Origin of the sequence: Atopobium sp. ICM42b (genome assembly GCA_000564995.1) — a bacterium.
In the GTDB taxonomy this organism is placed as follows: Bacteria; Actinomycetota; Coriobacteriia; order Coriobacteriales; family Atopobiaceae; genus Lancefieldella.
This window is the reverse complement of the sequence record JDFH01000003.1, coordinates 1-115,343: the sequence shown is the minus strand read 5'-3', so window position 1 is coordinate 115,343 and position 115,343 is coordinate 1. Positions and strand designations below refer to the sequence as shown.

Annotated in this window: 102 protein-coding genes, 10 tRNA genes and 1 other RNA gene (1 of these 113 running past the window's edge); 49 read left to right on the top strand and 64 right to left on the bottom strand. The window is 47.9% G+C overall.

Going from position 1 to position 115,343, the window contains the following annotated elements; genetic code table 11:
* The 17 genes from HMPREF1493_RS01450 to prfA all read right to left on the bottom strand — a co-directional run.
* Positions 1-143: the 5' portion of a UTP--glucose-1-phosphate uridylyltransferase gene (locus HMPREF1493_RS01450; RefSeq protein ID WP_035427234.1), read on the bottom strand. The gene continues 751 nt to the left of window position 1, outside the view; 143 of the gene's 894 nt are visible here — the first part of the coding sequence; it begins with the start codon at positions 141-143; its stop codon lies beyond the left edge, outside the window.
* Between the two features lie 137 nt (positions 144-280).
* Entirely contained in the window at positions 281-709 is a 429-nt protein-coding gene (locus HMPREF1493_RS01445; RefSeq protein ID WP_035427232.1) for a metal-dependent transcriptional regulator, read from the bottom strand.
* A gap of 108 nt (positions 710-817) precedes the next feature.
* On the bottom strand, positions 818-2,041 hold the full coding sequence (locus HMPREF1493_RS01440; RefSeq protein WP_035427231.1) for an LCP family protein: 1,224 nt from the start codon (positions 2,039-2,041) through the stop codon (positions 818-820).
* Between the two features lie 3 nt (positions 2,042-2,044).
* Positions 2,045-3,328: a UDP-N-acetylglucosamine 1-carboxyvinyltransferase gene (gene murA, locus HMPREF1493_RS01435; protein ID WP_035427229.1), complete on the bottom strand. Its 1,284-nt coding sequence runs from the start codon at positions 3,326-3,328 to the stop codon at positions 2,045-2,047.
* A gap of 29 nt (positions 3,329-3,357) precedes the next feature.
* Positions 3,358-3,777, bottom strand: coding sequence for an ATP synthase F1 subunit epsilon (gene atpC / locus HMPREF1493_RS01430; protein WP_035427227.1), 420 nt, complete (start codon positions 3,775-3,777; stop codon positions 3,358-3,360).
* 8 nt (positions 3,778-3,785) lie between these two features.
* Entirely contained in the window at positions 3,786-5,267 is a 1,482-nt protein-coding gene (gene atpD, locus HMPREF1493_RS01425; RefSeq protein WP_198013748.1) for a F0F1 ATP synthase subunit beta, read from the bottom strand.
* Entirely contained in the window at positions 5,267-6,184 is a 918-nt protein-coding gene (gene atpG / locus HMPREF1493_RS01420) for an ATP synthase F1 subunit gamma (protein ID WP_035427225.1), read from the bottom strand. Before atpG ends, atpD begins: the two co-directional genes overlap by 1 nt.
* 6 nt (positions 6,185-6,190) lie before the next feature.
* Positions 6,191-7,864, bottom strand: a complete 1,674-nt coding sequence (atpA, locus tag HMPREF1493_RS01415; protein ID WP_035427223.1) for a F0F1 ATP synthase subunit alpha — start codon at positions 7,862-7,864, stop codon at positions 6,191-6,193.
* Positions 7,864-8,337, bottom strand: coding sequence for an ATP synthase F1 subunit delta (gene atpH / locus HMPREF1493_RS01410; RefSeq protein WP_035427221.1), 474 nt, complete (start codon positions 8,335-8,337; stop codon positions 7,864-7,866). The genes atpA and atpH overlap by 1 nt, the downstream gene beginning before the upstream one ends.
* Positions 8,327-8,938 (bottom strand): F0F1 ATP synthase subunit B, encoded by a 612-nt coding sequence (gene atpF / locus HMPREF1493_RS01405; RefSeq protein WP_035427219.1) that lies wholly within the window; start codon positions 8,936-8,938, stop codon positions 8,327-8,329. The genes atpH and atpF overlap by 11 nt, the downstream gene beginning before the upstream one ends.
* A 42-nt stretch (positions 8,939-8,980) precedes the next feature.
* Positions 8,981-9,175 (bottom strand): ATP synthase subunit C-like protein, encoded by a 195-nt coding sequence (locus HMPREF1493_RS01400; protein ID WP_035427217.1) that lies wholly within the window; start codon positions 9,173-9,175, stop codon positions 8,981-8,983.
* Positions 9,176-9,313: 138 nt separating this feature from the next.
* Positions 9,314-10,114, bottom strand: a complete 801-nt coding sequence (atpB, locus tag HMPREF1493_RS01395; RefSeq protein WP_035427215.1) for a F0F1 ATP synthase subunit A — start codon at positions 10,112-10,114, stop codon at positions 9,314-9,316.
* 512 nt (positions 10,115-10,626) lie between these two features.
* On the bottom strand, positions 10,627-11,271 hold the full coding sequence (gene upp / locus HMPREF1493_RS01390) for a uracil phosphoribosyltransferase (protein WP_035427213.1): 645 nt from the start codon (positions 11,269-11,271) through the stop codon (positions 10,627-10,629).
* Between the two features lie 123 nt (positions 11,272-11,394).
* On the bottom strand, positions 11,395-11,859 hold the full coding sequence (gene rpiB / locus HMPREF1493_RS01385; RefSeq protein ID WP_012809387.1) for a ribose 5-phosphate isomerase B: 465 nt from the start codon (positions 11,857-11,859) through the stop codon (positions 11,395-11,397).
* Between the two features lie 92 nt (positions 11,860-11,951).
* On the bottom strand, positions 11,952-12,599 hold the full coding sequence (locus tag HMPREF1493_RS01380) for an L-threonylcarbamoyladenylate synthase (protein ID WP_035427211.1): 648 nt from the start codon (positions 12,597-12,599) through the stop codon (positions 11,952-11,954).
* Between the two features lie 143 nt (positions 12,600-12,742).
* Entirely contained in the window at positions 12,743-13,636 is an 894-nt protein-coding gene (prmC, locus tag HMPREF1493_RS01375; RefSeq protein WP_035427210.1) for a peptide chain release factor N(5)-glutamine methyltransferase, read from the bottom strand.
* A 12-nt stretch (positions 13,637-13,648) separates the two neighbouring features.
* Positions 13,649-14,716, bottom strand: a complete 1,068-nt coding sequence (gene prfA / locus HMPREF1493_RS01370) for a peptide chain release factor 1 (protein ID WP_035427209.1) — start codon at positions 14,714-14,716, stop codon at positions 13,649-13,651.
* 214 nt (positions 14,717-14,930) lie between these two features.
* Here prfA and HMPREF1493_RS01365 point away from each other — a divergent pair, with 214 nt between their 5' ends.
* A complete protein-coding gene (locus HMPREF1493_RS01365) occupies positions 14,931-16,649 on the top strand; it encodes a hypothetical protein (protein ID WP_051485207.1) in 1,719 nt (572 codons plus the stop codon).
* Positions 16,650-16,725: 76 nt separating this feature from the next.
* On the opposite strand, the gene HMPREF1493_RS01360 is transcribed toward HMPREF1493_RS01365, so the two are convergent.
* From HMPREF1493_RS01360 to HMPREF1493_RS01325, 9 genes are all read right to left on the bottom strand, one after another.
* Positions 16,726-17,412, bottom strand: coding sequence for a VTT domain-containing protein (locus HMPREF1493_RS01360; RefSeq protein ID WP_035427208.1), 687 nt, complete (start codon positions 17,410-17,412; stop codon positions 16,726-16,728).
* A gap of 59 nt (positions 17,413-17,471) precedes the next feature.
* Positions 17,472-17,567: signal recognition particle sRNA small type (ffs, locus tag HMPREF1493_RS06940), an RNA gene on the bottom strand.
* A 56-nt stretch (positions 17,568-17,623) separates the two neighbouring features.
* Positions 17,624-17,962: a hypothetical protein gene (locus HMPREF1493_RS01355; protein ID WP_035427206.1), complete on the bottom strand. Its 339-nt coding sequence runs from the start codon at positions 17,960-17,962 to the stop codon at positions 17,624-17,626.
* Positions 17,963-18,054: 92 nt separating this feature from the next.
* On the bottom strand, positions 18,055-18,873 hold the full coding sequence (locus tag HMPREF1493_RS01350) for a PTS system mannose/fructose/sorbose family transporter subunit IID (RefSeq protein WP_035427204.1): 819 nt from the start codon (positions 18,871-18,873) through the stop codon (positions 18,055-18,057).
* Between the two features lie 2 nt (positions 18,874-18,875).
* Positions 18,876-19,742: a PTS mannose/fructose/sorbose/N-acetylgalactosamine transporter subunit IIC gene (locus HMPREF1493_RS01345; RefSeq protein WP_035427203.1), complete on the bottom strand. Its 867-nt coding sequence runs from the start codon at positions 19,740-19,742 to the stop codon at positions 18,876-18,878.
* A gap of 19 nt (positions 19,743-19,761) precedes the next feature.
* Positions 19,762-20,256: a PTS sugar transporter subunit IIB gene (locus HMPREF1493_RS01340; RefSeq protein ID WP_035427201.1), complete on the bottom strand. Its 495-nt coding sequence runs from the start codon at positions 20,254-20,256 to the stop codon at positions 19,762-19,764.
* Between the two features lie 54 nt (positions 20,257-20,310).
* Positions 20,311-20,742, bottom strand: coding sequence for a PTS sugar transporter subunit IIA (locus tag HMPREF1493_RS01335; RefSeq protein WP_035427200.1), 432 nt, complete (start codon positions 20,740-20,742; stop codon positions 20,311-20,313).
* 460 nt (positions 20,743-21,202) lie between these two features.
* Complete coding sequence (gene pgi / locus HMPREF1493_RS01330; protein ID WP_035427198.1) at positions 21,203-22,909, bottom strand: glucose-6-phosphate isomerase; 1,707 nt, start codon at positions 22,907-22,909, stop codon at positions 21,203-21,205.
* Between the two features lie 96 nt (positions 22,910-23,005).
* A complete protein-coding gene (locus HMPREF1493_RS01325; protein WP_232215482.1) occupies positions 23,006-23,497 on the bottom strand; it encodes a hypothetical protein in 492 nt (163 codons plus the stop codon).
* Between the two features lie 188 nt (positions 23,498-23,685).
* Here HMPREF1493_RS01325 and trxA point away from each other — a divergent pair, with 188 nt between their 5' ends.
* Together trxA and HMPREF1493_RS01315 are read left to right on the top strand one after the other, a co-directional pair.
* On the top strand, positions 23,686-24,003 hold the full coding sequence (trxA, locus tag HMPREF1493_RS01320) for a thioredoxin (RefSeq protein WP_035427195.1): 318 nt from the start codon (positions 23,686-23,688) through the stop codon (positions 24,001-24,003).
* A gap of 93 nt (positions 24,004-24,096) precedes the next feature.
* Entirely contained in the window at positions 24,097-24,813 is a 717-nt protein-coding gene (locus tag HMPREF1493_RS01315) for a phosphatase PAP2 family protein (RefSeq protein ID WP_035427193.1), read from the top strand.
* Here HMPREF1493_RS01315 and HMPREF1493_RS01310 read toward each other — a convergent pair.
* From HMPREF1493_RS01310 to purH, 9 genes are all read right to left on the bottom strand, one after another.
* The gene (locus HMPREF1493_RS01310) at positions 24,773-25,270 is read right to left on the bottom strand and encodes a metallophosphoesterase family protein (protein ID WP_035427191.1); all 498 of its coding nucleotides are present in this window, start codon (positions 25,268-25,270) and stop codon (positions 24,773-24,775) included. The two genes, HMPREF1493_RS01315 and HMPREF1493_RS01310, sit on opposite strands and share 41 nt — an antisense overlap.
* A gap of 51 nt (positions 25,271-25,321) precedes the next feature.
* The gene (locus HMPREF1493_RS01305; protein WP_035427190.1) at positions 25,322-26,035 is read right to left on the bottom strand and encodes a LytR/AlgR family response regulator transcription factor; all 714 of its coding nucleotides are present in this window, start codon (positions 26,033-26,035) and stop codon (positions 25,322-25,324) included.
* 52 nt (positions 26,036-26,087) lie between these two features.
* Positions 26,088-27,425 (bottom strand): GAF domain-containing sensor histidine kinase, encoded by a 1,338-nt coding sequence (locus HMPREF1493_RS01300; RefSeq protein ID WP_035427189.1) that lies wholly within the window; start codon positions 27,423-27,425, stop codon positions 26,088-26,090.
* A 6-nt stretch (positions 27,426-27,431) separates the two neighbouring features.
* Complete coding sequence (locus HMPREF1493_RS01295; RefSeq protein WP_051479406.1) at positions 27,432-28,055, bottom strand: QueT transporter family protein; 624 nt, start codon at positions 28,053-28,055, stop codon at positions 27,432-27,434.
* Positions 28,056-28,139: 84 nt separating this feature from the next.
* Entirely contained in the window at positions 28,140-28,886 is a 747-nt protein-coding gene (locus HMPREF1493_RS01290) for a glutamine amidotransferase (protein ID WP_035427188.1), read from the bottom strand.
* A complete protein-coding gene (locus tag HMPREF1493_RS01285; protein WP_084058273.1) occupies positions 28,879-30,291 on the bottom strand; it encodes a MurT ligase domain-containing protein in 1,413 nt (470 codons plus the stop codon). Before HMPREF1493_RS01285 ends, HMPREF1493_RS01290 begins: the two co-directional genes overlap by 8 nt.
* A gap of 149 nt (positions 30,292-30,440) precedes the next feature.
* On the bottom strand, positions 30,441-33,995 hold the full coding sequence (nifJ, locus tag HMPREF1493_RS01280) for a pyruvate:ferredoxin (flavodoxin) oxidoreductase (protein WP_035427186.1): 3,555 nt from the start codon (positions 33,993-33,995) through the stop codon (positions 30,441-30,443).
* Between the two features lie 395 nt (positions 33,996-34,390).
* On the bottom strand, positions 34,391-35,053 hold the full coding sequence (locus HMPREF1493_RS01275) for an aminotransferase class IV (RefSeq protein ID WP_035427185.1): 663 nt from the start codon (positions 35,051-35,053) through the stop codon (positions 34,391-34,393).
* A 52-nt stretch (positions 35,054-35,105) separates the two neighbouring features.
* Positions 35,106-36,695, bottom strand: coding sequence for a bifunctional phosphoribosylaminoimidazolecarboxamide formyltransferase/IMP cyclohydrolase (gene purH, locus HMPREF1493_RS01270; protein WP_035427184.1), 1,590 nt, complete (start codon positions 36,693-36,695; stop codon positions 35,106-35,108).
* Positions 36,696-36,835: 140 nt separating this feature from the next.
* Between purH and HMPREF1493_RS01265 the strand changes: the two genes are divergently transcribed.
* The 4 genes from HMPREF1493_RS01265 to HMPREF1493_RS01250 all read left to right on the top strand — a co-directional run bounded on the left by HMPREF1493_RS01265 (position 36,836) and on the right by HMPREF1493_RS01250 (position 38,738).
* Positions 36,836-37,465 carry a GNAT family N-acetyltransferase gene (locus HMPREF1493_RS01265; RefSeq protein WP_035427183.1) on the top strand — a complete coding sequence of 210 codons (630 nt, stop codon included), beginning with the start codon at positions 36,836-36,838 and terminating at the stop codon, positions 37,463-37,465.
* Between the two features lie 2 nt (positions 37,466-37,467).
* The gene (gene gluQRS, locus HMPREF1493_RS01260; RefSeq protein ID WP_035427182.1) at positions 37,468-38,403 is read left to right on the top strand and encodes a tRNA glutamyl-Q(34) synthetase GluQRS; all 936 of its coding nucleotides are present in this window, start codon (positions 37,468-37,470) and stop codon (positions 38,401-38,403) included.
* A gap of 55 nt (positions 38,404-38,458) precedes the next feature.
* Positions 38,459-38,549 (top strand) — tRNA-Ser (locus HMPREF1493_RS01255).
* Between the two features lie 112 nt (positions 38,550-38,661).
* Positions 38,662-38,738: transfer RNA gene (locus HMPREF1493_RS01250), tRNA-Arg, on the top strand.
* A 36-nt stretch (positions 38,739-38,774) separates the two neighbouring features.
* On the opposite strand, the gene HMPREF1493_RS01245 is transcribed toward HMPREF1493_RS01250, so the two are convergent.
* On the bottom strand, positions 38,775-39,095 hold the full coding sequence (locus tag HMPREF1493_RS01245; protein ID WP_035427181.1) for a hypothetical protein: 321 nt from the start codon (positions 39,093-39,095) through the stop codon (positions 38,775-38,777).
* Between the two features lie 141 nt (positions 39,096-39,236).
* Positions 39,237-40,520 (bottom strand): serine--tRNA ligase, encoded by a 1,284-nt coding sequence (serS, locus tag HMPREF1493_RS01240; RefSeq protein ID WP_035427179.1) that lies wholly within the window; start codon positions 40,518-40,520, stop codon positions 39,237-39,239.
* Positions 40,521-40,629: 109 nt separating this feature from the next.
* Between serS and HMPREF1493_RS01235 the strand changes: the two genes are divergently transcribed.
* Positions 40,630-40,848 (top strand): DUF6724 family protein, encoded by a 219-nt coding sequence (locus HMPREF1493_RS01235; protein ID WP_035427177.1) that lies wholly within the window; start codon positions 40,630-40,632, stop codon positions 40,846-40,848.
* A 40-nt stretch (positions 40,849-40,888) separates the two neighbouring features.
* Here the strand turns inward: HMPREF1493_RS01235 and HMPREF1493_RS01230 are convergent.
* A tRNA-Leu gene (locus HMPREF1493_RS01230) sits at positions 40,889-40,975 on the bottom strand.
* A gap of 133 nt (positions 40,976-41,108) precedes the next feature.
* Here HMPREF1493_RS01230 and HMPREF1493_RS01225 point away from each other — a divergent pair.
* The 6 genes from HMPREF1493_RS01225 (at position 41,109) to pknB (ending at position 50,589) form a co-directional block, all read left to right on the top strand.
* Complete coding sequence (locus tag HMPREF1493_RS01225) at positions 41,109-42,905, top strand: serine/threonine-protein kinase (protein ID WP_035427176.1); 1,797 nt, start codon at positions 41,109-41,111, stop codon at positions 42,903-42,905.
* Positions 42,892-44,016, top strand: a complete 1,125-nt coding sequence (locus tag HMPREF1493_RS01220; RefSeq protein ID WP_035427174.1) for an FHA domain-containing protein — start codon at positions 42,892-42,894, stop codon at positions 44,014-44,016. The genes HMPREF1493_RS01225 and HMPREF1493_RS01220 overlap by 14 nt, the downstream gene beginning before the upstream one ends.
* Entirely contained in the window at positions 44,016-44,429 is a 414-nt protein-coding gene (locus tag HMPREF1493_RS01215) for an FHA domain-containing protein (RefSeq protein WP_012809422.1), read from the top strand. Before HMPREF1493_RS01220 ends, HMPREF1493_RS01215 begins: the two co-directional genes overlap by 1 nt.
* A 7-nt stretch (positions 44,430-44,436) precedes the next feature.
* Complete coding sequence (locus HMPREF1493_RS01210) at positions 44,437-45,696, top strand: Stp1/IreP family PP2C-type Ser/Thr phosphatase (RefSeq protein ID WP_232215480.1); 1,260 nt, start codon at positions 44,437-44,439, stop codon at positions 45,694-45,696.
* Between the two features lie 2 nt (positions 45,697-45,698).
* Positions 45,699-48,563, top strand: a complete 2,865-nt coding sequence (locus HMPREF1493_RS01205) for an FtsW/RodA/SpoVE family cell cycle protein (protein ID WP_035427171.1) — start codon at positions 45,699-45,701, stop codon at positions 48,561-48,563.
* A 100-nt stretch (positions 48,564-48,663) separates the two neighbouring features.
* Positions 48,664-50,589 (top strand): Stk1 family PASTA domain-containing Ser/Thr kinase, encoded by a 1,926-nt coding sequence (gene pknB / locus HMPREF1493_RS01200; RefSeq protein WP_035427169.1) that lies wholly within the window; start codon positions 48,664-48,666, stop codon positions 50,587-50,589.
* Positions 50,590-51,198: 609 nt separating this feature from the next.
* Here pknB and HMPREF1493_RS01195 read toward each other — a convergent pair.
* The 11 genes from HMPREF1493_RS01195 to HMPREF1493_RS01145 form a co-directional block, all read right to left on the bottom strand.
* Positions 51,199-51,274: transfer RNA gene (locus tag HMPREF1493_RS01195), tRNA-Arg, on the bottom strand.
* 79 nt (positions 51,275-51,353) lie between these two features.
* Positions 51,354-51,980 (bottom strand): hypothetical protein, encoded by a 627-nt coding sequence (locus tag HMPREF1493_RS01190; protein ID WP_035427167.1) that lies wholly within the window; start codon positions 51,978-51,980, stop codon positions 51,354-51,356.
* Positions 51,967-52,863 carry a phosphoribosylaminoimidazolesuccinocarboxamide synthase gene (locus HMPREF1493_RS01185; protein WP_035427165.1) on the bottom strand — a complete coding sequence of 299 codons (897 nt, stop codon included), beginning with the start codon at positions 52,861-52,863 and terminating at the stop codon, positions 51,967-51,969. The genes HMPREF1493_RS01190 and HMPREF1493_RS01185 overlap by 14 nt, the downstream gene beginning before the upstream one ends.
* A 75-nt stretch (positions 52,864-52,938) precedes the next feature.
* Positions 52,939-54,444, bottom strand: coding sequence for a sensor histidine kinase (locus tag HMPREF1493_RS01180; protein ID WP_035427163.1), 1,506 nt, complete (start codon positions 54,442-54,444; stop codon positions 52,939-52,941).
* Between the two features lie 11 nt (positions 54,445-54,455).
* Positions 54,456-55,169, bottom strand: coding sequence for a response regulator (locus tag HMPREF1493_RS01175; RefSeq protein ID WP_035427161.1), 714 nt, complete (start codon positions 55,167-55,169; stop codon positions 54,456-54,458).
* A 100-nt stretch (positions 55,170-55,269) separates the two neighbouring features.
* Complete coding sequence (locus HMPREF1493_RS01170) at positions 55,270-56,481, bottom strand: hypothetical protein (RefSeq protein ID WP_051485206.1); 1,212 nt, start codon at positions 56,479-56,481, stop codon at positions 55,270-55,272.
* A 3-nt stretch (positions 56,482-56,484) separates the two neighbouring features.
* Entirely contained in the window at positions 56,485-57,831 is a 1,347-nt protein-coding gene (gene purB, locus HMPREF1493_RS01165) for an adenylosuccinate lyase (protein WP_035427158.1), read from the bottom strand.
* 68 nt (positions 57,832-57,899) lie between these two features.
* Positions 57,900-57,975, bottom strand: a tRNA-Lys gene (locus HMPREF1493_RS01160).
* A 48-nt stretch (positions 57,976-58,023) separates the two neighbouring features.
* On the bottom strand, positions 58,024-59,301 hold the full coding sequence (locus HMPREF1493_RS01155) for an aminopeptidase (protein ID WP_035427156.1): 1,278 nt from the start codon (positions 59,299-59,301) through the stop codon (positions 58,024-58,026).
* Between the two features lie 166 nt (positions 59,302-59,467).
* A tRNA-Gly gene (locus tag HMPREF1493_RS01150) sits at positions 59,468-59,542 on the bottom strand.
* Between the two features lie 472 nt (positions 59,543-60,014).
* Positions 60,015-60,416 carry a Fur family transcriptional regulator gene (locus HMPREF1493_RS01145; RefSeq protein WP_084058271.1) on the bottom strand — a complete coding sequence of 134 codons (402 nt, stop codon included), beginning with the start codon at positions 60,414-60,416 and terminating at the stop codon, positions 60,015-60,017.
* A gap of 147 nt (positions 60,417-60,563) precedes the next feature.
* Between HMPREF1493_RS01145 and HMPREF1493_RS01140 the strand changes: the two genes are divergently transcribed.
* A complete protein-coding gene (locus HMPREF1493_RS01140; protein WP_035427152.1) occupies positions 60,564-62,819 on the top strand; it encodes a SpaA isopeptide-forming pilin-related protein in 2,256 nt (751 codons plus the stop codon).
* Positions 62,820-62,904: 85 nt separating this feature from the next.
* On the opposite strand, the gene HMPREF1493_RS01135 is transcribed toward HMPREF1493_RS01140, so the two are convergent.
* A complete protein-coding gene (locus HMPREF1493_RS01135; protein ID WP_035427151.1) occupies positions 62,905-64,830 on the bottom strand; it encodes a prolipoprotein diacylglyceryl transferase in 1,926 nt (641 codons plus the stop codon).
* Between the two features lie 189 nt (positions 64,831-65,019).
* Here HMPREF1493_RS01135 and HMPREF1493_RS01130 point away from each other — a divergent pair, with 189 nt between their 5' ends.
* On the top strand, positions 65,020-66,000 hold the full coding sequence (locus tag HMPREF1493_RS01130) for a helix-turn-helix transcriptional regulator (protein ID WP_035427149.1): 981 nt from the start codon (positions 65,020-65,022) through the stop codon (positions 65,998-66,000).
* On the top strand, positions 65,990-66,976 hold the full coding sequence (locus HMPREF1493_RS01125; protein ID WP_035427147.1) for a helix-turn-helix transcriptional regulator: 987 nt from the start codon (positions 65,990-65,992) through the stop codon (positions 66,974-66,976). Before HMPREF1493_RS01130 ends, HMPREF1493_RS01125 begins: the two co-directional genes overlap by 11 nt.
* Before the next feature lie 24 nt (positions 66,977-67,000).
* Here HMPREF1493_RS01125 and HMPREF1493_RS01120 read toward each other — a convergent pair whose 3' ends face one another.
* Entirely contained in the window at positions 67,001-70,018 is a 3,018-nt protein-coding gene (locus HMPREF1493_RS01120; RefSeq protein ID WP_035427146.1) for a helicase C-terminal domain-containing protein, read from the bottom strand.
* An 11-nt stretch (positions 70,019-70,029) separates the two neighbouring features.
* Complete coding sequence (locus HMPREF1493_RS01115; protein ID WP_035427144.1) at positions 70,030-70,989, bottom strand: D-alanine--D-alanine ligase family protein; 960 nt, start codon at positions 70,987-70,989, stop codon at positions 70,030-70,032.
* Between the two features lie 99 nt (positions 70,990-71,088).
* Between HMPREF1493_RS01115 and rlmN the strand changes: the two genes are divergently transcribed.
* Positions 71,089-72,207 carry a dual-specificity RNA methyltransferase RlmN gene (rlmN, locus tag HMPREF1493_RS01110; protein WP_035427142.1) on the top strand — a complete coding sequence of 373 codons (1,119 nt, stop codon included), beginning with the start codon at positions 71,089-71,091 and terminating at the stop codon, positions 72,205-72,207.
* A 107-nt stretch (positions 72,208-72,314) separates the two neighbouring features.
* On the opposite strand, the gene HMPREF1493_RS01105 is transcribed toward rlmN, so the two are convergent.
* The 9 genes from HMPREF1493_RS01105 to rpmH form a co-directional block, all read right to left on the bottom strand.
* On the bottom strand, positions 72,315-72,554 hold the full coding sequence (locus HMPREF1493_RS01105) for a hypothetical protein (protein WP_035427140.1): 240 nt from the start codon (positions 72,552-72,554) through the stop codon (positions 72,315-72,317).
* Positions 72,554-73,414: a ParB/RepB/Spo0J family partition protein gene (locus tag HMPREF1493_RS01100; protein WP_035427138.1), complete on the bottom strand. Its 861-nt coding sequence runs from the start codon at positions 73,412-73,414 to the stop codon at positions 72,554-72,556. Before HMPREF1493_RS01100 ends, HMPREF1493_RS01105 begins: the two co-directional genes overlap by 1 nt.
* On the bottom strand, positions 73,407-74,207 hold the full coding sequence (locus HMPREF1493_RS01095; RefSeq protein WP_035427137.1) for a ParA family protein: 801 nt from the start codon (positions 74,205-74,207) through the stop codon (positions 73,407-73,409). Before HMPREF1493_RS01095 ends, HMPREF1493_RS01100 begins: the two co-directional genes overlap by 8 nt.
* Positions 74,208-74,270: 63 nt before the next feature.
* A complete protein-coding gene (gene rsmG, locus HMPREF1493_RS01090; RefSeq protein WP_035427136.1) occupies positions 74,271-75,029 on the bottom strand; it encodes a 16S rRNA (guanine(527)-N(7))-methyltransferase RsmG in 759 nt (252 codons plus the stop codon).
* Between the two features lie 102 nt (positions 75,030-75,131).
* Positions 75,132-75,716: a Jag family protein gene (locus tag HMPREF1493_RS01085; RefSeq protein ID WP_035427134.1), complete on the bottom strand. Its 585-nt coding sequence runs from the start codon at positions 75,714-75,716 to the stop codon at positions 75,132-75,134.
* Positions 75,717-75,803: 87 nt separating this feature from the next.
* Complete coding sequence (locus HMPREF1493_RS01080; RefSeq protein ID WP_035427133.1) at positions 75,804-76,562, bottom strand: YidC/Oxa1 family membrane protein insertase; 759 nt, start codon at positions 76,560-76,562, stop codon at positions 75,804-75,806.
* A gap of 20 nt (positions 76,563-76,582) precedes the next feature.
* Positions 76,583-76,819: a membrane protein insertion efficiency factor YidD gene (gene yidD, locus HMPREF1493_RS01075; protein WP_035427131.1), complete on the bottom strand. Its 237-nt coding sequence runs from the start codon at positions 76,817-76,819 to the stop codon at positions 76,583-76,585.
* Positions 76,816-77,139 carry a ribonuclease P protein component gene (gene rnpA, locus HMPREF1493_RS01070; protein WP_035427130.1) on the bottom strand — a complete coding sequence of 108 codons (324 nt, stop codon included), beginning with the start codon at positions 77,137-77,139 and terminating at the stop codon, positions 76,816-76,818. The genes yidD and rnpA overlap by 4 nt, the downstream gene beginning before the upstream one ends.
* 11 nt (positions 77,140-77,150) lie before the next feature.
* Positions 77,151-77,285: a 50S ribosomal protein L34 gene (gene rpmH / locus HMPREF1493_RS01065; protein ID WP_003148884.1), complete on the bottom strand. Its 135-nt coding sequence runs from the start codon at positions 77,283-77,285 to the stop codon at positions 77,151-77,153.
* A gap of 362 nt (positions 77,286-77,647) precedes the next feature.
* On the opposite strand from rpmH, the gene HMPREF1493_RS01060 reads away from it, so the two are divergent.
* The 7 genes from HMPREF1493_RS01060 (at position 77,648) to gyrA (ending at position 88,035) form a co-directional block, all read left to right on the top strand.
* Positions 77,648-78,526: an ATP-binding protein gene (locus tag HMPREF1493_RS01060; protein WP_035427129.1), complete on the top strand. Its 879-nt coding sequence runs from the start codon at positions 77,648-77,650 to the stop codon at positions 78,524-78,526.
* Positions 78,527-78,609: 83 nt separating this feature from the next.
* A complete protein-coding gene (gene dnaA / locus HMPREF1493_RS01055) occupies positions 78,610-80,139 on the top strand; it encodes a chromosomal replication initiator protein DnaA (protein ID WP_035427128.1) in 1,530 nt (509 codons plus the stop codon).
* A gap of 233 nt (positions 80,140-80,372) precedes the next feature.
* A complete protein-coding gene (gene dnaN, locus HMPREF1493_RS01050; protein WP_035427127.1) occupies positions 80,373-81,473 on the top strand; it encodes a DNA polymerase III subunit beta in 1,101 nt (366 codons plus the stop codon).
* A 15-nt stretch (positions 81,474-81,488) separates the two neighbouring features.
* Complete coding sequence (recF, locus tag HMPREF1493_RS01045) at positions 81,489-82,580, top strand: DNA replication/repair protein RecF (protein ID WP_035427126.1); 1,092 nt, start codon at positions 81,489-81,491, stop codon at positions 82,578-82,580.
* Positions 82,573-83,106, top strand: coding sequence for a hypothetical protein (locus HMPREF1493_RS01040; RefSeq protein WP_035427125.1), 534 nt, complete (start codon positions 82,573-82,575; stop codon positions 83,104-83,106). Before recF ends, HMPREF1493_RS01040 begins: the two co-directional genes overlap by 8 nt.
* 160 nt (positions 83,107-83,266) lie before the next feature.
* On the top strand, positions 83,267-85,210 hold the full coding sequence (gyrB, locus tag HMPREF1493_RS01035; RefSeq protein ID WP_035427124.1) for a DNA topoisomerase (ATP-hydrolyzing) subunit B: 1,944 nt from the start codon (positions 83,267-83,269) through the stop codon (positions 85,208-85,210).
* A gap of 62 nt (positions 85,211-85,272) precedes the next feature.
* Positions 85,273-88,035 carry a DNA gyrase subunit A gene (gene gyrA / locus HMPREF1493_RS01030; protein WP_484914718.1) on the top strand — a complete coding sequence of 921 codons (2,763 nt, stop codon included), beginning with the start codon at positions 85,273-85,275 and terminating at the stop codon, positions 88,033-88,035.
* 145 nt (positions 88,036-88,180) lie between these two features.
* On the opposite strand, the gene HMPREF1493_RS01025 is transcribed toward gyrA, so the two are convergent.
* Positions 88,181-88,687, bottom strand: coding sequence for a bifunctional nuclease family protein (locus tag HMPREF1493_RS01025; protein ID WP_035427122.1), 507 nt, complete (start codon positions 88,685-88,687; stop codon positions 88,181-88,183).
* Between the two features lie 153 nt (positions 88,688-88,840).
* Here HMPREF1493_RS01025 and HMPREF1493_RS01020 point away from each other — a divergent pair.
* From HMPREF1493_RS01020 to HMPREF1493_RS01000, 5 genes are all read left to right on the top strand, one after another.
* Positions 88,841-88,917, top strand: a tRNA-Ile gene (locus HMPREF1493_RS01020).
* A gap of 88 nt (positions 88,918-89,005) precedes the next feature.
* A tRNA-Ala gene (locus tag HMPREF1493_RS01015) sits at positions 89,006-89,081 on the top strand.
* A 188-nt stretch (positions 89,082-89,269) separates the two neighbouring features.
* The gene (locus tag HMPREF1493_RS01010; protein ID WP_035427120.1) at positions 89,270-90,409 is read left to right on the top strand and encodes an ABC transporter substrate-binding protein; all 1,140 of its coding nucleotides are present in this window, start codon (positions 89,270-89,272) and stop codon (positions 90,407-90,409) included.
* A 140-nt stretch (positions 90,410-90,549) separates the two neighbouring features.
* Positions 90,550-92,259 carry an ABC transporter permease gene (locus HMPREF1493_RS01005; protein ID WP_035427118.1) on the top strand — a complete coding sequence of 570 codons (1,710 nt, stop codon included), beginning with the start codon at positions 90,550-90,552 and terminating at the stop codon, positions 92,257-92,259.
* Between the two features lie 3 nt (positions 92,260-92,262).
* Positions 92,263-93,342: an ABC transporter ATP-binding protein gene (locus HMPREF1493_RS01000; protein WP_035427116.1), complete on the top strand. Its 1,080-nt coding sequence runs from the start codon at positions 92,263-92,265 to the stop codon at positions 93,340-93,342.
* Between the two features lie 63 nt (positions 93,343-93,405).
* Here HMPREF1493_RS01000 and HMPREF1493_RS00995 read toward each other — a convergent pair whose 3' ends face one another.
* Positions 93,406-94,404 carry a LacI family DNA-binding transcriptional regulator gene (locus tag HMPREF1493_RS00995; protein ID WP_035427114.1) on the bottom strand — a complete coding sequence of 333 codons (999 nt, stop codon included), beginning with the start codon at positions 94,402-94,404 and terminating at the stop codon, positions 93,406-93,408.
* Between the two features lie 252 nt (positions 94,405-94,656).
* Here HMPREF1493_RS00995 and HMPREF1493_RS00990 point away from each other — a divergent pair, with 252 nt between their 5' ends.
* The 5 genes from HMPREF1493_RS00990 to typA all read left to right on the top strand — a co-directional run bounded on the left by HMPREF1493_RS00990 (position 94,657) and on the right by typA (position 100,082).
* Positions 94,657-94,977, top strand: coding sequence for a PTS fructose transporter subunit IIB (locus HMPREF1493_RS00990; protein ID WP_035427112.1), 321 nt, complete (start codon positions 94,657-94,659; stop codon positions 94,975-94,977).
* Positions 94,978-95,021: 44 nt separating this feature from the next.
* The gene (locus tag HMPREF1493_RS00985; protein WP_051485205.1) at positions 95,022-96,122 is read left to right on the top strand and encodes a PTS fructose transporter subunit IIC; all 1,101 of its coding nucleotides are present in this window, start codon (positions 95,022-95,024) and stop codon (positions 96,120-96,122) included.
* 99 nt (positions 96,123-96,221) lie between these two features.
* Positions 96,222-97,502, top strand: coding sequence for a class II D-tagatose-bisphosphate aldolase non-catalytic subunit (locus HMPREF1493_RS00980; RefSeq protein ID WP_035427110.1), 1,281 nt, complete (start codon positions 96,222-96,224; stop codon positions 97,500-97,502).
* 155 nt (positions 97,503-97,657) lie between these two features.
* A complete protein-coding gene (locus tag HMPREF1493_RS00975; protein WP_035427108.1) occupies positions 97,658-98,116 on the top strand; it encodes a hypothetical protein in 459 nt (152 codons plus the stop codon).
* A gap of 127 nt (positions 98,117-98,243) precedes the next feature.
* A complete protein-coding gene (gene typA / locus HMPREF1493_RS00970) occupies positions 98,244-100,082 on the top strand; it encodes a translational GTPase TypA (RefSeq protein ID WP_035427106.1) in 1,839 nt (612 codons plus the stop codon).
* Between the two features lie 156 nt (positions 100,083-100,238).
* Here typA and HMPREF1493_RS00965 read toward each other — a convergent pair whose 3' ends face one another.
* Complete coding sequence (locus HMPREF1493_RS00965) at positions 100,239-100,982, bottom strand: trimeric intracellular cation channel family protein (protein WP_035427104.1); 744 nt, start codon at positions 100,980-100,982, stop codon at positions 100,239-100,241.
* 126 nt (positions 100,983-101,108) lie between these two features.
* Between HMPREF1493_RS00965 and HMPREF1493_RS00960 the strand changes: the two genes are divergently transcribed.
* The 14 genes from HMPREF1493_RS00960 to HMPREF1493_RS00890 all read left to right on the top strand — a co-directional run bounded on the left by HMPREF1493_RS00960 (position 101,109) and on the right by HMPREF1493_RS00890 (position 115,099).
* Positions 101,109-101,199, top strand: a tRNA-Ser gene (locus HMPREF1493_RS00960).
* Positions 101,200-101,237: 38 nt separating this feature from the next.
* Positions 101,238-101,328: transfer RNA gene (locus tag HMPREF1493_RS00955), tRNA-Ser, on the top strand.
* Between the two features lie 119 nt (positions 101,329-101,447).
* The gene (locus HMPREF1493_RS07150) at positions 101,448-102,818 is read left to right on the top strand and encodes a DUF4013 domain-containing protein (RefSeq protein WP_051485204.1); all 1,371 of its coding nucleotides are present in this window, start codon (positions 101,448-101,450) and stop codon (positions 102,816-102,818) included.
* Positions 102,819-103,125: 307 nt separating this feature from the next.
* Positions 103,126-103,419 carry a 30S ribosomal protein S6 gene (gene rpsF, locus HMPREF1493_RS00945; RefSeq protein WP_035427103.1) on the top strand — a complete coding sequence of 98 codons (294 nt, stop codon included), beginning with the start codon at positions 103,126-103,128 and terminating at the stop codon, positions 103,417-103,419.
* A 52-nt stretch (positions 103,420-103,471) separates the two neighbouring features.
* Positions 103,472-103,924 (top strand): single-stranded DNA-binding protein, encoded by a 453-nt coding sequence (locus HMPREF1493_RS00940; protein WP_035427101.1) that lies wholly within the window; start codon positions 103,472-103,474, stop codon positions 103,922-103,924.
* A gap of 48 nt (positions 103,925-103,972) precedes the next feature.
* On the top strand, positions 103,973-104,245 hold the full coding sequence (rpsR, locus tag HMPREF1493_RS00935; protein WP_012808120.1) for a 30S ribosomal protein S18: 273 nt from the start codon (positions 103,973-103,975) through the stop codon (positions 104,243-104,245).
* Between the two features lie 32 nt (positions 104,246-104,277).
* Positions 104,278-105,336, top strand: coding sequence for a DUF2232 domain-containing protein (locus HMPREF1493_RS00930; protein ID WP_035427098.1), 1,059 nt, complete (start codon positions 104,278-104,280; stop codon positions 105,334-105,336).
* A gap of 32 nt (positions 105,337-105,368) precedes the next feature.
* Entirely contained in the window at positions 105,369-105,893 is a 525-nt protein-coding gene (gene rplI / locus HMPREF1493_RS00925) for a 50S ribosomal protein L9 (protein ID WP_035427096.1), read from the top strand.
* Positions 105,894-106,393: 500 nt separating this feature from the next.
* Positions 106,394-107,833 carry a replicative DNA helicase gene (gene dnaB, locus HMPREF1493_RS00915; RefSeq protein WP_035427093.1) on the top strand — a complete coding sequence of 480 codons (1,440 nt, stop codon included), beginning with the start codon at positions 106,394-106,396 and terminating at the stop codon, positions 107,831-107,833.
* Between the two features lie 141 nt (positions 107,834-107,974).
* Positions 107,975-109,255, top strand: a complete 1,281-nt coding sequence (locus tag HMPREF1493_RS00910; protein ID WP_035427091.1) for an adenylosuccinate synthase — start codon at positions 107,975-107,977, stop codon at positions 109,253-109,255.
* Positions 109,256-109,258: 3 nt separating this feature from the next.
* On the top strand, positions 109,259-111,373 hold the full coding sequence (gene purD, locus HMPREF1493_RS07160) for a phosphoribosylamine--glycine ligase (protein WP_084058268.1): 2,115 nt from the start codon (positions 109,259-109,261) through the stop codon (positions 111,371-111,373).
* A gap of 14 nt (positions 111,374-111,387) precedes the next feature.
* Positions 111,388-112,233, top strand: coding sequence for an NUDIX domain-containing protein (locus HMPREF1493_RS00900; protein WP_035427089.1), 846 nt, complete (start codon positions 111,388-111,390; stop codon positions 112,231-112,233).
* Between the two features lie 6 nt (positions 112,234-112,239).
* Positions 112,240-114,048 (top strand): ABC transporter ATP-binding protein, encoded by a 1,809-nt coding sequence (locus tag HMPREF1493_RS00895; protein ID WP_232215479.1) that lies wholly within the window; start codon positions 112,240-112,242, stop codon positions 114,046-114,048.
* A 136-nt stretch (positions 114,049-114,184) separates the two neighbouring features.
* Positions 114,185-115,099, top strand: coding sequence for a hypothetical protein (locus tag HMPREF1493_RS00890; RefSeq protein WP_035427088.1), 915 nt, complete (start codon positions 114,185-114,187; stop codon positions 115,097-115,099).
* The last annotated feature ends 244 nt before the right edge of the window (positions 115,100-115,343 follow it).

Genomic DNA, 115,343 nt, shown 5'->3' with positions numbered 1-115,343 from the left:
TCAACCTCTTCTGGCTCAAGAGCCTCTTCTACTACGTACTGAATGACGGGCTTATCCAAAACAGGCAACAGCTCTTTAGGGGTTACCTTTGTTGCAGGTAGAAAGCGCGTACCTAGACCAGCTGCTGGGATAATTGCCTTCATGTGTTTGCCTTTCACCTATGAGCCCTGTTGGCTCTGCACACCTAACGTGTGCTTGTAAGAATGACGGTTTTGCCGCCGATAAACTCAAATGACAGGCGCTTTTATACGTACCTAGCTTGCATAAGCGCCAGGTTACGTTACTTGCTTGGAATCTCAATTCCACGCTTCTCAAGGAATTCAATGAGCTTAGCCAGCGTGTCTACAGAAAGTGAGTGCTCCATAAGGCAAGCCTCTGCATCTGCAGTCTCTGTGTCTACACCCAAGTCCTCCTCAAGGAAGGTGCGAAGCGCACGGTGAGCACGCCATGTGGTACGGGCATTTGCCTCGCCTTCTTTGGTCAGCGTGACACGACCATAACGGCTCTGCTCAACCATGTCCTGCTCTTTAAGCTGGGACAGTGCCTTGTTGACGCTTGCCTTGGAAACATCAAGACTCTCGGCAATATCAACGGAGCGGACGCTCTTATCGTCATCTGGCTGCTCAAGTGCAATTCGATAAATTGCCTCGAGATAGTCCTCGCCGGCTTTTGTCAGTGTGTGGTCGTTTTGTACGTTATCGTTGGCCATAAATCTCCTCCGACGACTGCTTGACAGTCTTTTTCATGCAAAATCAGTTGCGCTACGCAACGAAAATATTTCTAACACTTGAATGATACCCAAAAACGGCGCTTAGTTTTACTGGCGAGAAGAGCTGTTTGAAGATTCTGAGGACTCTTCTGAACTTTTCTCGGCAGCCTCAGCATTTGCCTCGGCATCTGTTTGTCCGTTTAAACTAGATGGATCGTCTCCTGCATCAATTACTTTCATCATCTTTGCAAGTGCATCTTTATCTGCAATAACATACGACTGGCCATCAATTTCTGTTCCCTCGGATGGTACGTATGCCGTATAGATATCCTTGTCAGTGTTCATGCCAATCATCTGAGTGCCCAAAGAAATAATGTCTGAGACAGATAGATCGGTAATAACCATGCTTGCTGTTGAATTGACAGTATTTGCAATGGCTACAGGGTCTCCTGTGTTCAGAATCTGAGCAATCATAGCCTTGATGAAGGTTCTCTGATGGCGCATGCGGGTGTAATCGCTGTCTGCAAAAGCGTAGCGAACACGAGTAAAGAAGAGTGCTTGAGCACCGTTCAGTTTCTGAACGCCAGGGTACAGTTCAACAACGTCGCTGAAGTTCTCTGTGTCACGCATGTACTGCTCAACGTTTACGGTTACGCCACCAAGAGCATCTGTAATGCCTGCGAGACCATCAAAGTTGACCTCTGCATAGTGGGCAATATGTACGCCGCACAGTTCATTTACAGCTTGTACCATGCCATTTGCGCCGTCATAGTAGTGGACGGCGTTAATCTTCATGTAAGAACCCTTCCACAAGACACGGGTATCTCGTGGAATAGAGAGCATAGTCACACGCTTATGGATAGGGTCAACACGCGCCAAAATAATGGAATCCGCACGATATTCAGTCTCGCCAGGTCGACCGTCGGTTCCTAGAAGCAGCATATAATAGGGGTCGCTTGGTGCAGAAGGCTCCTGAAGCGTCTGACGAAGCTCAGCAGTAATGACCTGTGAGTTATTGAGCTGTGCCTGAACGCTTGCATACCAGATACCTGCGCCCACCACAGCGGCAACAAAAACAGCAGCAAGAACGCCCAGAAGCGACCTGACTACCATCTGCTTTCTGAAGACACGCTTACGACGCTTGTGGTAGCCCTCTGCCTGCGTGCGACTAAAAGGAGAGTTACTAACCGCAGCGTTCTGCGACGTATTGGCTGCAGCGCTTGGTGCAGTACCTTGGGTACTTCCCGTAGCAGTATTTTGTGCAGTGTCAGCCGAAGCGCCCTGTGCGGCCCCGTTGTCGAGCAGTTTTGCATGCTTTGGTTTAGTTGACACAAACTATCCTTCGATAAAGTCGTCGTCTGGAATGGTAGTGCGCTGAGCATCTGCTCCCAGCGTGACGAGTTTCTCGACAAATCCTTCGTAACCGCGGTCAATGTGATGAATGGCAGAAACGATTGTTTCTCCCTCGGCCACAAGACCAGCCATAACAAGCGCAGCACCACCACGAAGATCTGGTGACTTGACCTGCGCCCCCTCAAAGCCGGAGACGCCGCGAACAATAGCGTGATGGCCCTCAATGGTAATATCGGCTCCCATGCGAGAAAGCTCAGACGCCAACATAAAGCGATTCTCAAAGACGTTTTCTGTAATGATGCAGGTACCCTTAGCCAGAGCAAGCAGCGTCATGGTCTGTGCCTGCATGTCTGTTGGAAAACCCGGGAATGGCAGCGTCTGGATATCGATAGCTTTAAGATCTTGCTGGCGAGAAGCCCTTGCCCACCTATCTCCGGTCTCGATGGTAATGCCCATCTGCTCATACTTCTTAAGTACCAGGCCAAGGTGATTTGGCTCGAAGCCGTGAACAGTAATAGGCTCACCAGTAAGCGCGCCAATAGCCAGGAAGGTACCAGCCTCAATGCGGTCGCCGACAACTTCATGCTCAACAGGATGCAGCTCTGTAACGCCGTGAATCTCAATAACAGGAGATCCGGCACCCTGAATGTTGGCACCCATTTTGTTGAGCATAGTAGCAAGGTCAACAATTTCTGGCTCACGAGCTGCGTTATCAATGACCGTTACACCCTTGGCAAAAACTGATGCCATCATCAGGTTCTCTGTTGCACCAACGGAAGCAAAGGCTAAAGAAACGGTCTCGCCGGTTATGCCGTGAGGAGCGCTTGCGTGAATATTGCCGTGCTCAACCTTAAATTCAACACCCAAAGCCTCGAGGCCCAGGATGTGCATGTCAATTTTGCGAGCACCGATATTACAACCGCCTGGCATCGCCACAACAGCCTTGCCAAAACGAGAAATAAGGGGACCCAAAACAGCAGTTGATGCACGCATCTGTGCAACAAGACTGTAAGGAGTCTCCCAGCTTGTAATATCTGTGGTATCAATTTTGAGCTCGTGAAGACCAACGACTTCAATGCGAGCGCCTAACGTCTTGAGCACCTTGCCCATGACGTGAACGTCTGCAATATTAGGAACGTTAGTGAGTGTAGTAACACCAGGAGCCATGATGGTTGCAGCCATCAATTTAAGGGCAGAGTTTTTTGCACCCTCTACAGTGACCTCTCCTGTGACAGAACGGCCACCTACTACTTTTATGACGTCCATAAACCTCCGAAAACGACAGTGAGAGAATTTTACTCCTCAACCACTTGCTTCAGAAGTAGATTACACCAGTCTATCTTTTTTTCGTAGTAGGCACGACGATTATCGTCTTCTGGAAGAGAAAGCATCTGGTCAATGACGTCATCTCTTGTCTCGCGCACAACATCTGCATCAATGTCATCAACGCGACGAGCATGATCTGCCAAGATAATGACTCCTGTTGGATCGATTTCTGCGTATCCACCAGAAATCACTATCTTGGTCATAGATTCTTCATTCTCTGGATGAGGCATGTGCAGTCTTACAACACCATCGCCAAGCGCAATGATTTCTGGTGCGTGGCCTGGCCACACACCATACTCTCCATCTGCTGAAGCAAGAATCAGACTTTCAACGGTTCCTTCGTAAAGGAGCTTATCTGGTCTGACAAACTGACAAGTCAACTCAGCCATGAGAAATCCTAGTTCTGTGAGCTATCCGAAGCGGACATCTTTGCAGCGCGCTCGCGAACATCTTCGATGGTGCCTGCAAAACGGAATGCCTGCTCAGGAAGGTCATCGCACTTACCGTCAATAATCTCTGCAAACGAGCGGACAGTCTCCTCAACGGTGCAGTACACACCAGGGTTACCAGTGAACTTCTCGGCAACGTGGAATGACTGAGAGAGGAACTGCTGAATCTTACGGGCGCGAGCAACGGTGCGCTGCTGCTCCTCAGAAAGCTCGTCCATACCCAGAATTGCAATGATGTCCTGAAGGTCGGAGTACTCCTGCAGGGTCTCCTGAACTGCCATAGCAACGCGGTAGTGCTCTGAACCAACAATGGATGGATCAAGAGCAGAACTGGAGCTGGCCAGAGGGTCAACTGCTGGGTAAATACCAAGCTCGGTAATAGCACGAGAAAGAACGGTAGTTGCATCCAAGTGCGTAAAGGTTGTAGCAGGAGCAGGGTCAGTAAGGTCGTCTGCAGGGACGTAAACTGCCTGTACGGAAGTAATAGAACCTTCCTTGGTGGAAGTAATACGCTCCTGAAGCTCGCCCATCTCTGTAGCCAGGGTTGGCTGGTAACCAACTGCGGAAGGCATACGACCAAGAAGTGCGGAAACCTCAGAACCTGCCTGAGAGAAGCGGAAGATGTTGTCGATGAACAACAGAACATCCTGGCCCTGATCACGGAAGTACTCTGCAGTAGTAAGGCCTGCAAGAGCAACACGCATACGAGCTCCTGGTGGCTCGTTCATCTGACCGTAGACTAGGCAGGTCTTGTTAATAACGCCGGACTCAGTCATCTCGAGGAAGAGGTCGGTACCCTCACGAGTACGCTCTCCAACGCCGGTGAATACGGAAGTACCACCATGCTGCTGAGCCAGGTTGTTAATAAGCTCCTGAATCAGAACGGTCTTACCAACGCCAGCGCCACCAAAGAGGCCAGTCTTTCCGCCTCGAACATAAGGCTCGAGAAGATCGATTGCCTTGATGCCCGTCTCAAAAATCTCTGTCTCAGTAGTGAGCTCTTCGAAGAGAGGTGCTGGGTGGTGAATTGGATAAAACTCAACGTCTTCAGGAATTTCTCCACCATCAACTGGCTGACCCATAACGTTCCAGACGCGGCCCAGCGTAGATTTGCCTACTGGCATCATCATTGGCTTGCCGGTGTCCTTAACGCGAAGGTTACGCTGAAGACCATCGGTTGACGACATAGCGACGGTACGAACAACACCACCGGGAAGCTGAGACTCAACCTCAAGAACGGTGCTGACGTGACCAACAGGCGTGTCATCCTCTACCGTCAGTGCGGTATAGATGCTTGGAACAGGTCCGTCGAACTTAACGTCGACAACTGGTCCAACTACGCGAACGATTACGCCATCGTCAACGTGCTGATTGCGCTTGTTGAGAATAGCTTCCTCAAAGGAAGAAGTCTCTACTTGCATATCTGACATTACATATCCTCCAATGCTGCAGCACCACCGATAATCTCATTGAGCTCAGTGGTAATTGCGCCCTGGCGTTCGCGATTGTACGTACGGCTAAGAGCGCCTAAGACGTTCTCAGCATTATCAGTTGCAGACTGCATTGCACGACGGCGTGCACCATGCTCGGCTGCAGCAGAATCAAGAAGTGCGTGGAAGATGACCGTCTTGATATAAGCGGGCATCAACGAATCAAGTACCTGAGAAGCAGATGGCGAGAATTGATATTCACTCTTGTTATACGTCTTCACCTGTGAGAGGGCTTCTTCGGTACGTGGTTTATTAGGAATCGTGAGTTTATCGCGCGAAATAGGAAGAAGTTGCTCTGTAACCTGCTCTTGGTCAACACGGTTCTTTGCATGCCAGTACTTGATTACGACACGATCAATCTTACCCTTGATATAGCCATCCATGATATAGGAGGCAATACGATCAGCCTGGTCTGCTGTAGGCTCAGAGGAAATGCCTACATAAGACATGGTGGGCTTGATATTTCTATACGTAAAGTACTCAGTTGGCTTGCGTCCGCAAGTAATTATCTCGGACGACACACCCTTAGCCTTAAGACGTGCCATCTCATGCTCAACCTCGCGTTGAGGCAGGATGTTAAATCCGCCTGCAAGTCCGCGGTCAGATGCGATGACTAAGAACAGCACGTTCTTCTCGACTTTATGTGTAGCAAGAAGAGGCTGTTTCTTAGGATTAAAGCCAGCGCCTGCTACATTTGCAAGCATAAGGGTAATAGCTTCCTTATATGGCGAAGCAGCCTCGGCCCTATCAAGTGCCTTGCGGACACGCGCTGTCGAAATCATCGACATCGTGCGCGTAATCTGCATGGTGCTCCTGATGGAGCTCATACGCCTCGATATTTCGTGAAGGTTCGCCATTGATAATTACTCCTGCAATGAACCCTGGGTTACTGCGTCAAAAGAGCCTGGTGTGTCTGAATTAGCTTCTGCCTCATCCACAACCTTGTTTGGATGCTCTTCCAAGAACTTAGCCTTGAAGTGCTTAATGTGATCACTCAAGCGCTCTGCCTGCTCATCAGAAATCTTTCCGTTGCGCAGAGAGTTGCGGAGCTGTGGGTGATACTCACTCATGTACTGAGCAAGGCCATCACGGAAGAGAGCAACGTTCTCAAGATCAACGTCATCAATGAAGTTCTCTTTTGCAGCGTAAATTGCGCAAATCTGGTCTACTACGTCCAGAGCTGAATAACGTGGCTGCTTGAGAAGCTCCATCATATGAGCACCGTGGTTGAGCTGGTACTGCGTAGTTGCATCCAAGTCGGATCCGAACTGCGAGAATGCCTGCTTCTCACGATAACTTGCAAGGTCCAGACGAAGTGTACCTGCAACCTGCTTCATTGCCTTGACCTGAGCGTCGCCACCAACGCGGGATACAGAAATACCTACGTCGACTGCTGGGCGCTGGCCCTGGAAGAAGAGATTAGACTGCAGATAAATCTGGCCGTCTGTAATGGAAATGACGTTTGTAGGAATGTATGCAGAAACGTCGCCTTCCTGCGTCTCAATAATTGGAAGTGCGGTAAGAGAACCTGCTCCGTTTTCATCGGAGAGCTTACATGCACGCTCCAGCAAGCGTGAGTGCAGGTAGAAAATATCACCAGGATATGCCTCACGTCCTGGTGGACGATGAAGCGTCAGTGACATCTGACGGTATGCAACTGCCTGCTTAGAGAGGTCATCGTAAACAACAAGAACGTGTCCGCCTGGATGGTCTTTGTCAGCAGGCTTGCCGTCCTTATCGTTATACATAAAGAACTCACCAATAGCAGCGCCTGCCATAGGGGCAATGTACTGCATTGGAGCAGAATCGGCTGCGGTAGCTGCAACAATGACGGTCTTGTCAAGAACACCATGGCGGGAAAGAGACTCGCGGATGTTTGCAACTGTAGACGCCTTCTGACCGATGGCGACATAGATACAAACCATATCGGTGTTCTTCTGGTTTACGATTGCGTCAATTGCGATAGCGGTCTTACCGGTCTTACGGTCACCAATGATCAACTCACGCTGACCACGGCCGACAGGAACCATAGCGTCAATTGCCAGAAGTCCAGTCTGAACTGGCTCGCAAACAGGCTGACGCTGCATGATGCCAGGAGCCTTGAACTCAATAGGGCGACGATGTGTAGCGTGGATAGCGCCAAGTCCATCAATAGGCTGGCCCAGTGGGTTAACAACACGACCAAGCATGTCAAAACCAGCTGGAATATCCATGACGCGGCCGGTTGTACGGCACTCGTCGCCTTCCTTAATCTCAGAAACTTCGCCGAACAAAACAGCGCCGACTGAAGTTTCATCAAGGTTCTGAGCAAGACCGAATACGCTGTGGCCCGTAACGGAGCTAGTGAACTCCAGCAACTCGCCTGCCATAGCGCTGCGTAGACCAGCAACACGAGCAATACCGTCTGCTACCTCAATAACAGCAGATACCTCTTGCTGGGATACAGTTGAATTGACCTTAGAAAGGCGCTCTCTAAGCTGTGCCATGACGGCATCTGAGCTCAGCGTTCCTTCCTGTATAGTGGTCTTATCAGTCATTACAATTCACTTTCAACGTGATCTGAAGAGAGCCTACTCTTAATGTGAGTGAGCTGTGTCTTTACCGATGCATCATAACGATGATCACGTGCCTCAACTACAATGCCGCCCAAAATCTTGGGATTAACACGCTCAATAAGATACACCTGAGTATTGAAGTTCTTCTCGAGCTTCTCGGTGACCTTTGCACGTAACTCATCATCAAGAGGCATTGTAGTAGTTACCGTTACTGTAAGTGTCTTGTCTTCTTCTTCAAGAAGCTCCTGGAACGTAGCGGCAACATCATTGATAAGGTTGACATCCTCACTCGCCTGCATAGCACCAAGAGTCTCAAGAACTTCTGGAGAGAACTTCTTTGCGTGCTGCACCTGTACAAGGTCTGCAGTTGCACGACCCTCTGCGCGGCCAGCCTCCAGGAGTGCCCTGGTATAGCCCTCTACTTTTCTGTCTTGATCGTCTTTATTAGTGCTCATCTGGAGTACCTACTTCCGCAAGGTACTTTTCGGCAAGAGCACGCTGCTGCTCTACTGAAAGCTCGTTGCCAATAATCTTTCCGGCAATATCGACGGCAAGATCAACAACGGAATCAGAAAGCTCAGCCATGGCGTGACGACGCTCAGACTCTACAACGCCCTTACCCTTAGTAATAATCTCGACAGCTTCTGCCTTTGCCTGCTCGATAATACGAGCACGCTCTTCTTCGCCCTCACGCTTAGCAGCAGAAACAATCTCGTCTGCTTGCTGCTTAGCTGCGTCGATACCAGCTGCTGCGATTTCACGATCCTTGTTGGCTTCCTCGCGAGCCTTTGCTGCAGCGTCCAGATCGCCTTGGATCTTCTCTTGACGCTTGTCAAGCATACGTAGAACGGAAGGCCATACAAACTTTGCTACAACAGCAAAGATGATCAGAAACGCAATCAGAGCAGGAACAAACTCAGCGGGCTTTGGAAGAAGAATATCGGCACCACTTGCACCCTCTTCAGCAAGTGCGACTGAGGGAGCCATTGCCACAAGTAGAGCAGCAGTTGCGCCTACTGTGCTGGCTTTTTTAACTCCCTTACAAATCGTATTCATGCATTCCTCCAACGTAGCGTTTTCGCTGTTACAAACAGTAATTTACTTAACCATCAAGGTAACAACGAAGCCAATCAGGGTAAGTGCCTCGATGAATGCGCAGCCAAGAATAAAGACTGTGAAGAGACGACCCTGAACCTCTGGCTGACGAGCCATGTTGTTAGCGGCACTCGTTGCTACGACGCTAATACAAATTGCTGCTCCCATAACGCAAAGAGCATATCCGAAAATACCCACGATTCCTCCTTTTTCGCTCGCCCCTCTCAAGGCGACCAATATACATGCCTATCATCAACTGAGCGTGGGCTCAGATGACTTCATCTTTTGTGCCGTTTGGCACCACAGTGTGGCAATGCCACCAACTAAGCGTTTTGCTTAGTGTTCAGACTCTACCAGCTGGATGTAGACAGTAGAGAGTAGGGTAAAAACGTATGCCTGAATGAAGGCAACAATAGTTTCTACCAAATAAATGATAATCAACAGCAGAACCCAGAAGATCGAAAAGCCTGCCTGAGCAGCTGTTGATGCGGAGAAGTTCTCAATAGCTGGCATAAAGTACATAGATGCAAGAATTGCAAATGTACCCATAACGATGTGACCTGCATACATGTTGCAGAACAGACGGACGGCCAGAGTAACCAGACGAAGGAATGTTGAGAAGACCTCAATAACCCAGATAACTGCTGCAATAACAGGGTTAACGCCCTTTGGTGCAAGGCTTAGGATGTAGCCAATAACACCCATCTTCTTTGCACCTACATACATAAAGTATCCAAGGGAGCAAAGGCCAAGAGCGGCAGTAACACCAATAGTACCGGTGCCTGGGTGTGCACCAGGAATAAGACCAATGATGTTGTTGATCAGGATGAACATAAACATAGTGATCAAGAATGGGAAGTGAGTGCGCCAAGTTTCTCCAAGAGAAGCCTTGCAGACGTCATCTCTAATGTACTCAATCAGGTACTCAACGCCATTAACGAAGCGTCCCTGAGGGACGATGCTCTCTGCCTGCTTCTTCTTAAACTTAAAGCAGACAATCAGGAAAATCACAGCAGCGATCAAGAAATAGAAAATGTAGTTAGTGAAACCAAAGGTGGTGTTACCAACCAATGCGTGTGGCAAAAAACTTTCGAGCAGCTCGGCCATCTCTGCTGGCAACTGCGCAAGAACATCCACTCTGTCTCAACCTCCCCATACAATCTGCAACCATTTCAGATTGCCCGTCACTGCTCAGCATACTTGAAACGCAACGTAAGATGCCAAGAATATGCCACTTGGAGTATATTATCTACCACTCGGCGTGCATATTTGCGACGAACGGCGATACTAGCACTAAATGAATGCATAGTCACGATTACAAAATCAAATAATTGACTTATGCTCAAACTCTCACATTACTGACACATCTCGTGTTAGCTGCCGTTATTGATTCATTCAACTATAACACTTATAAGCTGCTGTTATGTTGCGTTTTTCTCGATAGATATAGTTATGTCCAGATAAAAATAGTTGTATCAATATCCCCTGTTATTTGCAAAGTTTTTGATATGTGCCAACTGTTATTTCTTCTCGTAAAGTGATGATTTGAAAAGAAAAATGATCCAGTACACACGTTATGTGAGTGCTGGATCATGTACTAACATACGTATTCGCAACTATATTAAATTGCGAGAAGGGCGATGAGTTCCTTACTTGGTACCGTAAATACGGTCACCTGCGTCGCCAAGGCCTGGAAGAATGTAAGCATTTGGGCTCAGCTGACGATCAACGGTGCAGGTGTAGAGGCGTACCTCTGGGTCAAAGTCCAGAGTTGCCTTGACGCCCTCAGGGCAAGAAACAATGGTCAGGCAACGAATGTCCTTGACACCTGCTTCACGCAGGAACTGAATAGCAGCAGTGAGAGAGCCGCCAGTTGCCAGCATTGGATCAACAACCAGGCAGGTGCGGTTCTCGATGTCTGCAGGGAACTTGCAGTAATACTGGTGAGGAAGATGGGTCTCTGGATCGCGATACATACCAACATGACCGACGCGAGCAGAAGGAACCAGCTCAAGAATGCCGTCAACCATACCAAGGCCAGCGCGAAGAATTGGAATAATAGCAACCTTCTTACCAGCAATGCGCTTAGCAGTCATGGTCTCAAGAGGAGTCTCTACCTCGACGTCCTCAAGTGGGAAGTCACGCATTGCCTCGTAGCTCTCAAGAATTGCAAGCTCGTTAACAAGCTCACGGAACTGCTTGGTGGTGGTTGTCTTGTCGCGAAGAATGTGAAGCTTGTGCTGAACTAGTGGGTGGTCAACAACCGTAAGTCTGGACTCATCATAATCTGCCATAATGCTCCCTCCAAGAGCTTAACCTGCGCTTTATTTGAATGCGAGCAACTATAACCTAGCCTCTACATTCCCTGCAGGTTTGCGTATGTATTACTTATGCAGCACTGTTTACGTGCCGCTTACTTACTCAGCATCAACACCCTTAAAGTTAGGATCATCTTCACGCATGATCTTCTCGACACGTCCCGTATGACGGCCGCCTGCAAACTCGGTGCTTAGGAAGGTATCCACAATAGCCTCGTTAACAGCAAGATCAGTGAATCGACCAGAAAGGCCAATGACGTTTGCGTTGTTGTGCTCGCGAGCAAGCTCTGCAAACTGAACAGTCTGAACAGGAGTAGCGCGAATACCAGGTACTTTATCAGCAGTCATAGCAATGCCAATACCAGTTCCGCAAATCAGAACGCCGCGATCTGCTTTGCCTGCTGCAACTGCACGAGCAACCTTATCTGCAAAATCAGGGTAATCAACACGGTCGTCGTTTGCAGGACCAAAGTCCAAAACCTCATGACCAAGCGACTTAATGTGCTCAATGATAGGATCTTTCTGGATGAAGCCAGCGTGATCGGAACCAACTGCAATACGCATACGTATCCTCCTCAGAAAATTCACTCCTATAGAGAGTACCGCATGCAGGCAAAGGCTGCAGCCAAAACACATAAAAGGGATAGGATTTTTATCTATTTTGAAAATCCCGCAGTGGCGAGAATATCCTCGGTTGTGATGGCGCCTTCGCGTAAAATGTGCGGTTCATCACCCGTGCAGTCGACAATAGTCGACGCAATAGCAAGGGGCGCCGGACCTCCATCAAGCGTCAAGTCTGCCTGCTCAATAAGGCCTGCTTCAAGACCACATCCATCAACTGCAGAAGGAGCCCCGTGCGTGTTGGCACTGGTAGTAGCCAAAGGGCATCCAAGCTGCTGTGCAATCTGACATACTAGAGGTGAATTAGGCATACGGAGCGCAATGGTTCTGTTATCTGGCAAGACGTATTCATCAGGAACGTTCTCTGATGCGGTAACCACCAGCGTAAGAGCTCCTGGCCAATATGCTTCTACCAGCTTATTTGCCCAGCTGTGCGTAATGTGAGCGTACTTCTGCAGGTCGGATTTACTGCCCACAAGCCATGGAAGTGTCTGCGTTGAAGGACGCTGTTTAATCTCAAAAATACGCTTATGACCAGGATTTTGAAGAGTTGCAGCTGCGCCAATTCCATAGACAGAATCGGTAGGCATGATAAGCACGCCGCCACGACGCGCCACCTCAACTGCTAAAGAAACTACAGATGTATCCGGATTCATCTGATCAACTTTGATGTATTCACCCATAAAACCCTCGACTCATTGTTGTGTGCTGCGCAGTGTTGTGTGCTGCGCAGTGTTGTGTGCTGCGCAGTGTTGTGTACTGCGCGGTGTTGTGTGCTGCGCGGTGTTATGCGTTACACAGATTTTCTCGCCAGGCGGCTGAAGTGCTACTTTGCTAAACGTGCCACAAGAATGCGCGGCCTGTGCGTCAGATCCTCTTTGACCTCAACGGACTCCCACACACCCTGCTCCTCGGCAAGGTGCGCCGCCTTGTCCAGGTGTCCCTCGTAGAGCTCAACGCAGAACATACCACCAGGTAGAAGCATATGCGGAGCAGCCTCGAGCAATCGCCTATAGACGTCCAGACCGTCCTCTCCCCCGTCAAGCGCCAGCTCAGGCTCAAAACCCTTGACCTCAGTAGGTACCTCCTGCTCAAGCACACGTGTGGGAATGTAAGGCGGATTAGACACCAACACCGAGAAGGACCGTGCAAGCTCTGTGGATACGCCTTCTACCAGGTCGCACTCAATAAGCTCAACGCGCTCCTGGAGGTCCAGGGCATCTCTGTTACGAGTTGCCAGCGCAATCGCCTGAGGAGAAAGATCTGTAGCGTAGACGCGCGTCTGTGGACGCTCAGTAGCAATAGAGAGCGATATGCAGCCCGTTCCTACGCCAACCTCAAGCACGCGCACTTCCCCGTCAGCGTTTGGAGTTGCCGCATCAACGCCCGCTAGCGCAACGTCTACCAGCACCTCAGTCTCTGGTCGTGGGATAAGCACGCCTTGCTCGCAGGTAAGAACCAGGTGCCTAAAGGGCATCTCGCCCGTCACGTACTGGAGCGGCTCCCCTTCTGCACGGCGCTTAATTGCCTCGCGCATGCGAGTGCGCTCATCCGCAGAAAGCGGCTTGTCAAAGTTGGTGTAGAGCTGAACGCGAGAAAGGCCTGTCACTGCGGACAAAAGCCATTCTGCAGAAAGACGTGGATGCTCATCACCCTTCTTTTCCAGGTGCTGAGTAGTCCACGTCAAAATTTTTTGGATTGTCCAAACTTCATCTGTCATGAAGTTTGCGCCTTACACAGCCTGAGCGAGTTTCTCGGCACGCTCTGCTGCAGCGAGAGCCTCAATAACGGATGACAGGGTATCGCCCAGAAGAACGCCATTGTAGGTACCGTTGAAGCCAACGCGGTGGTCGGTTACGCGGTCCTGTGGCTGGTTATATGTACGGATCTTCTCGGAACGTGCGCCATGACCAATCTGGGAAAGACGCTCTGCGCCCTGCTCAGCTTGCTGACGTTCAAGCTCCATCTCATAAAGACGGGCACGAAGCATCTGCATACAAACCTCGCGGTTCTGAATCTGAGAGCGCTGGTCCTGAGACTGAACAACGGTATTTGTTGGCAGGTGAGTAATACGAACTGCGGAATAGGTGGTGTTAACGCACTGACCACCAGGGCCGGATGCGCAGTACGTATCAATGCGCAGGTCTTCCTGGTTGATCTGAATATCAATCTCGTCAGCCTCTGGGAGAACTGCAACGGTTGCGGTAGAGGTCTGAATGCGGCCCTGAGACTCAGTCTTAGGAACGCGCTGAACACGGTGAACACCGGATTCATACTTCATAACTGAATAGACCTTATCGCCTGTGACCTTGAACTCAATGGTCTTGAAGCCGCCTGCCTCAGAAGGAGAGCTGGACAGAATCTCTGTCTTCCAACCACGAGCCTCAGCAAAGCGCTCATACATTTTGAAGAGGTCGCCTGCAAAGATTGCCGCCTCATCGCCGCCAACACCAGCGCGAATCTCGACGATAGTGTCCTTCTCGTCATTTGGATCGCCTGGAATCAGCATGACCTTGATCTCATCCTCAAGCTGAGGGAGCATCTCTTCATTAGCAGCAATATCTTCCTGCAGCATCTCTTTTTCTTCTGGATCAGAAGTAGCGTTGAGAAGCTCTTTTGCAGCCTCGATGTCATCAAGGGCAGTGATGTACTTGTTAGCGTGAGCAACAAGATCTGCCTGATTAGAGTGCTCTTTTGCCACACGAGCATACTCTTTTGGATCAGAGACAACAGCTGGGTCTGCAAGCTTTTGCTCAAGTTCAGCATAGGCCTTGACGATTTTTTCTAGCTTGTCACGCATTCTTGCTCCTAAGATAAGTGCCTCGTGCGCGCTTGGCTCATTGACATGCGGCCAAACTGTTGCAAAGCTGCTTGCGAGGTGAGAATTCAACTAAAGAAGTGTACCACCACTAGGCGGTTTTTAAACCGATACCTCCCTATCTGCACAGGATGAGGGTACACAAGTTACATAATTGTGAGAAAATTACAGCAGGTTCATACGGTAATGAGGCGCTATGACTTCTAAGAACAAAACTTCACAACCAGATAACACGCCTGCTGCAAAGGACACCTCTTCTGATCAGAAGACCCTTGATGCCCAGGCTGCTGAGGCAGTTGACACTGCTGGCGAGAAGACCGACGAGCTTGAAGAGGTCACCGACCCTATTGCTGCCGATATGGCCGCTGCTGATGAAGACTACATCATGGAAATTGTCAGCCCCATCTTTCCTGGTCTAGACGAAGACGAGGCTGCTCTGGCTTCGGATGAGAGCTCTCCTGAAAACGACGCAGATAGCACAACTGACCTGGAGAAAATCGTAAACGATGCAGCTCTGACGCAGGACCTTTCTGCTGTAGAAGCTCGTCTCAAAGAGCTTGAAGAGAGCACTCACGAACACGCAGAGGCTGAAGCTGCTGAAGCTTCTGTCAAAAATGCTGCTAGCGCAGGTGATGCAACCTCTGACGATGACGCAACGTCTATAAAAGATGTTGCTGATACGTTCTCAAGCTATCTTCGCAGCAGGCGTCGTGCGCTGTTTAGGTTTGTACGCCGCTACAGCCTGCTTTCTGGCATTCTTGCGCTTTTAAGTCTTGCTCTTTTATCTGCAGTTATCGTGTTCTTTATTCGCGTGAGCAACGTTCCTTCAACTGATACTGTTATTGCTGATGCGCGCACACGCGTTGAGGCACCAGCCTGGACTCCTGGTAAATATGATGCTGATGAGTCCTTACTCCTTACGGGCATTGAAGTTGTTTCTCGCACAAGAAGTACCACGGCAATCTCAAGTGATGCTGCGCAGTTTGGTGCGACGGGCTACGCCAACTCTGTAGTACGCCTTACCTATACAGGCAATGCAATTGCTGCTACAAAGATGACCAAACTTGGATACGCAAATACCCAGGGCTGGAACGCCATTGGTGACGAAGAATCACAATCTGTTACCTACCAGGCAACTTCAGGTGTTTCCACTACAAAAGTCCTTGACGCTATTGGCGATGTGCTCGCAAAACTTGATGAGAAAAATCCTAACGAAGCTATTTCTTATGGCTCGCAGTTCTCTGGCGCAACCTTCACTGTTCTTGATGCGGGCTTTGACCGTGAACAGCAAACCTGCTGGGTAAGAATGTCGGGTGTTTCACCAACCTTCTTTGGTTCGCTCACCTGCGAAATTACCGCCTCATTTACCTTTGATGCTTCTACGGGCACCTGGGCATTGGACACAGCCAACCCCTCAGCAGGACTTAAGTACGACTACAGCGGGCTCGTAGGAACGTGGAAGGGTACCTTTGTCAGCTGCGAAGCAAGCAGCGGAAGCCCTTGCTATGCCGGTCGAACCAATCCTTTAACGTTGACCGTATCAGCTGCAGGTTTTTCTCGTGATCAGCTCGTGCTTACGGGAACCGCAGGGGGTGTTGTGCACAATCATGGAGCACTCAACACCTCGTATCGTTGGTATCCCGGTGATACTGAGTTCAAAAACGCTTCTGTCTCTCTTACAACTTCAGGAACTATCGGAGAACAAATCCAGGTTTCTGGAACGGTCGATGTAACCAATGCAAACCTGGATGCTCATTCTGCTTCTAATGCGGCTCTCGCCACACCTCAGAAGCCACAGTTGAAGGTCACTTTTGATAGTGCCAACAAAAGCGTTGTGGCTCAGCTTATTTCCACCCACACGGAAAACGGTCAGACAGTCACCTTTACTGATACGTATCAGCTCTCCAAAGAGTAAAAAATAATCCCGTCAGGCCAAGTCGTTCCTGACGGGATTTCTATCATCAAATTACGAGAAGTGCGAAAGCTTGTTACTAAGCCTCGTCTTCGTTTGTATCTGTGGCTTCTTCGTTGTTCTTCTTGCCCTTATGCATACGGCCACGAACAATTCCTACAATTGTAGGGATAATTGAAACGGCAACAATACCCACAATCAGCAGCTCAAAGTGCTCTTGAACTACAGGAATGCCGCCAAAGAAATAGCCGAGAAGTACAAACATCGTGGACCAGGTAAGACCGCCCAGAATGTTAAAAATACCAAAGTTACGCCAGTGCATACCGCCCATACCCGCAATAAAAGGCACAAACGTGCGGATAAAGGGGAAGAAGCGGCCTAAGAAAATTGCCAGATGACCGTGCTTGTCCAGGAATTTCTGGGTCTTCTCAAGATGCTCTGGGGTAAGTGCCTTGATCTTTCCGGAAGCAATAATTTTTTGACCAAAGAAATGGCCAATCATGAAGTTCATCTGATCGCCAAGAATTGCAGCAGCCCACGTAATAACAAGTAGTAAAACAATATTAAAACCACCGTTGTGGGCAAAAAATCCCGCTGCAAAAAGCAGAGAATCACCTGGTAAAAATGGGAAAAAGACTACACCAGTCTCAATAAAAACAATCAGAAAAACAAAACCGTACGCAGCAAAAGGGCCAGTGGCAATCATTGAAGCAATAAATGCGCGAGGATCTCTAAGCAATTCAATGATGTAGTTTACAAAACCCATCGATGTCCAATCGTCGTGACAAATGTCGCGGCAAGCAAAGTCAACGCCTAAGAAAAGCGCATTGAGTGGGAACGGATGCCCGCGAGTGACCCCTTATGGCTGCTGTCTCCCGACCCTGACCAGGTTCGAGGTGTCACGTCATCCGCACCCGCTCAATGCGCTGTAGATACTCTACCTTATTAGAGAAATCTTTGCACAGATCGTATCGCTTCTATGCATTTTTTGACGAATTTTTTTCAATTGCTTTGATGATCTTCTCGACGTTCTTTTTTCCTCTTGAGATACCTACATGCAAAATCCCAGCTATAGGAACAGATATGACGAGAAGAACTATGCCGCCCACGAGCACAGCCGTTGCCATGGAACTTGTAGAAAGACTCCCGTACACACTGAGATATATAAGCCATGCTCCAATTGCGATACCAGAATAAGCTGCTCTTCTATAAACGCTTAGCGTTCCAAGAGCTTTTGTTTGCATACGAGCCTCGACAACCAAAGGGTTATCCTCGTGTGAATGAGAAGCTGCTCCTACATAGTTTTTCTTGCTCATAAAAACTCTCAATCAAAAGTGGCATCGCCGTATGACGATGCCACTTTATTACGTTTGTCTTTTCTGCGCCAGACAGGATTTTGCGCAAAAAATTAGTAAGACAGACCTGGGTTGAAGACGCCAATAACAACGCCAACAAGTGCTACAACAACAAGAATAAGCATAACAACTGTTGGGCTGAGCTTCTTCTTAGTCATCAACCACCAGCAAAGGTATACAAACAGAAGGTTCAATACCTTAGGGAAGATGCCATTAAGCGTTGTCTGAATGTCAACACCAGCAATATTCAGAGAAGTTGTGACGTTAATCCATGTAGCAGCAACAGAGCCAATGACCATAGTACCAATCATAACAATGGAGCTACGGAGAGCCTCGGACTCAGGACCAACAAGTGCCTCAACAGCAGAAGAACCCAGGCTATAGCCCTGGTCGTAAGCAAACTTCATGCCGAAGTACATAATGAGGTTCCAGACCACAACATAGAACAGTGGGCCAAGAACGGAACCGCCCTTAGAAAGGCCAAGTGCAATTCCAAGAAGAATTGGAATAAAAGTACCAACGATAATGGAGTCACCAAGACCAGCAAGAGGGCCCATAAGACCAGCGCGAAGGCCATTGATGGTCTCGTCGTCGATTGCCTCACCGTTTGCACGAGCCTCTTCAAGAGAAGCGGTCAAGCCAACAACCATAGAACCAATCTGTGGCTCGGTGTTAAAGAAGGTTGTATAGGTAGAAAGTGCCTCAACCTTTTGGTCATCAGTATCGTAAAGCTCGTCAACGATTGGAAGCATGGATGCAAGGTAACCAAATGTCTGCATGTGCTCCTGAGAGAAGCAGGTAAGATTGCCGTAAATCCAGCTCAAGAAAGACTTATTACGTGCTTTCTGAGAAATGGTTTTCTTTTCAGCCATGATTAAATATCCTCCTCTTCTTCATCGTCTGCGCTTACATTGCCTGATGTTGCAGCAGCCAAACGAACATTCTTTGCCTGCTGAAGCTGATAGTTAAGAACAGCAAAGAAGACTGCTACGACTGCAGAGACAATGAGGTTCAGGCCAAGTGCGCCAGCAAGGATAAAGCCAAAGGCAAAAGTTACCCAATCAAGAGGCTTAGTAATAACCTGCTTGCACAAAATTGCAACACCAACGGTAGGAAGAAGGGTACCAACGGTGAAGAGGGTCATCATTGGGATACCGTTCATAGGAAGGTATTCCTTCATGATGCCAACCATGCTCTCGCCAGCCATGCAAATGAAGAATGTTGGAATGAACGAGAAAAGAATGTGAGAAACCCAAGGGAATACAAAGTCAACCATTGGAATGGTCTTCTTAATACGACCCCACTCTTTGCTCTCCATTGCACGCCAGCCAATACCCTGCCATACAAGGTTCATGGTAGCGGTGCCGTAGAACAAGACGGTACCAAGAGTACCAACAGCTGCGCCAATAGCAGCTGCCTGAGATGCAGCCTCAACAGAGCTTGGATCAAGACCATAAGCCTTGATTGCAAGAATTGCTAGAGGAATACCAATGTAGGAAACTGCACGAACGTCAGCGGAAACAGTTCCGCCAGGTGTTACGAGTGCAATGTAGACCAACTGGATTGCTGCACCAACAATAATGCCAGTCTGGACGTCGCCAAGAATGACACCAACGACAAGACCTGCAACAAGTGGACGACCGAGGGTATAGTTACCTACGGTAGTACCAGCCATGCCAGGTAGTGACGCAAGGCATGCAAACAAACCCAAAAGGGCAGCTTGAAACGCATTAATTGCCATAAAAATCGCCTTCCGAATACTACTTTACGTCAAACTTCTCGCGGAATTTAGGCCACTCACCAATTGCCTTTTCTTTAAGAAGAGCAAATTGAACGGTATAACCAGCTTTGGTTATATCCTCAAATGCCTGTCCCTCTTCTTGAGTAAAGGACTGGTTGTTGCCCAGCTTTACCGCACCAGGACGGTCATTACCAGGACCGATAATGACCGTGTTAATTCCTGGCTTAAAACCAAAGTCAACAAGAATTTTCTTCATGTCAACTGGGTTTTTAGTAATAAGAAAATAACGAGAATCGCTGTCTAGAACCTTCTGAGCGCTCTCTTTGAAGTGATCAAATGTCCAAACAAATACTTTCTTGTCAGGTGCTGCTGACTTGTAAGCAGACTTAAGGACAGGATTTGATGCAGCCGCATCATTAACTGCAATGATTCCGTCACAAGGAACCTCAAGGGCCCAACGAGTGACTGTCTGACCATGAATCATGCGGTCATCAACACGAACAAATGAAATCATGTTTTCTCCTAACATATTTCTTACGCAAGCAGCTACGCGTACTTGCAGTAATTACTAAAGGTCTTCCTCGTCATCGTCTTCAAGAGCTAAGACGATCTGATTAACGCCATTTTTTCCTTCGTTCAGGATTGATGACACAAGAGCCTCACCACTTAGGCCATCATCGATAGCCATCAAAGCACCAATTACCATGGGAAGATTGGCACCACTAAAAGCCACGGTATGGGAAAGCAGGCCTTTTTTGGCGAGAAGATCAAGTGCATTAGTAAGTGGAGAACCACCGATAATGTCACCAAGAACAACAACCTCGTCGTCAGCAGTAAGTGGCTCAAGAATTTTTGACAAATTCTCTCTATATTCAGCTGCTCCCACGCCATCTTCCATGCTGTAGCTCAAGATGTTTTCTCTGGGTCCCATCAGCATGTCCATTACGCTATGCAGACCTGGTGCAAACGTTCCATGACTTACGAGCAAAAGGTACTTCATTACTGCTCCATTCCAGACATCACCACTGTGGCTGTACTTCGCCTGTATTAACAGCCGTACTACGCCAATACAAAATTTCCAGCCTGTTATGTAAATTGCTATGCATCAAAACTTACATTCCAAGCCAAGTGTCACTTGCCTAGCCGTTATAACACAAAGGTATACATGCGCTATTGGCATTCGCAAATTTTTAATATTCTTGATGTATTATTTTTTTAAATTTTATTTAAATAATTCAATTGATTCAGTTTCTTTTAGATGAACAGGCGTTCTAACAGCATAAATAAATATGCAGAAATTTTTTGCATATATGAACATAAAAGTAGCAATATTGCATATATTAGATAAAGAAATGTCCGCTCAGCACTCCTCGAAATACATTTCTAAAAGTAAGAAAGAAGGCCATACAAGATGACCTTCTTAACATGAAATAAAAAATAATTTTATGTTATGTAACGTGTTATGTTCTGTTTCTGCGATAGAAATCAACAAGAGACTGAGTGGAGGCGTCTTGTTTTGCTAGTTCTTCGTCGTTATGAATTGCAGGGAAAATCTGCTTTGCAAGCTGTTTACCAAGCTCTACGCCCCACTGATCAAAGGAATCAATGCCCCACACAACACCTTCAACAAAGGTAATGTGCTCGTAGAGTGCAATAAGCGTACCGATAGCACGAGGATTAAGCTCTTTTCCAAAGATAGAAGTAGTTGGCCTATTTCCTTCAAAGACGCGTGCAGAAACCATCCACTCTGGTGTTCCCTCAGCACGGACCTCATCAGCAGTCTTACCAAAAGCAAGCGCTTTAGTCTGCGCAAAGAAATTGGAGAGGAAGAGTTCATGGACGTCTAGGTCTGCATCTTTGGTGGCAAAGGCAGTATTTACAAACGCAATAAAGTCAGCAGGAATAATCTGGGTTCCCTGATGGATAAGCTGGTAGAACGCATGTTGACCATTAGTTCCAGCCTCTCCCCAGAAGATTTCGCCTGTCTTTGAAGTAACCGCCGTACCATCCCAACGAGTAGACTTACCGTTGGATTCCATGGTGAGCTGCTGGAGATATGCAGGGAATCTATGCAGGTACTGACTATATGGAAGAACGGCGTGAGATGCTGCACCAAAGAAATTAACGTACCAAACGTTTAAGAGACCCATGAGAGCAACAACATTTTGCCTCAATGGAGTGTTCTTGAAGTATTCATCAACTGTATTAAAGCCACTGAGGAATTCTGCAAAGCGCTGTGGACCAAAAACGATAGCCAGCACAAGACCAACTGCAGAATCAACCGAATAACGGCCGCCAACCCAGTTCCAGAAACCAAAGGCATTCTCTGGGTCAATGCCAAAGTCTTCTACCAGATCAAGTGCAGTGGAGACAGCAACAAAATGCTTGCGAATAGCCTCTGCATTCTGAGAATCAGAGCCATCAATAACGCCCTGCTCAGCAAGCTTTTCCAAAAGCCATGTGCGAGCACAACGGGCATTGGTAAGAGTCTCAAGCGTAGTAAAGGTCTTGGAAACAATAACGAAGAGTGTTGTTTCTGGATCAAGATCCTCGGTTTTCTCGCCAAGGTCAACAGGGTCAATGTTGGAGACAAAGCGAGCAGTAATACCAGCGTCTGCAAAAGGCTTTAGGGCCTCGTAGACCATAACAGGACCAAGGTCAGAGCCGCCAATACCAATGCTTACAACCGTCTTGATAGGCTTGCCAGAAACGCCCTTCCACTCTCCCGAGCGAACTCGATCGCAGAAGGCATACATCTTGTTCAGCGTCTGATGAACGTCAGCGACAACGTCTTGACCATCAACAATAAGCGTGCCAGCCTCAGATGCGGGACGACGAAGTGCTGTATGAAGAACTGCTCGGTCTTCAGTAGTATTGATGTGCATGCCGGCATACATAGCGTCTCTACGCTCTTCAAGCTTAACCTCTTTAGCAAGGTCACACAGAAGATTAAGTGTCTCTTGCGTGGCAAGGTTTTTAGAAAGATCAATATGGAACTGATCTAGCTCAAACGTAAGATTCTGGACACGCTGAGGGTCTTCTGCAAACCAGTTCTTCAGCGTAGCTTTTGTATCTTTTAAGCTGGCGTAATGCTCTGCAAGGGCGCGCCAAGCCTTAGTCTGTGTTGCGTCAGTAGGCAAAATATGTGGTGCTGTAGGTGATGCCATACCAGTCTCCTTCTTTTGACTATCTCAAGGATAATCTTCGCAACGCTCATGAAACGCCACAATGTCGTTTTTCGTAAAAAATACGACAAATCGTTACTAATAAGGTTCTCCCAAAGGTGGGACTTGTTTAATAGCCGCCCAGCGTAACTGCTTCTGACGAGGGTCCTCGAGCGCTCCGGCAAAGTTATCAAGATTTACCATGCGCATTCCACACACACGAACAAGAACACGGGGCGAGAAGGTCTTCTCGGCGTCAGTTGTAAGCTGACCAAGCTCATCTGCGTATGCCTCACGCACTGATGTAACTGCTGCGTCATTTACCATGAGCACTGTGTCTGGGCTAAAAGCACTTATCGCCTGCCTGACAAGCTGGGGATTTATAGGATCTCCTGTTTTTGTGGTGGTAAGCAAGGTGGCCCATGCCTCAGGCGCATAGCCTAAATGCTCTAAAGAAGCTTTAAGTGCAGAAAGTTCAGCCTCTTCAAAGTCTTCCTGGCCTTTTACCAATAAAACCGATGCAAAAGCATTGCCTGCCATACACACCCCCTGAGCAGCAAAATCTCCAAACTCATGCGTTGTTTTTGCCATGTAGGCTTCTTTTCGCATAGATCTTTCGCTTGGCATACGCACCTCTTTCTTATATGCCAACTATGCACGTAATTCACAATTTGAGCAAGTCTACAAAGTTATGTGTATACACTTCCCTAATTTGGGGATAAGTTTGCTAGCAATAAAAAGTTAATGGCTTTATAGCCGTATGTAACTGGAGGTTCGTTATGGCACAGCAGCTCACTACTGCAGAGTTCAATTCTGTCCTTGCTAACGCAGACAAGCCTGTCCTCGTTGATTTCTGGGCATCCTGGTGTGGTCCTTGCCGCGCTCTTGGCCCAGTCGTTGAGGAAGTTGGCAATGAGATGGCAGACAAGCTTGACGTCTACAAGGTAAATGTTGACGACGAGGCTGATCTTGCAACTCGTTTCCGCATCGTTTCTATCCCTACCCTCATCCTTTTCAAGAATGGTGAGCCTGTTCACACCATGGTTGGCAACCTTCCTAAGGCTGACCTCGTTTCTGAGCTTAACGCTAACCTGTAAGTTCTTGTGTGTCACGCGCTTGCGCTGGCTTATCATTGAACTAAGCGGCGGTACGTCTATCGGCGTGCCGCCTTTTTGTTACAAGGAGAACTAATGGCCGATAAAAGCCTTGATGCTCAAAAGACAGGACTTTTAACAGGAGTTCGCAAGCGCCTTTTTCTACAGCGTCTGCGTTCTAGCCTTTCTACCATTATTCTGCTTGTCTCATCAGCAATTTTTATTTTTCTGTTGATTGACGTTTCTGAAGGCGACGTCATTGGCATTGATCACTTTGCCTACAGGCTCTTTGTTGTTCACCTGAGAACTCCCCTTCTTACAGAGGTTATGGAAGGGTTCTCTGGACTTGCAAGCCCCGTCACCGTTATTGTCATGCTTATTGTGGTTGCTGCTTTTGCACCAGGGCCAAGTGTCGGCAGGCTTGCCTTTATTAATCTGGGTGGCGTTGTTGTTGTAGACCTTATCTTTAAGGCGATTGTCCAACGTCCACGCCCGGATGGCTTTAGACTGGTTGTTGAAACTGGCTACAGCTTCCCGTCGGGCCACTCGATGTTCTCGATGGCTTTTTATGGCCTACTCATTTGGCTTGTCTGGCATTACGAGAAAGACAAGCTACAGCGTTGGATTTGGTGTGGCCTGTTCTCAGGTGTCATCATTATGATTGGCGTCAGTAGAATTTATCTGGGTGTCCACTACGCTACCGACGTCATTGGTGGTTTCTCACTTGCCCTTGTATGGCTCGTGCTTTTTACCAAGCTGATGATTCCATCGCTTATTTACAAGAAGAAAGTACCTCAAGCGAAGACAGACTAATAATCTCTGCGCTGACTACCTGGGCTGTTTCTTCATCAACAATAATGCGTCCCATAGTTGCGCCCTCGCGACCACGCGGGTAGGTAGGGCTTCCTGGATTCATTACAAGCGTATTGGTCCACTCGTCACGCTGTACAAAAGGCTTGTGCGTGTGACCGCAGATAGCAATATTGCATTTGACTAGGTCAAGCCTCTCGCGATAATGACATACCTGCCACTTGAGACCAGCTGCAAAGAAAATAATCTTTTTCTTTACCATGGGACCATAGTTGTAGCAGAAGTCATTATTGCCCAGGCAAAGCTTAACGGGAGCAATCTTCTGCAGTGTCTGATAATCGGCGTTGGAGGTAATGTCTCCTGCATGCACAATGTAGTTGGCGCCTTGCAGAGCTTCAAGCAACTCAGATGACAAATACCCATGCGTATCTGAAATTACGTCAAACCTTACTAGTGCCATACCAAACTCCTACGTGCGCTTTTTGCTGCTGGCGAGAAACCCTTTGAGTTTCTACAGTCCCAGTGCCCGCTTGAGTGCAACCACACGACGGCGTGAAACCGAAATGTGACGCTCCTCAAATCCCTGAATAGTCAACTGTAGGATACCAGCAGAGATAACCTCAACATCGTCAACATACTCAAGATTCACGATAAAGCTACGATGAATGCGGAAGAATCCGTGTGGAGCAAGGCGCTCTTCAAGTTTTTGCAGAGAAATAGTAGACAAGAAGCGATCGTCTTCTGTGTAGATGCAAGAGTAATCGTCTTTTGCCTCAATAAAGCGAATCTGATCAATAGGAACAAGAACCTTGCTTCCGCTCTTAATGACAGGAATACGCTCAATGGTTGCCATAGGAGACTGAGGACGAAGGCGCTCCTCAACCTTATCAAGAGCCTGCTCAAGGCGCTCGGTCTCAACGGGCTTCATCAGGTAATCTACCGCGTTAACGCCAAATGCATCCAGCGCGTACTCGCTATATGCGGTGACAAACACAATCTGGGGAGGATTCTTCAGCTTGTGAAGAGCCTCTGCAAGCTGCATTCCATTTGTCTTAGGCATGGAGATGTCGAGGAACAAGACCTCAACGCGAGACTCCATGAGTTTCTCGACAGCATCCCTTGCACTTGTGGCTTCAATGATTTCCTCGAGACGTCCGGTCTCCTCAAGCAAGAACTTGAGTTCAGAACGGGCTGGAGCCTCGTCATCAACAATCATGACGCGCATGTCATTCACTCCCAACGGCCTAACGCAGCGTTAAGCAAAAACCGATACTATTTTATGCTGTTGCCTGCAGTGCCGCACCTGCAAGCTTGAGTGTCACGCACGTACCCTGCCCTGGTTTAGACATGATTTCCATGCCAGAGCCAACGGCGTAGAAGCGCTCAACTCGCTCAGCTACGTTCTTAATGGCAATACCTGTGCCCCTATTTCTCCCCGAAGAATCCTGCGGGGTAGGACCTTGACCATTAAGTAAGCGAGAAACAGTCTCTTCATCCATTCCAAGACCATCATCAGCAACAGATATAAGAATATCATCATCATCGCGTGTGACGTGGATGTCAATATGGAGGGCGCCTTCATCTTTCATAGCGTGTCTCACGGCATTCTCGACAATAGGCTGAATCAAAAAAGACGGTACCTGAATATCTTCGCATCCCTCATCGACATGCTCAGACTCTTGAATACGTTCTTCTCCAAAACGCGCCTTCTCAATTGTCAAATACCTGCGCGTTTGTGTCAATTCCTGAGAAAGCGGAATGAGCGCACCTTGAGAGCTCTCAAGCGTACGGCGATAAAACACAGAGAACTCGCGAAGCAGGTCTCGCGCCTTATTGGGGTTTGTACGCGTAAGAGATGCAATGGTATTGAGCGTGTTGAACAAGAAATGCGGATTAATCTGTGCCTGCAAGGCCTTAACCTCGGCCCGAGCGGTTAGCTCTGCCTGGCGATCAAGCTCATACGAGGAAAGCTGTGTGGAGAGAAGTTCGCCCAGTCCTTCAGCAATTGCCAACTGCGTACGATCAATTTCAATGCCACGACGATAATAGAGTTTAATTGTGCCAACCGTGCGATCTTGAACAATAAGCGGAACAATAATGCCAAAAGAGCTGCCGCCATTACCAAAGCCACCTCGTCTTTGCAGCACCTGCTGACGGCTATCTACCGAGACAAACGTCTCCATGCGGCCGCTTTCCAGAACCTCAGTTGCAGGGCCAACTACCTTTGAACCAGGCATATGGGTGGTTGCAATGTCTCCTTCAAAACCCAATACATACTCTGTATCAGTAATAGAGATAGCAGCAGCAGAGGTTTCTGAAAGCAATAACGTGCAGATGGTTGGCGCTGTTTCTTGTGACAATCCACCGCGTAAGGTCTTGAGCGTCTTAGAGGCAACCTCAAGTGTTCGCTCTGTTGCTTGAGACCTGGCGTGCTCATTACCAGGCTGGGTAGTGCCACCAAGAACAATGACCGTGGCAAGTCCTCCGCCCGCAACAAGAGCGGCAAACAGGTTGTCTGCCATGACGCTCCAGGAAAGCAAGCCCAGCAATACACAGGCAAGAATAATCAGGACTATCCTGGTTGATCTATGTATGTACTGAGCAAGTCTTTGCATGGCTGTCTAGTTCTCGACTGGTTCTGCAGCAGAATCCTCAGAAGCAAGCTGCTGCGGCAAAGGCGAATGCTTAAGCGCACGAGCCAAAGGAGCTCCTAGCACATAGAGAACAACAGCCTCTCCGAGTCCTGTGGTGATAAAACCAAACAAGAACATAAGAGGATACGATCCATCAAGTTCAATGGTGGTAAATGGAATTGTGTAGAATCCCAATCCCTGAAGCAAAATGGGAAGATATGCAGACACAATAACGGCATTTGCAAGCACTGGCCCCAGAAGCGCAAGCGGTACGTTCTTCCTGTTCTTCCAGGTAAACCATGCACCAAGAGCAGTTGCCAGAGAACCAAAGACTACGTCTAACAATCCCAAAGCTCCTGTGCCAGAAATGACCATATTTGCAAGGTTGGCAATAACGCAGCCAAGCGTCAGTCCTGGAATTGCGTCAGCGGTAAAGAGCGCAATAACCACAACCGCCTCAGAAATGCGGAACTGCACAGGACCCCAAGCAAGACCGCCCAAGAAAAGAAGAGCCGCAAGTGTAAGCGCTGCATAAAGGGCAGCAATAATACCAATACGTGCAAGGCGCTGAGCGCGCTGTTTTGTTGCATAAGCTGAAGAAACCTGTGGCAAAACAATCCCCTTGTTAACTCTAAAAATTTAGTTCATGATACGACGAAATGTATATATGAGCAAATGAGCAGCGCAGACATACATTTAGTAATGCAGGTGCATTCCTGGATAGACCATCTCACGAGCATGCTTTTGATATGCGGCAACAGCCTCTTCCTCAAAAGCAAGAGGAGTGTCTTCCTCGCCTGCCATATCCAAAATCCAGCGTGTGAGATAAGGATTCAAAGGAAGGAGAGGACCAATCAGCCAGGTGGCAATAGCGTTCTTGCGACGGAAACCTTCCAGCTTGCTTTCTTTATTGATGCCAAAACCTACCTTATTTTTAAGGAAGTAGCAGTTAGAATTATCTCCCTCGGTGAGCGTGAACTGCATCTTAAAGCCAACGACAACAAAAGGCTCTTTGCCATTGCCAGGATCAAACTCTCCCACCTGGACATCGTGGAAGCGCTGGGGCATATAGCGAGTGGTCGTAAACTTGAAGAGGCCCAGAGCCTCAATTTCAGAGCCGTCAGGATTAACGATTTTCTCGCCAAAAAGCTCTGAAGCGTTGCCCGCAAACAGCATAGGAACGCCCTGATCAGCCAGCTCAGCAAGCCTGTCCTTGTAAGGCATAAGGCGAGAAATAATAAGCTCTTGCTGGGCTTCTGTCATGCCACCCATGATGATTGCTGATGGCGTATGCTCCACAAAGTAAGGCGTTGCGGCGTGAGAGGTGTACACAAAGTTCTCTTTTGGAAGGCAGACCTCCAGGTAGAGAGCATTTCCGTTGTCTCCACCCTGGTTACCGTACTCTGGGTAAAGAATCTCAATCTTAGTTGCTGGATTACTCATGGGAGGCCTCCATCTGTTTCAAGCGCTCAATGATACGGTTTCTGCTGATGTCGGCAATGCCACCGTTGTAGAGGCCGTGTGCATAGAAAACGTGCTGGCAAGCGTTAAGGTCAACCAGGTCAGCGGTCTCTTCAGGAGAGCTTGCTACAAAGGTTTTAGCTGGATCAATACCGGCAAGTCTCAGCCTAAGCTGCAGGTCAAGTGAAGTGTCTCCATAAATAATGACCTGCTTAACGCTTGGATCTTGCAAGAACTCAAAGTCTGTCTGGTAGTACCAGCCAATATACTCTGTCTGGTCTTTTGCTTTTGCCATGTACGCATCAGCAATCATGATGATAATTGCCTTATCACCTGGCTGTTTGCGAAGGATATCGATGGTGACTGAGGTTGCCGTGTCATTCTCGCCCTTAGAAGCCATGCTAATAAGACGACGACCGTTGTAGTCAATCTCGTTATACCTGGAGGAAGCAATATTAACGCGCTGCAAAGACGCGGCGATAGTTGCAGGCGCAAGACCCATCTCACGCGCGGTTACGATAGCTACAAACAGGTTGTAGAGGTTGACGATAGAGTAGCTGTTGAGCTTGTACTCATATGTTGGTGCACCCTCGTGGCAGTGCTCCTTGACCACAAATTTGCCAGTCTCTGGCTCTACTGAGATAACCTCGTAATCAGGAGTTGGATTGGTATAGCCGCACTCCTCACAAGTTGCGTGGCCAAGATGCCTAAGGTGTGCATAATCCCACTTGAGCTTGCCACCGCATTTGGGGCAGGCGGTAAGATCTGAAACAATGCCCACTGGCTCTGCGGTGTCTTCTGCCAGCCTTGCAATGGAGTAATACGTACGATGAGTGCACTGAGGAGCAAGTCTGCAGCTAATCATGTCATCTGCGTTCAAAATTAGATGAGTTGAAGCAGGAATGCCCTTATCCATAACGTCAAACACGTAGTCTGGCGTTGCGCTACGAGAGAACGTATCGCGGAACAAATTGGTAACAGACAAAATATCAGGCTGCAGATACGGGAAAATGCGAGGTCCAGAGAGCTCGTCAAACTCCATAACCGCAAGCTTAGTCTTTGACGTACCCTTCCACGTGGCGTTCTTTGCAAACGAGCTTGCAAAGCCGCTGGAAATATTGCCGCCAACGCGGTTGGTAACGGTCCGGTAGCCATTATCGGCGAGAAGATCGTTGAGCAAGTTATTGGTAGTTGTCTTACCGTTTGTACCGGTAATAAAGACAATCTGCTCTGGCTTAGCAATGTCTCCCAAAAATGCAGGATCAATGCCTTCAGCAATAAAGCCTGGCAGCGTTCCGCCCTCATGGTTGGTCAATTTAAGTGCTGCAAGTGTTGCTTTAGCAGCGAGAAAAGCTACAGGAAATAGTCTGCTCTTTTTTTGTGCCACAGTAACTCCCATCGTGAGCAAAGTCTCTCTAGTTTATCACCTCGCGAGAAGGGCTTGAAGAACACAGAGCTTCTCGCCAAAAATGTCGCATAAAAAAGCCGAGCCAGGATGTCCTGGCTCGGCTGAAGCTACGTGAAAGTAAGTTTACCTTACTCCTCAGGCTGCTCCTTCTTCTCTGCAGCGTAAAGCTCGGAGAGGCGGACAAGGTGATCGTAGCGAGCCATTGCGGCTTCCTCGTTCTCCTTGAAGAGCTTCTCTGCGTGCTCTGGGAACTCGCGGGTGAGTCGGCTGTAACGAGCCTCGTTCATCAGGAACTCCTGGTAGCCACCCTTAGGTGCCTTGGAGTCAAGCGTGAACTTCTTACCTGCTGGTGCAGATGGGTTGAAGCGATAGAGGTTCCAGTAGCCAGTCTCGACTGCCTTCTTCATCTCCTCCTGTGCGTGAGCCATGCCGCCCTTGATGGAGTGCATCTCGCATGGGGAGTAACCGATGATGAGGGATGGTCCTGGATAAGCCTCTGCCTCAGCAATTGCCTTGAGAGTCTGCTGGAGGTTTGCGCCCATGGAGACCTGAGCAACATAGACGTAACCATAGGTCATTGCAATCTCGGCAAGGTTCTTCTGCTTGATGTCCTTACCAGCTGCAGCGAACTGTGCAACCTGGCCAAGACGGGAAGCCTTAGAAGACTGACCACCGGTGTTGGAGTAAACCTCAGTATCGAAGACAAAGACGTTGATATCCTCACCGGAAGCAAGGACGTGGTCAAGGCCACCGAAGCCGATGTCGTATGCCCAACCGTCGCCACCGAAGATCCAGAAGGACTTCTTGGTGAGGAAGCTCTTGTTAGCAAGGATTTCCTTAGCTGCTGCAAGATCAGATTTCTCAAGCTCAACTACGAAAGTCTTAGAAGCTTCCTTGGAGAGAGCTGCGTCGTTGACGGACTCAATCCATGCCTTAGCAGCATCCTTGAGGTCCTGAGATGCGCCATCCTCGTCGACAAGCTGCTGAGCAAGCTCCAGGAGACGCTTCTGCTGTGCCTGGTGACCAAGCATCAGACCCATACCGTGCTCTGCGTTGTCCTCGAAGAGGGAGTTGTTCCATGCTGGACCGTGACCATTTGCATCAGTAGTAAATGGTGAGCAGGAAGCTGGGTTACCCCAAATGGAGGAGCAACCAGTTGCGTTGGAGATGAACATACGATCGCCAAAGAGCTGAGTGACCAGGCGGCCGTAGCTGGTCTCAGCGCAGCCTGCGCAGGAACCGGAGAACTCAAGAAGAGGCTTCTTGAACTGAGATGCCTTGACGTTGTTAGCGACAAGCTCGGTCTTCTCGGAGACGTGGTTGACTGCGTAGTCAAAGATCTCCTGCTTGGACTCCTGCTCCTCGATTGGCTTCATGGTCAGAGCATCTGCAGGGCAGATGTAGACGCAGTTGGAGCAACCGGTGCAGTCGAGCTGAGAAATAGCAATCTCAAACTTGTAGCCCTTAGCCTTAGGACCAACGGCATCCTTGAACTGAGACTGTGCTGGTGCAGCAGCAACCTCTTCGTCGGTAAGGACGAATGGACGGATGACTGCGTGTGGGCAGACATAAGCGCACTGGTTACACTGGATGCACTTCTCGACGTTCCACTCAGGAACAACAACAGCAATGCCACGCTTCTCATAAGCAGCAGCACCAAGCTCGAACTGTCCATCAACGTGGTTCTTAAATGCGGAAACAGGCAGTGCGTCACCCTCCATACGAGAGACTGGAGTCATGATGTCGCGAACCTGCTTGAGCAGAGCCTCGCGGCCCTCAAGGGTGATTGTGCTTGGAGCATCCTCTGCAGTAGCCCAATCAGCAGGAATCTCAATCTTAGTAAATGCAGTAGCGCCAGCGTCGATTGCCTTGTGGTTCATATCGACGACGTTCTGGCCCTTCTTCAGGTAAGAATGAGTTGCAGCGTCCTTCATGTACTGAAGTGCGTCTGCCTCTGGGAGAACCTTTGCAAGAGCAAAGAATGCAGACTGAAGAATGGTGTTGGTGCGCTTGCCCATACCAATTTCCTTGGCAAGGTCAATTGCGTTGATCAGATAAACGTTGATGTTGTTCTTAGCAATGTAGCGCTTTGCCTCTGCTGGCAGGTGGTGTGCAAACTCCTCTGCATCCCACTGGCAGTTGACCAGGAAGGTACCGCCAGGCTTGACGTCGCGGACCATCTTGTAGCCCTTGATGATGTATGCAGGAACGTGGCATGCAACAAAGTCTGCCTTAGTGACATAGTAAGGAGAACGGATCTTGTGATCACCGAAGCGCAGGTGGCTGATGGTGATACCGCCGGTCTTCTTGGAGTCATACTGGAAGTATGCCTGAACATATTTATCGGTGTGGTCACCAATAATCTTAATGGAGTTCTTGTTAGCACCAACGGTACCGTCGCCGCCGATACCCCAGAACTTGCACTCAATGGTGCCCTCAGCTGCAGTGTTAGGAGCCTCAGGATCCTCTGGGAGAGACAGGTTGGTAACGTCATCGACAATACCAACAGTGAACTCACGCTGAGGAGCATCCTTCTTGAGCTCCTCGAAGATTGCGAATGCGGATGATGGTGGGGTGTCCTTGGAACCAAGGCCGTAACGACCGCCAACAACCTTAATGCCTGTACGACCAGCCTCATAGAGGGAAGAAACAACGTCTTCGTAGAGAGGCTCACCAACGGAACCCGGCTCCTTGGTGCGGTCGAGAACAGCAATCTTCTTGACGGACTCAGGAAGAACGTCAACAAAGTGCTTTACAGAGAATGGACGATAGAGACGGACCTTAACCAGACCGACCTTCTCGCCATGAGCGTTCAGGTAATCGATAACCTCTTCGAGGGTATCGCAGAAGGAACCCATGCAGATAACAACGCGGTCAGCGTCTTCTGCACCGTAGTAATTGAACAGACCGTAGTCAGTACCGAGCTTAGCGTTGATCTGGTTCATGTAGTCTTCAACAACTGCTGGCAGCTGGTTATAAACCTCGTTGCATGCCTCACGATGCTGGAAGAAGATATCGCCGTTCTCATGGGAACCACGGCTTGATGGGTGCTCTGGATTCAGTGCGTGATCGCGGAATGCCTGAACAGCATCCATATCACACATCTCAGCCAGATCAGCGTAATCCCAAACAGCAACCTTCTGAATCTCGTGAGAAGTACGGAAGCCGTCGAAGAAGTTAACAAATGGAACCTTGCCCTTGATTGCTGCAAGGTGAGCAACAGGAGCCAGATCCATAACCTCCTGGACGTTGCCTTCTGCGAGAAGTGCAAAGCCAGTCTGGCGAGCGGACATAACGTCAGAGTGATCGCCAAAGATGTTCAGTGCATGGGTTGCAACGGTACGTGCGCTGACGTGGAAAACACCAGGAAGCTGCTCGCCGGCAATCTTGTACATGTTTGGAAGCATGAGCAAGAGGCCCTGAGAAGCGGTGTAAGTAGTGGTCAGAGCGCCTGAACCAAGAGAACCGTGAACAGCACCAGCTGCGCCAGCCTCGGACTGCATCTCGACAACCTTGACGGTTGTACCAAAGATGTTCTTTACACCCTGGGCTGACCACTGGTCAACATAGTCTGCCATTGGACTTGATGGGGTAATTGGGTAAATGCCCGCTACCTCGGTAAACGCATACGACACGTAAGCCGCGGCGTTGTTACCGTCCATGGACTTAAACTTTCTTGCCATTTCCTCTCCTTGCCTAATCTGTGATTTCTCACAGTATGCGTCTGTGCGATCCAAAATAAAGCTGTAGACCCTGGGTTACTACGGAAACAAGTTTCATAGTTCGGCCGGCAGCGGTCGCATAATGCTTTTATTATTGCGCAAAAAAACAATGAAACAAATCAGAAATACAAGCTGACAAATACCTATTTTCAGGTAGGAATTTCTACCTGCGGAATTACAAAATAAACATAACACTAAAGTGCAAGTTTTTTGTAAATCGACAAAATATTCAAGTACACAAGAAGCCATCTGTCTGAAAAACAGACAGATTTTTACGTAGGCGCTCAACGTGCGACAGCTTCATCGTGCGTTGCGCACCCTTTGCTGGATGAGCCTTAAATATCGCACTTATCTGATTACTTGGCCGCTTTGATCTCGCAAAGTTTCTTGTAACCAAATAAGAAACGCTCTCCTATCTCACCTTGAGCATCAGAAGCACATACGATTCCATGTTCATCTGAAGTAAGGAAAGCTTCATCAAATTCGGCGGTTCCATCAAATACCTGGGCAATAACGTCTGGATTAAACTCTGTTGGCTCATGAAGAGTCTGTGCCAGGTCTAACACTAAACTTGTGACTCCCGATCGAACGCTTTCTTCCGAGACACCCGCAATAAGCTTTCCGTCTTTTACCAGCCAAAGCACCTCTGGTGCACAATGAGTTTGCTGCTCTTCTCGCTGTGAAATTCTTGCGCGTCCCGCAAGAGACAGAACAGAACGCTCTTCCAAAGACTGGTAAGGTCCAACAGTCATAGCAGCCTGTCCATTGCTTTCAAGCAAAATCATAAGAACGCCATCTGGAAACTCTTGTGACCCTTCTTTAAGCGTTCCCTCAATATGCTGCTTAGCCCAAGCAATCAAGTGCGGAGAAACCTCTTTTTGCGCAACAACTCGCTTGCTCAGCGCACGTAAGTGCCTGTTATCAAGAGGGAGGACACCTCCAGCCAGTCTCCAACGACAAACAAGTTCTGGATTATCAAGCTCAAACTTCTGAGCTGCTTCTAACTCTTCCTGATCCACAGTATCCTCCCCCAACTTTTTTAAAATGAACTGCTAATCCCGAATTAGCAGATTAGTGCCTAAAGTGACGCTTGCCTGTAAACACCATTGCAATGCCGTATTCATCACAAGCAGCAATAGATTCATCATCTCTGACCGATCCGCCAGGCTGAATGATAGCCGTTACGCCATGAGCTGCTAATGTGTCAACGTTATCTCGGAATGGGAAGAAGGCATCAGATGCTGCCACAAGATTCTTTGAATCAATTCCCATGCGCTCACAAGCTGCCTCTGCACGCTCACACGCGAGAAGAGCGGCGTCAACACGATTAGGCTGACCTGGTCCCATACCAATTCCAGCCTGATCTTTTGCAACCAAAATTGCATTTGACTTAACGGTCTTACAAACTTTCCAAGCAAATACCAAATCGTTCAGCTCTTCTGAAGTTGGCTGGCGCTTGGTAACAACCTCAAAGCTCTCTGCGGTTTCATCTGCATGATCAAGGTCTTGCACCAACAATCCGCCGTCAACAGTTTTCATTTCGAGCTCACGGCTTCTATCGATTCCGCCCGTAGCTAAGACGCGAAGATTTGTTCTCTTTGACAGGCGCTCAAGAGCCTCTTCTGTAAAGCTTGGTGCAATAAGAACCTCAACAAACTGCTTATTGATGTCTGCAAAGTGCTCAACAAACTCCAGAGGAACCTCTCTATTAACTGCAATAATTCCACCAAACGCAGAGATTGGATCGCAAGCAAATGCTCGATCGTATGCCTCAACAACATTTTCTGCCGTAGCAGATCCACAAGGATTCTGGTGCTTCAAAATAATGACTGATGGCTCATCAAACTCACGAACAGCAGCCCAGGCTGCATCAGTATCAAGTAAATTGTTGTAAGACAAGGGCTTGCCCTGAAGTTGCTGAGCGTTTGCCAGAGAGTGTGCGGGAGCTCCAGGCATCTTATAAAACGCTGCGGACTGCTGAGGATTTTCTCCGTAACGAAGATCTTGTTCTTTTGTTGCCTTTACCAGCAAAGTCTCTGGGAATGTACTCTGCTCTGCTTCAACAACACCAGAAAGGTATGCGGCAATAGCGCCATCGTATGCAGCCGTTGTCTTAAATACCTTCAAAGCCAGCTGCTGGCGAGAAGCCCTTGTAGTTGCACCGTCATGGACACGCATCTCATCAAGAACACGACCATAATCTGCCGGATCAACAACAACCGTAACAAAATCATTATTCTTTGCAGCAGAGCGGAGCATTGAAGGTCCACCGATATCGATATGCTCAATTGCATTTTCAAGAGTTACTGATGGATCAGCTACAGTCTTCTCAAACTCATAGAGATTAACGCAGACCAGGTCAATCATGCCAATACCATTATTCTCTGCGTCTGCGACATGACCGGGATTATCTCTACGGCATAAAAGACCACCATGAACACGAGGATGCAGCGTCTTAACGCGGCCGTCCATCATCTCTGGAAATCCGGTATAAGACTCAATAGGAACTACAGGCACACCAGCCTCTTCGAGGATTTTTGCAGTTCCTCCTGTTGAAATTACCTCTACACCAAACTCTTTAGTAAGAGTCTGTGCAAATTCAACAATACCTGTTTTGTCTGTTACCGAGATTAGTGCACGTTTGATAGGGGCCTCAGCCATTGCCGCTCCTTTGTGTTCGACACTTGCTATCAGAAACACTTACAGCCTATCAGCTGCGAAACACTACGTACTAGATGTAAACAAACTTGAAACTATTCTATAATCTTCCGCTGTAAAACACCTGAAAGGAACTGTTTCATATGTCTGCCGATACTCCAATCATAGTCCCCTTCGAAGATACTGACTTACCAGAACTTATCTCAATCGTTGAACGCGTCTGGTACTTGGACGGCGATGAATCTAAAGAAACCAGTAGGTCTCTGGCTACCATTGATATTTCTTACTACATTGGTGTTTCAACTCATCGTTTTGTTGCAAAACACGGAAATACAGTTCTCGGCTTTATTTTCTGCTCCAACGGAGAAGATCCAGAAGATAAGCAGAAATGGATTGAGCTTGAAAATGCCTCAACCATTACAGCTAAAAAGCTCTTAAGCCCGAAAGACTTTGAAGGTTATGAAGCCGCTGGTACCGTCGAATCAAATCTGATCCGCAAATACTGGAATGAAGGAGTCAAAATTCCCAAGTGGGAAATTACACTATTCTGCGTAAGCCCTGCTGCTCAAGGAAAAGGTGTCGGCGGTATGCTCTTTTCCTATATGCTCAATTTTTTGAAAGAACAAGGAGCTAAGCATTGCTTCCTTGCAACAGATGATGACTGCGACATTAGTTTCTATCAACACAAGGGTCTTGTCTGTAAAGATGAAGCTCCGGTTAAAGCGAACGGACAAGACTTTGGATTTGCCTATATCTATGCGGGAGATCTCTAAGAATGAGTTCTTGCATTGGAAGATTTGCGCCAACTCCTTCTGGAAGGATGCACCTAGGCAACGTTTTCTCAGCGCTTATGGCTTGGGCCAGCGTTCGCTCCCAAAATGGCAGCTTAATTCTTCGCATTGAAGACTTAGATATTCGTGCTCATAATCCTCAATACACCTCTCTTCTCCTGGATGATTTACAGTGGTTGGGACTAACTTGGGACAAAGGTCCGTATTACCAAAGCACACGCACGGAGCTCTACCAGGACGCTCTTTTAGATTTGAGGCAGCAGGGACTCTTGTATCCTTGCTTTTGTTCCCGAGCAGACTTACACGCTGCACAAGCCCCTCATGCCAGCGATGGTGCATATGTCTATGCGGGAACCTGCCGCGACCTGAGCAAATCCGAGCGTAAAGAGCTTTCCAAACATAAAATTCCAGCAACTCGCATACGAGTTCCTAATAAGACCTACGCGTTTGAAGACAAAGTCTACGGTCCTACATCACAAAACCTTGCTGGATCATGCGGAGACTTTATTGTTCAACGTGCAGATGACGTCTTTGCCTATCAACTTGCTGTAGTAGTTGACGATGCTGACATGGGCGTAACTGAAGTAGTTAGAGGATCAGATCTTCTTTCATCTACTCCCAGACAACTTTATTTACAAGACGTGCTTGGTTTTTCTCATCCCATCTATGCTCACCTCCCACTACTTGTTGCGCCAGATGGCAGGAGACTTTCTAAACGCAATCACGATCTAGATCTTGGTGTTCTGAGAGACCAAGGAAAAACACCAGAAGAGATTCTTGGCTTTCTGGCTTATTGCATAGGTCTTGCAGAAAAAGAAGAACCTCTTTCTGCAGTACAAGTTGCCAATCGCTTTTCATGGGATGTACTTCGCGCTCACCGAAAAAACGTGGTTGTTGAGCATTTTTCATATGTTTTGTAAAATGTCTTATTGTGAGTGACGCCAGTTCGGGGTATCATTCTCAAGCACCCATTTTGGAGAGCTGACCGAGAGGCCGAAGGTGCTCGCCTGCTAAGCGAGTATGGGCCCCAAGCCCATCTGGGGTTCGAATCCCCAGCTCTCCGCCAGAATTTTCTGCTCGTTGCATCTCTGCAACGAGCTTTTTTCTTACCAAGAAGAACTTTTTCTAAGATTAGTCTTGCATTTTCAACTGGAAAATGGCATTCTATCTACTTGCACGCGGCGTTACCTCAGCTGGATAGAGGACCTGACTACGAATCAGGGCGTCATAGGTTCGAATCCTATACGCCGCACCACTTGAACTTAGGAGCTCCTTCGGGAGCTCTTTTTTATTATCTACCTGGTCTTAAAGCTACTTCGCCGGAAGAGCTTGCATACAAATACTGATAAGAAATACCAGCTTCATCAAGCTCATCCATTACCTCAGCCATGCATGTTTCCGCCATGATGACCTCCAGATACCCTTGTGGACTTAGATCTTTTAAACCCACTCTGCCTTGGTCTGAAATCCACTTTCTTAAAGTTGCAAGTTGCTCTGATGCAATATGGATCTCTGAATAAAACTCCTTGTGGCCGAATCCAATTATTGCCGCACTGCCCTGAACAAACTGCCTTAATACAATTTCTTTCTGTACCTCTACCAGACCTTTCATAGCCACCTCTTTCTTCCTTTACTGATCTCAGTATAGCAAATTTATAGAACATATGTTCTATAAATCAGTAAAAGAAATGGTCTTCACAATTCACTAGAAGACCATTTCAGAGATTGAATCAATTGTGATTAAAAAGAGAAACTATTCTGGTCGAATAACCTCGATGCCACCCATGTAAGGACGGAGCGCCTCGGGCACGGTAACAGAGCCATCTGCGTTCTGATAATTCTCCATAATTGCAGCCATGGTACGGCCAACTGCCAGACCGGAGCCGTTAAGCGTGTGAACTAGACGGGTGCCCTTGAACTCTGCTGGATCCTTATAGCGGATGTTTGCACGACGAGCCTGGAAATCCCAGCAGTTAGAGCAAGAAGAAATCTCCTTGTATGCGTTATAGCTTGGGAGCCAAACTTCAATGTCATAGCACTTGCATGCAGAGAAGCCAATGTCACCAGTGCAGAGAGTAACCACGTGATAAGGAAGACCCAGAAGCTGGAGGATCTTCTCGGCTTCCTGAACCATGGACTCAAGCTGATTCATCGAGTCTTCAGGCTTTGCAAACTTGACCATCTCTACCTTGTCAAACTGGTGAACACGGATGATGCCACGGGTATCTCGACCAGCTGAACCTGCCTCCTCGCGGAAACATGGAGTGAATGCGGTATAGAGCAGAGGGAGCTGAGATGCGTCCAGAATCTCGTCACGATGGATGTTTGTAAGCTGGACCTCAGCAGTTGGAATGAGGTAGAGGTCAGGCTGTACGTGATAGAGGTCCTCTTCAAACTTAGGAAGCTGACCAGTGCCAAACAGAGAATCCTGATTTGTGATAACTGGTGGCCACCACTCTTTGAAGCCTGCCTGGTTATGTGTATCAATCATGAAGTTGATAAGCGCACGCTCCATGCGAGCGCCCATGCCGCCAAGAAGATAGAAGCGAGTTCCTGCAAGCTTTACGCCACGGTCAAAATCAATCATGCCCAGCTCGGGTCCAAGATCCCAGTGCGCCTTTGGCTCAAAATCAAACTGAGTTGGCTCTCCCCACTTGCGAACCTCAGGGTTATCGGAGTCATCCTTGCCATAAGGAACGGATGCGTCAGGAATGTTTGGAATAGCTGCAACAAGGGCGGTGAGCTCTTCCTCAACCTCTCCGCGGCGCTGATCAAGCTCTGCGATGCGATCTTTGTTAGCTGCTACCTGCTCTTTAGCTGCCTCAGCCTCTTCCTTCTTGCCCTCACGCATAAGAAGGCCAATCTGCTTAGAAACAGCGTTACGCTCTGCCTGAAGAGACTCAACCTCGGCAATTACGCTTCTGCGCTCCTCGTCAAGCTCAAAGAATTTCTCGCGATCCCAATGGGCGTTTTGCCTGGACTCGCAAGACTTATCTACGAGGTCAGGATTCTCGCGCACAAATTTGATATCAAGCATGCAGCTTCTCCTTGAATCAACACTTTTTAGCAGTGCATTTTTTCTTATAGCTTACCAAGTATATACTTGTATCAGATTCTTAACCCTTCACATGTTCTGGAGCTAGATTATGGACGCAATTAACTCATTTGTCGGCTGGCTTTTTGGCGATAAGACCGGTGTGTTGTTCCTCGTACTTGGTGGAATTCTGCTCTTTTTGGTCATTTCCTTTGTGTTAGAGCGCAAAACTAAGAAGATGTATTTCAACCATAAAAAGACCGAGGACGACTGGGATCTCCTTGGCGACGACCAAGAGGGTTGGTCTGACTTTGAATCAGATAACAAATAGGTAACAAAAAAGCCCCGTAAAGGGGCTTTTTAAATACAAGTGGTGCGGGCGAAGGGACTTGAACCCCCATGAACTTGCGTTCATACGGACCTGAACCGTACGCGTCTGCCAATTCCGCCACACCCGCGTGCTAGGGAATAATACTACAACATTTTGTTTTCTTCTAATGGAAAAACAATAGATATATAAGAAAATTCTTTTCAGCGGTAGAATATAGACAGTCACGGCCGACAAACACACTTTAAACACAGGAGGTTGCCGTGAGTGACTCGCGGTCACAGACCACGCAAACTACATATCTACATTCACCTTCTGTTCAGCAGGCATCGCCTGCGGCTGAGCCAGAAATTTTGCTGGACCGATATCGCGTTCTTGCTCGCAGAGGTAACGGAGGCTTTGGCACCGTTTGTACCTGCTGGGATACCCGTTTGCAGAGACGCGTAGCCATTAAACGCATGCCATTGTTAGGGGCTTCCGAGACTCCCGGCGTGCTTGCTTCAACTGTTGACGAAGCTCTTTCTGAAGCAAGAACCGCTTGTTTGCTGGCGCATCCCAACATTGTGACTGTTCATGACTTTGAGATTGAAGGCGATTACGCCTATCTGGTCATGGAGTTTGTTGATGGCCTTAATTTATCGGAGCTTTTGGCTCGTGTTGAGGGTGGCTACCTTACCTATACCGAAGCTGCTCACATGGTGTCTTCACTTGCAAAAGCGCTTCAATATGCCCATGAAAACGGTGTACTCCATCTGGACATCAAGCCAACAAATATCATGATTGACCGCCAGGGTACGGTAAAACTTGCTGACTTTGGTATGGCAACACTTGCCTCAGCTGCTGGTTATGGTGGTGCTCGCGGAGGTACGGTAGGTTACATGCCTCCTGAACAGGTTGAAGGCATGCTTGTTGACGAGCGCGCTGATATTTTCTCGCTTGCTGTTGTTTTGAGACAGGCGCTAACGGGCGTCAATGTATTTGCGGGCAGAACGGCTAAAGAATCCCTTGATCACATCTACAAGGGCCCAAAGATTCCTCTGCTCAAACAAGATCCCGAGGTCCCCTTTGCTGTAGATGCCGCCTTGACGCAGGCACTTTCCCCTGAACCGTCCATGCGACAAGGCAGTGTGTCTGAATTTGCGCAAGAAATTGTGACTCCTCTTGGCGGCGAAAAGCAGGGCGAGAAAAGCCTCAAATCCCTGGTGGAACAGTCGGAAGAAGAGGAAACCGAGACCTGGGACGTCAAGCATCTTCCGCTCTCAATCCGCTTCCCCTGGCTGCCTTCGGCTGCCGTGCGTGGCGTATCAGCCCTGGTCGCCGGCGTTCTTCTCGCCCAGTTGTTCCAGCTTATTGCTCCAGAATCGCTCACGTTTATTGTGGTGGGCTCTCTTGTAGGAGCTGCGGCGGCCGCTCTTTGGACTCCGTTGGGTTCTGCGCTTGTCATTGCATGCGCGGTATATGCCCTGGTAAGCATTAGCCCTACCAGCACTTCATTCCCGTTTGCGACGCTTGTAACCTTGGTAAGCGTTATCTGGTGGGCCTTTGCAGGAAGGGTCTCAAAATTTAGCAGCATCAACTGCTTATTAGGAGCTTTATTACCTGCTCCTGTTTCAGCACCAGCGCTTGTCTCCGCCACTATGCGTCCGCTACCTGCAGTTTTAACAGGAGCTTTTAGCTATCTTTTTGGAATACTGTTTGCAAGAGGCATATCTTTGGGCTTTGCGGCAACTCCTCTTGCCTATGACTACACCTCACTGGCCTCAGGACTTCCTTTTTGGATTCGCTTTGGAGCATGCGCTCTATCTGCTCTTTTAGGCGCGCTTATGAGCCAGAAAAGACGTCGCGGATGGATGGTTTTTGGACAAATTGTCTGCGCCATATTGCTTTCAAGTGGCTTTATATGGGCAGCTTGGATGGAGAATCCCAATTTTTGGGTAGTTGAAAGTATAGTTTCTGTACTAATTACGGTATTCTTATGTGTACTTGTATGTATTGCAATTGTCCTGATAGGTCCACTTGACGCGGATCAGGAAGGCGAGGAATTAGATGAGCTTTCTTAGTGACTTTGAAAACCGTATTGGTTCGGTCTTTGGTGCCGCACCTCAGGGATACGCAGAGCCTTTCTCTTTTAAGAAGCTTGCCAAACGCGCAGCTAAAGAGATGGAACGTGAGACGTATGAGATTGATGGTGTAGACACTGCGCCTGCCCTGTATACCGTTTTAGTTGCTCCTCAAGACGATTCACTGATGCGTCCTCTTTATGCTGATCTAACTGCAGAGGTTTCTGACTTCGTGGCTGCTCAGGCTCAGCAAAAAGATTATGTATTTGTTGGTCAGCCGCTTGTTCGTTTTATGGTTGACCCATCTCTGAAGCCTGGAAAATTTGCTGTCTTTGCAGAAAACGTTGACGGCAATACGCTTGACCAGCTACGCAATGAAGAGCGTGCTTTCTTGGGTGGAAACTCCAGTGTTGGAGGAGCTGCAGCTCAAATGCCTCAGCAACATAATTCCCGCGCTGCTGTTCAGCCAGAACCACAGCCAGAGCCAGATCCTCTGTCTGTAGTTAGACCCGTTTCTGCAGATAATGCAACGCCAGAGGTTTTGGGAGATCTTGCTGGTACAGACGCCGGTCTTGCGGTAATGCCACCAGACTTTGTTGAGGCTCAAGGCGCAATTCCTGTTGTTTCAGCAGCTGAGTCTACCCCTATGCCTGTTCTTCCAAGCTCAAACGGGCTTCCAGACCTGCCCGTAAACGGAGCTATCCCAACAGCAGCTCCTGTTCCTATGACTCAGCGTCGTATCACGCCTTCCCTTGATGCCCAATTAAACGGCGCGGGAGGTCGTTCTTCTCGCAATCTGCAGGGCACGCCACGCGCAAACATGGACGCTACCTGCATTTTGATTGATCGCCAGAGCGGTCGTTCGTATCGCGTTGAGGCTCCTCGTGCCATTATTGGTCGCGAGCGCTCTCAGGCAGACGTTGTTTTGCGCGATCCTAACGTTTCAAGACGTCACGCCGAGATGACCTATGACGGTCACGATTGGCACATTGCTGATTTGCACTCCACTAACGGAACGCTTGTCAACGATATCGACGTAGATGAGGTAATTCTGCGTGACGGAGACCTCATTACCATTGGTCTAATGGACCTTCAGTTCCGGGAGAACTAATGATTGATTTGATTCTCTTTGCAGGACGTGTTCTGCTTGTTGTCCTGTTGTACATCTTCCTGTTCTCAGTCATGCGCACGGGCATTGGTCTTGTCCGCGGTCAGCGCAAAGACGGAGCTATTTGGTCCGTTGATGTCGAGAAGGGCGTCAAGTCCTTACGTGGTCTTCATGTAGATATCTTGGGACCCGTTGTTATTGGACGCTCCCCTTCGTCTGATATCGTGATTGACGAACCTTACGTTTCTGCTTCACACGCCCGCTTTACTATCCAGGGCCCTGCTCTGGTACTTGAAGACCTTGGGTCCACAAACGGAACCATGGTTAATGGTCACATCATCGAGCAGCCTGTTACCCTTCGCGACACAGACGAAGTCCAGGTCGGCGATGTGATTATGCGTGTTGGACGTCGATAAGAGGCTCATGGTTTCTTCTGATACAACACATACTTCTGATACACCTACACAAGAGCCCGTGAGTGCTCCTGGTCGTTGTGAGCTGCCACTTGATGGTCGTTGTGACGCAGAGGCGGTTTCTGGCTCTAACACCTTTATTTCTTGGGGCGCCCGCTCTGACGTGGGATTAGTTCGCGAGCATAACGAGGACTCGTTCCTTTTGCGCACTCCCCTTTTTGCCATCTGTGATGGTATGGGAGGTCATGCCGCTGGTGAGGTAGCAAGCTCCATTGCTGTTAAGGTTATTGCCGAACGGGCGCCAAGTACCGCAGACGATGTCCGTCTTGGTGCTGCAATTGAGGCTGCTAACCAGGAAGTTATTGATGCCCCTGCAAAGGGTATTGGCAAACCCGGTATGGGCTCCACCGCCTCTGCTGTCCTCATTGAGGGCAATCAGATGGCCGTTGCCCATGTTGGTGACTCTCGCATTTACCTGCTCCATCATGGCACGCTGGTCCGCATTACTCACGACCACAGCTATGTTGAGGAGCTCATTGATTCTGGTCAGATTACCGCTGATGAGGCTCGCACACACCCTTCTCGCTCGGTAGTTACGCGAGCTCTTGGCTCTGACCCAGACATGTACGCAGATCATTTCTCGCTTGAAGTATCTGATGGTGACCGCATCATCTTGTGCTCCGATGGTCTCTCTGGCATGGTGCCCGACGATGAGATTGAGTCCATTGCTGTCTCTAACGTCACGCCACAAAAGGCTGCCGATAACCTTGTTTCCGCAGCTCTTACCTATGGCGGCTCAGACAACATTACCGTTATTGTCATCGATGTCTTGGACGACGGCATAGCCGATCAAACCAGAAAACACCTTACTCGTGGCGTCATTGCCACGTTTGTCTCGTTCCTTGCGCTCTTTGCAGCCACTGTTGCGGTGTTCTTCCTGTTTGTAAGCAGCGAGTGGTACTTAGGGATTAACGGAACTACCGTTGGCGTTTATCGAGGTATTCCTACAACAATTGCCGGCATAAACATGTCTTCGCTTGTTGAAACTACGTCGATTGAAATAAAAGATTTGCCCGACGCAGTTCAAGACTCTCTTGCAGACGGAATTCGCGTTAAAAACGAGGATGAAGCACATAGCACCGTCGAGAATTACCGCAAACAAATTGACGACGCCAACAACAAAGCAGTCAAAAAGAAAGAAGACGTTCAGTCTGGCGGAACACCCACAACAGAAACAACAACGTCAACAACAAGTTCGGGAGGTGAGTAGGAATGAAAAAAGCAGGTGGACTAAGGCGTAATACAGAGCTCTTCTTACTATTTGTAGGAGCAATCCCTGTATTTCTGCTGTACGCCATGTACATGATTACTGCTCGCTCAACGCTCAGCCTTGAGACAATGGCCGTTCCTATTGGTCTCTTTGCAGCATTTACCGTGGCTCACATTGCTATTAGGTTCCTTGCTCCCGCAGCAGACCCCGCCATTCTCCCCATTGTGTTTGTGCTCTCGGGAATTGGCATCACCATGGTCACCAGACTTGCGCCAAATCTCGCAGTCAACCAAACGATTTGGCTCTTTATCTCTGTTGTTGTCATGATTGTGGTACTAGCGGTCATTAGAAATCTTGACGCGTTAGCACGCTACAAATACTCCATTGGTATTCTCGGCGTCATACTGCTTCTTTTGCCAATTGTTATTGGCCAGGACCGCTATGGCGCAAAGCTCTGGATTTCTTTTGGCGCATTCACCTTCCAGCCTGGCGAAATTGCAAAGATTGCCATTACGCTCTTCCTGGCGTTTTATCTAGCACTGAATCGAGAAGCCCTATCGGTCTCCATGCGTTCTTTTGGACCTTTCCGCATTCCTCGCTTTAAAATGCTGCTTCCTCTGTTTGTCATGTGGGGCATCAGCCTGATTGTTGTTATTTTTGAACGCGACCTTGGTAGCGCTCTGCTCTTCTTCGTGTTCTTTGTCATCATGCTCTATGTAGCAACAGGTCGCGCAAGCTACGTTTTTGTCAGTATTGCGCTCTTGGCCATTGGCGGCGTGGTGCTTTATCACTTCTTTGGTCACGTTCAGACTCGTGTCAACATTTGGCTGGACCCCTTCAAAGACCCCGCTGGAGACGGCTACCAAATTGTCCAGTCACTTTATTCCATCGCAGATGGAGGACTAGCGGGTACCGGAATTGATAAGGGAATGCCTACACTTATCCCTATTGTTGAGTCTGACTTTATTTTCTCGGCCATTGCTGAGGAGCTGGGACTCTTTGGCGGAGCGGCAATTATTACCCTGTTCCTGCTCCTTACTGTGCGCGGTCTTGCAACAGCGGCTCGTGCAAAGTCCGATTCATCTGCTTTTGCGGCTGCTGGTCTTACCAGTGTTTTGGCGTTCCAAACCTTCCTCATTGTTGCAGGCGTTACTAAGCTCATGCCTCTTACCGGCGTTACCCTGCCCTTTATGAGTCAGGGCGGTAGCTCTCTTCTTTCCAGCTTTATCATTGTTGCCCTGCTGCTCAGGGCAGGTGACGAGGGAACTGGTCGCGAGACAGAGCTTGAACCAAGCAAGAAAACACTTGACTCCCAGAGGCTTGAAATTTCTTCTGGTGGAGCTCACGCCTCTTCCGTTTTGCATGGCAGCCACATCCGTGGAGGCTTTGGCCTGCAGTCTGAGGAATCCGGTGTTCTGGGACGTGTTGCTCTTGGAAAACGTCTGACCAATTTGGTTACCGTATTTACCCTCTTCTTCACCGTTCTTCTCGGCAACTTGACCTTCTTGATGGTCATTGACGCACCTAGAATTCAGGCACTTCCTACCAACAACCACACTATTGCTAAGAGCGCATATGTTCAGCGCGGCGCCATCATGACTTCTGACGGCGTCACTCTGGCAGAGAGCGTCAAGCAAGACGACGGCACCTACGTGCGCAACTATCCGCACGACGGCATGGCTTCTCACACCGTTGGCTACATCTCAACCCAGTACGGAACTGCAGGTATCGAGTCCACCATGAACGAAACGCTCACTGGTCACGCAGATCATTCCGACTGGAGAAGCGCTCTGTACTCGATGGCAGGCGTTAATACCGCTGGTTCAAGCGTTGTTCTGACCATCAATTCCCAGATGCAGGCTGTAGCAGAAGCTGCACTCCAGGGATATTCCGGCTCCATTGTTGTTATGGATCCAGCCACCGGAGCCGTGCTTGCAAAGGCTTCAAGCCCTTCATACACCCACGCTGATCTGGGTACCATTATCGAGTCCGGCACCGGTAGTCAACTGGTCGACAGAACTACCCAGGCGCTCTACTCCCCTGGCTCGTCGTTTAAGACCGTTACACTTTCTGCTGGTATTGATACGCACACCACCACGCTGGACACCACCTATTCTGCTCCAGGAACTATGGAGCTTGGCGGTGGAACCATCCACAACTACGCCAACGAGGACATGGGCACTATTCCTCTGCGCGAGGCATTTGCTCGCTCTTCTAACACGGCGTTGGCGCAACTTGGCGTAGCACTTGGCGCAGACAACCTGGTCAGCTATGCACGTGCCTTTGGTTATGGCACCGCACTTGGTCAGGACTTCTCCACTACACCATCGTTGATGCCAAATCCTGCCGAGATGACCACCTGGGAGCTTGGCTGGGCATCCTGCGGTCTTCCTGTTGGAGAGCATGCAAGCCCTGCAGGTCCTCAGACCACCGTCATGCAAAACGCTGTTGTTGCGGCTGCAATTGCTAACGGCGGCGTGGTCATGAACCCTTACATCGTTGATCGCGTTCTCTCGCCAGAGGGAGCTGTTGTTTCTACAACGTCCCCAAAATCGCTTGGACAGGCAGTGTCTGCGGATACCGCCGCGCAGGTCCGAGAGGCAATGTTGGGCGTTGTTGAATCCGGCACTGGTATGGGAGCGCGCGTTCCGGGTGTCAAGATTGCAGGTAAAACAGGTACGGCAGACGTCGAGAACGGTAACTTTAACTCGTTCTTCATCGGTTTTGCGCCTTACGACCACCCAACCCTTGTTGTTTCTGTTGTCATCGAAGGCAACGGCGAGAACGTTTTAGGTTACGGTGCTCAAGTTGGCGGACGTGTTCTTGCGCAGTGCCTGAACATCCAGGCTTTGGGAGCTGCTTCGTAGCGCCTAAAACACCGCACGGTCTTCTCCCCAAGTAGTTGGGTGTGTTCTAAGATAGTAAGTGACGTGGCGAGAAAATCGCACGCTTGATAGGAGTTGAGTTATGCCAGGTAGAATGCTCAGTGGGCGTTACCAGGTTCAAGACAAAATTGGTACCGGTGGAATGGCCACCGTTTACCGCGGACAGGACCAGGTTCTTGGTCGTACTGTTGCCATCAAGATGATGCTGCCGCAGTACGCAAACGATCCTTCCTTTGCTGCCCGTTTTAAGCAGGAGGCTCAGGCTGCAGCGGCGCTCTCCAGTCCTTATATTGTCTCGATATACGACTGGGGTAAGGATGGCGAGTCCTACTACATTGTCATGGAGTATCTGCGTGGTACAGACCTTAAGAGTGGCATCCGCAAACATGGAGCCCTTGATTCCCGTAAGGTGGCTCAGATTGGCTCTCAGATTGCTCAGGCGTTGTCTGTAGCACACCGTCACGACATCATTCACCGTGACATCAAGCCACAGAACATCATGGTCCAGCCAGATGGCAACATCAAGGTCATGGACTTTGGCATTGCTCGTGCAAAGAACAGCAGTCTAACCACCGATAACTCTGTTCTTGGCACCGCCCATTACGTTTCTCCAGAGCAGAGTACGGGCAAGCCTTTGGGACCAACCACCGATATCTATTCCCTAGGCATTGTCATGTACGAGGCTGCAACTGGCCGCGTTCCCTTTGTTGGTGACGACGCTATCAGCGTTGCTATGAAGCAGGTCAACGAGGCTCCTCAGCCACCATCGCTGATCAACCCCAACGTTGACCCCGCACTCGAGGCAATCATTCTTCGCTGTATGGAGAAAAACCCAGCTGACCGCTATCAGAGTGCTGACGAGCTTGCTCGTGCGCTGCGCGATTTCATTGCTGGCCGCGCCACTATTCCAAGCAACACCACCGTGAGCCCCCGCATTGTGACACCACCTCAGCCAACTTCCAGGTTGGATCGTCGCGGCATCGACGGCTCCAACACCTACATTACGCGCGGTGGCGACACTGGTCGCTTGAACCGCGTCCATTCTCGCGAAGAGGCTGATGAGCTTGACAGGCGCGAGAATAAACGTCACAAGCGCAACGTTATTCTCGGCGTTTTAGGCGCTTTGGTTGTCCTGGCTCTTGCCGGCTTTGCTATTGCACAGATGCTCGGCAACTCCGCCCAGCAGTATCTGGTTCCACAGTTTGTTGGTCAGACAAAAGACCAGGCTACTCAGGCACTAAATGCTTCTGATAGCCACTTTAAGCTGGGAACTGTTACAGAAAGCTACAGTGATTCTGCTCCTGAAGGCCAGGTCATTGATCAGACACCAAGCGCTAACAAACAGGCTCCTGAAGGAACCGCGGTTAACCTTGTCATTTCTAAGGGCGCTAAACCTGCTGCTGCAGTTAAGGTGCCTGATCTTACCAACAAGAGTCCATCAGAGGCTGAGTCTGCTCTTGCTGCTGTTGGCCTCAAAGCAAGAAATGGTGACTCGGTTGAGTCGGATGATGTAACCGTTGGTTATGTTGCAACACAGGAACCAGCCGCAGGTAGCGATGCTAAAGCTGGCGACACCATCACCTATCACCTGTCTACTGGCAAGGGTAAGGCAGATGTTCCAGACGTCACCGAGATGACTGCCGAGCGTGCGTCCGATGTTTTGAAAGATGCAGGCTTCAAGGTAGATACTCAGAAACAGCCTTCGTCGAGCGTTCCTGAGGGCCGTGTCATCTCCCAGTCTCCAGCTAACGGCAAGGCAGATAAGGGTTCCACGGTAACCATCGTTGTTTCTTCCGGTGCTCAGAGTGGCTCTGTTCCAAACGTTGTTGGCAAGGACTTTGAAACCGCTCAGTCCACGCTGGAAAACGCGGGCTTCCAGGTCAACACAGTTTGGGTCTACGACGACAACGTAGCAACCGGAAACGTAGTTGGCCAGACACCATCAAGCGCTGCAGCTGGCGCTACTATCACCATCCGCGTCTCTAGCGGACCTCGCCCATCAGCGTAAACGCTGCGGCGTGCAGTGCGCTCAACCAGTACGTTCAAGCCCTGCAACCATGTTTGGTTGCAGGGCTTTTTGCTGTCGCAGAAATCGTTCGACGGCGGCACGTGTCGTCGCCGGAACCGGCGACGCAAGCACTTCAGCGCTTTTCGGGTCATAGACAACTGATGTAACTGACACGACCTGTTTTTGCTGATAGCCGAACACACCTAAGTCGGATAATCTGTCAAAAAGACGTATACATGACGCCGAAAATAGCTAAGGCGTGCAGATTATCGTCATTAGGTGTGTAATATGCCCGCAATTAAGCAGATTATCCGACATAGGTGTGTTGCTTAGAAGTGAAATTTACCTATAGTTAGATTTTTTATATTTCTCTATTCATTTTCCAGCATATTAGATGAAGTTTATGCATAAAGATGTATATCAGTCAGGGAGACCACTCGGTCGTCAGACATTGAGCCCCAGTTGTCCGGTTATCTTGATTAAGAACTAGACAATTTCTCAGCGAGGCGCGGCTAAGATGCACCATTTTGTACGCCAAGCCTAAAAACCGACGCTGACACGCCACAACAGAGAAAAACCGGCAGCACGAAGCTGCCGGTTTAAAATCAATGGTGCCCCCGGGCCGATTCGAACGGCCGACACCCGCTTTAGGAGAGCGGTGCTCTATCCCCTGAGCTACGAAGGCATGTGGGATATTCTACTCACGTAGGCTCGCGTACGCAAATCTCGCCAACGCTTGCGGCGCCGGCAGCAGCGCGATACTGCTACTTGCGACGAGCCTTGCGCTCGGCTCTCTTTCTGTCGTACTCAGCCTGACGTTCGAGGTAGAAATCGTTGAGCTTCTTGTCGGTCATGCCAGCAACCTTAGCCTCGATCTTCTTGCGAAGAGGACGCATCTTAAAGAAGCTGTAGACAACCGAACCAAAGATGCAGAAGTAAGCAAAGACCAGCATGATGGCAGAAATCATACCAACGCCGGTGTTCAGGTCCCTTGACTCAGGAACCATATACGAAAGCACCAGTGTAATGATGGTTGCAACAAAGCCAAGACCTAGGAAAACCCACCAAACGCGCTCGGCACGATGATAGTCTGGATCCGCGCGCAGCATAGCCTCAAATCCACGGCTGCGAATATCCTCGCGCTCGCGCTGGCGAGCACGTGCAGCACGCTTCTCCTCTTTGCTCTTTGGAGCACTGGAGCCAGAGCCGGAGCCACTTACGCGTACAGACGCAGCTGCCTCTCGTACTGGTTTAGCAGTAGCAGCAGATTTGCGACCAAAAGCGGAATACGAAGGACGCTCAGTCTCCTCGGAGGTTTCTTTCTTTGAAAGGCTTGCGGTAGCCTCACGCGCTTCTTTGGTTGCGCCTGTAATGGTGTCACGCAGTGACATTGGTCTCCTTCAGTGGTACAAACTCAGTTCCCGTAATAATCTGGAATGCCGTACGATAACGCTCGGACGTGCCCTCAATAACCTCTTCTGGAAGATGAGGTGGCTCTCCTTGCATGTCCCAGTGGGCTTTCAGCCAATCGCGTACATACTGTTTGTCGTAGCTTGGCTGAACGTGTCCCTCAGAATAACCCTCAGCAGGCCAGAAACGGCTCGAATCGGGTGTAAGGCACTCATCAATAAGTGTAAGTTTTCCGTCGATAAAACCAAACTCAAATTTGGTATCCGCAATAATAATTCCACGAGTTGCAGCATATTCTGCAGCAGCCTTATAAATTGCAAGCGAGGCTTCCTTCAGCTGAGTAGCAACATCCTCACCAACAATCTCGCAGCAGCGCTCAAACGAGATATTCTCGTCATGATCGCCAAGCTCAGCCTTAGTGGAAGGGGTGAAGATTGGCTCAGGAAGCTTAGATGCCTCAGTCAGGCCATCTGGCAGCTTAATGCCGCAGACGGTACCGTCCTGGTCATAAGTCTTTTTGCCAGAACCAGTAAGGTAACCACGGACAATGCACTCAATTGGCACGGTCTGTGCTTTCTTTACCAGCATTGCGCGACCAGCAAGATACTCAGTGTAATCTGCAAACTGCTCAGGAGTCTGATCTGGCAAAACAGAAATCATGTGGTTAGGCAGAAGGTCCTTGAAACGATTAAACCAGAAAGCGCTGATACGCGTCAGAATTTCTCCCTTAAAAGGAATCTCGTCGGGGAGAATAAAGTCAAAAGCACTAATGCGATCGCTCGCAACCATCAAAAGTTTGTCGCCACAATCGTAGATATCGCGAACCTTACCGTGCGAATCGGGACGAAGCTCAGCTCCAGCCACAATGACCTCACTTCTGCGCAAAGCGCGTTGTATTGCAGGACTTTTGATTGTACGGCAAAATGCCCAAAAATCGGCCTACAACAAAGTATCTGTTACAGAGATATTATTTTGGGCAAGCAGAGGAAGGTGCAGCGAGAAGGTCGTGCCCTTTCCAAGCTCGGATTCTACCGAGATAGTGCCGTTATGACGGTCCATAATCTCTTTTGTGATTGCCAATCCAACGCCAAGACCACCCGAAGCGCGTTCGCGGCTTTCTTCGGCGCGCCAGAATCGCGAGAAGGTCTGTGGAATGTCCTCAGGAGCAATTCCCATACCGTCATCAGTCACGGAGATAACCGCATCGTTATCGTCGATTGATACGGTTATAACAACATGACCCCCATCGTCGGTATAGCGGATAGCATTGCTCAGCAAGTTGGTCAGGGCTTCTCGAATCATGTCCGAATCAATATCAACAAAACAATTGCCCTCGGGTGTCTTATCCACAAAGGTCAACGTGCGGTTATTCTCCTTGAAGAGTGTTTCTTGTACCGCAACGAGACTCGCCACCATAGCCACAACATTGACGCTTTCTGGGTTGAACTTTGTCTTTCCGTTCTCAAGCCTTGAGAGGTGGAGCATGGCGTCTACCAGGCGAGAAAGACGTCTACTCTCAGACACAATGTTTTCCAAGCGCTCTTCATCTGCGGGCAAGATACCGTCTTGGATTGCTTCAACGGTGGCCATGATAGCCATGAGTGGAGTTCTGAGCTCATGTGCAACATCGCTGGTCAGACGGCGTTCAAGCTTAATGTCTCTCTCGAGTGAAGACGCCATATCGTCGAAGGTTTCTCCCAGACGCCCGAGTTCATTCTCGCCACGGATGCCTGAACGAGCCGCAAGATTGCCGCTTCTGATCTGAACAGCCGTCTCGGTAATACGGCGTACGGGCTTGGTAAGTGAACGTGAGGCCAAAATACCAATTAACCCAGAAAGCGAAATTGCAATGGCTGCAGCAAGACTAATTGCCTGGTAAGAGCCATTACGGAACGCAATGTCTCGCTGGGTCAGGAACGGCTCAGAACCAAACGTCCAAATTCTAATGCTGCCCACAGGCTCACCTTGCAGGTTTTGGACAACTGCATAAACCACGGCGTCACCCGTCTGAGGGCCAGATAATGCACTATTTCCACCAGGTCGTCGAGCATTTGGCGCCGAGTCGTCATACAGAACCACGCCAGAAACATCTAAGACCTGGATACCAATATCGGAATTGGTTGCAGAGGCCTGACGTGCAATAGAGAGAACGTCGGCATTCCAGCCTTCTGCGCGCGCGTATGCCTGAGACATATTGAGCGCGGTAGTATCAACGGTGTTTTGTAGGTTCTCCCTAGTATAAGTAGTAAAACGGTTTTCCCAGACAATACCTAAAACAGAAATGAGCACCAATACTGTCATGACGGCAGTGAGCGCAAAGAACGCCGCCATACGGGTGGTAAAGCTTTGAGTGCCAACGGGATCGGGCTTAATAGTTTTATAAGAACCCTCAGTTTCCGGAGGGTTCTTAAGAGAATTTGAGTGATGTTTCTTGAAGAGCGCCAAAGCTCTAAAGCTTAGGACTCGTGGCTAGCGTTGCCAGCCTCAAAGCGATAGCCAACACCGTGAACGGTGAACAGCCAGCGAGGATTACGAGGATCATCGCCGAGCTTTGCGCGCAAGTTCTTGACATGCGAATCAATAGTGCGCTCATAGCCCTCAAAATCATAACCCAGGACCTTCTCGACAAGCTCCATACGTGTATACACGCGGCCAGGATAGCGAGCAAGGGTGGTGAGCAGCTTAAACTCTGAAGCGGTCAGGTCAACTTCCTCGTTGTTGATGAGAATCTTATGACCAGAAATATCAATAGTAAGGGTACCGTAATCAAGCACGTCAACAGCAGTGTCTGGCTCAGAATACGTACGGCGGAACAGCGCACGAACGCGTGCCACCAGCTCACGTGGCGAGAAGGGCTTAACAAGATAGTCATCAGCACCAAGCTCAAGACCAATAATTCTGTCTTCTACCTCGCCTTTTGCAGTAAGCATAATGATAGGCACATTAGAGGTATCTCTAATTGCACGGCAAACGCGCTCTCCAGAAAGCTTTGGGAGCATAAGATCGAGAATCACCAGGTCAAATGCATGCTTTTCAAACTCTTCAACTGCACTTTGACCGTCGCCAACGCCCTTAACAACGTAATTTTCGCGCTCAAGATATGCTGAGACGGCGTCACGGATGACTTTCTCATCTTCGACAATCAGAATTTTCTTCTCGTCGGAAGCCATTGTCTCCCCTTTTCTTTTGCCCTGCATGTATGTGCGTATGGCACATTACGATTATTCATTAATTATTTGTATTCATTCTATCTCTATACCTACAAATAATCTACAAAGAAAAAACACGAACTGTCACGGAAGCCGGATATCCGCTGGTAGGATCCTTAACAGTTGAGTAGGTTACAAAAGAATCACAGTTGCCTTCTCGAGCGGGAAACTCTCCGTAATCAACGCTTCTATCCATTGAATAGAGCCAGTTTGCCGTTTGATTTTGCGTATCAACAAGCACGTAAGAGGCGCGGCTCTTAACTATGTAAAGGCTACCTTTACCTGCCGATATTGCATAAGGTTCACGCTCTATGACGTAAGGGTTTTCGCCTGAAGCAGGCAGGATATATGTTCCCATCTTGCCCAACAGGCCACCCGAGTCATAACTTGCTTCAACCGACACAATAAACTTATCGTCTACGCGACTTGCTGCAAAAGGCTTGACAGATTGAGGCATTACAAGCTGGTCAACCTTGGTTTTAAGGTTATCCCCCAGCAGGTATGCTGTGACGCCATAGAAGGTGCCTTCGGAGGCACGAACTCGAGGAGTAAGGGTAACTACGCCCTTTGAGATAGACGGTGCAGTAGCAAATCTACCTGGAGATTCAACGGCGTCCGTTCCCTCAGGATCCCCCACACGCCACACGTAGCAGTGCGAAGATTCACGGGTTTTCTCGCCAGAAGAAGCTGGTTGGACGAGCCAAACCACTTTATCGTCTCCACAGGCAAACGGAGCCGGATCCCAGTTTTTATCGGCCTTGTAGAGGACCTTTGCATCTCCAGTAAGCTTGCCGTCAGAAAATGGTGCGGCAAGAAGCTCCCAGTCAAAGGTTGTGGTATCCACTTCAACCCATGCATAAACGGAGTCGGAGCAGCGAACGTCGTAAATTACGGCGGTGGTATTGTTCATCTGAGCCGCAGGAACAACATCAACAACCTGGCCAGACGTCAGCGAAAGAGCAGAGCCCTTTACCATTGGCGTAGCAGATGCGCCGGCCGTGGTGACGGGAATCCAATTTCCATCGGCTGGATGCAGCACGCTTCCCAGAGGAAGAGTCCAGGTCTGGCTAGGTTGGGCAGAATACTCCGCAGAGCTATAGGAGTCCAGCACATTTGTGCCAGAAGATTCGTCAAGTACCAGCGGTTTTCCTGCATCTCCCGAGCCTTCTTGATGAGAGCAGCCAGCCGTGATGCTAATTGCACCCGCAACTACGACACCAGCCGCTCCCGTCTTAAAGAAGTTTCGGCGAGAAATGTTCCCAAACAGTGACACGATTTAGTCCAATTCAAGATGCTCAAGACGGTCAAACAAAACGTTTGAACGGGTAAGGAATGCGCGAGGATCAAAGATTTTCTCAAGCTCCTCATGGCTCAGCGTACAGGCTGGATCTGCCTCAAGAAGCTCCTGGTAGGATGCTCCTTCCTTGCACTGCTGAATATCTGCCCAAACCTTCATAGCGTTAGACTGAACAATCTTGTATGCCTCTTCACGAGTAATACCAGTGTTGACCAGGGCAAGAAGAACCTTTGACGAGAAGAGCATGCCACGGGTCTTATTGAGGTTGGCCATCATCTGCTCTGGATACAGGACCATGCCATCAAGCAGGAACTCAAGCTTTGACAGCATGTGGTCAAGAGCAATAAAGCTGTCTGCCTGGGCAACGCGCTCAGCGGAAGAGTGGCTGATATCACGCTCGTGCCAAAGAGCAACGTTATCAAAAGCAACCTGTGCGTTTGCCTTAACTACACGGGACAAACCACAGATCTTCTCGGCAGTAATAGGGTTGCGCTTGTGAGGCATAGCAGAAGAGCCCTTCTGGCCCTTGCGGAATGGCTCCTCGGCCTCGAGGGTATCGGTCTTCTGCAGCGAACGCATCTCAGTTGCAATACGCTCGCAGGTGGCGGCAACGGTTGCCAGAACACCAGCAAGGTAAGCGTGGTGGTCGCGAGAAATTACCTGGGTTGAAAGTGGATCGTGGACAAGACCGAGTTTCTCGCAAACGTACTCCTCAACAAAAGGATCAATGGAAGAGTAAGTTCCAACAGCACCAGAAATTGCACCATACGCGACGTTTTTGCGGGCATCCTTCAAGCGATCAAGGTCGCGCTTAAACTCCCAGGCCCAGCTACCAAATTTCATGCCAAAGGTCATAGGCTCAGCATGAATGCCATGAGTACGACCAACGCACAGAGTATCGCGCTCCTCAAATGCGCGACGCTTGCAGATTGCAGCGCAACGACGAACTGCAGCAATGAGCAAATCACATGCCTGGGTGAGCTGATAGCAAAGGGCGGTATCGCCTAGGTCTGTTGAGGTCATACCGTAGTGAACCCAGCGACTTGGCTTGAGCTCACCCTCTGGAACCTTGGCATCGATATAGGAGCCCATATTGGTCAGGAAGGCAATGACGTCGTGGTTGGTAACAGCCTCAATCTCGTCTACCTCGGCGCGATTAAACGCAGCGTGCTCACGGATCCAAGCTGCCTCTTCGCGAGAAATGCCAATAACACCAAGCTCAGCCTGTGCTTCGCACGCAAGGACTTCAATCTCCTGCCAAACGGCGTACTTGTTCTCCAAAGAAAAGATGTGGCCCATTTCTTTGCCGGTGTAGCGATCTACCACGATGAGACTCCTTCTGCTCGTAAAAGAAAAGGTCGAGTACCACTATGGTACCCGACCTTTGAATTACCTGGTGGGCCGTTAGGGGTTCGAACCCTAGACCTTGGGATTAAAAGTCCCCTGCTCTACCAACTGAGCTAACGGCCCATTATCGGGCGTGGCAATTTTACCACGCAACTAGGATAGTGTAGCAGTTTACTCCCATGCCCATTGTCCATTTACGAAAATTGGTGTTTCTTTTCCATCGGCAGAAATTCCCCAAATGTTCAAATCGTCTGCACCAATCATAAAATCAACGTGCGTGGTGCTCTGATTAACACCGTGGGCCAAGAGCTCATCTGGGCTCATCTCAAGGCCGCCCTTCAGGCACTCTGGGAAACCCATTCCAAGTGCTAAATGGCAGCTAGCATTCTCGTCATACAGGGTATCGTAGAACAAAATGCCGCTCTGGCGAATAGGCGTGTTCTTAGAGATAAGAGCGCATTCTCCCAGGTACTTACCGCCCTTTTGAGAAACAATAGAAGTCAGAACGTCTTTGCCCTGCTCAGCGCCGTAGTCAACAACCTCGCCGTCTTTGAAGGTAAACCAGAAGTTTTTAACAATCTGGCCGGCATGAATCAGAGGCAACGCAGAGTGAACAGTGCCGTTTACCTTGCGATAGTTTGGCGTTGTAAAGACTTCCTCGGTAGGAATGTTAGGGAAGAACAACGTTCCATCCTGCGTCTTTCCAGCGCCTCCCTCCCAAAGATGTCCTGGATTCATGCAGATAGTCAGGTTAGTTCCGTTTGAAGACTCATAATGAAGCTCTTCAAACTGGTGAGAATTCATGAAGCGCTTGGTCTTCTCAAATGTTGCATTGTGGGTCTCCCAAGCACTCTGAGGATCTTCTCCACTTGCATGAGCAACATCCAAAATTGCAATCCAAAGCCTGTAGATTGCCTCAGCCTCAGAAAGCTCTGGGAAAATTACCTTTGCCCATTCAGCTGCAGGAACACCAGCAATACACCAAACGTTTTTACCAAAGTCCATACCGTTTCTAAAGACGTCGCACTCTAAGTTTCTTGCGCGAGAAACAGCAGCTGGCTTTTCTGGATCAATTCCCTTTAGACCATTTGGATCATCAGACGAGAGGAACAAAAATGCTGCACCCTGCTCTGCAAGGGAGTTAAGCTGCTCAATCTTCCAGCTTGGTGTCTTAGAGAGACGCGCTAGGTCAACGTTTTCGTACATAATTCTTGAGGACTCTTGATCGCCCCAAATAACTGTGACAAATTCTGCGCCAGCCGCATAAGCTGCTCGCTGAACCCTACGGGCAAAATCAGCAATCTCAATCGAAGCATTAATTACCAGCTGACTTCCCTCAGAAATTGCACACCCCTTCTTCACAAGAAGCTCTGCATATTTATCAATCTGATCTGACAGCGCATCAAGGGCAATCTTTACCTCTTGATCTGTCATAGGAATTTGTGCCATGTTGTTCCCTTCAACCATCAATCCGCGTAATTCGAGTACTTAAGCACGCTCTATCAAAGATATATCCAAAATATTTCCGCTCAACTTCTACCCGAACAACCTTCTTCACAACGCCAAATTTCAATCTTGTCCATAAAAAGAGCCCCGAAGGGCTCTTATATGTCTTTGGAGCGGGCAACGGGATTCGAACCCGCGGATGATGGCTTGGGAAGCCATTGCCTTACCACTTGGCGATACCCGCAATTGTGTAGATTTTATCACAGTATTTTTTGCCTTTTAATCGCTTGCTCGGCAACTAGATAAAAGTTTGATGAGTTGTTTTCTGCCTAGCTGCGCATATACAACAAATATGCGCCCACACAAATTTTCTCCGTCAGAAACTGGACAAGCGCTGGTCAGAATAGGTGCAAAGTCACTCTTTAGCATGCTCTCCAACGAAAGGAGCGCTATGCAAAAGTACTTCTGGCGAGAGACCCCCGCACACCACTATCCCACCTCTTATAGGCGTCTGCTCTCCACCCGACAACTCCACCTTCCTCGGGCAAAACTGCTTGGCGGAGATCCCGTCATGCCAAGTAGCTTTCCTTCTGTAGGACATGCGGGTCTGCGGGCACGTCTAGCGGACAGGTTTTCTCGCAAACCTGAGGCTCCTCCATAAAGAAAAAGACCGGTGAAGCACCGGTCCTAAAGAAAGCTGTTTTGTTGCAGCATAATTAGTTAACGCTGTGATGGAGCGCTGGATTCTTAGATAGGCACTCGTTACAAATACCCGTAAAGCACAGAGCGTAAGAGTCAATCTCGCCGCAAGAATCCTTGGTGAGGCTGGTAAGGTCCCTCAGAACTGGTCCATCAACATCAAAGACACGGCCACACTCATGACACTGGAAGTGTGCATGCTCGGTTGTTGTTGGATCAAAACGAGAGATATTATCGCCGGTATTAACAACCTGGAGCTCGCCTGCGTCAACAAGCTGCATAAGGTTACGGTAAACAGTTCCAAGAGAGATGTTTGGTAATTCCTCTCTTACTGCTGCATACACACTATCTGCCGTTGGATGGTCATGGCGACCTTCCATATAAGTACGAATTGCCTCACGTTGCTTGCTGTAACGCACGATAACCTCATTAAATAGTAAGTGTTACTGATTACTAAATACGTTAACACTAATTGTCTATATGTTGCAACAAAAGCTCACATTTATGCATTACCAATTATCTCTATATACGCAATCTACCTCTGATTTTTCAGTTTGGAGGCACGTATGTTTATCACAAAATCCTCAAAACCTAAGAAGAAAACAGCTGAACGGAGACACACTCCTTCTTCTGTCTTTCACTTCTGGTTTATCCCTCTGTTACTTGGAGCCCTTCTCCTCAGCCATTTTTTCCTAAAGCCTGCTCATAGGCTTGCTTTTGCACAAGAACCCTCATTTACCGTTGCACAAAGAGAAGATTTTCCTGGTGGACAGCAAATTCCCATGTGGACTGCTAGCGATGGTACCTATCTTTACTGTGGAGATGAATTTAACCACTATGGTGCATGGCCAGGAGCAACGGGAAGTGTGGTTGACCCGCAATCTTATACAAAGCTCACCTCAACCAATGGCGTTCGCGGTGGAACGTATACAAATGAACAGCTTCGAGCTATTGATTACATCATCTATCACGGAGCTACTGCGTCCCAAGAAAAGGACGTGTATGGATATACGGGCTGGAGAGCTCGCGCTATTACACAGTTTGCACTATGGGCCGTTATGCGTGGTGAAGCCCATGCACTTGCGGTAAGTGTTCCTCAGACAGAGCTTCATCAACCTATTGAGCAGTTCTATTCCGATGCTATGAACTATGCTCAAAACAATGGTGGCGGTCCAGAAAGCGGAGTTGCAAAGCTCTTTGTACCTACAGGAGACAAGCAAGTTCTGTTTTTCTTTGGGCAGCAAGCTGGCTCACTCAAAATTACCAAAAGCTCCTTATTGCCTGATGTCACCTCCAATAACGAGTACTACTCCCTAGAAGGCGCTGTCTACGGAGTATATTCCGACGAGAGTTGTACCAATCTTCTTTGCAGTCTCACTCTTGATAAATATGGTTCTGCAACACTCAATGAGCTTCCAGTTGGAACGGTGTATGTAAAGGAAACCTCTGCTCCAAAAGGTTTTCTTCTTGACCCGTCGGTTTATGCTGTAGAAATAACAAACCAGAAAGAGAGCACTTTCACAGTTACCGATACTCCTATCGGAGAGTTTAATCTACGCATTTCAAAACAAGACTTTGACCACAGCACTAGCCTCGACGAAGACGCTCGTTCTGAGCAGCAAAGCGCTTCTCCCCAAGGAAACGCAACGCTTCAAGGCGCGCTTTTTAAAGTGACCTATAGTGGCTCTGCTGAAACAACAATAAGAACATGGGTTTTCTCGACTGATTCTCATGGTTTTGTTTCTTTTGATGCAGAACATAAGGTTTCTGGAGATGACCTCTTTACTCTTGGCGAGAAACCCTGGTTACCTTTGGGGTATTACCAGATCGAAGAAATTCAAGCTCCAGAGGGTTATAAACTCCCAGGACTTTCTCTTCAAACCTGGAAGCTATCAAACCAAAACGGCAATCTTATCTGGACAAATCTTTCTAGCGGAAAAGAGAATTCCTCATCTGAACACTCCTTTACCTTTAAAGATGAGGTAATAAGAGGAAATCTTAAGGTTAAGAAAATCGGGCATACTTCTCTAAGTTCGACCGATGGTTATTCTGAAGCGGATGAAATGCCAAGTCTGAAGGGCGCCAAAATTGAGCTAACTAATAGCTCTGCTCAACCCATCTTCTACCAGGGAAAATGGATTGCTCCTCACGAAGTTGTCACCACAGTAGACACAAACGAGCTTGGAGAGGCTGCCGTTGAAGGTCTTCCCTTTGGCTCCTATTCACTTAAAGAGATTACGGCTCCAGCAGGATACTCTCTTAACAAAGAATGGAACCCTACGGTTACCCTTACTTCTGAAGAGACTGTAGAAGCACCCAAGCTCATTGATGAAAGAATTTCTTTACAAACAATGCTTGTAGATGCTGCGGGATCAAAAAATCCTGAATACACCGAGGTGCTCAATCTTGTTGATCACATCAAATATGAAGGGCTTACTCCAGGGGAAGAGTACGAAATTACTGGAGAACTCTATGAAACAAAGCAGCTCCAAGAAGGTACGGCAGAGCCTGTTGCTCGCGGAACTGTCCGCTTCAAAGCTCCCACCTCATCAGGAGAAGCTGCGGTTCCTTTTTCTGTAAGGACTGCCTCGCTGGAGGGCAAAGAAGTTACCGCCTATGAAACAATCTCAAAAAGTGGTGAAGAGGTTGCATCGCACACCGACAGTCACTCTAAAGCTCAGACTATTCGCGTAGCTCCTAAGCCCCATCTTCCGGGCACGGCAGACAATGCGTATGCAATTCCTCTTTTGATTGCTCTGGCAGGATCAGTACTTATTGGATGCACTCATGTATTTACAGCAAAAATAAGACGTCCTCTTTAGTTGTGTGATCTTGTCTTGCTGCTCAAAAAAGAAAGGGCAGAACTTTCTGCCCTTTCATAAAAATTTGTACTAGTTTCTTGTTCGTTTATGAGCGTCTAATAAGCTCAGTAACAAGAGCTGCAGCGTCAGCACACTGACCAGCATTAACGTTCTCGCGAACATCAGCAGCGGTGCGGCTAAGCGCAGGAAGTCCATCCTCATTCAAGCCCATCAAGGTAACAGAACGAACTGAATTCTGCATTGCAGGAGTTGCATCAGTGGTGCCCCAGTCAAATGCGCTCTGCTCAACATCAATATGAAGATCAGTTGCAATAGTAGAAAGGAGTCGAGTCATTCTGCGGTCAGCGCGACGAACGTTGCCAATTCCCTCATTCTTAAGAATGGAGAGTGTACCAACACCAACAGAATCAAGGTTAATGAGGAAAGCACCGCGAATATCAGTTCTGTGCTTTGCAAGGAACTCCCTCATGCCTGCGTGGTCAAAATCAGACGCTCCAAGCGCAACAAACCAAATGTCGTGTGCAATGAGCTCGTCGTCAGAAAGTGAAAGAACAGCATTACGAAGATCATCCTCAGAGATGACAGATGCATCCTCAGAGTCAGCATCTTCACGATTCTCTGCAGATGGAGCTGCTCCACCCTTCCAATCATCTGATGGTCCGTCGTTACGACCAAAAAGTCTAAAGGAACGGCGCTTTGCCTCAGGAGTCTTTGCGTCCTGTGCCTCTGTGAGACCCTCATCAGCCGAAATGGTGTCAAATGGGCTCTCTGCGTCTTCTGCCTCTGGAGAAGGTGCAGATGTTGGAGCTGGAACATAGTGAGGAGCTGGCTCGGAAGACGGAGCTAGTGGATCAACGGCGTCACCAGAAGGATCAGGAAGATCAAAGAGGGATGCGCGGCGAGCAAAATCATTCTTAGCGTGCAGCTCATGTGCAGTTTCAGGCTGAACTAGCGTTGCATTTGCGTCTGCAGACTCGTGAACCTGCTTCATAGTTGCATTGAGCTCATCGTCAACAGAATCATACACAACGGTGTTGTCAGCAGAAGCATCCTCAGTCTGCTCTTCTTCTGTTGTTGCATTTACAGCCTCTGCAACATCCTCGAGAGATGCAGTCTGGCTTGCGCCAGTAGTGTCATAAGCAACGTAGCTTACTTCGCAATCCTCAGGAAGAATGCCCAGTGAATTAAGAACTTCCTCGCCGTGGCGGACGCCTTCCACTTCATCAGGCTCTGGGATAAGTGCAGCTGCATCTCCTGCAAAATGATGAACAACCTCGGGTCGATGACCAGTAGGACGGACATTCTCGAGAATACCAAGAAGTGCTGCAACTGAAGACTTGTTGTTGTTTGCGCCAATAGTGCAAGGTGCAAAACGCTCTGCAATAGTTGCGACAGAAAGAGCAACAAGTGGAAGAGCTGCAAGAATACCAACAATCCAGAAAAGGACACGAACTGGATCAGGAAGGAAACGAAGAATCTGAACAAACGTAGCAACAAACACGGCAACTACACACCAACGCGCATACCTCTGTACAAGTGGTACGTATTTTGCTACAGGAGACTCAACAAGGAAGTTTGTATGTGGAGAGTCATAGTGAGCAACAATTACGATTGGACGATTGCCTTTTGCGACAAGCTCACCAGTGGCTTCGTGTTTAGCAACAACGTTCTGGCTTCTAATAGAAGATCCAAATGAGCCAAGAATGTCATTACCAAAATACTTGAGGCACGTAAGTGCGCCAAAACCAGCGACAAGCAGAACACCAAAAGCAATGAGCGCCGCATTACCAGTGCCTGCAAAAATAACGCCAATGAAGAGGAAGATTAGATAGATTGAGTAGCCAAGACTCTTAATAGACTTAGCGTCAAATTCTTCAATAGTTGCCTCAAGCCCGTGAAGTTTCATTTCTTCAGCAATGGTTTGAGCAGCCTGAAGCTCCTCTTGGCTACCGGCAGGAGCAATATCAATCTGCTCGTCTAGATAGTCAACATAGTCATGTGTGATGGCCATACTACGTCCTTCGTTGGCATGTCTTCTGACAGGTTTCATATATACGTCATTAGTATACGTCTTATATCGAAATATAGCGGTTAAAGTGTATTTTTACGTCCAAATTTAGAAATTCTGCACTAAATATCAAAAACTTTCGTATATGTTTAGAGAGATTTGAGTTCAACTAGCAAAAAGCGGGAGGTGGATATGGCTCCAAACAATCAAACTCTAGGTAATAATGAACTTGGTGCCTGGAGGATTTTCTCGCTATTTATGCTGCTAATTCAAAAGGGACCTCTACCCTCGGCAGAAATATATGCAGCGATTTACTCAGATTTATCTACCGATTCTGCTTTAAGAACTTTTTCAAGAGATCGCACTGTTTTGAAACAGCTTGGATTTGCAATTACAGAGGTAAAAACGGGAAAAGAAAAGTCATTCTATCTTTCGGACTCGAATTTCTTTAATTCCTCGTACGACTTAAGCCCTGAAGATGCCAATCAGCTGCTTGTAATCTGCAGTGCAATTCTCACTGACGCAACGTTTGTATACCAAGAGGAATTGAGAAACGCGCTCTCTAAAATTGTGGGTAACTTTTATTCCTTGGAGTCAGGTAAGTCAGACAGCCAAAAACTCAGCGCTTCTTCCCAAAACAAAGTCTTTCCTGTTCTATACGAATCACTCAGCTCTAAACAACTGGTAAACATCACCTACACAAACTCACAGGACCTAGTTAAGCAAAAACATCTGGGCGTGCTGGACTTCTTTGTTTCACAGAGACTTCTATACTTTGTGGCCCAAGATTTTTCATCCGGTACTGAGAGCGCTTCCATCAAAACTTTTCGCGTTGACCGTGTTTTAGATGCCGCGATTCTTAAAAATGAGTCCTTCTCCATACCAGAAGAGTTTGATTCAAAAGACTATAAACTCCTTGATTTCCAGCTCGGATTGCAAGCAGACACGCTTACCGCGTTTGTCCCCAAAAATATACTCGCTGCTTTTGAACATTTCTCGCAAGGTCAAGGGGATGTTGAGCTCCTCTCTAATGGCGCTTTGTGGACCGTTACTTACGCTCATGAAGACACCGCTTTATCTTGGATTCTTGCTCATGGATTAATTCCAAGGTCTCCAGAGTCTCTTCTCGCAAAGTGGAAAGGGTCTTTAAGCGAGGTTGCCAATGGCTGTTAAAAACACCTCTTTTGGAAGAAAAAACATATCGTCAGCTGTCTATAAGCTCATACTGCTTTCTTCTGCATTGAGGGAGTCTTTTGACGCAGTTGAGCTAAGCGCGGTTCAGTCGCGATTTAGCATTTCCTCTGAAGAGGCTGCTATTCTGATGGAGCTTTTGCAGCTCACGGACGAGAATGGCTATCTTCCTCTCCCCCTTACGGGAGACCAAGATACTCTGACACTTGTTGGAGAGTCTCCCTTTACTGCTCGCAGGCTTGTCTTAACGGATGAAGAAACCTTGGCACTTAAAGAGGCTTTTACCGCTCTCGCTTTGCCCCAAGAAAGTGTATTTTGGAGCCTCTTGAAGCCTCCATATACAAGAAGCTCTTCACCAGACGGGTCTTCAGTCTCTCTTGTCTCCAAAAGCCACTCTAAAGAAGTAAACGCGTTCCTCACCTGCTCAAATGCAATTGCAGAATCACAAGTTATTTCATTCGACTATCGCTCTGAGGCGTCTGTTGCAGAAGCTCGCGGTGATAGAGATGCTGCAATTAGCCAGAGAGAGGTTCTTCCCTATAAGCTGTCATACGGAGAAAATGGGTGGCTTATCGAGGGAGTTGATTTAAACCTAGAGCAGCAAAGGGTCTTTAGGGTCAATCGAATGAGCTGCATTGAAACGCAATCCGCTTCATTTGAGCACAGAAAGCTTGCGGAACGCGTGCAAGATTCTGCTATGCAAGAAAAGTCTCAGCTCGTAGAGCTTACCTTCTTTGATAAAAACGCTCTTACGCACTATTCGTGGCCGGGACTTAAAACAGTTGGAAGCCAGCGCAATGCTGTAGAAATTAAAGCAACTATCCCCTACTACGGTGGAACGTGGCTGCTACAACGGTTGCTTGCCCTTAAGGGAAAAGTAACAACCAAAGACAAGGCCGTGATGCACGCAATGCGCACTTACGCTGCGTCTTTGCTTGCTGCAGAAGAGCAGCTCTAAGCCAATCAGGTGATTGCAGCCCTGCTACGCGTCGTGTTCTTCTCGCCACTTGGCAATTTGCTCGGAGATGTCCTTTGTCAAGACGCGCTGGTAGTCCTTGTTGGGCAGCGATTTTAAGAATGAGCTGCCATACCGCTTGGACACCAGCCTGGAATCGGCAAGCACCAAAACGCCCTTATCATCAGCACTTCTAATAAGGCGACCAGCAGCTTGCTTTGTTGCAATTACCGCCTCTGGCAGAGAATAACGCCACCACGCACGATCTTCTCGCGCTTCGCGCTCTTTGACCAGCGGTTCATTAGGGCTTGCAAACGGAAGCTTAGGAATTACTACGCACCTAAGCGTGTCTCCCGCAGCATCAAAGCCTTCCCAGAACGATTTAAGAGCAAACAGCGAGAGGTTCTTTTCGGCTAGGAACTTTTCACGAACACGTCGAGCAGAAGAAGAGCGCTCCTGGCAGGCAAGATTAAGGCCCTGCTCACTCAAGCGTGGCTCCAACGCTTCATAGAGGCGCTCCATATCGCGTCTGTTGGTAAAGAGCGTCAGCACCGAGCCGCCCATCTGAACATGAACGTCGTATAGCAGCTTTTCCAGAGCGTCTAGGTAACCTGGATCAGTTGGTGCAGGCATGTCTTCGGCCACAAAGACAGCCATATGGTTCTCGTAGTCAAAACTAGAGTCTAAGTGCAAACTCTTGTGTTCAAAGGCGCCTCTATCCAGGCCAACAGCGTGCTCAAAATGCGAGAAATCATCTCCAACGGCAATGGTCGCCGAGGTAAACACAACGGAATGCGTCTCCGGCAGCCACTTCTCTGCCAGCTCTGCACCAATATCAAGCTTCTCAGCCACAAGAGCCTCAGAGCCAATATCACGCTTCAGTCGAGTCAACTTTGCTGAATAGACATAACTCTTGTCTGTTCCCTCGCAAATGAGCTTCAACGACTCCAGAAGGGTGCTCAAGAACACCCCCGCCTCACTCAAGTTGCTTGCAAGGTTTGGAGCTGATGCAATGAGCGCCTCGGTGGTTTTTCCTATACGAAGCGCCGCTTCTTCAAGAGCAGAAAGAGCAACGGAAGCGGTCTCCAAGACCTCTTTCCATTCCTCTGTCTCTCTTACCTCATCGTTAATCCAAAGCTGAAGAGAGTTATAGCCGCCGTCGCTTTTGGCCAATGGAGCCAGCTCATGAACGGTGGCCATAAGGTTGCCCATTGCTGCCATGGCTCTCTGAACTGCGGCTGCAGAGCGCGTGAGAAGACCGGTGAGCAGCGTAGAATCTTCAAGATTAGCGGCGCCTACCATAGCGGCATGAATGGCTCCGGATTTAATTCCACCAAGCAGCTCAAAGCCGTTTCTCATCTCTTTGGCAGAAATTTCTACTGCCCACTGATGGCGAGCCTCAGCCTCAAAGCCATGAGCCTCGTCAATCACCCAATGTCTGATAGGTGGCAGAATTTTTCCGTCAGCAGCAACGTTTCTGAGCAACAGAGAGTGATTGGTTACCACAACATCCGAAGATCCCGCACGTTTACGAGCTCCATGAACAAAGCACTCATGAGGGTAATACGGGCACTTAGAGCGCAGGCACTCCGCTGCTTTGATAGTTACCATCTCTCGTGGAACCGAGCGCCAGCGAATCCCCAACGCATCCAAATCGCCATCAGCCGACTGACACGCGTAGGCACAAATCACCGCAATTGCGGTCAGCATGTCAGACGCAACGCTGTTGCTCGAGCGCCCTTCCTGATCAAGCAGCGTCAGCGGAAGTTCCTCAAGAGCAGCCCTATCAACGCGATGCAGGCACGGATAGTGCTCGTATCCTTTTAAGCTGCAGAAACTCAATCCGTTTGGCAACGCTCGTGCAAGGGCCGGAAGGTCATGAGCAACTAGCTGGTCAGTCAAGGCGTTTGTCTTTGTAGCAATGCCTACGGTAACGTCATTTTTCTGCGCAAAAAGCACCTCAGGCAACAGGTATGCAATCGACTTGCCAATACCAGTCCCCGCCTCAAGCTCTCTATGCGAAGAAGTTACCAGCGCATTCCTGACCTCAACGGACATACTTACCTGCTCGCTGCGTGTCTCAAATTTGTCGTACATCTGTGAGACAACACCCGGCTTAGCAAATGCCCGATGAATCTCATCTTTAGAAATAGGCAGCATGGCAGGCGTCTCTGGGTCATCCGCGTCTCTTCTCGCCTTTGCTTTTATGTCGGCAACAAGCTGGGCGCGAATGTCCTTGAGCGAGAAAAACGTGCCCGAGATCTCTGCATCTGCAAGTTCGGCACCTGTTGCATCTTTCTTTGCAACACCGCGCTGAACTGCTTCTTCTTCCTTCATTTGCGACAAATACGAGAAGATTGGCCTAAACGTCCACTCCACGCCGTCGTGCATTGACGCCAGTTTGGCGAGAAGACCGCGGGGCAGATTCATAAGTCCCAAAAGCAAGATGCGCCACATGCCACAAAGAGCATCTACGTCGTCACTTGCGCGATGCGTAACCTTCATGGTGCCAAACGCTTCTGCCATGCTGGAAAGCTTGTGTGAAGAAAGTCGAGGTAGCGCTATGCGTGAGAGCGACAGCGTATCAATCCAGGTGTCAGATACAGAAGTTCCGCCGGGCACCCGTTCAATAAACGTACGGTCAAAGGTGGCGTTGTGTGCCAAAATCGGAAGACCGCCAACAAATTCTGCAAGAGCAGCAACGGCTTCCTTTGCGCTTGGCGCACCCTTAACGTCTTCATCGGTGATTGAAGTGAGGGCCGTAATTTCTTCTGGAATTGGACACCCCGGGTCAACAAAAGTCTGAAAGCGCTCCACAATCTCTCTACCACTCAATTTAGCAGCAGAAATCTCAATAAGGGAGCATTTCTTAAAGGACAGACCTGTTGTCTCGGTATCCAAAACAACAATGTCGTCCTCTAAGACATCAAACGACTCGTGCTCCGCCCTCTCTGCAAGTTCTAAATACTTCTTGCAAACCGCAGAGGGGGTACCTGGAAGAATGAGTTCTTCTAGTTTTTGTGTAGCGCTTTTAGTGCTGGTCATAACCTACAAATCTACTGGCGATCCTCAAGTGCAAACTCAATAAAGCGAGTGCAGAGCTCAGGGAAATCAATGCCGCCGGTACGTGCAGAATCAGGCAGCAAAGAACGGGCAGTCATACCAGGAATGGTATTTGTCTCCAGTACCACTGGGACGCCGTCCTTCGTAACAATAAAGTCGCTACGAGAAACGCCGCGGCAACCAAGTGCATTGTGAGCCTTGATAGCTAGCTCCTGAGCACGTGCATATACTGCAGGCTCAAGACGAGCTGGAATCACATGGTGCAGGGATGCTGGCTCATATTTTGTCTTAATGCTGTAGAACTCATCGCCCGTAACAATCTCAACGATTGGCAGAGCTGTTGGGTCCTCGTTGCCAATAACAGGAACGGTAATCTCCGTTCCCTCAATGCTCTCCTCGATTAGGATGCGCTCACCCTGCTCGCCTGCAAGTTCAAGTGCAGCGGGAAGTTCTTCTCGCGAAGTAACGCGCGTAACGCCGTAGCTGGAGCCATTGCCAGAAGGCTTTACAAACATAGGGAGTCCGAGGTCCTCAATAAGCTTGTCTACCTGTTCATCTGTAAAGACGGTACCTGCAGCAACGTCAATTCCCTTAGGAGTTGGAACGCCTGCCTGCCTATACATGAGCTTCGACAGCTCTTTTTCAGTTCCCATAGCAGACGCAAGGACGCCAGAAAACGTGTAAGGAATGTGCAGAATCTCGAGAAGACCCTGGATGCAGCCATCCTCACCAAAACGGCCGTGCATAGCAACGTACACGGCATCATAACCGCCCTGAGCAAGGGTAACTACAAAGTCTTTTTCTGCAACATCAAGCAGGTCAACACTGGTAAAGCCAGCTTCTTTAAGTGCTGCTGCACACTGCTTGCCAGACTCCATTGCAATCTCATGCTCGTCTGACCAGCCACCTGAAACAACTGCTACATGAAGCTTTTTTAGCTCTTCACGTGTCATTTCCGCTCCTTCAGATAAGTCTCCCATAGGGTAAACTCTAGTAAACGTATTTCTTCTAAGATACCGCAGATAGCTTAGAAGAGTTGGAGAAGGACAAAAATGCAATCAAATAATACTCTTGACGGCACAAACACCACGGTTGACGGTGCAACCACTTCCGCGCCCGATTCTCGTCCACAGAAAGCTGCCGCTAAATCTGACCTCAGAAGCCTTTCATCAGAGCAAATTCTTGAGCTTGTTACCTCACTTGGCCAGCCAAAATTCCGCGCAAAGCAGATTGAAGAGTGGATCTGGTCTAAAGGTGCTACCTCTTTTGATCAGATGAGCAATCTTCCAAAAACACTGCGAGAAGAACTGTCTAAGCAGGTAACTCTTGCTGGCGCTGAGCAGATTGTTCGTCAGGTTTCCGAAGACGGAAGCCGCAAATACCTGCTTCGCTACCCTGATGGCACGTCTGTTGAATGCGTTGGTATGCCAAGCGGTAACAAGCTCTCAGTCTGCGCTTCCACGCAGGCGGGCTGTGCCATGGGCTGCGCTTTCTGCGCTACGGGCGCCGCTGGCCTCACTCGTTCCCTTTCTGCAAGTGAAATCTACGAGCAGGTTATGCATGTCCGTGACGACTTTGACGCGCGTGTAACCAGTGTTGTTCTCATGGGCCAGGGCGAGCCTTTTATGAACTACGACGCCACTCTTGCAGCCATGAGACGCCTCAACTCCCCCGATGGAGCTGGCATTGGTGCTCGCCATATTACGGTATCTACCTGCGGTGTTATTCCAATGATTAAGCGTTTTGCCTCTGAGCCAGAGCAATTCACGCTTGCCGTTTCGCTTCACTCCGCAGTTCAAAAGACACGCGATTCTCTTATGCCGGGAGTACGTAAGTACTCGCTTATTCACCTGTACGACATTATGGGAGAGTATGTCGATAAGACCGGTCGACGTCCAACGTATGAATATGCGCTGATTAAGGGCGTTAATGATTCCGACAATGAGCTTGGTGCCCTAAGGGACTTCTGTCGAGGAACACTTTGCCACGTCAACATCATCCAGCTTAACGAGATTGAGGGATCAAAATTCCATCCAACTTCCCCTGCTCGTGCCCAGGAGTTTGTAAACAGCCTTAACTCTGTTGGTGTTGAAGCAACTATTCGTCTTTCTCGTGGATCTGATATTGATGCAGCTTGCGGCCAGCTTTTCCAGAAAAGAAACGCACGCTAAACAGCACTTATATAGATAGCGCTTATATAAGAACTTTTCATGCGTTCAACGCAAAGAAGGGGTCCTCAGGGACCCCTTCTTTTTAGTTCGTATATAGAACGTATGTTCTATTGAATTGCATTTAACCATTCTTTTTCCACCCTCGCTTGGTGAGATAGAATGTTTTTCGCGCTTTTCCTATTACCGCTGCCTGAATAATCATCAAGAATTGCATCAAGTGCTCTTCTCGATCTTCTCATTGCATGAAGAAAGCTTCTCTGTGCCTCTTTAGTCAACAAAGCATGTTTGGCGAGAAAAGCTATTCCTAGTAATGATACGCCCGATATGATTGCAAACTTTATCTTCATTATGCTTCTTTAACGTTTAAGAGCTTTTCCACTAGTGCAGCAAGTTCATCCTCGTCATCGAATTCGATTTCGATCTTATTCTTGCCGCGGACGTTTCGAACTTTAACTGGAGTATCCAGAGCAATCCTTAGTTGCCTTGCTGCACGCTTATATGCCTGTGGAGTTGGTTGTCTTTTTGGTTTCTCAACATTTGTGACAGAAAATAGTGGAGCAAGATTTTCTGTCTGACGAACCGACAAATTTTCTTCGATTACTTTCTGGGCAAGCTTAATTCTTCCTTCTTTTCCGCTTACAGAAAGAATCGCACGGGCATGTCCAGCGCTAATACGCCCCTCCGCCATCAAAGTTTGAACTTCTGTTGGAAGGTCCAGCAAACGAAGAGTATTTGTAATTGCAGACCTAGACTTAGACAACACTTTGGCTAAGTCGTCTTGAGTTAAGTTCTCTTGTTTAATTAACTGCTTGTAGCCTTGAGCTTCTTCGATTGGGCTTAAATCAGATCTCTGTAGATTCTCAATTAGAGCTAGCTTGAATACTTCCTCATCGGAAATTGCCTTTATTACGACAGGAACTTCTTCTAATTGTGCAAGCTTTGCAGCCTGAAAGCGTCTCTCGCCGGCGACAATCTCATAATGATCGCCCTTCTCGCGAACAAGAAGCGGCTGGAGAATACCGTTTTGCTTAATAGAATCACTAAGTTCGGCAAGTTCAGCTTCATCGAAGTGCTTACGAGGCTGGTCTTTATTTGGCTTAATCTTCTTCACGGGAAGTGTTGTAGCTTCTTTTTTATTACCGACCTCTGCATCTACCTCGCTAAAGAGCGAGTTAAGGCCCTTACCAAGTCCTGATTTTTTAACCACGACGATTCACTTCCTTTGCAAGTTTGTTGTATGCAAGTGCGCCCATACTTATTCGGGCATACATGGTTACTGGCAAACCATGACTTGGTGCTTCGGCAATTTTGACATTTCTTGGAATAAACGTCTTAAACACTTTGTTACCAAAGTAATTTGATACCTCGTTTACAACCTGCTTAGATAGGGAAGTTCTGCTATCAAACATGGTCATTACTACACCAAAGATATCAAGATCTGGATTGAGCTGCTTTTGAACCATCTTCATCGATTCAACAATCTTAGTTACGCCCTCTAGTGCATAATATTCGCACTGAATTGGGATAAGAATGCTGTTTGCTGCAACTAAGGCATTAATTGTTAAAAGACCTAGTGATGGTGGGCAGTCAATCAAAATGTAGTCAAAATAGTCTTTAACCTGGTCAATTGCCTGCTTTAATATGTTTTCCCTTGATTCTACAGAGACAAGTTCAATTTCTGCACCAGCAAGTTGAATGGTAGCAGGAGCAATAGTCACGTATTTCTGAACTGTTTGTTGTAATACGTCTTCAAGCGGTGTTTCGTTGAGGATTACATCATAGATATCAGCTTCTAGTTCCTCTTTATCAATTCCAAATCCACTTGTTGCATTACCTTGTGGGTCAAAATCGATAATTAGAACCTTCTTTTTTGTTTCTCCTAGCGCTGCTGCAAGATTAATTACGGTAGTTGATTTTCCAACTCCGCCTTTTTGATTAATTACAGCAAGTACTTTAGGATCTCTATCTTGAAATCCCCTCGAAAGGTCTTTGTAGCTCATTTATCCTCCGTTTGACCAAGTTTATTTAATAATACAGAATGTTTCACGTGAAACATTCCACAATTAGTCTCTTCTTGCAACAAACGGATTTGATTTAGCCATTCCAGTTTTTCTCGGTAGTTTAATTTTGCTTTTTTCAACTTTTCTATAAAGAAGAATTTCACGATGACCAAGATCGTTTGGTAATTCAAATGTTTCACGTGAAACATTTTCATACCCAAAAATTTTGGCTGCCTGAGAGGCATCCTGAAGCTCTATCTCATCAACGTTGGCCTTCATTACTATAAGGGTACCTTGTGGAGCTAAGAAAGGCTCTGCATACTCCAAAAGAATATTTGTTTTTGCAACGGCTCTGAAAGTAACAAAATTGAACCTCTGCTTATAGTCATTTGGAATTTCTTCAGCACGAAGCTTTTCAGCTCTGACTCTCTCGCCAAGACCAATCTCATCAATCATTGACTGTACAGCGTTGACCTTTTTTCCAATAGAATCAACCAGCAATGTATTGTTATCACTCATGATTGCGAGAGGCAGTCCAGGGAAGCCTCCACCGGTACCAATATCAATATAGTTTTGAGCTCCAGATATAAACTCATTACATACTTTGAGTGGTAATAAAGAATCAAGTATATGAAGAACCATTGCATCATCAATTGAAGTGATTCTTGTGAGATTGAGGTTTTTATTAATCTCGATTAGCAATTCAATGTGCTTGAGATGTTGTCTTCTTTGGGTCTCAGTTGAATCGATCCCATAGGTAAGGAGAAGTTCTTTAAGTACATTCTCTTTTGAATCGAATAACGACTTCTCTGATTCAGACATTGCTTCTCCTGTGACAAAACTTCTTGTTACAAGAAGAATTGTCACAAAAAAAGAGGAAGGCGTAAACCTTCCTCATCAAATTAGTAAAGCTTGTGAGAATTCTTAGCTGTTAATAGCTGTAACAACAACACGACGGTATGGATCATCACCCTCAGAGTGTGTTGTAACTTCAAGATTATCTCGAAGTGCAATGTGGATAATACGACGCTCATAGCCACTCATTGGAGCAAGAGAAACCTTACCAGTCTTCTTGGCACGAGCAGCAGCAGAGAGTGCCATCTCTTGAAGCTTATTGCGACGACGGCTCTTGTAGCTTTCAACATCAACAGATACTGGATAGTGGAAGTGAAGCTTAGCGCTCATCAAAGATGAAAGAACCATCTGGAGAGCCTCAAGCGTATTGCCGTGACGGCCAATAAGAATTGCAAGATCTCCACCGGTTACATCAAGAATGAGTTCACCGTCTTCACCGTCATACTCGTCAATTGCACAGCTATTCTCGCCAAAGAAGGAGAGAAGCTCTCTTAGATAAAAGACAGCGGTATCAGCAATCTTATTCATCTCAGCATCAGTAAGCTGAATTCCTGCTTCAAAATGCTCTCGAATTGAAACAAACTCGTCTTGTGAATCAACGACAGGAGACTCATTAAGAGCGTTTGGCTCAGAAACGAAAGTCTCATCCTCCATGTCGTCCTCCAGTCAATATAAAAAATTTAACTATAATCTACGGTAACAAATTCTGTAAACAAAAGTTATTTTGTTTAAGCCCAGCTACTAAGCCTTTTTGTGAGGGCGTGGCTTCTTTTCTTTTCTCACCACGTCAACCTCGATTGGCTTATTAGCCATCTGAGCCTCAGCCTTAAGCTTCTCTTTTTCCATAATGCGCTTGGTAATAAGCTGCTGCTGAGCAAGCTGCCAAATACCAGAAGTAACGTAGTAGAGAAGAACAGCTGCTGGCACAGTCCAACCAAACCAGAGCATCATGAGGGTCATCATGCCACCCATCATGTATTGCTGAGTACGCTGCTCACCGGAACTTGTACGAGCGTTTACTGCCATGGAAAGGAAGGTAGTAAGACCAAATAGAAGAACAAAAATTATGTAAGGGATAGCAGCAACAAGGCCATCAACAGCAAAAATGTCAGACGTTGCTCGTGCGATAGAAGGAAGAATGTTGTAGAAACGAGAGTCTACTGGAACCATCTTTGCAACGGTAAAGAGTGCAATAAAGATAGGGGACTGCAGAAGCAAAGGAAGACAACCACCAAGTGGGTTGAAGTTAATCTCTGCGTAAAGCTTACGCATTTCTTCGTTCTGTCTTACTGGATCATCAGCATAGCGCTCCTGGATTTCTTTGAGCTTTGGCTGAACAACGCTCATACGAGCCATAGAGGCCGTCTGCTTGTTGGTCATTGGAACCAGGATAATACGGATAATGATGGTAAGCAGGATAACTGCCATACCCCAGTCTCCCGAGAATGATTGAAGTCCCGCTAAGACTGTGTATAGAAAGTTAACAATCCAATCCCACATATTTCCTCCGGTGCGTTCCTTTACGGAACGGGATCGTATCCTCCCTTATGAAAAGGGTGACAGCGAGCAATACGCTTAAGAGCAAGCCAACTTCCCTTTTTAACACCATACTTTTGTATGGCCTGAACTGCATATTCGGAGCAAGTGGGCCGATAAATACAGTGCGGCTTAAAAAGGGGAGAGATGTTTCTTTGATAGAAACGAATAGCACCTAGGAACAAGTTTGCGAGAAAAGAGTCTTGTCTTTTCTCGCTCATTTGACCCCTGTCTTTCTTAACAAAGCATCCAAAGAAACACTTATATCAGCAGGATTAGTGCTGTGTGTATCTTTAGTCGCAAAGAGAATAATGCCGTATCCCTCCACAGGTAAACCGCTCTTTCGAGCTGCTTCGCGCAGAACGCGTTTACACCTGTTTCTAAATACGGCGTTACCTAATCTTTTTGGAGCTACAAAGGCTACCTCGGAAGGATGTGCCTCAGTGGATGGTGCTACTCGTATACGAAGAACAGAACTTTGAGCCCTCTTCCCCGCAGAGAAGACCCTTTCAAACTCTGAATGAGATTTAATGGTCTTCACAGAAACATTCCTTAGACGGTGAGGCGCTTACGGCCCTTAAGGCGACGACGAGCGAGAACGGCACGACCATTCTTAGTTGCCATACGTGCACGGAAACCGTGGGTAGTTGCGCGCTTGCGCTTATTTGGCTGGTAGGTACGCTTCATAGCTATTTCCTCCCGAACGGGTACGGTATCGATTAAAAAGCCTACAGATTGTACTCGCGTTTATGGGTACCTGTCAAATTTTCTACGCAAATACCTCAACTTTTTCTCTTTTTTATTCAAAAACCTAGCGAGAAAATCGCACAAATTGAAAATTTCACTTGTAATAAGTGAAGAAATTTGTTGAAAGGAATATTTCTGTAAGCTGAAATATATCCGTTAAATGCTACTATCATTCAGTACGTCTTTCACAAAGATATAAAGTTATCTACAGATATTTTACACTTGTTGAAAACTTTCATTCATCGTGAAAGAAACCGAAAAGTTTTCTTCATTTGTTTAACAATTGTTGAAAAGGGGGTGTCATGGCAAGAGATTTTTTTCCTTTTGTTGAGGAAAACACAAACCAGAATGAAAAAGACGCTGGTTCTGATAATTCTCTCACCGTCCGTTATGCTGCGCGTATTGCAGTGTATGACGATAAAGCCGCAGCACCTCGCGTTGTTCTTGTAGAACCTAAAGATGTTCGTTCGTATCTTGACGAGATTGCAGCAACCGTTAACCAGCTTGCTCACGAGCAGGGTGGAAAAATTCCTTTTATGGTTATGCGTGAGATTGTGGAAAATTTCATTCACGCTCGATTTGTAGCGCCTACAATTTCAATCATGGATAACGGAAATACCATTAGGTTTTCAGACCAGGGACCTGGTATTAAAGAGAAAAATCGAGCTCTTGAGTTTGGTACTTCTTCTGCAACAGAAGAGATGAAATCGTTTATTAGAGGCGTTGGTTTTGGCCTTCCTTATGCTCAACAATACATGGTTGAGAAGGGTGGAAGTCTTACCCTCGAAGACAATATCTCTGGCGGAACCATTGTTACCTTGTCAACACGCCGCTCTAAAGATGCGCACATTCAGACGCTTCCAACTCAAGAAGAAGCTGAGGAATTACCTGTAAATCAGAATCAACAGACAGTTTCAGATGCTCCGCAGGCTGTATCTCAACAGCCAGCTGCACAGCCAGCTACACAGCTTCCTAATCTGGTACTTACAGATCGAGCAAAACAAGTTCTTCAATATCTCTCTGAACATGAATGGGTTGGAGCAACAGAGTTAACAAGTACCTATGGACTTTCAACACCAACGTGGTCAAGAGAATTAAAATCGCTGGTAAACATAGGAATAATCGGAAAAGTTGGGCAGAAATATAAGCTCACTACTATTGGAGAAACGCTCCTTTCATAGAGTTTCTCAACATTATTCGCTGAAAGTTATCAACATTCCTCTATACTAGGTGTCCCAATTTTCAACATTTTGATTGGACACGTATGGATGCATCAATTGATTCAGACGCAGTAGCTCTGTGGCAAGACGCGATTGACCTCTTGGTTGAAGAGAATCAACCAGAGGCTTTTATCGCTATGTTGAGAACCTGCACTCCAATTAAAGTTGAAGATAACTCACTGTGTGCTGAGACACCAATGCGCTTGGCATATAACCGTATTCTTAAGAATCTTCCGATTGTTGAGAGATGTCTTTCGGCAGCAGCCTTTGAAGACATTATTTTAAGCCTTACTCTTACAAAGTCTTCTACTCCTGTTACCACTACTTCCACAATGACTCCTCAAGAGTTCAATGTTTGGAAGCAAAAAACTGCTCCTATACAAGCAGTTGTTCCAGAGCAGATTCAAGATTTTGAATCCCAGGAACAAAGCCTTGAAGAATTAAAGCAGCAGACCTTAAAGCGTCGTAAGAGCAATCCTCTTTATGAGGAGACATCTTTCAATTCAAACCTCACGTTTGATCGCTTTGTTGTTGGTGACGAGAATGAGCTTGCACATCAACATGCATTAAATGTTGCAAACGACGCAAAAGGTAAGGCAAACCCGCTGTTTATTTACGGTGCAAGTGGTCTTGGAAAAACTCACCTTCTACGTGCGGTCCAAAACTACATCAACTCTGAAGATATCGAACGCGTTTGTGTTTACAAAGATGCAGATGCCTTTGTTGATGACTACGTAAATGCAGTTCGTAAAAACGCATCAGGAAACGCGGCGACAGAACTTAGTAACAACTATCAAAACATTGATGTTCTTATCATCGATGACGTCCAAAAACTTGCTGGTAAAGCAGGTACTATTAACTTCTTCTTTAATATTTTTAACTCTCTTATTGATAGGGGTAAGCAAATTATTCTTGCCGCAGATAGAACACCTGCTCAGCTTGGTATGGGATCTGACGGCTTTGATGATCGTATTACTTCTCGTATGAGTGGTGGCATTGTTATTGGTATTGAGTCTCCAAGCTACGAGATGAAACTCAATCTTATTCATGTCTTCTGCGACCGAGCTTTTAAAGAGAGAAATTCTTCTCTTACTGCAGATGATTTACCAGAGGACATCCGTCGCTACATGGCTGACAAAGCCGGTCAAAGTATTAGAACACTTGAAGGCTTCTGTAATCGTTGTGTAACTGGTCAGATTAAGGCAAAAGAATCTGGCACAAATATTAAACAGGAAGAAATCGATAAGATTGCAGACACGCTCTGGCGCCGCGTTTCAAAGACCGTAAATATCGAGAAGGTCCAAGAAGTTGTAGAAAATATCTATGGCATTAGTCATCGAGATATTGTTGGTAACAAGAGAAATAAAGAGATTGCAGAACCTCGTCACGTTGCAATTTATCTTGCTCACGACCTTTGCCAATACACACTGGTAAATATTGGTAAACATTTTGGTGGAAGAAAACACGCAACTATTTTGCACAGCATCGAGGTAATAGAAGAAAGAATCAAAGAAGACAAAAGTTTCTATGATCAAATTTCTCAACTTAAGAAGACTATCCTTGAACAAAGTTAGTGTTTAAAACCTGTTAGTAAGGTGTTAATTGATGAAGAGAAGTAATGGTTTGTTGTTGAGAGTTTAAGAGGGGGAGTTTTACTTTGTTTATGAATGTCAAAAATAAGCAAACAAATCTGCCCTCTAGAAACACATTTCTACCTCTAGAAATGTAAAGCTTTCTTCTTTTCAACATAGCTTATTATTACTACGATATTTTTATTCTTATCTAAGAAATAATAGAAAGGGTCGTCATGAAATTTACCGTAAGTCAATCCGCTCTCCAGACGGCACTTGATATTGTTTCTAAAGGCATTGGTTCTAATACAACACTTCCTATTCTCTCTGGCATTTACCTCAAAGCATTCAATGGCATGCTTGAGTTACAATCCAGCGACTTAACTATTTCTATTAAGCATCAAATTGCAGCAAACGTAGAAGAAGAAGGAGAAACAGTTGTTTCTGGAAAAGTTATCCAGAACATTGTTAAAAATCTTCCTGATGCTGCAATTACTTTTGAGGGTGGAGAGCGTACGCTTTCTGTGATATGCCAGCGTTCGTCTTTTAGACTTAATACTCTTTCTGCTCACGACTGGGCTCAATTCCCAGAGTTTGATCTTGAGAAAACCTGTGAGCTCCCAAGTCAGCTTCTATCAACTATGGTTGATAAAGTGTATCGCGTAACTTCTAAGGAAGCTTCTCGTCCTATTCTTCAGGGAATTTCTCTCACTGTTGAGGACAACACTATTCGTCTTGTTGCTACTGACTCATTCCGTCTTGCCGTTTGTGATTCCAACACAGATACTCCAGCAGGGGAGTCTTTTACTGCAATTATCTCTGGTGAAGTGTTCCATGATGTTCTTTCCATGCGTAGCATGACTGAGAAGGTTTTGATTGGTACTACAGACAATCAGGTAGTCTTCCAGTTTGGAAACACCACTCACATCTCTCGTAAGATTGAAGGTCATTTCCCTGACTATAAGCAGCTACTTCCTACGTCTTGCACTGCGTCAGTTGATATCAACGTTGAAGATTTTTCCGCAGCCCTGAAACGCGTCTCTGTTATTGCACTCGCAAATCCTTCAGTTCGTTTTGATGTTGATGCCGATGGTAAAGAAGTTAAGCTCTCTGCATCCTCACCAGATCAAGGTGAGTCTTCCGAGCATATCGAGGCTCAAATTGAAGGAGATTCACTTTCAATCGCTTTGAACTATCACTATGTCTTTGATTGTGTAAATGCTGCCCCTTCTAAGGATCTTTTACGTCTTGAGCTTCAAGGTCCTTCTCAGCCAGCTATTTTTAAATCAAACGGCAAGGTTAACTACTTGTATCTTCTGATGCCTGTTCGCCTCTAATTTGATAGGGGTTGTGTGGGACTTAAAGTTGAACATGTTTCGCTGTATAACTTTCGTTGTTTTTCTTCGAAAGAAATAGATTTATCTGCACAAACTACTATTTTTGTAGGAAAGAATGCTGCAGGTAAGACAAATACTGTTGAAGCACTACAACTCCTTACTGCTGGGTATTCATTTAGAAAGCCCACACCATCACAGCTCCTTCTTACAGGTACTTCTGAGGCAAAGATAGAAATTTCTCTTACAGGAGATGGAAGAAAGCTAGAAAATACCTGCATCATTACAGAACGCCGCCGTCAATTTTTAAAGAATGGTAAGAAATGTCAGGCTGCAGATATTTCCGGAACACTGATGTCGGTACTTTTTAATCCCGATGACCTTTCAATGATTAAAGGTGGTGCATCGTATCGTCGAGAAGAATTTGATGACTTTGGTCGCCAGGCAAATAAAAGCTACTTCAAGGTCTTCTCGGCATATACCAAGACAGTTGAACAAAGAAATAAGCTGCTTAAATCTGATTGGCCAGATGAAAACTTGCTTGATGCGTGGGATCTTTCACTTGCAAGAGGAGGGGCTACGCTTCTTCATGCACGAATTCATTTGTTTGATCGCCTGGCAAAGAAGACATGTGAGATCTACCAGGAACTCTCTGGTGGAGAACACCTAGAAATGAACTATATTTCTTCAATTGGAGAGGTATCTCTTGAAGCTTCTAGAGAAGAAATTACTGATCAATTCTTGAAGGCTTTAAGTAAAGCTCGCACGGATGATATTCGTCGTCAGCAAAGTACAAAAGGACCTCATCGAGACGACGTTGAGTTTTTAATTGAGGGTAAAGACGCTAGAAATTTTGGTTCTCAAGGTCAAATTAGAACGGTGGTCTTAGCACTTAAAATGGCAGAAGTTTTACTCTCAGAAGAAATACTTGGCGAGAAACCCCTGCTGCTTTTAGACGATGTGATGAGTGAGTTGGATGAAAATCGCAGAAAAGCCATTATGGAGTTTGCATTCCACGACATCCAAACCGTAATTACAACTACCAACCTTGGTTATTTCTCTGAAGAGATTTTAGAGAAAGCGCAGATAGTTAGGTTTAGCGATGAATAATCAACAAGAAACACCTGCGCGCGGTGGCAATAAATATGCAAAAGATTTAATGAGTTCTCTGCTTGGAACCTTCAGAGATTCTAAGAGTATGTCAAAAAATCGTCGCGCCTATCTTGCGTGGGTTGAAGCAAATGGTGAAAGAGAGACAGAACATACAACCGGCGTATTTGTTAGAGAAGTTGCTGGTAGAGAGTACCCTGTACTTACCGTCTATGTAGATAATCGTATGTGCATGATTGATTTTCTTGCACAGAGAGAAATTTATAGAGCCAGGCTCTCAGAGCAAGGCCTGGAGTTCTCAGACCTTGAATTTAAGTTGGACAAATACAACAGACATGCTGGTAAAGAAGACGGTTCCTCAAAAGAGCAACTTCAGGGCCAAAAAGCTGAGAAGAAAGTTCTTCCAGAACTTACTGCGGAAGAAAAATCGCAAATTTCTGAGTTAGTTTCTGGTCTTTCTGAGCCACTTAAGTCAACGGCTTATAAAGCGATTGAAGCAAGTTTTAGACAAAAAAAGAGTCTTTAGTCTAATCTGTCACTAATCTGTCCTTAAATCTCTTTACAGAGCCTCTCAGATACCAAATATTACTGTTTAAACAATGAAATTTCTCTGTGCCGAGTTGATTTTGGCGATTTCATAGTAAAATACCTATATCATTCCGCTCACAATTGAAGAGAGGACTTACGTGGCAAAAGAAAATAAGTATGACGGTACAGAGATTAAGATCCTTGAAGGCCTTGAGGCGGTTCGTAAGCGCCCAGGTATGTATATTGGTACAACTTCAGCTTCTGGTCTGCATCACCTTGTTTGGGAGATTGTAGATAACTCAGTCGATGAGGCAATGGCTGGTTATTGCTCCAAAATCAAGGTCACCGTCCATCCAGATAACTCTATTTCTGTTGAAGATAATGGTCGTGGTATTCCTGTAGACCTTCACCCCCAGAAAAAGATTCCAACTCTTGAGGTTGTTCTTACTATCCTTCACGCAGGTGGTAAGTTTGATAACAACGCTTATAAAGTCTCCGGTGGTCTTCACGGCGTTGGTGTTTCTGTTGTAAACGCTCTTTCAAAGAAACTTGTTGCACAGGTTAAGCGCGATGGCAAAATCTACGAGATGGTCTTTGAGCGCGGTAAAACTGTTCAGAAGATGAAGGAAATTGGCACCTCAAAATCTAACGGTACTACCATTACCTTCTGGCCAGACGACATGATCTTTGAGACCACTACGTATAACTTTGATACGCTTCGTGATCGTCTCCAGGAAACCGCATTTCTTAACAAGAACCTTAAAATTACTCTTGTTGATGAGCGTGAGCTTACTCCTCGTCAGGTTGATTTCCAGTATGCTGGCGGTATCATAGATTTTGTTAAGTATCTTAATGACGAGAAAACCGTTTTACCAGGACTTTCTCGCCCTATCTATATTGAAGGTAAGTCAGACCCTGACGCTCCAATGTCTCAGATGGGTGAGGTAGAGGTTGCTATTCAGTGGAATACTGACTTCAGTGACAGAACTCTTTCTTTTGCAAACGACATTTTCACTGAGGAAGGCGGAATGCACCTCGAGGGCTTCCGTACTGCTCTTACTAAAGTAGTAAATGATTACGGCACCAGGCAGGGAATTCTTAAAGAGAAAGATCCTAAGCTTGAGGGCGGCGATATTCGTGAGGGCTTAACTGCTGTTATTTCAGTTAAGCTGCCAGATCCTCAGTTTGAAGGACAGACAAAGGCAAAGCTTGGTAGTTCTTACATGAGAACTCTCACCAACAAGATTGTTACTCAGGGTCTCTCAGAGTACCTGGAAGAGCATCCAAATCAGGCAAAAGAGATTCTCAAGAAAGCATCTCAGGCTGCAAAAGGCCGTCTTGCTGCTCGTAAAGCTCGTGAAGCAACACGCCGTAAGGGACTTCTTGAGTCAGCTGCTCTTCCTGGAAAGCTTGCAGACTGCTCCGTTCGCGATGCAGAGATGACCGAGCTCTTCATCGTCGAGGGTGACTCCGCAGGTGGTTCTGCAAAGATGGCACGTGACCGTTCTATCCAGGCAGTTCTTCCACTTCGCGGAAAGATTTTGAACGTTGAGCGCGTACAGGCTCACCGCGCACTTTCTTCTGACACTATTACTTCGCTGATTACCGCTATTGGTACGGGCGTTGGAGATGAGTTTAATATTGAGAAGGCTCGTTATCACAAGATTGTCATCATGACCGATGCCGATGTTGACGGCTCTCACATTAGAATTCTTCTGCTTACCTTCTTCTATCGTTATATGAAGCCAATGATTGACGCAGGTTATATCTACGTTGCTCAGCCTCCTCTGTATCAGATTAAGCCAAAGGGTAAAAAGAACGGTAAATACATCTATACCGATGAAGAACTTGCTCTTGAGACAAAGAAGTATGAGGACAACACCAAGTACACCATTCAGCGCTACAAGGGTCTTGGTGAGATGGATCCAGAGCAGCTTTGGGCAACCACTATGGAGCCAAAGAACCGCATTCTCCTTAAGGTAACCATCGATGATGCTCTTGCAGCTGATCGCGCGGTCTCTGACCTTATGGGCAATCAGGTTGAGAAGCGTAAAGACTTCATCCAAACACATGCAAAAGACGTCCGCTTCCTGGACATTTAATGGTTTCTCGCTAAATCATTAGACAGAAAATGAAAGGGTAACTTGTGGCAGACGATAAAAATATGAATGATGATCTTTTTGGCGCAGACGAGGATCAAGGCCTTGATGCACAAAACGATATGGATGAAGAATACGAAGATGACGAGGTAGAAGAAGACTCTGACGAGTTTGACCCAGAGACTGGGGAAAATCTCATAACGGGAGAAACTTCACACATTATCTCTGATGAAGCTGGTACTCGTCTTGACCTCTCAGACATCCACGGTGGCACGCTTAAGCCAACCGATTTGTCCTCAGAGATGAAGACTTCCTTCCTCGAGTATTCCATGTCCGTTATTGTTGCTCGTGCACTTCCAGATGTTCGAGACGGTCTTAAGCCTGTTCACCGCCGTATTTTGTACGCAATGAGCGAGGCTGGCATTACGCCAAACCGTCCACATAAGAAGTCTGCATGGGCAGTCGGTGAAGTCATGGGTAAGTACCACCCACACGGTGACTCCGCTATTTATGACTCCATGGTCCGTATGTCTCAGGACTTCTCAATGAGACTTCCTCTGATTGATGGTCACGGAAACTTTGGTTCTATCGACGGCGATCCACCAGCAGCAATGCGTTATACCGAGGCACGTCTAACCAGAAGTGCTATGGAGATGCTGGCAGAGCTTAACAAGAACACCGTTGATCTTCAGTCAAACTATGATGAGTCTCTGACAGAGCCAGCTGTTCTTCCTGCTCGTTTCCCAAATCTTTTGGTTAACGGTTCTTCAGGTATTGCAGTTGGTATGGCCACCAACATTCCTCCTCACAACCTTGGTGAGGTTACTAACGCTGTCTGCATGATGATTGAGAACCCTGACGTTACCACTGAGGAGCTCATGACCGTTCTACCTGGTCCTGACTTCCCAACAGGCGGCATCATCATGGGCACTCAGGGCATCAAGGATGCCTACGAGACTGGTCGCGGTTCTATTACGGTCCGCGCAAAGGTTCACGTTGAGCAGGTCAAGAGCGGTCGCCAGCGCCTTGTTGTTACCGAGATTCCTTACCAGGTTAACAAAGGTCTTCTTCAGGAGAAGATTGCTCAGGCAGTCAACGAGAAGAAAATCGAAGGCATCTCTGACATGCGCGATGAGTCCAACCGTAAGGGTATGCGCATCGTCTTGGATCTCAAACGTGATGCTGTTCCACAGGTTGTTCTGAATAACCTGTACAAGAAGACTCAGCTCCAGTCCAACTTTGGCATCATTGACCTGGCCTTGGTTGACGGTGTTCCTCGTACCCTTTCTCTTCGCGAGATTCTTCGTCACTACATTGATCACCAGATTGATGTTGTACGCCGTCGTACTGAGTTTGACCTGGACAAGGCACAGAAGCGTGTCCACATTTTGGAAGGCCTTCTGACAGCAGTTGATAACATTGACGAGATTGTTCACATCATCCGCAGCTCGCAGGATGACGCTGAGGCAAAGAAGCGCATGAACGAGCGTTTTGGCCTGGATGAGATTCAGGGCGAGGCAATCCTTCAGATGCGTCTGCGCCGCCTTACCGGTCTTGCTCGTCAGGATCTTGTTGACGAGATTTCCCAGCTCAGACTTGATATTGCCTACTACGAGGATCTTCTCGCTCACGAGGAAAAGATTCTGGCTGTTATTGCCGATGAGCTCCGAGAGATTTCCAACCGCTATGCTGATAAGCGTCGTACGCAAATCTCTGACCAGGACATTCAGAACCTGGACGTCGAGGATCTTATTGCTGAAGAGGACATGGTTGTTACCGTTACTCACGCAGGTTACGTAAAGCGCGTTCCTGTTGAGATTTATCGTTCTCAGAAGCGCGGCGGCAAGGGTGTTCAGGGAGTCTCTCTCAAAGAGAACGATTTTGTCGAGAACCTCTTTGTTGCTTCTACCCACGATTACGTGCTGTTCTTTACCAACCTTGGTAAGGTGTATCGCCTCAAGGTCCACGAACTTCCTGTTGGTAGTAGAACTACAAAGGGCAGCGCTATCATCAATGTCATCGAGACACTTGCAGAGGGCGAGAAGGTCAAGGCAGTCATTACTACCCGCGACTTCCCAGAAGATAACTACCTGATGTTTGCTACTAAGCAGGGAATGGTCAAGAAGACAGCAATGTCTGAGTACGACCGTACCCGTAAGGACGGCCTCATTGCAATCAACCTTAAGGATGGCGACGAGCTTGTTAACGTCCGTCGTGTCCACCCAGGTGACAAGGTTGTTCTGTGCTCCTCTGACGGTAAGGCAATTCTGTTTGACGAGGCAGAGGCAAGAAGCATGGGACGCGGTACCTCGGGCGTTCGTGGTATCACGCTCAAGGGCGATGCAACTATGCTTGGCATGGAGATTACCAACGGCAACGGTGACCTTTTCGTTATTACCGAGAAGGGCTACGGAAAGCGTACGGCAATTTCTGAGTATCCAGTTCACAAGCGTGGTGGACAGGGTGTCTTTACCATCACAATGACGGAGAAGAAGGGTAACCTGGTTGCCTGCCGCGTTGTTGGTCCTCAGCACGAGATTATGATCATGTCCGAGGAGGGCGTTGTAATCCGCGTCAAGGCTGGCGACATCTCCAAGCTTGGCCGCTCTACTCAGGGTGTCAAGGTTATGAACCTTTCTGGTACTGACGTTGTTTCTGCAGTTGCCCGTATGGTTGCCAACAAAAAGAAGGCTCCTAAGCACGCAGAGAACCAAGGCATGCTTGATCTGATGGCAGCAGGCGCTCGCGATGCTGACGAGGCAGAGTCTGTTGACCTCGGAGATGAAGAGGAAGTACTAGACGATTCATTGCTGGATGATGACGAATAAGCATTTCAGCAATACGTAATTTGAAGAGCTCAGGAGGTAATTCTCCTGAGCTTTTTTCGTTTACCGAGAAAAACAACACGCTAACGGTAATGTTTTTTATATAAAAGATACGTCAATTGTTTAAAAGTAAACCATAGAGCAGGACTTATGAGAAATCCTCAGGAGAGACATCCTCAATAAACTGGTGGAACTCCTCAAGCTCTTGGGCCTGAACGTCCTTCTCGACATCAGTAAAATCTGGAGCAGCAGCAATTTCTAGAACGCTCTCGTCAGCAAAGATGGGAGCGTTTGTTCTTACTGCCAGCGCAATTGCGTCTGACGGACGAGCATCCACGTAAATATGTTCTCCCTCTTTAGAGATAAGCTCAATTTGCGAGAAGAACGTGGTGCCATGGACACCTACAATGCGCACACTTTTAATGTCTGCATCCAGAGAATCAAGAACGGAGCGGAGAAGATCGTGCGTGAGCGGTCTCTGAGTAGACTCTTGGTCTATACCAAGGCTGATAGCAGATGCCTCAATGTTGCCAATCTTAATAGGTAGGCTGAGTGTGGAGACCCCGCGTGGGTCATGAAGACGCAGGACAATAACGGAAGAGATGGGTCCTCCTCCGACAACAACCGTCTGTATGTCCATCCGCTTTAGTGACACAAATACTCCAAATAGCACGCCATTTATCAATCTTTGGGCAGATAGTCTACGACTCTCTGCTCTGCTTTCATACCCAATTTCAAGAAACTTTAAAACAAAACAAAAAAAGTGTTGACCTACGAGAAGTATGGAGGTATTATTTTTCCCTGCGTTGGGCCTGTAGCTCAGTTGGTCAGAGCGTCCGGCTGATAACCGGGAGGTCACAAGTTCAAACCTTGTCAGGCCCACCACTTTATGTGACAATAGTCACCCCAACGTTAGCCGAGTCGCCGTTGGGGTGATTATTAAAACCTTCTGGGCCCAACCAGAAGTCAGTACGGGGAATTAGCTCAGCTGGGAGAGCGCGGGCTTTGCAAGCCTGAGGTCAGGGGTTCGATCCCCCTATTCTCCACCAAATGTTCAAGGCTAGGGATTTTGTCCCTGGCCTTTTTGCTTAGATATGCAAAAACATACCGATAGCCGCCAATATCAGCCACTTATCGAATAGTTGAAATATTTTCGAAAAAGTTGAGTACGATTTACACAGGAGTATGTTCTTTTCATTGGAGCTGTGGGTGACCACAAGGAGAGAAAAGAGTTCTTATGTCAAACCTTACTCGTCGTAACTTTTTTGGAGTCAGCGCAGTTGTAGCAGGCCTTGGTATCACTGCCTGCAAAAAGTCTGATTCAGACGCTGGTGAGAAGAAAGAATCTGACACCAACTCTACAGACGCGGTTGGAGCACCAGAAGAGCTGGTAAAGGCAGCAAAAGAAGAGGGTAAGCTGATTGTTTACGGCTCTTGTGAGGAAGAGTATCTAAACGCAGTTTGCGCTAATTTCAAGAGTCTGTATGGCATTGATGTTCAGGCACAGCGTCTCTCAACCGGAGAAGTTGCTGCAAAGATTGAGGAAGAGAACGGTCATCCATCAGCAGATGTATGGTTTGGCGGAACAACCGATCCTTACAATGTCTCCTCCTCAAAGGGTCTTCTTGAGCAGTACGAGCCAAAGAATGCATCACACCTTATTTCCGATAAGTTCAAGAGTACAAATAAGGACTGGTACGGAATTTATAAGGGTATTTTGGGAATTCTGTACGATAAGGAAGAGCTACAGCGTCTTAAGCTCGACGTGCCTCAGGACTACAAGGATCTTATCGATCCTAAATATAAGGGTCTTATTTGGTCTTCTAACTACAACACTGCCGGTACTGCAAAGCTGATCATCAACACCGTTATTCAGAAGTATGGTCACGATCAGGGCATTCAGTATCTTGTTGACCTTGATAAGAACATTGCTCAGTACACCAAGAGTGGTTCTGGTCCTTCCAAGGCTATCGGAACAGGCGAGTGCACCATCGGAATTGGTATGCTCCACGACGGCATTTATCAAATTGTTGACCAAGAGCATGAGAATGTTGGTCTTCAGATTCCAAGCTCTGGTGCATCATATGAGGTTGGTGCAACCGCAATCTTCAAGGGTGCTGCACATCCAAACGCAGCTAAACTCTGGGTTGAGTATGCACTTTCACCAGCATGCGTCGATCTTGCTCAGAAGAACGGCTCTTATCAGTTCTTGGTAATTGACAACGCAAAGCAGCCCGAGATTGCTACTGAGTACGGCCTAGATCCAAACAATGTCATGGACTACAACTTCGAGGATGCTAAGAAGCATACCGAGCAGTATGTCAAGGACGTTATGGAAGCTCTTGGTGGCGGAGACAGCCGTTTCAAGACAGAGTAAAACACCACGCCGGTAAGCGGATAAACAATGCTGTTGCTCAAGATCTGAGTGGCAGATTATACTGGGTAGGCAGATCTCTGCCTACCCAGTTCCACATAGAGCTTTGCGTATAGGTTTAGTGTTTCAGAGTTAGGACCAGCATGGCAAAATCCCAGAGCGCTCAACTTGAGCGAAAAAAGCTCCTTGGCGATCCAATTTTGATAACGACCATTGTCGTTCTTATCGCCTTCTTAACCCTTTTTATTTTGTATCCACTTGCCATTCTTATGGTTGACTCTGTAGTCTCCGATAATGGGATTTCGTTTGATGTATTTACGCGCATCTTAGCTATGCCTTCGTTTGATCGCGCAATTACCAATACCCTCAGAGTTGGTTTTGCGGTAGGCATTTTATCAGCACTTATTGGCCTTCTTTTTGCCTACGTTGAAGTGTACGTAAAGCTTCGTACAAAATTTATGACAGGCCTTTTCCGCGTGGTTTCCATGCTTCCTGTTGTTTCTCCACCATTTGTTCTCTCGCTTTCCATGATTATGATGTTTGGCAAGAAAGGCCTGATTACCCGCGGTCTTTTGGGTATTTTTGACAACAACATCTATGGTTTCTGGGGTATTTTTATTGTCCAGACTATGTCGTTCTTCCCTGTGTGTTACATGATGCTTAAGGGCCTGCTTAAAAACATTGACCCATCCCTTGAAGAAGCAGCACGTGACATGGGTGCAAGCCGCTGGAAAGTATTTACCAGCGTTACACTTCCTCTTATTTTGCCTGGTTTAGGCAACGCTTTTCTTGTCTCATTTATTGAGTCAATTGCAGACTTTGCAAATCCAATGATTATTGGTGGCTCCTACGATACCTTAGCAACAACTATCTACCTGCAGATTACAGGTGCGTACGACAAGCAAGGCGCAGCTGCAATGGCTGTTGTTCTTCTTTCCATTACGCTGCTTATGTTTGTTGTTCAGAAGTTTGTGTTGGAAGCAAAGAGTACATCTACACTTTCGGGCAAAGCAACGCGAGCTAGGATGCTTATTACAGACAATTCTGTTCGCGTCCCACTTACCATTCTTTGCGCACTAGTCGCACTCTTTGTTATTGGCATGTACCTCTGCGTTCCTTATGGTTCGTTTGTTCGTTCCTGGGGCTCCAATTACGAGTTAACAACAAAGTGGTTTGAGCAGGTATTTACCAAGTACCACGGCTTGCAGGCGTTTAGCGACTCGTTTATGCTTTCGCTTATTGCAGCACCAATCACGGCTCTGCTTTCGATGATTATTTCTTATCTGGTAGTAAAACGTCGCTTCCGTGGCCGTGGTTTTATCGAGGCTGTATCCATGCTTGCCATGGCAGTTCCTGGTACGGTCTTGGGCGTTGGTTATATTCGCGGTTTCTCAAGCGGTGTCATGCACACAGGATTTTTACAAGGCCTGTATGGTACAGGACTTATCCTGATCATTGTCTTTGTCGTGCGATCGCTTCCTACAGGAACACGCTCGGGCATCTCGGCACTTCGACAGATTGATAAATCAATTGAGGAGTCCGCATACGACATGGGCGCCGACAGCTTTACGGTGTTTATGACCGTTACGTTGCCGCTGATTAAAGATTCGTTCTTGTCTGGCTTGGTAACGGCGTTTGTCCGCTCCATCACCGCAATTTCTGCAGTTATCCTCTTGGTCACACCAGAGTTCCTGCTTATTACCGTTCAGATTAATGAGTTTGCTGGTAAGGGTTCATATGGTATGGCCTGCGCCTTTGCAACAATTCTGATTGTTATTACCTATGGCTCGGTATTGCTTATGAATTGGGCCATCAAACACTTTGGCACCAGCCGAGCACTCAAGGAGGAGTAACACATGGCTACAGAGAAAAAAGGCGTTCGCCTTGAGCACATTTCCAAAATTTATCAGGATCAGAAGACTGGAAAAGACTTCTACGCAGTTCAAGACGCTAACATCACTATTGCTCCTGGCGAGTTTGTAACGCTTCTTGGCCCTTCTGGCTGCGGAAAGACCACTATTCTGCGCATGATTGCTGGTTTTGAGAGCCCTGATGAGGGAAAGATTTTTCTCGGCGACGAGCAGATTGATGAGCTCACTCCAAACAAGCGCGACACGGCAATGGTGTTCCAGAGCTATGCGCTGCTTCCTCACTACAACATCTTTGACAATGTTGCCTATGGCCTTAAGCTCCGCAAAATGGATAAGGCAGTAATTCGCGAGAAGGTCCTTCATATCCTGGGTCTTGTTGGACTTGAGGGTATGGAAGAACGCATGACCAACCAGCTTTCTGGTGGTCAGCAGCAGCGTGTTGCTTTGGCGCGTGCTCTGGTTATTGAGCCAAGCGTTCTTCTCTTTGATGAGCCTCTTTCAAACCTTGACGCAAAGCTCCGCGTTGACATGCGTAACGAAATTCGCCGCATTCAGCAGGAGGCTGGTATTACCGCCATCTACGTTACACATGACCAGTCAGAGGCAATGGCGCTTTCTGACAACATCATCATTATGAAAAAGGGTGTTGTGGATCAGGTTGGCGATCCTCAGACGGTTTACTATCACCCAGCAGACGAGTTTGTTGCAGACTTTATTGGTGAGTCAAACTTCCTGTATGCAACCATTGCAGACAAGCTTGATTCTGAGACTGCACTTTGCCGCTTTGAGGGTCATGAGTTTGAGGCCAGCGGATGTTCTCACCTGGACAAGGGTAAGGAATGCTGCATTGTTCTTCGTCCAGAGTCTGCACGCCTTGCTGACGAGGGAACGCTTGCCTGTGAGGTAGTTCTTTCTCGCTTCATGGGCCACTACCAGAATTACCACGTTATGGTGGGAGATACGCTCATTAAGATCACGGACTTCAACCCTCGCACTCATAAGATTTACAACGTTGGTGACCACGCCTTTGTTGATTTCACCAAAGATGAGGTCCACGTTCTGTAAGTATTTCGGTTAAAGCAGTAACGTATGGCGAGAAGATCCGTTGGTCTTCTCGCCATTTTTTTGTTAGATGGTTGATTTGAGCCAATTTAGTTTGCAGGTGAGCAGCTTGTGATCGGGCTCAAGAGAGGGATTCTTGATTCTTTTAAGGAGCATCTTGCAAGCGGCGTAGCCCTCTTCATAGACAGGCTCGACAATGGTTGAGATGCTTTTAACGGGCAGGTCAGTCCAATCGGTGTTATTGAATCCCAACAGGCCAACTTGCTTTGGAATTACTGTCTCGTAGGATTGCAAGGCATTATAAACACTTTTAAGAGCCCATTGATTTGGCACAAATACCAGTGTTTTCTTTGACGGAAGAATGTGATTATTGAGCCATTGCGTGATGTCAGAGATAGACAGCGTGCTTTGCTCCATGGTGAGACGCTCATGAGGTTTATTTAAGGCCTCTAAAGCATCAGTGAAGCCAGATTCTCGTTCAATTCTGGTACGACCTTTTGGCTCTCCACCAATGATTAAAAAGTTTTCGTATCCGCGTTCAACACAATGCGTCGCTGCAGAATAAACGCCGTCGTAGAGGTTACTTTTTATCCAGGAAGTATTAAGGGCAAGAAGGTCGCAGTCAAAATAGACAACGGGCTTTCCAACTTTAGCAATTCGTCTATCTACCGCTCTGAACTGATTGGTGGGCTGAATAAGCATGCCATCTGCTCCAATTGAAAGCATTTTCTCAACCCAGTCAGCTTCAAGCGTGGGGTCAAAACGAGAGTTGCAAATAATTGTCTGATAGCCAGCCTCAAGAGCCGCATCTTCAATACCGTTAGTCATTTGAGCTGCCCAGGCATTAGTGTTGTCTAGGATGAGAACAGCAATAATTCCAGAGCTCTTTTTAACCATGGCTTGAGCTTGGGCGCTTGGAATATATCCCGTATTTTCGATTGCTTTTTTGATACGTTGCTTAGTTGCTTCGGACATCTTTTCAAAGTGTCCGTTAAGGTAATTTGAAACGGTGGCAATAGAAACATCTGCTAATTTTGCAAGGTCAATGATAGTGGTCTTAGACATTGGCGCTCATTTCACCGAAATTTTTACAATGTACTTGCAAAATACCAACGTTAGTGAGTGTGCTGGATTCTACGTTGGTTAAACGTTTAACAAAATTCATCATAACACAAGGTAGATTAGACGTTTACCGAAATCCTCTTTTAAAAAAGATTGAAACAATGCAAAGTATGAGTTGGAAACGTACGTCGTCAAAAGACGTGCTCGTGCGCCCCGCATAGGGGCTCACAACTTACTTTGCGAGAGGACATAACCATGAACGTCGTTGCTGTATGCGCTTGCACGGTTGGAATTGCTCACACCTGGATGGCAAAAGAGGCCATTGAGAAAGAATGTGAGCGTCGCGGCTATGAATTCAAGGTAGAGGCTCAAGGCGGTTATGGCATTGAGAACGAGCTTGAGCAGGACGAAGTTGACGCTGCCGACGTTGTTCTTCTCGCCATTGCAATTGGCATCGAAGGCGACGAGCGTTTTGACGAGAAACGCGATGAGGGTCGTGTTCTTACGCTGGACCCATCGCTGGCTATTGCAGATCCAGCAAAGGTTATTGATCAGGTAGTTGCGCTAGCTGAGTAGCAAGCGCGTAAGTGATAACGCAAGGAAGAAGAGAGGAGAAACCCATGGCAGAGGAAAAGAGTCCCTCAGTTTTGGGCAAGGTCGGCAAAGACCTTCTAAAGGCGTTTAACACTGGTGTTTCGTACTTTATTCCTATTGTCGTAGTTGGCGGAGTCTTCCTGGCCTTCTCGCTAGCTACAGGAACTGCAGGAAAAGATGGTATTGAAGTCACCAATCCTTTGATGCAGAGTCTCAACCTTATTGGTATGGCTGGCATCAAGATGATGATTCCTGTCCTTGCTGCTTACATTGCCTATTCTTTGGGCGGAAAGCCTGCTCTGGCACCTGGCTTTGTCCTTGGTTACCTGGCAAGCAATCCTGTTCCTGTAGGTGGGGTTCAGGTTTCTACTGGCTTCTTGGGCGCAATGGTCCTCGGCGTTGCCGCTGGTTACCTTGTTCAGTGGATGAAGTCCTGGAAGGTCAATAGCACCATCCGCACCATCATGCCAATTCTGATTATCCCAAGTTTGTCTTCACTGGCTCTTGGTATGCTCTACATCTACGTTTTGGCAGCTCCACTTGGTGCATTCATGGACTGGCTGACCAGCCTGCTTTCAAGCCTTCAGGGTGGTTCTGCAGTCGTACTCGGCATCGTAATTGGCCTCATGACCGCATTTGATATGGGTGGCCCAGTTAACAAGACTGCTTCTACCTTTACCATGGCTCTTATGACCGCAGGTGTTTATGGTCCTAACGGCGCATTCCGTGTTGCAGTTGCTATTCCTCCACTGGTCTGCGGTGTTGCTTCTCTTATTGCTCGCAGCAAGTTTGACGACACTGATAGGCAGATGGGTATCTCTGCTGTCTTCATGGGACTCATTGGTATTACTGAGGGCGCAATTCCCTTTGCTGTTAAGGATCTTGCACACACCCTTCCTGCAATCATGATTGGTTCTGCAGTTGGTGCTGGTCTTGCTGCTTGGCACGGTATTGAGTGCTTTGTTCCTCACGGTGGCATGATTGTTGCTGCAGCTACAAATAACATTGCCCTCTACACCCTTGATATGGCAATTGGCGTTGCAGTGGGTGTTGCAATCCTTGTTCTTACCAAGCCAAAGCTTGAGGACAACAAGGAACACACGGCGAGAAACGCATGTACCTTTTAGTCTTAGACCTTAAAAATTGAAGTTAAAAGGAGAGGGGCGTAGGGATTCAACCCCCACGCCCTTCTTATTACCAAGAAACACTCTTGGGAAGGGGTAATTATGGAAAAGCTACCAATCAAAAAAGCTGTTGAAGGGTTGCTTAAACTTCAAGACACAGGAAAGTCCGCCACGCTGTTAGGAATTGGACCAATGTCGCCCAACCTGCTCCAGGCAGCTTTTGAACTTGGTAGGGACTGCGATTTTCCTCTGATGTTTATTGCATCTCGAAACCAGGTTGACCTTGATGAACTTGGTGGGGGATACGTAAATTCTTGGGATCAGAAGCGTTTCTCGGATGATATTGCTGAAGCAGCTCAGAAGGTTGGCTTTGACGGTCTGTATTACCTCTGCCGCGACCACGGCGGTCCTTGGCAGCGTGACGAGGAACGCAACGCTCACCTTCCAGAAGATGAGGCTATGGAGCTTGCCAAGAAGTCTTATCTTGCCGACATGCTTAACGGTTTTGACCTGCTGATGATTGACCCAACAAAAGATCCTTTTGAGATTGGCAAGGTTATTCCGCTTGATGTGGTTCTTCGCCGTACAGTTGATTTGATTGAGTGGTGCGAGAAGGAGCGTGTTTCTCGCGGTCTTCCCGAGATTGGTTATGAGGTTGGTACCGAGGAAACAAATGGTGGCTTGACCTCTACCGACAAGTATCACACCTTCATTGAGCAGCTTAAGAGCGAGCTGACCGCTAAGGGTCTGCCTATGCCAACCTTTATTGTTGGACAAACCGGAACGCTTACCCGCCTTACTGAGCAGGTTGGTCACTACGATTTTGAGGCTGCTATTAGCCTTGCCGAGATGGCCAAGAGCTACGGTGTTGGTCTTAAGGAGCACAATGCAGACTACCTTGATGACGTGACGCTGCTTGAGCATACTCCTGCAAATGTCACCGCTTCAAACGTAGCTCCACAGTATGGAACAGAGGAGACTCGCGCATATCTGAAGCTTTGCGATGTAGAGGATCTTCTGGTTAAAGAAGGTCTCCTGAAAGCAGACGAGGTCTCTGGCTTGAGAAACACCCTGTTGGTCAAGGCAATTGAGACTGAGCGTTGGCGCAAGTGGATGGTGGGTGACCAGGTCAATCTGACTGTTGAGCAGATTCTTGCTGATCATAAACTGTCGCTGGATATTCTTGATATTTCTGGTCACTACGCATTCAATGATGACGAGGTCAAGGCCGCAACTGAACACCTGTACAAGAACCTTGCTCAGTTCAACATTGATGGACAGCGTTTTGTTGTTGACCACATCAAGCGCCCTCTTCGCCAGTATGTTGAGTGCTATAGGCTTGAGGGAGTTACTACACGCATCCGTGAGGCACTGGCAGAGTAAGCGCTCGTGCTCTTACCGTTGTAACGCCTTTGCTGCCCAATTTTGGACAGATAGCTGACAAACCTAAGAGGTCGAAGGCTTTTTGCTTTCGACCTCTTTTCTTGTGCGATGTATCATAGAGAACAATAGTTACAAAAACGACGCTAAGGAGCGGCATGGCCGAAAACAACGAGCGCAAAGATGGAGTTTCTCCCCAGCTTGATATGCTCTCAACTGAGCTGCTTGGAGATGCGTTTGACCTGCTTGCAGATGGCCAATCACTCAACGTTTTGCTTGTAGTTGAGGATGCAGCAGGCACGGTTGCAAGCTATGAGTTCTCCGATGACGGCCCAGAGGAGCTGCTTGAGGGCGCCCATAAGCGCGTGCTTGACCTGGCAAAACAGAAGGGCGATAAAGAAGCAGGGCTCGAAGAGCCTGTTCGCTATGCGCTTGTATATGAGGGAGCCATTCAACTGATCAAAGAGGGCGGTTACGAAGATGCTGTGCTTCTTGAGTTTGGCGAGAAGGGCTATAAGAGTTTCTCGGCATATTCTTTAGTTCACGGAAAAGGCCAAGGTGACCAGTTTGTGTGGTCTGATCCCGCTCCAGCAGGGGAGCTTGAGCCACTTCTGTAATGAAAAAGCTGCGTTCATTGAAATTTCTGGGCGCTCTAGGCACGCAATTGCACTAAAGTTCTAAAGCTGATAAAAATTGGACCTGAAGTAGCAAGTCCAAACACATACCTTCGAGAGATAGAGACTTATGCGTCAAGACAACATCAGAAATATTGCTATCATCGCCCACGTTGACCACGGTAAAACCACCATGGTTGACCAGATGCTTAAGGCAACCGATGCATTCCGCGAGAACCAGCAGGTTCAAGAGAGAATTCTGGACTCCAACGATCAGGAGCGTGAGCGCGGAATTACTATTCTGGCAAAGAATATCTCTATTGAGTACAAGGGCGTCAAGATCAACGTTATTGATACCCCTGGCCATGCCGACTTCGGCGGCGAGGTAGAGCGCGTTTTGAAGATGGCTGACGGTGCACTTCTGTTGGTTGACGCAGCCGAGGGCCCTATGCCACAGACTCGCTTTGTTCTGCGTCACGCCATCGACGCAGGCCTTTCTATCATGATGGTTGTCAACAAGATTGACCGTGACGGCGCTCGTCCAGAGGCTGTTGTTAACGATTCTCTTGATCTGATGATGGACCTCGGCGCAACTGATGAGCAGCTTGAGTTCACCATGGAGCACGTCATCTTTGCTTCTGGCGTTAATGGTTACGCTCGCCTTGATCCAAATGATGACAACGACAACATGTTCCCACTTCTCGACATGATTATCGAAGGTCTGCCAGCTCCAGATGTTGATATTGAAGGACCTCTTGCTATGCAGTGCGTCACCATCGACCACTCTGATTACCTGGGCCGCATTGGAATTGGTCGTGTCTATTCCGGAACTGTTCATACCGGCGATAAGATTCTTGTTGTCAAAAACGACGGTTCCCGCGCTATGAGCCAGGTCAAGCAGCTGTTCACCTTTGACTACCTTGGCCGTAAGGAGTGCAGCGAGGTTGACGCAGGTGATATTGCAGCAATCGTTGGCGTTGATAACACTGATATTGGTGACGTCTACACTGATCCAGAGAACCCTGTTGAGCTGGACCCAATTGAGATTGATCCACCAACTCTTTCCATTATTTTTGAGCCTTCTACCTCGCCACTTGTTGGCCGTGAGGGAGACATTGTTGGTGGCCGTCAGCTTAAAGAGCGCTTGATGACAGAGCGCGAGAATAACGTCACCATGCGCATCGAGGAGCTTCCTGATAAGACGGGTATTGAGGTTTCTGGTCGTGGTATTTTGCACCTCTCTGTTCTTATGGAGAGCATGCGCCGTGAGGGCTTCGAATTCCAGGTTGGTCGTCCTCGCGTTCTGTTCAAGAAGGATGCTCAGGGCCACACGCTTGAGCCTATTGAGCAGGCTGTTGTTGAGTGCAACCCAGAGTATGCTGGCAAGGTCATAGAGGTCTTTGGTAACGTTGGTGGCACCATGTCCATCATGGACACTGGCGAGACTCAGACGCACCTTGAGTTCAAGATTCCAACCCGCGGCATCATGGGTCTCAAGACGCGCGTCATGAACGTTACTCACGGTGACGCTGTCTTCTACCACACCTTCCTTGAGTACGGTCCTTTTGCAGGTGATATTGGTAGCCGCCAGAACGGCGCCATGATTTCCATGTCCACCGAGAAGGCTGTTGCATATGCGCTTGGTACCCTTCAAGAGCGCGGCCAGCTCTTTGTTTCTCCAGGTGTTGAGTGCTACGAGGGCATGCTGGTTGGCGAGCGTTCAAGGCCAGGCGACATGGTTGTTAACATTGCACGCACCAAGTCTTTGGGCAACCAGAGGTCTTCAACTGCAGATATTTCAGTTCAGTTGACTCCTCCACGCCTGTTTACGCTGGAAGAGGCTCTGGAGTACATCATGGACGACGAGCTTGTTGAGATCACGCCACAAAACATCCGCATGCGTAAGCGTATTCTTTCCGAGACTGAGCGCCGTAAGTGGGCAGTCCGTAATGGTATGGTCAAGAAGTAACAGCGTCGTTTACAGATAGCCAATCTGGCGAGAAGAACTTGCGGCTGCAAGGGTTTCTCGCCAGTTTTGTTTTAGGCAGATTTTAAATAAAGTGCTGGTAAACGGTATGTGAGGGCGATGCAAAACCGCCCAAAACCGTCCGATTGTGAGCGAATGCTACTTTGCTGAGCTGTTCTGCTCAGGTTGCTTACCTGGCTTCTGAGCTTTGTGACGAAGCTTGTTAACACTGCGCATTACGTGCGGCGTAAGGTCAACGTCGGCCGGAGAAAGCACGTTGTATTTGAGCGACCAACGCCTCAGGCCAACGGTAACAGCAACGCAGACAACGGCTGCCCAGATTTTGGTGACGCCTACATAAGAGACAAGCGCCCAGTAGGAGGTAGCGCCAGCAACCGCGCAAAACGCGTAGAGATTGCTTCGCTGGAAAATACGAGGGATGTTGCCAAGAAATACATCGCGAAGCATACCGCCACCAACGCCCGTAATGCTTCCCATCAAAACAACCGAGAAGGGAAGCAAGTGATATACCAGGGCTTTATCGGTACCAACGACAGCAAAGAGGCCAACGGAAATAATGTCGGTCCACTCGAGCATGCGAGGGAATCTATCAAGCGGTTCGGGGAACATAAACAGCAAGACAGCGGTAAAAACGGCTGCCGGAATGGCGTAAGGCGAGTTGAGCATGTAGACGCCGCCTTCTTGCATCATGACGTCTCTGATAAGTCCGCCGCCCAGACCACCCAAAAGGCCAAGACCCACAAAGCCCACAAGGTCCAAGTGACGATCTCTTGCAACCAGGATTCCCGAGATTGCACCAATAATTACTGTTAGAAGGTCTAGCCAGTAGGGGATGCTCACAGAAATTGCATCTGTGCCATACGGCGAGAAAATCGGTGGCATCCATACCTCCTACTGGTGTTTTACTTTTTATGAGTATGACAATACTACACAAGTATTAAAAATACACAGAACTTCTCGTTCTATATTGGTGAGAAATCCGCTATACTGTCCCGTGCGGTTTTATATGGAGAGTTGTCCGAGTGGCCGAAGGAGCACGATTGGAAATCGTGTAGGCGTCTAAAGCGTCTCCAGGGTTCAAATCCCTGACTCTCCGCCAGAATTTTCACGGCGCCTACGGGCGCCGTTTCACCCTTCGGAGGGGTGGCAGAGTGGTTGAATGCGGCGGTCTCGAAAACCGTTTACCCCTTCTAGGGGTACGAGGGTTCGAATCCCTCCTCCTCCGCCATTTAACATTTTTATTTGATTAATTGTTACCAATAAAGATATATTTATTTTTCGATTTTATATAGAATGTTTAGGCTTAGTAATTCGATGTCATCTTTTTTGACACGAGGGGAGAGTTAAATGGCTGTTTCAGCAGATGAGTTGAATGGCTACAGGCGCGATCGCTACTTTGCACGCTCCTGGGCACTTCTGACTCTGGAAAAGGGTTGGTGGAAGCCTGTCCTTATTATGGCTCTGTTTGGTCTTATTCCAGTTGTCGGAATTCTTGCACTTGTTGGCTATGCACTTGAGACTGCACGCGTAACTGCATGGGGCATCAATGCTGGTCCAAAGCAGAAAGACCTTAAGTTTGGTACCTATATCGTTACCGGCTTCAAGGCAGTTGTTATTGCACTTGCATTTGGTCTGGCATACAGCATTGCAACGGGAATTCTTTCTTTCATTCCAGTTATCAATCTGATTCTTATTCCAGTCTTCATTGTTGCAGCATTTGTTTATCCACTGTGCATCAATGTTGTTCAGGTCCGCGCATCAGTTTATGGTCGCATCTCTGCAGGTTTTGCTTTTAAGAACATCTTTGAGATGATCAAGCACGACATGGGCGGTCTGTTCCGTATCTTTGGTATGGGCATTGTACTTGGCATTGTTACCTCTATCATTATGGGAATCATTGGTGGTAGCGCTGCAATTAGTATGTTCGTTAACATTGGTGCTCAGGCTATGGCCATTGCAAGAACTCAGAATATTTCCAGCCAGAACCAGCTTGGTCTTGTCGTGCTTGCTCTTCTTGCACGCGGCTTCATTCAGATGGGACCAATCTTCCTGGTTATTGGCTATATTGGTCACGTTGTTGGTCTTATCGTTATGCTTCTTATGCAGAACGCAATCGCTCTTTGGATGCGTCAGTTCAACGTTCCTGCATGGGGACAGAGCAATGATCCACTGCCACCATTCATTAACGATCCACGTGATGGCGCAGCTGCTACGTATGCTGCTCCAGCACCAGTGGCTCCAACCGCTCCAGCAGCAGCCGCTCCTGCAGTAGCACCAGTTGCTGTTCCTGTTGCAGCACCAGTAGCAACCCCAGCTCCTGCAGCACCTGCAGCTCCTGCAGCACCTGCAGCTCCTGCTGCTCCAGCTGAGCCTGTTGCGGCTCCAGTAGCACCTGCTGCACCAGTGGCTCCTGTCGCTCCAGCTGCACCTGCTGCACCAGTGGCTCCTGTCGCTCCAGCTGCACCTGCTGCACCAGTGGCTCCTGCTGCTCCAGCAGCACCTGCAGCACCTGTTGCACCTGCGGCACCAGTCGCACCTGTTGCTCCAGCAGCACCTGTGGCTCCAGAGGTTCCTGTCGCTCCCGCAGCTCCAGAGCCTGCACCTGCTTCGACTGTTGTTGTTGAGCCAATTATCCCAACAACTCCAGAGGCTCCTGAGGCACCAGCTGCTCCAGCAGACGCACCAACTCAGAATCCTGAGGGACCTGCAGCTCAGTAAAGTAGAGCACATATAAAAGAGACGGCCATCATGCAGATTGTGTGATGGTCGTTTTTCTTTTTCAATCCCATGTTTTTAAAATTGTGCGAGTGACCATGCCTTGGAAAGATTCGCGTCAGATAGTTGCAAGACTAGAGGCAAATTACTGACAAATTGCCAATTTAAGCTTTATATGTGGACTGCATGTGAGAAAGTTTGTGGGTCAGTTTCGTATTTGAGCATTTATGTGGTATGATGCTTGGTCGAACTTTCCTGCTTCGGGTGCACCTTCACTTCCCGAAGCCATTAGCCCAGAGGAGGTGACAATATGAAGGCCTATGAACTGCTGTTTTTTGTTGACCCAGCTTCCACCGAGGAAGTCCGCGCTGGTGTAATGAAGCGTATTGACGTTGCTATCACCACTGACGGCGGAGTAGTCGACAGCGTCGAGGATTGGGGTAAGCGTAAGCTTGCTTTTGAGATCGACGATCTTACCGAGGGTGACTATACCCTCATCAATTTCCATGCAGATCCAACGCAGATTGCAGAGCTCGATCGAGTCCTGCGAATCAATGATGCTGTTAAGCGTCACATGATCGTGCGTCGAGTCGATAAGGACTAAGTCCTTGTAATGGAAAAGTGGAATTATTCCACGATGAGAGGTAGTGAGATTTATGAGTATTAACAGGGTTAACATTTCGGGCAACCTGACCCGTGACCCGGAGCTTCGCTCCACAGCAGGCGGTACCCAGATTCTATCCTTCGGCGTTGCGGTTAACGATCGTCGCAGGAACCAGCAGACCGGTGAGTGGGAAGATGTTCCCAATTTCGTTGACTGCGTAGTATTTGGACAGCGTGCTGAAGCACTTTCCCGCTTCCTCTCCAAGGGTTCGAAGGTTGCTATTGAAGGCAAACTTCGATTCAGCTCCTGGGAGACGAAGGAAGGACAGCGTCGCAGCAAGCTTGAGGTTGTTGTTGATGAGGTCGAGTTCCTTTCTAGGAATCAGCAGGGTGGAGCCCCTATGTCACAGGGTGCACCATCTTATGCAGCTCCAACTCCACAGGCACCCGCTCCCGTTCCGGCTCCGCCAGACGAGGAGTTCTACGATGCTGATATTCCGTTTTAAACGTCAGACAGCAACACAGACGTTACTGTCATCTGAAAGGTAAAAGACATGGCTCAGCAGAAACAAGATTTCCAGCGCCAGCCGCGTCGCAAGTATTGCCAGTTCTGCAAGGAGGAGACTGAGTTCATCGATTACAAAGATACTCAGCTTCTTCGTAAGTACATGACCGACCGTGGCAAGATTAAGCCTCGTCGCGTCACTGGCACCTGCACGCAGCACCAGCACGACATTGCACTTGCTATCAAGCGCGCACGCGAGATGGCACTTCTGCCCTACACTGTCCCTGTGGTTTCCAGCCGCGGTGGCCGTAGTCGCGGATAACCTATCTGTTCTTCAGGTAGAGTTGGTTAGCAATGGATAGACCGAATTCAAATATTCCTCAGGCACCTGAAGGGTATTCTCGCCCAGAGAGTAGCCCACAGAATTTTGCTGGTCCAAGCAACCAAAACGGAGGCAAGCCGCGTCCGTTTGAAGCTCCAACCTACAAGCAAGGCTTTGTTCTTTGCGTTGTTGGCGGAGTAATTACCGGACTCCTTTCTTTTATTGGAGCAGCTTTGGTTGCGTATGGCATGGTAATTGCTGTCTATTGCAAAAAAGGGCACGGATGGTTTGGTCCTGCTATTACTTCAGTACTTGTTACGGGTGTAGCAGCTTATTTGCTCTCGGGACCAACGGAGGCGGCTACTTCAGTTACCGCTTGTGCACTTGCTCTTGGAGTTGGCTACGCTTTTGCAACAGAGAAACTCACCGTTGGTGTTGGATCTCTTCTTGTAGGAGCAACGGCTTTGGCACTTCTGGGATACGACGCGTTCTTTGCCGCAATGGCAGGAACAACTCTTCCCGAGCTTGCTCAGAACGTATTTAATCAATACGCCTCGCAGGTCTCAGGTGCTTCTCCAGAGATCCAAGAAGGTCTTTCAACAGCAAAGGCACTCTTTATGCTCTTTTGGCCAACCAGCTATACCGGCATGGCGCTTTTATATTTTGTAATTGCGCGTTTTGGAGCTCGAACAGTGTATAAAGCACTGACAAGAGACCCACAGAAATTACCACAGTTCCAACTGATGGACGTTCCATTTTGGATGTGTGTTCTTACCGTGGCCAACTTGTTTGTGTATGCACTTTCAAGCACCATTTTGCCTGCACAAGACATACTTCAGCTTATTACGTTGAATGTGTTTATGGCTCTTAGGGTTGTGTTTGCTCTTCAGGGCCTTGCGGTGCTCACATGGTTTGTGCGCGAGAAGCACTTCTCGCCAGCACTTTCTCTGTCACTGTTTGTATTGGCAGGCATGTTAGAAGTTCAGTTAGGCGTTATGGCTCTCGTAGGACTTATTGACGTCTGGGCAAACTTCCGAAAGCTTAATCGCTTAGGAAGCCAGGATTCAGAGTCCACGATAAACAACAACTAGTCGATACCATCGACTCATCAAAGGAGTTTCCCATGAAAGTTATTCTCTTGGGCGAGCTTCGCGGTAAGGGCGGCGAAGGCGACATCGTAGAGGTCGCACAGGGTTATGCGGAGAACTTCCTGTTCCCCAACAAGATTGCCCAGCCTGCTACACCGGGTAACATCAAGCAGCTTGAGGAGCGTCGTCACAATATCGCTAAGCGCGAAGAGCAGCGTATTGCTGACGCAAATGCTACCAAGGCAGCTCTTGATGGCAAGCTCGTAACTGTTGACGCTCGCATTGGCGAGGAGGGCCAGCTCTTTGGCTCCGTCACCACCGCTCAGATTGCTGACGCAATCGAGGCACAGCTCAACGTCACCGTTGATCGTAAGCGCATTGCTCGTAGCGCTGCTATCAAGACCGCTGGTCGCCACAATGTCACCATTGAGCTTTACCGTGACATTACCGCAACCGTCGTTGTTCTTGTTGGCGAGGACGATGCTGCTCCTGCAGAGGAGGAGACCGAGGAGGTCGCCGCTGAGGCAACCGTCGAGGTTGAGGTTGAGTCCGCAGAGTAGTTTTATGCATGCATAAAACACTGTTCTCCTGCATTTTTTGGTGGTTTATACAATTTCTGCAGTTTTCTACAGATTTGTAAGCTTTTATAAAAAGCAAGGCCATCTTAAAAGAATGGAATGTTTGTTCGAACCACCCCTTTGTGAAACATAACAAAGGGGTGGTCTTTTTATGTGTAGACTGAACGGTATATTTTCTTATACTCTACCTGCGGTTATTCAAAATGTTATGTAAAACATATTCACTTAACCTGCGGAATTGTAATTTGATTTGTATAACTGCAGATAAGCAATTGTGTAGAAAATACCACGTGTCGAAAAAAGTCCAAAAAATGTTGAAAACGTTGAAAACTCAAGGAAATCCCGCTCAGGGTATGCGAGTTTTGGAAAATCGTGTTGAAGACTTAACTTTTCGAATTTTGCAAGCCAAAATGACTCTTTATTTTTTTGAAAAGTACACTACTATTCAGATTCATTCCCAAAAAATATGATTGGAAAAGACGATGGCACAAGACTCGTTTGAGATGAATCCTACGCAATTGACGGCCCTAGAGAACGCCTCTATGCCACAAGATTCTGATGCCGAGTTTTCCATTCTTTCTGCAATGATTCTTTCGGAAGAAATCAGAGGAGAGTGCCTCATTAGGCTTTCTTCCGAGGATTTCTATATTCCATCCAATCAAATTATTTTTGAAGCAATTAAGTCTCTGTTTGACAATAACAAGCCAGTAGATGTCATTTCGCTTGCAGACCACCTTAAGAGTAACGGCAAGTTTGAGCGCGCTGGAGGAGCTGTCCGTTTAGCAGAGCTTGGAAACAACCCACTTGCTATGGTTGGTTGGGAAAACCACGCCGTTATGCTGCACCGTGATACTACGCTCAGAAAGATGATTAGTGCTTCTGCAAAGATTTCTGCGCTTGCCTACAACGCTCCAGAAGATACAAAAGAAGTAGTTGACCAGGCAGAGAAGCTCATTTTTGATGTAACCAACAGAGATGTTCAGCAGTCTGAGCAGGGCATTGAAGACATCATGACTGATCTCTTTGAAGAGCTTCAGCAAAATGCTGGTAAAGATGCGTCGGAGTTGGGTGTCCAAACTGGATTTGCAACCCTAGATAACCTTTTCCAAGGTCTTCGTCCTGGTCAGATGGTTGTTATCGGCGCTCGTCCTGGTGTTGGTAAGACTTCTTTTGCTCTCAGCATGGCTTATAACGCTGCAGTTTCCGGTGCAACTGTTGCGCTCTTCTCGCTTGAGATGAGCAAGATTGAGATTGCGCAGAGGCTGTTGGCTTCTGAATCAAAGGTTGATTTGCAGACCATCCGTTCTTCCAACATCAGAAATGAGCAGTGGCCTACCCTTCTGGAGGCAGCAGAGCGCATTTCTCGCCTTAAAATCATCGTTGACGATACTCCGGGCACAACAGTCACAGAAATCCGCGCAAAAGCCCGCAGAATGCTTAATAAGGCCGAGAAGGGCGTCATTATCATCGACTACCTTCAGCTGCTTTCTCCACCAGCCGAGAAGGGCCGTGCGGACAGTCGTGCAACTGAGGTTTCCGAGATGTCTCGTGGCATTAAGATTATGGCTAAAGACCTCAAGGCACCTGTTATTGCACTCTCTCAGCTTAACCGTACGCTTGAGAACAGAAACGGCAAGCGTCCACAGCTCTCTGACCTGCGTGAGTCCGGCGCAATCGAGCAGGATGCAGATATTGTTTTGCTGCTTGACCGCTCACTGAGCGATGAAGAAGCCGCACGCGATGACCGTCCTGATAAAGACGTTACCAACATCATTGTTGCAAAGAACCGTGCAGGTGCTCTGAGGGATGTTCCTGTTATGTTTATGCCAACATCCACCAAGTTTGTTGAGATCTACCAGGGAAATAATTACTCAGAAAGTGAAGCCGCTCAGTACGCTGCGATGGCAAACCCCGCGCATTAATCGTTTCTTATGTGTGACAAAACCTCTGCGCTTCTGTGCTTTTGCGAGCGGTATTAGATATACTTATGAAGCAACCCCTAAAGAGGTTGCAACCGTCATGTAATGGTCGTGTTTGTAGATAGCTGCGATAGGGGAGAACTTATGCCAGCTTCCGTACTTGTTGGTGCTCAGTGGGGAGACGAGGGTAAGGGTAAAGTTACCGACCTCATTTCCGGAGATTTTGACGTTGTTTGCCGTTACGCTGGTGGTGCAAATGCAGGCCACACGGTAATTGCTGGAGACACAAAGCTTGCACTTCACCAGGTTCCATCTGGCGTTATGTACGAGAACACCTATCCAGTTATTGGCAATGGCTGCATTGTTGACCCAGAGGTTCTTCTCGGCGAGATTGATATGCTAGAGAGCAAGGGTATTTCTTGCGACCTGCTTAAGATTTCCGGCAACGCTCACATTGTTATGCCTTATCACAAAGATCTTGACGGCGTCCACGAGAAAAAGCTGGGTAAGAACCTTATTGGTACCACTAAGCGCGGTGTCGGTCCAACGTATATGGACAAGATGAACCGCACTGGCCTGCGTATTCAGGACATGCTTGACGAGAAGATCTTCCGCAAGAAGCTTGAAGCTGCACTTGAGTACACCAATCCAATCTTGAGCCTTGTGTATGGCCTTCCAACCTATACCGTTGACCAAATTTGCGAGACCTATCTGCCTTATGCAGATCGCATTCGTCCTTACATTGTTGAGTCTTCTCTCTTCCTCAACGAAGAGCTTGAGGCTGGTAAGAACATTCTCTTCGAGGGTGCTCAGGCAACCATGCTTGATATTGACCACGGCACCTATCCATTTGTTACCTCTTCTAGCTGCACTGCTGGTGGCGCAGTAACTGGTTCTGGCGTTGGTCCAACCAACATTGACCGCGTCCTGGGCATTGCAAAGGCATACCTCACACGCGTTGGCTCTGGTCCATTCCCAACAGAGCTCTTTGACGAGACGGGCGATCTTCTCGGCGAAGTTGGCCATGAGTATGGTGTAACTACTGGCCGTAAACGTCGCTGCGGCTGGTACGACGCAGTAGTTGTTAACTACGCGGCTCGTATCAATGGCCTCACTGACCTGGCAATTACCAAGCTTGACGTTCTTGGCTGCCTGGATGAGATTAAGGTATGCGTTGCTTATGAGTGCGACGGCAAGATTTACAAGACCGTCCCAGAGCACCAGAGCGTCTTCTATCACGCAAAGCCTGTGTACGAGACTCTTCCTGGTTGGAAGTGCGACATCTCTAACGTTCGTAACTTCTACCAGCTGCCTCGTGAGGCTAAGGACTACATTGATTTCCTGGAGCAACTTGCTGGTGTACGCGTTTCTATCATCACCGTTGGTCCAGATCGCGAGCAGACAATCGACCGCTACTGGAGGTAACCCGTGGCGTCTTCGGACTGCTCAACTTTTGCAATAGTTTGCGATAACCCCTGTGGGCTTGAAGCTTCCCAGCTTGAAGCCCTGGGGGTTTCTGTAATACCTGGAGCTCTAAATTCAGATGCTGATCAGGTGGGCGAGTTTTACCGAGGTATTTTTGAGTCAGGAGTTCAAAAGATTCTCTCGCTTCATGTGTATGCAGATTTTTCTGACTCGCTTCTTACGGCAAAAAAGGCTTGTCAGAACAATCCTGACATCTCAAGCTCAATTTTCCTGGTAGATAGCGGAAATATGCCCACTGCTATGGGGATCATGCTTGAGCGCTTAAGTGCGGCAAGAAAGTCTGGAGCTTCATTTGAAGCTGCTTGCGCGTATGCACAAGAGCTGGCTGAGGTAGTTGCCACAATGTACATTGCAATGAACAAGGTCGTCCTTCATAAAAGCAAGGACAAGCATCCGAGGCTTTCTTTAAGACTTCGACTTGAGCGTTTGCATAGGCGCATCTCAAACGATATGTATTTGTATCGTTTGGTTGGCGGAAAATGTACAGAGGTGGCTCGTTCATCGGATTTTACCGATCTAGCAGCAAGAATTTCTCGTCTTATGAGTGCTTGTTTTGTAAAGCGCGGCGAGCTCAAATATGTAGTGATTTCAAGTGGCGAGAAACGCATAGAAAAGCATCTCAAAAAGCCGCTTAAAACCAACGAATATGATGCAGAATGTATTGCAGAAAGACTTGCTTCCCCTGAGTTTAAAAAACATCTTGGAGAAGGCGCTGTTGGCGTTGCTTGTATCCCAAAGGCGTTGTATCAGAAGGCTGGAGTACTTATGAATGACACCGTTGATATTTTGTTGCTCGGCGCAGGTGGTCGTGAGCACGCTCTCTTAACTAAGCTGCAGGAATCGCCTCGTGCAGGAAAAATTTACGTTGCTCCAGGTAATGGCGGCATGGCTGCCCAGGCAGAGATTGCTCCTATTGATCAAAATAACCCTGACGAGGTTGTTGCTTTTGCCAAGGAAAAAGGCATTAACCTGGTAGTTATTGGCCCTGAAGCACCTCTTGTTGTGGGTGTTGCAGACGCTGTTCGTCAGGTCGGTATTGCATGCTTTGGCCCTAATCAGAATGCAGCGCAGATGGAGGGCTCAAAGGCGTTTGCCAAGGGCGTTATGGAGCGAGCAAACGTTCCAACTGCTGCATGGAAGTCTTTCACAGACCAGGCGTCTTGCGAGGCGTATGTTCGCCATATCGGTGCACCTGTTGTTGTTAAGGCAGACGGTCTTGCTGCAGGTAAGGGCGTTATTGTTGCAACTGAGCTTGAACAGGCCCTCGAAGGTGTTCGCGAGTGTTTTTCCGGTCACTTTGGCGATGCAGGAGCAACCGTTGTTGTTGAGGAGTTCCTTGAGGGGCCAGAGTGTTCGCTGCTTGCGCTCACTGATGGAACGTACGTTGTTCCGCTGGCAACAGCCCAGGATCACAAGCGCGCTTACGACGACGATAAGGGACCTAACACCGGTGGAATGGGCGGCTATTCTCCTGTTCCTTTTGTGACCAATGAAGAACTTTCCCAGATGATAGCCATTGAGCAGCGCGTTGTTGACCAGCTCAAAAAAGAGGGTATCAACTATTCTGGCTGCCTTTACGGCGGATTTATGCTGACCAAAGACGGCCCTAAGGTTCTTGAATTTAATGCTCGCTTTGGCGATCCAGAAACTCAGGTTGTACTGCCTCGCCTCCAGGGCGATTTGGTTTCAATTTTGATGGCTTGCGATAACGGCACCCTCCGTCATCAGCAGGTTTCCTGGTCTGATACGGTAGCTGTTTCTGTTGTTCTGGCAAGTGCTGGATATCCTGGTTCTTACGAAAAGGGCAAGGAGATTACCGGTATTGAGGCTGCTCAGCAGCTTGAGGGCGTTTCTGTGTATCACGCCGGAACTGCTCAGACCGAGGACGGAAAGATTGTCACAGCAGGCGGCCGCGTGCTTAACGTCACTGCGCTTGCACCAACTTTTGAGGAAGCTCGCGCTCGTGCATATGAGGCTTGCGACCTTATCAACTTTGAAGGCAAGCAGCTCAGGCACGATATTGGACTTAAGGCTCTTCAAGGTCGTCCAGAAAAATAGTTAGGTTAGCGCTTATGGCAAATCAAAATGACGAGAAAACCAACGTACAGGATGGTGCTTGGACCAGCGATCAAAGCAGTTCTCAGTTTAGTGATGTGTTTGATGATATGCAGTCTGCTGAGCCAGAGATTCTTGATGCTGACATGCAGGTAACTCCAGAGGTGTTTGATTCTGCTCGCAATGATTTGCACTCGGCAGTTGATTCGCTTACCTACGACGGTGAGCGTGTTGCTGTGGGCGATGCTGCCTACCATCATTCTGGGGAGCCACAAAAGCGCAGCTTTGTTGCAGGTACAGAGGATGCGCGTGATGCCTCTCTAGAAGAGAAGCCACTTTCTGAAGATACCGTTTGGGTTGGTCGCATTTTTGACGTGAATCGTCTGCGTGTCTCTCTTCCTGATGGACGCACTGCTCTTCGTGATGTTGTGCGTCATCCCGGTGCTGTAGCTATTGTTGCATTGACTGATGAGGGTAGAATTTGCCTGGTTCGTCAGTACCGAACTGCGCTTGGTCGCGTAACAGTTGAGCTGCCTGCAGGAAAGCTTGATCCAGGCGAGGATCCTCTTGATTGCGCTCACCGTGAGTTGCTGGAAGAGACCGGAATGAAGGCGGGAAAGATGGCTTTTCTCACCACTACCGCCACTTCTGATGGATTTACTGACGAGCTCATTCACCTTTATATGGCAACTGAGTTGACCTTTGAGGGATCAGACCCAGATGCCGACGAATTTATTAACGTGGATCTTGTTCCACTATCTGAGCTGGTAGATGCTGTTCTCGATGGCAAAATCGAGGACGCAAAGACTATCATTGGAGCTCTTATCTGCGATTCAATTTCACACCGATTGCCTATGGAGTAATTACGCATGCTTGACCGTTCTTCTCGCCCTGTACCTGGTAACAACGCCCCTGGCAAACATCGAAAATCGCTGTTTGCCAGTTTTCTTTCTTATTACGCCCCGCAAAAGCACCTGTTCATTCTGGACACTATCTGCGCCATCATTTTGGCTTGCATCGAGCTGGCATTCCCTCAAATTCTGCGATCGCTCACAAGGGGACTGTTTACGCAGGGTAAAGATGTCATTCTCGGCAGCTTGGTATTCATTGCTGTTGGTCTTGTCGTGATGTATTTTGTCCACTTTCTGTGCCGCTACTTTGTTATTAGTTGGGGACACATCATGGGCGCCCGCATGGAAAGTAAGATGCGAGAAGATCTGTTTGACGCGTACGAGCGCATGAGTTTCTCGTATTATGATCGCCACAAGACGGGCGACCTGATGAGTCGCCTGGTATCTGACTTGTTCGACATTTCTGAGACGGCGCACCACGGTCCCGAGTATCTGATTATTGGCTTGCTTGAGATTGCTGGCTCTTTTGTTATTCTGACGTTTATCAATGTGCCTCTTACGCTGGTGCTTGCTGGAATTGCCGCCGCGTTAGTGGTGTTCAATTTCTTTGCCAACATGCACATGCGCGGTATTTTTAAAGAGAATCGTATGCGTATTTCCGACGTAAATACCCAGCTAGAAGACTCACTTTCTGGTATTCGCGTGGTTAAGGGCTTTGCGGCAGAAGATCACGAACGTAAGAAATTTAGGGCAAGCAACTCCGCATATTTGGACTCCAAAGCCAACATGTACCACGCAATGGGCAGATATCAGGCTGCTATTTCTGGCATGATGGGCGTTTTGAACACTGTCGTGTTGGTTTTGGGTGGTTGGATGATTGCTCAGGGTCAGATGCAGGCCATTGACCTGGCAACTTATGCGCTCTACATCTCGCTGTTCACCACGCCAATCATGAACATTCTGAACTTTACTGAGACGTTCCAGAAGGGCCTTGCGGGCTTTAAGCGTTTCTCGGAAATTCTTGAGACTCAGCCAGATATTCAAGATGCGCCTGATGCTCACGATATTCAGATTACTGCTGGCGATATCATCTACCAGGACGTTCATTTTTCTTACAACAACGCCGAAGAGGTTATTGATGGCTTGAACCTTCATATTGAGAGCGGAAAAACCGTTGCGCTGGTTGGACCTTCAGGCGGAGGTAAGTCAACTACCTGCGCTTTATTGCCACGCTTCTATGATGTTACAAGCGGAAGCATCACCATTGACGGGCAGGACATTCGCTCCGTTACGCAGCACAGTTTGCGCTCGGCAATTGGTATGGTCCAACAGGACGTGTACCTTTTTGACGGCACCATTGCGGAGAACATTGCATACGGTTGCCCTGAGGCTTCCGCAGCCGACATTGCGCTTGCCGCAAAGCGTGCGAACATCGCTGAGTTTATCGAGTCGTTGCCTGACGGATATGACACGCAGGTAGGACAGCGCGGAACAAGGCTTTCTGGCGGACAAAAGCAGCGCATTTCCATTGCGCGCGTGTTCCTCAAGAACCCTCCACTGCTCATCCTAGACGAGGCTACTTCTGCTTTGGACAACGAGTCCGAACGTGCGGTTCAGGAATCCCTTTCTGAGCTGGCAAAGAATAGAACCACGCTGGTCATTGCTCATCGACTTTCGACAATTATGGGCGCTGATGAGATTATTACCATCGACCACGGCCGTGCAGTTGAGCGTGGAACCCACGATGAGTTGCTAGAAAAGGGCGGAATCTACGCTCATTACTATCAAATGCAGTTTGGTGGTGCGCCAAATCTCGCAAGGCGGTAAAATAGAGCATTAGGTGCTTTGCGAAACGCGGTTTGCAGTTTGCAGTTTGCAAACCGACGGCTCGTAACCAAAGATCAAAAGTCAACGCATTGCATGCTTTGAAAGCGTGTTTATGCAGGTTGAATGAGAGAGCTACATGGCTAAAGATGATGCAGAACGTTCACGCTTCGCGCGTCGCCAGAAGGGCGCGCTTGACGCTGACGCAGCTGAAGAGTTGTTTACCAAGGTAGACGAGACAGGTCATCCTAACGAGGAGCGCGCAGCTCAAGAGCGTGCTCGCAGGCAGGGCGGAGCTGCGGCGGTAGACGTTGACCCGCTCTCGGGATCTGATCCTTCGGGATCAAATATCGAGAAGGTCATTACAAAGACAGCAGTCCTTTTTGTTCTGATTTTCCTGGTAATTGTTGTTCTCATGCAGGTTTCTTGCGGTGTTATTCGCCGAGCCAACACAGCAAATCTAACTGAATCTGTTACGGTACGATCTGTTGCATCCGCATTGCGTGGAGGCGTTGAGTGGGGTAATGGATTCACGCAGTTCCCCGAAGATTTCTCGGTTCAGGAAGCTGACGAGAACACTGGTCGCGTTGAGGTAACGGTTACCGACACCACCTCAAAAGACGTGCTTGAATGCTACGCCGGATCAAGTGTTCAGGCTCAGGCGTTTGCTATTAACGCACTGCTCAACCCACGAATTAATACCGTTGTCTATCACGTCAGTGTTCACAGGAATGATCAGGGCGAGCTTCAGAAATCTCAGCTCTTTGGATTCCTTAAACCCGGCGGAGATGCAACACCTATCTTTACCTTTACGTTCTCAAAGACGCAGTCTTCTGATGGAGTAAATATCACCATGGTCATTACTGGTGCAAACGATACTATTCAGAAAGAGCTGCGAGACCAGATTGCCACGTCATTTACGCCGGTTCGCGTGCTTGGCGGCATCGTTGGTGGAGATTCTTCAACAAAGAAGAACACCACAACTGGAACAACAGGAACCACTGGTACCACTAACACCACAGGTACAAGCGACAGTTCTTCAGGCACTAAGTAGTCTACGGACCTGCAAGCAACAAAGCAAAAGAGTAAAAGAGCCGCTGAAGTCAGCGGCTCTTTTACTTGTGCTGCTGGAAGAGACTTATCGGGAGGTCGGCCCGCCTCAAAATGGTGGCGTGGCGAATGATTTGCACGTTAATTTGACTGAAAGTTATGGAATCGATGTTTTTAAGACGATTGTGGCCCCAAAAAGGTAAAAAAGCCGTTTAGTTGGAAGTTTTAGTCTTTATGCATGACGATTT

What these genes read in the sequence shown, in the direction of transcription:
- HMPREF1493_RS01155 (WP_035427156.1), bottom strand. Translation starts at nt 59,301, where the DNA reads ATGGCACAAATTCCTATGACAGATCAAGAGGTAAAGATTGCCCTTGAT.
- HMPREF1493_RS01445 (WP_035427232.1), bottom strand. Translation starts at nt 709, where the DNA reads ATGGCCAACGATAACGTACAAAACGACCACACACTGACAAAAGCCGGC.
- atpH (WP_035427221.1), bottom strand. Translation starts at nt 8,337, where the DNA reads ATGAGCACTAATAAAGACGATCAAGACAGAAAAGTAGAGGGCTATACC.
- HMPREF1493_RS01190 (WP_035427167.1), bottom strand. Translation starts at nt 51,980, where the DNA reads ATGTCACTGCGTGACACCATTACAGGCGCAACCAAAGAAGCGCGTGAG.
- HMPREF1493_RS01010 (WP_035427120.1), top strand. Translation starts at nt 89,270, where the DNA reads ATGTCAAACCTTACTCGTCGTAACTTTTTTGGAGTCAGCGCAGTTGTA.
- HMPREF1493_RS01140 (WP_035427152.1), top strand. Translation starts at nt 60,564, where the DNA reads ATGTTTATCACAAAATCCTCAAAACCTAAGAAGAAAACAGCTGAACGG.
- HMPREF1493_RS00930 (WP_035427098.1), top strand. Translation starts at nt 104,278, where the DNA reads ATGGATAGACCGAATTCAAATATTCCTCAGGCACCTGAAGGGTATTCT.
- prmC (WP_035427210.1), bottom strand. Translation starts at nt 13,636, where the DNA reads ATGACAGATGAAGTTTGGACAATCCAAAAAATTTTGACGTGGACTACT.
- nifJ (WP_035427186.1), bottom strand. Translation starts at nt 33,995, where the DNA reads ATGGCAAGAAAGTTTAAGTCCATGGACGGTAACAACGCCGCGGCTTAC.
- HMPREF1493_RS01080 (WP_035427133.1), bottom strand. Translation starts at nt 76,562, where the DNA reads ATGTGGGATTGGATTGTTAACTTTCTATACACAGTCTTAGCGGGACTT.
- HMPREF1493_RS01135 (WP_035427151.1), bottom strand. Translation starts at nt 64,830, where the DNA reads ATGGCCATCACACATGACTATGTTGACTATCTAGACGAGCAGATTGAT.
- atpC (WP_035427227.1), bottom strand. Translation starts at nt 3,777, where the DNA reads ATGGCTGAGTTGACTTGTCAGTTTGTCAGACCAGATAAGCTCCTTTAC.
- HMPREF1493_RS01175 (WP_035427161.1), bottom strand. Translation starts at nt 55,169, where the DNA reads ATGGCTTCCGACGAGAAGAAAATTCTGATTGTCGAAGATGAGAAAGTC.
- HMPREF1493_RS00965 (WP_035427104.1), bottom strand. Translation starts at nt 100,982, where the DNA reads ATGCCACCGATTTTCTCGCCGTATGGCACAGATGCAATTTCTGTGAGC.
- atpG (WP_035427225.1), bottom strand. Translation starts at nt 6,184, where the DNA reads ATGGCGAACCTTCACGAAATATCGAGGCGTATGAGCTCCATCAGGAGC.
- gluQRS (WP_035427182.1), top strand. Translation starts at nt 37,468, where the DNA reads ATGAGTTCTTGCATTGGAAGATTTGCGCCAACTCCTTCTGGAAGGATG.
- HMPREF1493_RS01355 (WP_035427206.1), bottom strand. Translation starts at nt 17,962, where the DNA reads ATGAGCAAGAAAAACTATGTAGGAGCAGCTTCTCATTCACACGAGGAT.
- HMPREF1493_RS01040 (WP_035427125.1), top strand. Translation starts at nt 82,573, where the DNA reads ATGAATAATCAACAAGAAACACCTGCGCGCGGTGGCAATAAATATGCA.
- HMPREF1493_RS01310 (WP_035427191.1), bottom strand. Translation starts at nt 25,270, where the DNA reads ATGGCACTAGTAAGGTTTGACGTAATTTCAGATACGCATGGGTATTTG.
- HMPREF1493_RS00890 (WP_035427088.1), top strand. Translation starts at nt 114,185, where the DNA reads ATGGCTAAAGATGATGCAGAACGTTCACGCTTCGCGCGTCGCCAGAAG.
- rplI (WP_035427096.1), top strand. Translation starts at nt 105,369, where the DNA reads ATGAAAGTTATTCTCTTGGGCGAGCTTCGCGGTAAGGGCGGCGAAGGC.
- pgi (WP_035427198.1), bottom strand. Translation starts at nt 22,909, where the DNA reads ATGGCATCACCTACAGCACCACATATTTTGCCTACTGACGCAACACAG.
- HMPREF1493_RS01220 (WP_035427174.1), top strand. Translation starts at nt 42,892, where the DNA reads ATGAGCTTTCTTAGTGACTTTGAAAACCGTATTGGTTCGGTCTTTGGT.
- HMPREF1493_RS01085 (WP_035427134.1), bottom strand. Translation starts at nt 75,716, where the DNA reads ATGGAGGATGAGACTTTCGTTTCTGAGCCAAACGCTCTTAATGAGTCT.
- rpsR (WP_012808120.1), top strand. Translation starts at nt 103,973, where the DNA reads ATGGCTCAGCAGAAACAAGATTTCCAGCGCCAGCCGCGTCGCAAGTAT.
- dnaB (WP_035427093.1), top strand. Translation starts at nt 106,394, where the DNA reads ATGGCACAAGACTCGTTTGAGATGAATCCTACGCAATTGACGGCCCTA.
- dnaN (WP_035427127.1), top strand. Translation starts at nt 80,373, where the DNA reads ATGAAATTTACCGTAAGTCAATCCGCTCTCCAGACGGCACTTGATATT.
- dnaA (WP_035427128.1), top strand. Translation starts at nt 78,610, where the DNA reads ATGGATGCATCAATTGATTCAGACGCAGTAGCTCTGTGGCAAGACGCG.
- HMPREF1493_RS01290 (WP_035427188.1), bottom strand. Translation starts at nt 28,886, where the DNA reads ATGAGTAATCCAGCAACTAAGATTGAGATTCTTTACCCAGAGTACGGT.
- HMPREF1493_RS00995 (WP_035427114.1), bottom strand. Translation starts at nt 94,404, where the DNA reads ATGTCTAAGACCACTATCATTGACCTTGCAAAATTAGCAGATGTTTCT.
- HMPREF1493_RS01265 (WP_035427183.1), top strand. Translation starts at nt 36,836, where the DNA reads ATGTCTGCCGATACTCCAATCATAGTCCCCTTCGAAGATACTGACTTA.
- HMPREF1493_RS00975 (WP_035427108.1), top strand. Translation starts at nt 97,658, where the DNA reads ATGGCCGAAAACAACGAGCGCAAAGATGGAGTTTCTCCCCAGCTTGAT.
- HMPREF1493_RS01350 (WP_035427204.1), bottom strand. Translation starts at nt 18,873, where the DNA reads ATGGCTGAAAAGAAAACCATTTCTCAGAAAGCACGTAATAAGTCTTTC.
- typA (WP_035427106.1), top strand. Translation starts at nt 98,244, where the DNA reads ATGCGTCAAGACAACATCAGAAATATTGCTATCATCGCCCACGTTGAC.
- HMPREF1493_RS01340 (WP_035427201.1), bottom strand. Translation starts at nt 20,256, where the DNA reads ATGATTTCATTTGTTCGTGTTGATGACCGCATGATTCATGGTCAGACA.
- HMPREF1493_RS01205 (WP_035427171.1), top strand. Translation starts at nt 45,699, where the DNA reads ATGAAAAAAGCAGGTGGACTAAGGCGTAATACAGAGCTCTTCTTACTA.
- HMPREF1493_RS00910 (WP_035427091.1), top strand. Translation starts at nt 107,975, where the DNA reads ATGCCAGCTTCCGTACTTGTTGGTGCTCAGTGGGGAGACGAGGGTAAG.
- HMPREF1493_RS00980 (WP_035427110.1), top strand. Translation starts at nt 96,222, where the DNA reads ATGGAAAAGCTACCAATCAAAAAAGCTGTTGAAGGGTTGCTTAAACTT.
- HMPREF1493_RS01365 (WP_051485207.1), top strand. Translation starts at nt 14,931, where the DNA reads ATGACTTCTAAGAACAAAACTTCACAACCAGATAACACGCCTGCTGCA.
- rpsF (WP_035427103.1), top strand. Translation starts at nt 103,126, where the DNA reads ATGAAGGCCTATGAACTGCTGTTTTTTGTTGACCCAGCTTCCACCGAG.
- rpiB (WP_012809387.1), bottom strand. Translation starts at nt 11,859, where the DNA reads ATGCGTATTGCAGTTGGTTCCGATCACGCTGGCTTCATCCAGAAAGAT.
- HMPREF1493_RS01305 (WP_035427190.1), bottom strand. Translation starts at nt 26,035, where the DNA reads ATGCGCGTCATGATTGTTGATGACGAGGCTCCAGCCCGTTCTGAACTC.
- yidD (WP_035427131.1), bottom strand. Translation starts at nt 76,819, where the DNA reads ATGAGCGAGAAAAGACAAGACTCTTTTCTCGCAAACTTGTTCCTAGGT.
- HMPREF1493_RS01360 (WP_035427208.1), bottom strand. Translation starts at nt 17,412, where the DNA reads ATGGGTTTTGTAAACTACATCATTGAATTGCTTAGAGATCCTCGCGCA.
- HMPREF1493_RS00985 (WP_051485205.1), top strand. Translation starts at nt 95,022, where the DNA reads ATGGCAGAGGAAAAGAGTCCCTCAGTTTTGGGCAAGGTCGGCAAAGAC.
- HMPREF1493_RS00900 (WP_035427089.1), top strand. Translation starts at nt 111,388, where the DNA reads ATGGCAAATCAAAATGACGAGAAAACCAACGTACAGGATGGTGCTTGG.
- pknB (WP_035427169.1), top strand. Translation starts at nt 48,664, where the DNA reads ATGCCAGGTAGAATGCTCAGTGGGCGTTACCAGGTTCAAGACAAAATT.
- HMPREF1493_RS00940 (WP_035427101.1), top strand. Translation starts at nt 103,472, where the DNA reads ATGAGTATTAACAGGGTTAACATTTCGGGCAACCTGACCCGTGACCCG.
- HMPREF1493_RS01105 (WP_035427140.1), bottom strand. Translation starts at nt 72,554, where the DNA reads ATGAAGATAAAGTTTGCAATCATATCGGGCGTATCATTACTAGGAATA.
- HMPREF1493_RS01315 (WP_035427193.1), top strand. Translation starts at nt 24,097, where the DNA reads ATGGCCGATAAAAGCCTTGATGCTCAAAAGACAGGACTTTTAACAGGA.
- HMPREF1493_RS01130 (WP_035427149.1), top strand. Translation starts at nt 65,020, where the DNA reads ATGGCTCCAAACAATCAAACTCTAGGTAATAATGAACTTGGTGCCTGG.
- HMPREF1493_RS01005 (WP_035427118.1), top strand. Translation starts at nt 90,550, where the DNA reads ATGGCAAAATCCCAGAGCGCTCAACTTGAGCGAAAAAAGCTCCTTGGC.
- HMPREF1493_RS01325 (WP_232215482.1), bottom strand. Translation starts at nt 23,497, where the DNA reads ATGGCAAAAACAACGCATGAGTTTGGAGATTTTGCTGCTCAGGGGGTG.
- rlmN (WP_035427142.1), top strand. Translation starts at nt 71,089, where the DNA reads ATGCAATCAAATAATACTCTTGACGGCACAAACACCACGGTTGACGGT.
- HMPREF1493_RS01235 (WP_035427177.1), top strand. Translation starts at nt 40,630, where the DNA reads ATGGACGCAATTAACTCATTTGTCGGCTGGCTTTTTGGCGATAAGACC.
- gyrA (WP_484914718.1), top strand. Translation starts at nt 85,273, where the DNA reads ATGAATGATGATCTTTTTGGCGCAGACGAGGATCAAGGCCTTGATGCA.
- HMPREF1493_RS01000 (WP_035427116.1), top strand. Translation starts at nt 92,263, where the DNA reads ATGGCTACAGAGAAAAAAGGCGTTCGCCTTGAGCACATTTCCAAAATT.
- HMPREF1493_RS00990 (WP_035427112.1), top strand. Translation starts at nt 94,657, where the DNA reads ATGAACGTCGTTGCTGTATGCGCTTGCACGGTTGGAATTGCTCACACC.
- HMPREF1493_RS01210 (WP_232215480.1), top strand. Translation starts at nt 44,437, where the DNA reads ATGGTTTCTTCTGATACAACACATACTTCTGATACACCTACACAAGAG.
- HMPREF1493_RS07150 (WP_051485204.1), top strand. Translation starts at nt 101,448, where the DNA reads ATGGCTGTTTCAGCAGATGAGTTGAATGGCTACAGGCGCGATCGCTAC.
- HMPREF1493_RS01115 (WP_035427144.1), bottom strand. Translation starts at nt 70,989, where the DNA reads ATGACACGTGAAGAGCTAAAAAAGCTTCATGTAGCAGTTGTTTCAGGT.
- HMPREF1493_RS01245 (WP_035427181.1), bottom strand. Translation starts at nt 39,095, where the DNA reads ATGAAAGGTCTGGTAGAGGTACAGAAAGAAATTGTATTAAGGCAGTTT.
- rsmG (WP_035427136.1), bottom strand. Translation starts at nt 75,029, where the DNA reads ATGTCTGAATCAGAGAAGTCGTTATTCGATTCAAAAGAGAATGTACTT.
- HMPREF1493_RS01125 (WP_035427147.1), top strand. Translation starts at nt 65,990, where the DNA reads ATGGCTGTTAAAAACACCTCTTTTGGAAGAAAAAACATATCGTCAGCT.
- purH (WP_035427184.1), bottom strand. Translation starts at nt 36,695, where the DNA reads ATGGCTGAGGCCCCTATCAAACGTGCACTAATCTCGGTAACAGACAAA.
- atpD (WP_198013748.1), bottom strand. Translation starts at nt 5,267, where the DNA reads ATGTCAGATATGCAAGTAGAGACTTCTTCCTTTGAGGAAGCTATTCTC.
- rpmH (WP_003148884.1), bottom strand. Translation starts at nt 77,285, where the DNA reads ATGAAGCGTACCTACCAGCCAAATAAGCGCAAGCGCGCAACTACCCAC.
- HMPREF1493_RS01335 (WP_035427200.1), bottom strand. Translation starts at nt 20,742, where the DNA reads ATGAAGTACCTTTTGCTCGTAAGTCATGGAACGTTTGCACCAGGTCTG.
- trxA (WP_035427195.1), top strand. Translation starts at nt 23,686, where the DNA reads ATGGCACAGCAGCTCACTACTGCAGAGTTCAATTCTGTCCTTGCTAAC.
- prfA (WP_035427209.1), bottom strand. Translation starts at nt 14,716, where the DNA reads ATGCGTGACAAGCTAGAAAAAATCGTCAAGGCCTATGCTGAACTTGAG.
- serS (WP_035427179.1), bottom strand. Translation starts at nt 40,520, where the DNA reads ATGCTTGATATCAAATTTGTGCGCGAGAATCCTGACCTCGTAGATAAG.
- HMPREF1493_RS01380 (WP_035427211.1), bottom strand. Translation starts at nt 12,599, where the DNA reads ATGGGTGAATACATCAAAGTTGATCAGATGAATCCGGATACATCTGTA.
- HMPREF1493_RS01300 (WP_035427189.1), bottom strand. Translation starts at nt 27,425, where the DNA reads ATGCAAAGACTTGCTCAGTACATACATAGATCAACCAGGATAGTCCTG.
- HMPREF1493_RS01060 (WP_035427129.1), top strand. Translation starts at nt 77,648, where the DNA reads ATGGCAAGAGATTTTTTTCCTTTTGTTGAGGAAAACACAAACCAGAAT.
- HMPREF1493_RS00895 (WP_232215479.1), top strand. Translation starts at nt 112,240, where the DNA reads ATGCTTGACCGTTCTTCTCGCCCTGTACCTGGTAACAACGCCCCTGGC.
- atpF (WP_035427219.1), bottom strand. Translation starts at nt 8,938, where the DNA reads ATGAATACGATTTGTAAGGGAGTTAAAAAAGCCAGCACAGTAGGCGCA.
- atpA (WP_035427223.1), bottom strand. Translation starts at nt 7,864, where the DNA reads ATGACTGATAAGACCACTATACAGGAAGGAACGCTGAGCTCAGATGCC.
- HMPREF1493_RS01095 (WP_035427137.1), bottom strand. Translation starts at nt 74,207, where the DNA reads ATGAGCTACAAAGACCTTTCGAGGGGATTTCAAGATAGAGATCCTAAA.
- HMPREF1493_RS01345 (WP_035427203.1), bottom strand. Translation starts at nt 19,742, where the DNA reads ATGGCAATTAATGCGTTTCAAGCTGCCCTTTTGGGTTTGTTTGCATGC.
- HMPREF1493_RS01215 (WP_012809422.1), top strand. Translation starts at nt 44,016, where the DNA reads ATGATTGATTTGATTCTCTTTGCAGGACGTGTTCTGCTTGTTGTCCTG.
- upp (WP_035427213.1), bottom strand. Translation starts at nt 11,271, where the DNA reads ATGGCAGATTATGATGAGTCCAGACTTACGGTTGTTGACCACCCACTA.
- HMPREF1493_RS01120 (WP_035427146.1), bottom strand. Translation starts at nt 70,018, where the DNA reads ATGACCAGCACTAAAAGCGCTACACAAAAACTAGAAGAACTCATTCTT.
- murA (WP_035427229.1), bottom strand. Translation starts at nt 3,328, where the DNA reads ATGGACGTCATAAAAGTAGTAGGTGGCCGTTCTGTCACAGGAGAGGTC.